This window comes from Microbacterium thalassium, assembly GCF_014208045.1.
In the GTDB taxonomy this organism is placed as follows: Bacteria; Actinomycetota; Actinomycetes; order Actinomycetales; family Microbacteriaceae; genus Microbacterium; species Microbacterium thalassium.
In genome coordinates this window covers 739,382-850,667 of the sequence record NZ_JACHML010000001.1, presented here as the reverse complement: position 1 = coordinate 850,667, position 111,286 = coordinate 739,382, and the positions used below count along the sequence as shown (strand labels likewise).

General features: G+C 71.1%; 117 protein-coding genes and 1 tRNA gene (2 of these 118 cut by a window edge). 45 read left to right on the top strand and 73 right to left on the bottom strand.

Annotated features, from left to right (window positions below):
* Both HD594_RS04065 and HD594_RS04060 read left to right on the top strand, forming a co-directional pair.
* Positions 1-49 carry the 3' portion of a sugar porter family MFS transporter gene (locus HD594_RS04065; protein ID WP_271171297.1) on the top strand. It extends 1,391 nt beyond the left edge of the window, so 49 of the gene's 1,440 nt are visible here — the last part of the coding sequence; its start codon lies off the left edge, out of view; the stop codon is at positions 47-49.
* Positions 50-133: 84 nt separating this feature from the next.
* Positions 134-964, top strand: a complete 831-nt coding sequence (locus HD594_RS04060) for an SDR family oxidoreductase (protein WP_184749736.1) — start codon at positions 134-136, stop codon at positions 962-964.
* 9 nt (positions 965-973) lie between these two features.
* Here the strand turns inward: HD594_RS04060 and HD594_RS04055 are convergent, their stop codons facing one another.
* The 10 genes from HD594_RS04055 to HD594_RS04010 all read right to left on the bottom strand — a co-directional run bounded on the left by HD594_RS04055 (position 974) and on the right by HD594_RS04010 (position 12,492).
* Positions 974-1,840, bottom strand: a complete 867-nt coding sequence (locus tag HD594_RS04055; RefSeq protein WP_184749735.1) for a sugar phosphate isomerase/epimerase family protein — start codon at positions 1,838-1,840, stop codon at positions 974-976.
* Between the two features lie 37 nt (positions 1,841-1,877).
* A complete protein-coding gene (locus tag HD594_RS04050; RefSeq protein ID WP_184749734.1) occupies positions 1,878-2,894 on the bottom strand; it encodes a Gfo/Idh/MocA family protein in 1,017 nt (338 codons plus the stop codon).
* 33 nt (positions 2,895-2,927) lie between these two features.
* On the bottom strand, positions 2,928-4,841 hold the full coding sequence (gene iolD / locus HD594_RS04045) for a 3D-(3,5/4)-trihydroxycyclohexane-1,2-dione acylhydrolase (decyclizing) (RefSeq protein ID WP_184749733.1): 1,914 nt from the start codon (positions 4,839-4,841) through the stop codon (positions 2,928-2,930).
* Positions 4,841-5,755: a 5-deoxy-glucuronate isomerase gene (iolB, locus tag HD594_RS04040; RefSeq protein ID WP_184749732.1), complete on the bottom strand. Its 915-nt coding sequence runs from the start codon at positions 5,753-5,755 to the stop codon at positions 4,841-4,843. The genes iolD and iolB overlap by 1 nt, the downstream gene beginning before the upstream one ends.
* An 84-nt stretch (positions 5,756-5,839) precedes the next feature.
* Complete coding sequence (locus HD594_RS04035; protein WP_184749731.1) at positions 5,840-7,393, bottom strand: CoA-acylating methylmalonate-semialdehyde dehydrogenase; 1,554 nt, start codon at positions 7,391-7,393, stop codon at positions 5,840-5,842.
* Complete coding sequence (locus HD594_RS04030) at positions 7,393-8,319, bottom strand: class I fructose-bisphosphate aldolase (protein WP_184749730.1); 927 nt, start codon at positions 8,317-8,319, stop codon at positions 7,393-7,395. Before HD594_RS04030 ends, HD594_RS04035 begins: the two co-directional genes overlap by 1 nt.
* A 1-nt stretch (position 8,320) precedes the next feature.
* Positions 8,321-9,274 carry a 5-dehydro-2-deoxygluconokinase gene (gene iolC, locus HD594_RS04025; protein ID WP_184749729.1) on the bottom strand — a complete coding sequence of 318 codons (954 nt, stop codon included), beginning with the start codon at positions 9,272-9,274 and terminating at the stop codon, positions 8,321-8,323.
* A 161-nt stretch (positions 9,275-9,435) separates the two neighbouring features.
* The gene (locus HD594_RS04020; protein WP_184749728.1) at positions 9,436-10,236 is read right to left on the bottom strand and encodes an ATP-binding cassette domain-containing protein; all 801 of its coding nucleotides are present in this window, start codon (positions 10,234-10,236) and stop codon (positions 9,436-9,438) included.
* 1 nt (position 10,237) lies between these two features.
* Entirely contained in the window at positions 10,238-11,344 is a 1,107-nt protein-coding gene (locus HD594_RS04015) for an ABC transporter permease (protein ID WP_184749727.1), read from the bottom strand.
* Positions 11,345-11,424: 80 nt separating this feature from the next.
* On the bottom strand, positions 11,425-12,492 hold the full coding sequence (locus tag HD594_RS04010; protein ID WP_184749726.1) for a substrate-binding domain-containing protein: 1,068 nt from the start codon (positions 12,490-12,492) through the stop codon (positions 11,425-11,427).
* A gap of 254 nt (positions 12,493-12,746) precedes the next feature.
* Here HD594_RS04010 and HD594_RS04005 point away from each other — a divergent pair, with 254 nt between their 5' ends.
* The gene (locus HD594_RS04005) at positions 12,747-13,778 is read left to right on the top strand and encodes a Gfo/Idh/MocA family protein (RefSeq protein ID WP_184749725.1); all 1,032 of its coding nucleotides are present in this window, start codon (positions 12,747-12,749) and stop codon (positions 13,776-13,778) included.
* Here HD594_RS04005 and HD594_RS04000 read toward each other — a convergent pair.
* On the bottom strand, positions 13,775-14,788 hold the full coding sequence (locus HD594_RS04000) for a LacI family DNA-binding transcriptional regulator (RefSeq protein WP_184749724.1): 1,014 nt from the start codon (positions 14,786-14,788) through the stop codon (positions 13,775-13,777). The genes HD594_RS04005 and HD594_RS04000 overlap by 4 nt on opposite strands.
* Positions 14,789-14,927: 139 nt before the next feature.
* On the opposite strand from HD594_RS04000, the gene HD594_RS03995 reads away from it, so the two are divergent.
* The 3 genes from HD594_RS03995 (at position 14,928) to HD594_RS03985 (ending at position 18,038) form a co-directional block, all read left to right on the top strand.
* Positions 14,928-16,136 carry a Gfo/Idh/MocA family protein gene (locus HD594_RS03995; RefSeq protein WP_271171296.1) on the top strand — a complete coding sequence of 403 codons (1,209 nt, stop codon included), beginning with the start codon at positions 14,928-14,930 and terminating at the stop codon, positions 16,134-16,136.
* Positions 16,137-16,156: 20 nt separating this feature from the next.
* Entirely contained in the window at positions 16,157-17,170 is a 1,014-nt protein-coding gene (locus HD594_RS03990) for a sugar phosphate isomerase/epimerase family protein (RefSeq protein WP_184749723.1), read from the top strand.
* Between the two features lie 103 nt (positions 17,171-17,273).
* Positions 17,274-18,038 carry a GntR family transcriptional regulator gene (locus tag HD594_RS03985; protein ID WP_184749722.1) on the top strand — a complete coding sequence of 255 codons (765 nt, stop codon included), beginning with the start codon at positions 17,274-17,276 and terminating at the stop codon, positions 18,036-18,038.
* Between the two features lie 28 nt (positions 18,039-18,066).
* On the opposite strand, the gene HD594_RS03980 is transcribed toward HD594_RS03985, so the two are convergent.
* Complete coding sequence (locus HD594_RS03980; protein ID WP_184749721.1) at positions 18,067-18,222, bottom strand: hypothetical protein; 156 nt, start codon at positions 18,220-18,222, stop codon at positions 18,067-18,069.
* A 58-nt stretch (positions 18,223-18,280) separates the two neighbouring features.
* Positions 18,281-18,859 (bottom strand): orotate phosphoribosyltransferase, encoded by a 579-nt coding sequence (pyrE, locus tag HD594_RS03975; RefSeq protein ID WP_184749720.1) that lies wholly within the window; start codon positions 18,857-18,859, stop codon positions 18,281-18,283.
* A 146-nt stretch (positions 18,860-19,005) separates the two neighbouring features.
* Between pyrE and HD594_RS03970 the strand changes: the two genes are divergently transcribed.
* Complete coding sequence (locus HD594_RS03970) at positions 19,006-20,556, top strand: Re/Si-specific NAD(P)(+) transhydrogenase subunit alpha (protein WP_184749719.1); 1,551 nt, start codon at positions 19,006-19,008, stop codon at positions 20,554-20,556.
* A complete protein-coding gene (gene pntB / locus HD594_RS03965; protein WP_184749718.1) occupies positions 20,553-21,953 on the top strand; it encodes a Re/Si-specific NAD(P)(+) transhydrogenase subunit beta in 1,401 nt (466 codons plus the stop codon). The genes HD594_RS03970 and pntB overlap by 4 nt, the downstream gene beginning before the upstream one ends.
* A 12-nt stretch (positions 21,954-21,965) precedes the next feature.
* On the opposite strand, the gene HD594_RS03960 is transcribed toward pntB, so the two are convergent.
* A complete protein-coding gene (locus HD594_RS03960) occupies positions 21,966-22,460 on the bottom strand; it encodes a nitroreductase family deazaflavin-dependent oxidoreductase (RefSeq protein ID WP_184749717.1) in 495 nt (164 codons plus the stop codon).
* Between the two features lie 79 nt (positions 22,461-22,539).
* On the opposite strand from HD594_RS03960, the gene HD594_RS03955 reads away from it, so the two are divergent.
* Positions 22,540-23,238: a TetR/AcrR family transcriptional regulator gene (locus HD594_RS03955; protein ID WP_184749716.1), complete on the top strand. Its 699-nt coding sequence runs from the start codon at positions 22,540-22,542 to the stop codon at positions 23,236-23,238.
* A gap of 197 nt (positions 23,239-23,435) precedes the next feature.
* Positions 23,436-24,275: an exodeoxyribonuclease III gene (locus tag HD594_RS03950; RefSeq protein ID WP_184749715.1), complete on the top strand. Its 840-nt coding sequence runs from the start codon at positions 23,436-23,438 to the stop codon at positions 24,273-24,275.
* Positions 24,276-24,359: 84 nt separating this feature from the next.
* Here HD594_RS03950 and HD594_RS03945 read toward each other — a convergent pair whose 3' ends face one another.
* The gene (locus HD594_RS03945; protein ID WP_184749714.1) at positions 24,360-25,322 is read right to left on the bottom strand and encodes an intradiol ring-cleavage dioxygenase; all 963 of its coding nucleotides are present in this window, start codon (positions 25,320-25,322) and stop codon (positions 24,360-24,362) included.
* Between the two features lie 188 nt (positions 25,323-25,510).
* Between HD594_RS03945 and HD594_RS03940 the strand changes: the two genes are divergently transcribed.
* The 3 genes from HD594_RS03940 to HD594_RS03930 are packed head-to-tail and all read left to right on the top strand — an operon-like array spanning position 25,511 to position 28,065.
* Complete coding sequence (locus HD594_RS03940) at positions 25,511-26,044, top strand: nitroreductase family deazaflavin-dependent oxidoreductase (protein ID WP_184749713.1); 534 nt, start codon at positions 25,511-25,513, stop codon at positions 26,042-26,044.
* Between the two features lie 48 nt (positions 26,045-26,092).
* On the top strand, positions 26,093-26,974 hold the full coding sequence (locus tag HD594_RS03935) for an ABC transporter ATP-binding protein (protein WP_184749712.1): 882 nt from the start codon (positions 26,093-26,095) through the stop codon (positions 26,972-26,974).
* Positions 26,971-28,065: an ABC transporter permease gene (locus HD594_RS03930; RefSeq protein ID WP_184749711.1), complete on the top strand. Its 1,095-nt coding sequence runs from the start codon at positions 26,971-26,973 to the stop codon at positions 28,063-28,065. Before HD594_RS03935 ends, HD594_RS03930 begins: the two co-directional genes overlap by 4 nt.
* Positions 28,066-28,074: 9 nt before the next feature.
* Here the strand turns inward: HD594_RS03930 and HD594_RS03925 are convergent, their stop codons facing one another.
* The gene (locus HD594_RS03925; RefSeq protein ID WP_184749710.1) at positions 28,075-29,868 is read right to left on the bottom strand and encodes a glycoside hydrolase family 15 protein; all 1,794 of its coding nucleotides are present in this window, start codon (positions 29,866-29,868) and stop codon (positions 28,075-28,077) included.
* Between the two features lie 56 nt (positions 29,869-29,924).
* Here HD594_RS03925 and HD594_RS03920 point away from each other — a divergent pair, with 56 nt between their 5' ends.
* Positions 29,925-31,292 (top strand): glucose-6-phosphate dehydrogenase, encoded by a 1,368-nt coding sequence (locus HD594_RS03920; protein ID WP_184749709.1) that lies wholly within the window; start codon positions 29,925-29,927, stop codon positions 31,290-31,292.
* A 21-nt stretch (positions 31,293-31,313) separates the two neighbouring features.
* On the opposite strand, the gene rraA is transcribed toward HD594_RS03920, so the two are convergent.
* Positions 31,314-31,778: a ribonuclease E activity regulator RraA gene (gene rraA, locus HD594_RS03915; RefSeq protein ID WP_184749708.1), complete on the bottom strand. Its 465-nt coding sequence runs from the start codon at positions 31,776-31,778 to the stop codon at positions 31,314-31,316.
* A gap of 190 nt (positions 31,779-31,968) precedes the next feature.
* Complete coding sequence (locus tag HD594_RS03910; RefSeq protein ID WP_184749707.1) at positions 31,969-32,481, bottom strand: ArsR/SmtB family transcription factor; 513 nt, start codon at positions 32,479-32,481, stop codon at positions 31,969-31,971.
* Positions 32,482-32,538: 57 nt separating this feature from the next.
* Between HD594_RS03910 and HD594_RS03905 the strand changes: the two genes are divergently transcribed.
* Together HD594_RS03905 and HD594_RS03900 are read left to right on the top strand one after the other, a co-directional pair.
* Positions 32,539-33,912, top strand: coding sequence for an MFS transporter (locus HD594_RS03905; RefSeq protein ID WP_184749706.1), 1,374 nt, complete (start codon positions 32,539-32,541; stop codon positions 33,910-33,912).
* A 103-nt stretch (positions 33,913-34,015) separates the two neighbouring features.
* Positions 34,016-34,597, top strand: a complete 582-nt coding sequence (locus tag HD594_RS03900) for a nitroreductase family protein (protein ID WP_184749705.1) — start codon at positions 34,016-34,018, stop codon at positions 34,595-34,597.
* Between the two features lie 109 nt (positions 34,598-34,706).
* Here HD594_RS03900 and HD594_RS03895 read toward each other — a convergent pair whose 3' ends face one another.
* From HD594_RS03895 to HD594_RS03880, 4 genes are all read right to left on the bottom strand, one after another.
* Entirely contained in the window at positions 34,707-35,486 is a 780-nt protein-coding gene (locus HD594_RS03895) for a sulfite exporter TauE/SafE family protein (protein WP_184749704.1), read from the bottom strand.
* Positions 35,487-35,553: 67 nt separating this feature from the next.
* Entirely contained in the window at positions 35,554-35,850 is a 297-nt protein-coding gene (locus tag HD594_RS03890) for a rhodanese-like domain-containing protein (protein ID WP_184749703.1), read from the bottom strand.
* On the bottom strand, positions 35,843-37,255 hold the full coding sequence (locus tag HD594_RS03885; RefSeq protein WP_184749702.1) for an MBL fold metallo-hydrolase: 1,413 nt from the start codon (positions 37,253-37,255) through the stop codon (positions 35,843-35,845). Before HD594_RS03885 ends, HD594_RS03890 begins: the two co-directional genes overlap by 8 nt.
* 177 nt (positions 37,256-37,432) lie before the next feature.
* The gene (locus HD594_RS03880; RefSeq protein ID WP_184749701.1) at positions 37,433-39,643 is read right to left on the bottom strand and encodes an ATP-dependent Clp protease ATP-binding subunit; all 2,211 of its coding nucleotides are present in this window, start codon (positions 39,641-39,643) and stop codon (positions 37,433-37,435) included.
* Positions 39,644-39,808: 165 nt separating this feature from the next.
* On the opposite strand from HD594_RS03880, the gene HD594_RS03875 reads away from it, so the two are divergent.
* Together HD594_RS03875 and HD594_RS03870 are read left to right on the top strand one after the other, a co-directional pair.
* Positions 39,809-40,072: an AbrB/MazE/SpoVT family DNA-binding domain-containing protein gene (locus tag HD594_RS03875; protein ID WP_184749700.1), complete on the top strand. Its 264-nt coding sequence runs from the start codon at positions 39,809-39,811 to the stop codon at positions 40,070-40,072.
* Positions 40,069-40,473, top strand: coding sequence for a PIN domain-containing protein (locus HD594_RS03870; protein ID WP_184749699.1), 405 nt, complete (start codon positions 40,069-40,071; stop codon positions 40,471-40,473). Before HD594_RS03875 ends, HD594_RS03870 begins: the two co-directional genes overlap by 4 nt.
* 11 nt (positions 40,474-40,484) lie before the next feature.
* Here the strand turns inward: HD594_RS03870 and HD594_RS17655 are convergent, their stop codons facing one another.
* The 4 genes from HD594_RS17655 to HD594_RS03850 all read right to left on the bottom strand — a co-directional run bounded on the left by HD594_RS17655 (position 40,485) and on the right by HD594_RS03850 (position 44,742).
* Positions 40,485-40,778, bottom strand: coding sequence for an Rdx family protein (locus HD594_RS17655; RefSeq protein WP_271171295.1), 294 nt, complete (start codon positions 40,776-40,778; stop codon positions 40,485-40,487).
* A gap of 25 nt (positions 40,779-40,803) precedes the next feature.
* Entirely contained in the window at positions 40,804-41,829 is a 1,026-nt protein-coding gene (locus HD594_RS03860; protein WP_184749697.1) for a GlxA family transcriptional regulator, read from the bottom strand.
* Positions 41,830-42,248: 419 nt separating this feature from the next.
* Positions 42,249-43,523, bottom strand: a complete 1,275-nt coding sequence (locus HD594_RS03855) for a glycosyltransferase family 4 protein (RefSeq protein WP_184749696.1) — start codon at positions 43,521-43,523, stop codon at positions 42,249-42,251.
* A 4-nt stretch (positions 43,524-43,527) separates the two neighbouring features.
* Positions 43,528-44,742: a glycosyltransferase gene (locus HD594_RS03850; protein ID WP_184749695.1), complete on the bottom strand. Its 1,215-nt coding sequence runs from the start codon at positions 44,740-44,742 to the stop codon at positions 43,528-43,530.
* Positions 44,743-44,868: 126 nt separating this feature from the next.
* Between HD594_RS03850 and HD594_RS03845 the strand changes: the two genes are divergently transcribed.
* From HD594_RS03845 to HD594_RS03830, 4 genes are all read left to right on the top strand, one after another.
* Positions 44,869-45,462: a hypothetical protein gene (locus tag HD594_RS03845; RefSeq protein ID WP_184749694.1), complete on the top strand. Its 594-nt coding sequence runs from the start codon at positions 44,869-44,871 to the stop codon at positions 45,460-45,462.
* A complete protein-coding gene (locus tag HD594_RS03840) occupies positions 45,459-46,307 on the top strand; it encodes an LLM class F420-dependent oxidoreductase (protein ID WP_184749693.1) in 849 nt (282 codons plus the stop codon). The genes HD594_RS03845 and HD594_RS03840 overlap by 4 nt, the downstream gene beginning before the upstream one ends.
* Before the next feature lie 101 nt (positions 46,308-46,408).
* Positions 46,409-46,822, top strand: coding sequence for a DUF6325 family protein (locus HD594_RS03835; protein WP_184749692.1), 414 nt, complete (start codon positions 46,409-46,411; stop codon positions 46,820-46,822).
* 27 nt (positions 46,823-46,849) lie between these two features.
* Positions 46,850-47,200 carry an SHOCT domain-containing protein gene (locus HD594_RS03830; RefSeq protein ID WP_184749691.1) on the top strand — a complete coding sequence of 117 codons (351 nt, stop codon included), beginning with the start codon at positions 46,850-46,852 and terminating at the stop codon, positions 47,198-47,200.
* Between the two features lie 51 nt (positions 47,201-47,251).
* Here HD594_RS03830 and HD594_RS17810 read toward each other — a convergent pair whose 3' ends face one another.
* The 4 genes from HD594_RS17810 to HD594_RS03810 form a co-directional block, all read right to left on the bottom strand.
* Positions 47,252-48,370, bottom strand: a complete 1,119-nt coding sequence (locus tag HD594_RS17810; protein WP_184749690.1) for a DUF998 domain-containing protein — start codon at positions 48,368-48,370, stop codon at positions 47,252-47,254.
* 35 nt (positions 48,371-48,405) lie between these two features.
* A complete protein-coding gene (locus HD594_RS03820) occupies positions 48,406-49,500 on the bottom strand; it encodes an AI-2E family transporter (protein ID WP_271171294.1) in 1,095 nt (364 codons plus the stop codon).
* Complete coding sequence (locus tag HD594_RS03815; RefSeq protein WP_184749689.1) at positions 49,497-50,237, bottom strand: potassium channel family protein; 741 nt, start codon at positions 50,235-50,237, stop codon at positions 49,497-49,499. The genes HD594_RS03820 and HD594_RS03815 overlap by 4 nt, the downstream gene beginning before the upstream one ends.
* Before the next feature lie 61 nt (positions 50,238-50,298).
* Positions 50,299-51,366 (bottom strand): DUF998 domain-containing protein, encoded by a 1,068-nt coding sequence (locus HD594_RS03810; RefSeq protein ID WP_184749688.1) that lies wholly within the window; start codon positions 51,364-51,366, stop codon positions 50,299-50,301.
* Positions 51,367-51,467: 101 nt separating this feature from the next.
* Here HD594_RS03810 and HD594_RS03805 point away from each other — a divergent pair, with 101 nt between their 5' ends.
* Both HD594_RS03805 and HD594_RS03800 read left to right on the top strand, forming a co-directional pair.
* Positions 51,468-52,787, top strand: coding sequence for an ion channel protein (locus HD594_RS03805; RefSeq protein WP_184749687.1), 1,320 nt, complete (start codon positions 51,468-51,470; stop codon positions 52,785-52,787).
* Positions 52,788-52,812: 25 nt separating this feature from the next.
* On the top strand, positions 52,813-54,189 hold the full coding sequence (locus tag HD594_RS03800) for a DUF2252 domain-containing protein (protein WP_184749686.1): 1,377 nt from the start codon (positions 52,813-52,815) through the stop codon (positions 54,187-54,189).
* Positions 54,190-54,304: 115 nt separating this feature from the next.
* On the opposite strand, the gene HD594_RS03795 is transcribed toward HD594_RS03800, so the two are convergent.
* From HD594_RS03795 to HD594_RS03765, 7 genes are all read right to left on the bottom strand, one after another.
* On the bottom strand, positions 54,305-54,796 hold the full coding sequence (locus HD594_RS03795; RefSeq protein ID WP_184752523.1) for a heat shock protein transcriptional repressor HspR: 492 nt from the start codon (positions 54,794-54,796) through the stop codon (positions 54,305-54,307).
* 40 nt (positions 54,797-54,836) lie between these two features.
* Positions 54,837-55,841 (bottom strand): DnaJ C-terminal domain-containing protein, encoded by a 1,005-nt coding sequence (locus HD594_RS03790; protein ID WP_184749685.1) that lies wholly within the window; start codon positions 55,839-55,841, stop codon positions 54,837-54,839.
* A 15-nt stretch (positions 55,842-55,856) separates the two neighbouring features.
* A complete protein-coding gene (locus HD594_RS03785; RefSeq protein WP_184749684.1) occupies positions 55,857-56,498 on the bottom strand; it encodes a nucleotide exchange factor GrpE in 642 nt (213 codons plus the stop codon).
* 2 nt (positions 56,499-56,500) lie between these two features.
* On the bottom strand, positions 56,501-58,372 hold the full coding sequence (dnaK, locus tag HD594_RS03780) for a molecular chaperone DnaK (RefSeq protein ID WP_184749683.1): 1,872 nt from the start codon (positions 58,370-58,372) through the stop codon (positions 56,501-56,503).
* Positions 58,373-58,569: 197 nt separating this feature from the next.
* A complete protein-coding gene (locus HD594_RS03775) occupies positions 58,570-59,148 on the bottom strand; it encodes a hypothetical protein (RefSeq protein ID WP_184749682.1) in 579 nt (192 codons plus the stop codon).
* A gap of 33 nt (positions 59,149-59,181) precedes the next feature.
* Positions 59,182-60,384 (bottom strand): cation:proton antiporter, encoded by a 1,203-nt coding sequence (locus HD594_RS03770; RefSeq protein WP_184749681.1) that lies wholly within the window; start codon positions 60,382-60,384, stop codon positions 59,182-59,184.
* A gap of 4 nt (positions 60,385-60,388) precedes the next feature.
* Entirely contained in the window at positions 60,389-60,877 is a 489-nt protein-coding gene (locus tag HD594_RS03765; RefSeq protein WP_184749680.1) for a cation:proton antiporter regulatory subunit, read from the bottom strand.
* A 128-nt stretch (positions 60,878-61,005) separates the two neighbouring features.
* Between HD594_RS03765 and HD594_RS03760 the strand changes: the two genes are divergently transcribed.
* The 3 genes from HD594_RS03760 to HD594_RS03750 all read left to right on the top strand — a co-directional run bounded on the left by HD594_RS03760 (position 61,006) and on the right by HD594_RS03750 (position 65,049).
* A complete protein-coding gene (locus HD594_RS03760) occupies positions 61,006-62,403 on the top strand; it encodes an MFS transporter (RefSeq protein WP_184749679.1) in 1,398 nt (465 codons plus the stop codon).
* Between the two features lie 90 nt (positions 62,404-62,493).
* Positions 62,494-63,051: a hypothetical protein gene (locus tag HD594_RS03755; RefSeq protein WP_184749678.1), complete on the top strand. Its 558-nt coding sequence runs from the start codon at positions 62,494-62,496 to the stop codon at positions 63,049-63,051.
* A 135-nt stretch (positions 63,052-63,186) separates the two neighbouring features.
* Positions 63,187-65,049: a vWA domain-containing protein gene (locus HD594_RS03750; protein ID WP_271171293.1), complete on the top strand. Its 1,863-nt coding sequence runs from the start codon at positions 63,187-63,189 to the stop codon at positions 65,047-65,049.
* 26 nt (positions 65,050-65,075) lie between these two features.
* On the opposite strand, the gene HD594_RS03745 is transcribed toward HD594_RS03750, so the two are convergent.
* From HD594_RS03745 to HD594_RS03735, 3 genes are all read right to left on the bottom strand, one after another.
* Positions 65,076-65,543: a lytic transglycosylase domain-containing protein gene (locus HD594_RS03745; RefSeq protein WP_184749677.1), complete on the bottom strand. Its 468-nt coding sequence runs from the start codon at positions 65,541-65,543 to the stop codon at positions 65,076-65,078.
* Between the two features lie 297 nt (positions 65,544-65,840).
* Positions 65,841-67,757, bottom strand: a complete 1,917-nt coding sequence (locus HD594_RS03740) for a BCCT family transporter (protein WP_184749676.1) — start codon at positions 67,755-67,757, stop codon at positions 65,841-65,843.
* A 108-nt stretch (positions 67,758-67,865) separates the two neighbouring features.
* The gene (locus HD594_RS03735) at positions 67,866-68,402 is read right to left on the bottom strand and encodes a MarR family winged helix-turn-helix transcriptional regulator (protein ID WP_271171292.1); all 537 of its coding nucleotides are present in this window, start codon (positions 68,400-68,402) and stop codon (positions 67,866-67,868) included.
* 112 nt (positions 68,403-68,514) lie between these two features.
* Here HD594_RS03735 and HD594_RS03730 point away from each other — a divergent pair, with 112 nt between their 5' ends.
* The 11 genes from HD594_RS03730 to HD594_RS03680 all read left to right on the top strand — a co-directional run bounded on the left by HD594_RS03730 (position 68,515) and on the right by HD594_RS03680 (position 78,174).
* The gene (locus HD594_RS03730; protein ID WP_184749675.1) at positions 68,515-68,931 is read left to right on the top strand and encodes a hypothetical protein; all 417 of its coding nucleotides are present in this window, start codon (positions 68,515-68,517) and stop codon (positions 68,929-68,931) included.
* An 89-nt stretch (positions 68,932-69,020) separates the two neighbouring features.
* On the top strand, positions 69,021-69,707 hold the full coding sequence (locus HD594_RS03725; RefSeq protein ID WP_184749674.1) for a sirohydrochlorin chelatase: 687 nt from the start codon (positions 69,021-69,023) through the stop codon (positions 69,705-69,707).
* 116 nt (positions 69,708-69,823) lie between these two features.
* Positions 69,824-71,560, top strand: coding sequence for a nitrite/sulfite reductase (locus tag HD594_RS03720; protein ID WP_373877203.1), 1,737 nt, complete (start codon positions 69,824-69,826; stop codon positions 71,558-71,560).
* Entirely contained in the window at positions 71,557-72,300 is a 744-nt protein-coding gene (locus HD594_RS03715) for a phosphoadenylyl-sulfate reductase (protein WP_184749673.1), read from the top strand. The genes HD594_RS03720 and HD594_RS03715 overlap by 4 nt, the downstream gene beginning before the upstream one ends.
* A 12-nt stretch (positions 72,301-72,312) precedes the next feature.
* Positions 72,313-73,104: a uroporphyrinogen-III C-methyltransferase gene (gene cobA, locus HD594_RS03710; protein WP_184749672.1), complete on the top strand. Its 792-nt coding sequence runs from the start codon at positions 72,313-72,315 to the stop codon at positions 73,102-73,104.
* Complete coding sequence (locus tag HD594_RS03705; RefSeq protein WP_271171291.1) at positions 73,101-74,480, top strand: FAD-dependent oxidoreductase; 1,380 nt, start codon at positions 73,101-73,103, stop codon at positions 74,478-74,480. Before cobA ends, HD594_RS03705 begins: the two co-directional genes overlap by 4 nt.
* Entirely contained in the window at positions 74,477-75,433 is a 957-nt protein-coding gene (locus HD594_RS03700; protein WP_184749671.1) for an NAD(P)/FAD-dependent oxidoreductase, read from the top strand. The genes HD594_RS03705 and HD594_RS03700 overlap by 4 nt, the downstream gene beginning before the upstream one ends.
* A 19-nt stretch (positions 75,434-75,452) precedes the next feature.
* A complete protein-coding gene (locus HD594_RS03695; RefSeq protein WP_184749670.1) occupies positions 75,453-75,764 on the top strand; it encodes a DUF2470 domain-containing protein in 312 nt (103 codons plus the stop codon).
* Between the two features lie 55 nt (positions 75,765-75,819).
* On the top strand, positions 75,820-76,476 hold the full coding sequence (locus HD594_RS03690) for a biliverdin-producing heme oxygenase (RefSeq protein ID WP_184749669.1): 657 nt from the start codon (positions 75,820-75,822) through the stop codon (positions 76,474-76,476).
* 151 nt (positions 76,477-76,627) lie between these two features.
* Positions 76,628-77,425 (top strand): FadR/GntR family transcriptional regulator, encoded by a 798-nt coding sequence (locus HD594_RS03685; protein ID WP_184749668.1) that lies wholly within the window; start codon positions 76,628-76,630, stop codon positions 77,423-77,425.
* Complete coding sequence (locus HD594_RS03680) at positions 77,422-78,174, top strand: cache domain-containing protein (RefSeq protein WP_184749667.1); 753 nt, start codon at positions 77,422-77,424, stop codon at positions 78,172-78,174. The genes HD594_RS03685 and HD594_RS03680 overlap by 4 nt, the downstream gene beginning before the upstream one ends.
* Before the next feature lies 1 nt (position 78,175).
* On the opposite strand, the gene dcd is transcribed toward HD594_RS03680, so the two are convergent.
* Positions 78,176-78,781, bottom strand: a complete 606-nt coding sequence (gene dcd / locus HD594_RS03675) for a dCTP deaminase (RefSeq protein ID WP_184749666.1) — start codon at positions 78,779-78,781, stop codon at positions 78,176-78,178.
* Positions 78,782-78,895: 114 nt separating this feature from the next.
* On the opposite strand from dcd, the gene nhaA reads away from it, so the two are divergent.
* Both nhaA and HD594_RS03665 read left to right on the top strand, forming a co-directional pair.
* Positions 78,896-80,194: a Na+/H+ antiporter NhaA gene (gene nhaA / locus HD594_RS03670; RefSeq protein WP_184749665.1), complete on the top strand. Its 1,299-nt coding sequence runs from the start codon at positions 78,896-78,898 to the stop codon at positions 80,192-80,194.
* Positions 80,195-80,268: 74 nt separating this feature from the next.
* Positions 80,269-80,342: transfer RNA gene (locus tag HD594_RS03665), tRNA-Gly, on the top strand.
* 18 nt (positions 80,343-80,360) lie between these two features.
* Here HD594_RS03665 and HD594_RS03660 read toward each other — a convergent pair.
* The 4 genes from HD594_RS03660 to HD594_RS17650 all read right to left on the bottom strand — a co-directional run bounded on the left by HD594_RS03660 (position 80,361) and on the right by HD594_RS17650 (position 84,156).
* On the bottom strand, positions 80,361-80,537 hold the full coding sequence (locus HD594_RS03660; protein ID WP_184749664.1) for a hypothetical protein: 177 nt from the start codon (positions 80,535-80,537) through the stop codon (positions 80,361-80,363).
* A gap of 31 nt (positions 80,538-80,568) precedes the next feature.
* A complete protein-coding gene (locus HD594_RS03655; RefSeq protein ID WP_184749663.1) occupies positions 80,569-81,441 on the bottom strand; it encodes an EamA family transporter in 873 nt (290 codons plus the stop codon).
* Between the two features lie 10 nt (positions 81,442-81,451).
* Positions 81,452-82,723, bottom strand: a complete 1,272-nt coding sequence (locus HD594_RS03650; protein ID WP_184749662.1) for a serine hydrolase domain-containing protein — start codon at positions 82,721-82,723, stop codon at positions 81,452-81,454.
* A gap of 65 nt (positions 82,724-82,788) precedes the next feature.
* Positions 82,789-84,156, bottom strand: coding sequence for an ATP-dependent DNA helicase (locus HD594_RS17650; RefSeq protein ID WP_184749661.1), 1,368 nt, complete (start codon positions 84,154-84,156; stop codon positions 82,789-82,791).
* A gap of 44 nt (positions 84,157-84,200) precedes the next feature.
* On the opposite strand from HD594_RS17650, the gene HD594_RS03640 reads away from it, so the two are divergent.
* Positions 84,201-85,271 carry a hypothetical protein gene (locus HD594_RS03640; RefSeq protein WP_184749660.1) on the top strand — a complete coding sequence of 357 codons (1,071 nt, stop codon included), beginning with the start codon at positions 84,201-84,203 and terminating at the stop codon, positions 85,269-85,271.
* Between the two features lie 22 nt (positions 85,272-85,293).
* Here the strand turns inward: HD594_RS03640 and HD594_RS03635 are convergent, their stop codons facing one another.
* The 13 genes from HD594_RS03635 to HD594_RS03575 all read right to left on the bottom strand — a co-directional run bounded on the left by HD594_RS03635 (position 85,294) and on the right by HD594_RS03575 (position 95,803).
* On the bottom strand, positions 85,294-87,273 hold the full coding sequence (locus HD594_RS03635) for a bifunctional copper resistance protein CopD/cytochrome c oxidase assembly protein (protein WP_184749659.1): 1,980 nt from the start codon (positions 87,271-87,273) through the stop codon (positions 85,294-85,296).
* Between the two features lie 73 nt (positions 87,274-87,346).
* Complete coding sequence (locus tag HD594_RS03630; RefSeq protein ID WP_184749658.1) at positions 87,347-87,634, bottom strand: HU family DNA-binding protein; 288 nt, start codon at positions 87,632-87,634, stop codon at positions 87,347-87,349.
* Positions 87,635-87,917: 283 nt separating this feature from the next.
* Positions 87,918-88,223, bottom strand: a complete 306-nt coding sequence (gene rpsN / locus HD594_RS03625) for a 30S ribosomal protein S14 (protein ID WP_184749657.1) — start codon at positions 88,221-88,223, stop codon at positions 87,918-87,920.
* Positions 88,224-88,226: 3 nt separating this feature from the next.
* Positions 88,227-88,397: a 50S ribosomal protein L33 gene (rpmG, locus tag HD594_RS03620; RefSeq protein WP_018173550.1), complete on the bottom strand. Its 171-nt coding sequence runs from the start codon at positions 88,395-88,397 to the stop codon at positions 88,227-88,229.
* Positions 88,397-88,633 carry a 50S ribosomal protein L28 gene (gene rpmB, locus HD594_RS03615; RefSeq protein ID WP_184749656.1) on the bottom strand — a complete coding sequence of 79 codons (237 nt, stop codon included), beginning with the start codon at positions 88,631-88,633 and terminating at the stop codon, positions 88,397-88,399. Before rpmB ends, rpmG begins: the two co-directional genes overlap by 1 nt.
* A gap of 183 nt (positions 88,634-88,816) precedes the next feature.
* Entirely contained in the window at positions 88,817-89,500 is a 684-nt protein-coding gene (locus HD594_RS03610) for a DNA-3-methyladenine glycosylase (RefSeq protein ID WP_271171290.1), read from the bottom strand.
* The gene (locus HD594_RS03605; protein ID WP_184749655.1) at positions 89,476-90,906 is read right to left on the bottom strand and encodes a hypothetical protein; all 1,431 of its coding nucleotides are present in this window, start codon (positions 90,904-90,906) and stop codon (positions 89,476-89,478) included. Before HD594_RS03605 ends, HD594_RS03610 begins: the two co-directional genes overlap by 25 nt.
* Positions 90,896-91,678: a TIGR03943 family putative permease subunit gene (locus HD594_RS03600; protein ID WP_184749654.1), complete on the bottom strand. Its 783-nt coding sequence runs from the start codon at positions 91,676-91,678 to the stop codon at positions 90,896-90,898. Before HD594_RS03600 ends, HD594_RS03605 begins: the two co-directional genes overlap by 11 nt.
* Positions 91,671-92,699 carry a permease gene (locus HD594_RS03595; protein ID WP_271171289.1) on the bottom strand — a complete coding sequence of 343 codons (1,029 nt, stop codon included), beginning with the start codon at positions 92,697-92,699 and terminating at the stop codon, positions 91,671-91,673. Before HD594_RS03595 ends, HD594_RS03600 begins: the two co-directional genes overlap by 8 nt.
* A complete protein-coding gene (locus HD594_RS03590; RefSeq protein WP_184749652.1) occupies positions 92,686-93,099 on the bottom strand; it encodes a Fur family transcriptional regulator in 414 nt (137 codons plus the stop codon). Before HD594_RS03590 ends, HD594_RS03595 begins: the two co-directional genes overlap by 14 nt.
* A 45-nt stretch (positions 93,100-93,144) precedes the next feature.
* Positions 93,145-94,014, bottom strand: a complete 870-nt coding sequence (locus HD594_RS03585; protein WP_184749651.1) for a metal ABC transporter permease — start codon at positions 94,012-94,014, stop codon at positions 93,145-93,147.
* On the bottom strand, positions 94,011-94,826 hold the full coding sequence (locus tag HD594_RS03580; protein WP_184749650.1) for a metal ABC transporter ATP-binding protein: 816 nt from the start codon (positions 94,824-94,826) through the stop codon (positions 94,011-94,013). The genes HD594_RS03585 and HD594_RS03580 overlap by 4 nt, the downstream gene beginning before the upstream one ends.
* Positions 94,823-95,803, bottom strand: a complete 981-nt coding sequence (locus HD594_RS03575; RefSeq protein ID WP_184749649.1) for a metal ABC transporter solute-binding protein, Zn/Mn family — start codon at positions 95,801-95,803, stop codon at positions 94,823-94,825. Before HD594_RS03575 ends, HD594_RS03580 begins: the two co-directional genes overlap by 4 nt.
* 76 nt (positions 95,804-95,879) lie before the next feature.
* On the opposite strand from HD594_RS03575, the gene HD594_RS03570 reads away from it, so the two are divergent.
* Positions 95,880-96,518, top strand: a complete 639-nt coding sequence (locus HD594_RS03570) for a DUF2238 domain-containing protein (RefSeq protein ID WP_184749648.1) — start codon at positions 95,880-95,882, stop codon at positions 96,516-96,518.
* Between the two features lie 12 nt (positions 96,519-96,530).
* On the opposite strand, the gene HD594_RS03565 is transcribed toward HD594_RS03570, so the two are convergent.
* From HD594_RS03565 to HD594_RS03550, 4 genes are read right to left on the bottom strand one after another with little or no spacing between them, the layout of a single operon-like run.
* The gene (locus HD594_RS03565) at positions 96,531-97,898 is read right to left on the bottom strand and encodes a dihydrolipoamide acetyltransferase family protein (protein ID WP_184749647.1); all 1,368 of its coding nucleotides are present in this window, start codon (positions 97,896-97,898) and stop codon (positions 96,531-96,533) included.
* A gap of 13 nt (positions 97,899-97,911) precedes the next feature.
* Positions 97,912-98,877, bottom strand: a complete 966-nt coding sequence (locus HD594_RS03560; protein WP_184752512.1) for an alpha-ketoacid dehydrogenase subunit beta — start codon at positions 98,875-98,877, stop codon at positions 97,912-97,914.
* A 56-nt stretch (positions 98,878-98,933) separates the two neighbouring features.
* The gene (locus tag HD594_RS03555; RefSeq protein WP_184749646.1) at positions 98,934-100,076 is read right to left on the bottom strand and encodes a thiamine pyrophosphate-dependent enzyme; all 1,143 of its coding nucleotides are present in this window, start codon (positions 100,074-100,076) and stop codon (positions 98,934-98,936) included.
* Between the two features lie 9 nt (positions 100,077-100,085).
* Positions 100,086-101,192, bottom strand: a complete 1,107-nt coding sequence (locus tag HD594_RS03550; RefSeq protein ID WP_184749645.1) for a histidinol-phosphate transaminase — start codon at positions 101,190-101,192, stop codon at positions 100,086-100,088.
* Between the two features lie 65 nt (positions 101,193-101,257).
* On the opposite strand from HD594_RS03550, the gene HD594_RS03545 reads away from it, so the two are divergent.
* Positions 101,258-101,647 (top strand): phage holin family protein, encoded by a 390-nt coding sequence (locus HD594_RS03545; RefSeq protein ID WP_184749644.1) that lies wholly within the window; start codon positions 101,258-101,260, stop codon positions 101,645-101,647.
* Positions 101,648-101,721: 74 nt separating this feature from the next.
* Here the strand turns inward: HD594_RS03545 and HD594_RS03540 are convergent, their stop codons facing one another.
* Positions 101,722-103,095 (bottom strand): alpha/beta hydrolase family protein, encoded by a 1,374-nt coding sequence (locus HD594_RS03540; RefSeq protein ID WP_184749643.1) that lies wholly within the window; start codon positions 103,093-103,095, stop codon positions 101,722-101,724.
* Complete coding sequence (locus tag HD594_RS03535; protein WP_184749642.1) at positions 103,092-103,388, bottom strand: hypothetical protein; 297 nt, start codon at positions 103,386-103,388, stop codon at positions 103,092-103,094. The genes HD594_RS03540 and HD594_RS03535 overlap by 4 nt, the downstream gene beginning before the upstream one ends.
* Positions 103,389-103,550: 162 nt before the next feature.
* Here HD594_RS03535 and HD594_RS03530 point away from each other — a divergent pair, with 162 nt between their 5' ends.
* A complete protein-coding gene (locus HD594_RS03530; protein ID WP_184749641.1) occupies positions 103,551-104,057 on the top strand; it encodes a low molecular weight protein-tyrosine-phosphatase in 507 nt (168 codons plus the stop codon).
* A 47-nt stretch (positions 104,058-104,104) separates the two neighbouring features.
* Positions 104,105-105,487 carry an adenylosuccinate lyase gene (gene purB, locus HD594_RS03525; RefSeq protein WP_184749640.1) on the top strand — a complete coding sequence of 461 codons (1,383 nt, stop codon included), beginning with the start codon at positions 104,105-104,107 and terminating at the stop codon, positions 105,485-105,487.
* 16 nt (positions 105,488-105,503) lie between these two features.
* Here the strand turns inward: purB and HD594_RS03520 are convergent, their stop codons facing one another.
* From HD594_RS03520 to HD594_RS03480, 9 genes are all read right to left on the bottom strand, one after another.
* Positions 105,504-105,830, bottom strand: a complete 327-nt coding sequence (locus HD594_RS03520; RefSeq protein WP_184749639.1) for an amino acid transporter — start codon at positions 105,828-105,830, stop codon at positions 105,504-105,506.
* A complete protein-coding gene (locus HD594_RS03515; RefSeq protein WP_184749638.1) occupies positions 105,827-106,543 on the bottom strand; it encodes an acyl-CoA synthetase in 717 nt (238 codons plus the stop codon). Before HD594_RS03515 ends, HD594_RS03520 begins: the two co-directional genes overlap by 4 nt.
* Positions 106,544-106,644: 101 nt before the next feature.
* Positions 106,645-107,643 carry a squalene cyclase gene (locus HD594_RS03510; protein ID WP_184749637.1) on the bottom strand — a complete coding sequence of 333 codons (999 nt, stop codon included), beginning with the start codon at positions 107,641-107,643 and terminating at the stop codon, positions 106,645-106,647.
* 9 nt (positions 107,644-107,652) lie between these two features.
* Positions 107,653-108,042, bottom strand: a complete 390-nt coding sequence (locus tag HD594_RS03505) for a VOC family protein (RefSeq protein WP_184749636.1) — start codon at positions 108,040-108,042, stop codon at positions 107,653-107,655.
* Between the two features lie 70 nt (positions 108,043-108,112).
* Positions 108,113-108,910, bottom strand: a complete 798-nt coding sequence (locus HD594_RS03500; RefSeq protein WP_184749635.1) for an alpha/beta fold hydrolase — start codon at positions 108,908-108,910, stop codon at positions 108,113-108,115.
* Between the two features lie 76 nt (positions 108,911-108,986).
* Positions 108,987-109,721 carry a tyrosine-protein phosphatase gene (locus HD594_RS03495; protein ID WP_184749634.1) on the bottom strand — a complete coding sequence of 245 codons (735 nt, stop codon included), beginning with the start codon at positions 109,719-109,721 and terminating at the stop codon, positions 108,987-108,989.
* Between the two features lie 35 nt (positions 109,722-109,756).
* Positions 109,757-110,230: an acyl-CoA thioesterase gene (locus tag HD594_RS03490; protein ID WP_184749633.1), complete on the bottom strand. Its 474-nt coding sequence runs from the start codon at positions 110,228-110,230 to the stop codon at positions 109,757-109,759.
* Positions 110,231-110,248: 18 nt separating this feature from the next.
* Positions 110,249-111,097 carry a PhzF family phenazine biosynthesis protein gene (locus tag HD594_RS03485; RefSeq protein ID WP_184749632.1) on the bottom strand — a complete coding sequence of 283 codons (849 nt, stop codon included), beginning with the start codon at positions 111,095-111,097 and terminating at the stop codon, positions 110,249-110,251.
* Positions 111,098-111,167: 70 nt separating this feature from the next.
* A protein-coding gene (locus tag HD594_RS03480) for an iron chaperone (protein WP_184749631.1) crosses the window boundary here: on the bottom strand, positions 111,168-111,286 show its final stretch. 316 nt of this gene lie beyond the right edge of the window; 119 of the gene's 435 nt are visible here — the last part of the coding sequence; its start codon lies off the right edge, out of view; it ends in the stop codon at positions 111,168-111,170.

Genomic DNA, 111,286 nt, shown 5'->3' with positions numbered 1-111,286 from the left:
CACGCAGGCGATCCGCACCATGCCGCGTCACGAGCGCCTCACGCACTGACGTCATCGAGACGAAGGTCCCGTCGTCTCGGCGACGGGACCTTCGTCGTTCCCGCGCTCCGGAGCCCGCGCGAGACTGGGCCGCGTGACACCCACCGTCCTCATCACCGGCGGCGCCGGCGGCATGGGCCTCGCGACCGCCCGAATCATGGGCCACGACCACGCTGTCGTGCTCACCGACATCGCTCAGGCGGGTCTGGATGCCGCGGCCGCCGACCTCGCCGCGTCCGGCATCCCGGTCCAGACCATCACCGCGGACATCACCGACCGCGCGTCCGTCGACGCCGCCGTCGCCGTGGCTCAGAGCGCGGGTCCGCTGCGCGCGGTCGTCCACACCGCCGGCGTCAGCCCTCAGATGGGCGACCCCGCGTTCATCGTGCGCGTCAACGCGCTCGGCACCATCAACGTCACCGAGGCGGCCCTCGCCGCTGCGACGGACGGCTTCGCGCTCGTGAACGTCGCGTCAGTCGCCGCGCACCTCGTGCCGGGACTGCTGGTGCCGACGCGTTCCTTCGCCACGGCGCTCCGCGACCCCGAGAGGCTCGTGACCGTGCTGACCAGGCGGGCGGGCCTGTTCCGCGGCCAGCGCGCCGGCATCGCGTACTCGTTCTCGAAGGCGTTCGTCGTCTGGTACACACGGCGCATGGCCGAAGCGTTCGGCGCGAAGGGTGCTCGCATCGTCTCGGTCTCGCCCGGCACGTTCGACACGACGATGGGCAGACTCGAGGAGAAGAGCGGCTCGGGCAATCTGCTCAGGGTGGCGGCGCTCCGGCGATACGGGAAGCCGGAAGAGGTCGCTGAGCTGCTGGCCTTCCTCGCGTCCGACAAGGCGGGCTACATCACCGGGACCGACGTCCTGATCGACGGGGGAACGAAGGCGGGAGTCGAGGTGCACGGCTCCCGCTCGATCCGCTGAGGCGCGACGTCAGCCGATCAGCTCGCGCAGCCGCTGCAGCTGGTATCGGGACACGTCGTCGGCGGTCTCGTCCTCGGCGAAGACGTTCGACACCACGAGGGCGTCCTCGCGGGCGAGGTAGCCGATCGAGCGCAGGGTGCCGAACAGCTCGTCCCAGTCGACGTCGCCGTCGCCGATCCGCAGGTGCTGGTGCACGCGGGCGGTGTTTCCCGGCGGGTTCGAGATGTAGCGCAGTCCGTGCGAACGCGTGTGGTCGAAGGTGTCGGCCGTGTAGACGGTGCCGAGGCGATCGCCGATCTCGGGGAGGAGCGTCGTGGCGCGGTCGCCGTAGTGGAACGTATGCGACGCGACGTATACGAAGCCGACGGCCGGGGAGTTCAACCCGCGCAGGACCCGCCACGCCTCGAGGCCGTCCTCGACGAAGTCGTCCGGGTGCGGGTCGATGTTGAGCTTCAGCCCCTCGAACTCGATGATCGGCAGCAGCTCCTCCATCGACCGGTAGAACGCGGCCTCGGACTCCTCGGAGCGCTCGGGCCGTCCCGAGAACTCGGTGTTGATGACCGGGATGCCGAGCTCGACCGCGAGCTGGATGACGCGGCGGAAGTTGCGCACGGCCGCTTCGCGCTGCGGCTCGTCGGGCCACGAGATGCGGTGCACGGGCAGGATCGCCGGGATCGAGACGCCCGCGTCGGACACCGCCTTCTTCAACTTCGCGACCAGGTCGTCGTCGGCCTTCGGGTAGCGGAAGAACGGCGTGAAGTCGACGTGCGGCGTCAGCTGGAAGTGCTCGTAGCCGAGGCGTGCGGTGACCTCGGGGAACTCCAGCAGCGAGAAGTCGTGGTGGTACGGGGTCGGGTCGAGCGCGATGCGGACCATGGGGCTCCTCCTTCGGAGCGATCGGGCTTCTGCGGTGTCAGGCGTAGAACGCGGGGCGGGCGGTGGATTCGACCGGGACGACGCCGCCGCCCTCGAGGGCCTTGACGCCCGCCTCGCAGGCGAGCGCGACGCGGTAGCCGTCGTAGGCGTTCGGGCCGTCGATGAGGCTGCCGTCGTTGACGGCGTCGACCCACCGCTGGATCTGCGCGTCGTAGGCGGGCGCGAAGCGAGTCACGAAGCTCGTGTGGTCGGCGATGCTGAACCGGCCGTCGCGCCACTGCTGAAGGCCCGACGGCTGGCCGATGCGGGCCAGGCCCTTCTCGAACACCGCCTCGGTGGCGACCTGATAGCCGAACTGCACGCTGACGTTCATCTCGACGTCGACGTGGACGCCGTTCTCGAGCTGCATCAGCACCAGGATGGGCTCGCGCAAGTGGGCGGGCGACAGCGAGTTGCGACGGGGGAACTTCACCTCGACCGAGGCGACCGGGGAGCCGGCGAGCCACGGCACGACGTCGAACTCGTGCACGACCGAGTCATTGATGAGCATCTGCTGCGTGTACGAGTCGGGCACCGAGGGGTTGCGGTGCACGCAGCGCAGCATCATGAGCTCGCCGGGCTCGCCCGAGGCGATCAGGTCGCGCAGCGCCTGGTACTCGTCGTCGAAGCGGCGCATGAAGCCGACCTGGATGTGCGGCCGGTCGAGCTTCTGCTCGAGCTCGAGGATCCGCAGCGCCGACGCCGAATCGGGCGTCAGCGGCTTCTCGCACAGGATCGGCAGCTTCGCCTCGAGCGAGGGCACGATGACCGGCTCGTGGAACTTCCCCGGTGTCGCGATCAGGACGGCGTCGACGGCATCCGCCGCGATCGCGTCCTCGATGCTCGCGAACGCCTGCGAGCCGGGTGCGTCGGCCGCCGCTGCGGCGGCGCGACCGGCATCCGGCTCGACGACCGCCGAGACGACGGCGCCGTTGATGCGCCGCGTGATGCGGGTGATGTGGTCGGCGCCCATGAGGCCGGCGCCGACGACGCCGATGCGGAGGTCCGTGGTCATGTGTTCTCTCCAGTGAGAAGGGGGCGGTGCGGGTCAGCCGAGCAGCGGCCGCTGCGCGGCCTGCTGCTCGAGGTACTCGGTGCGGGCCCGCTGGGTCGATTCCAGCGTCGAGGTCTCGGGGACCGGGACGTCCCACCACCCGGCGCCGTCGGGCGCGTAGATGAGCGGGTCGCTGTTGATGTGGATGAAGGTCGAGCGGTCGGATGCCTTGGCCGCCGCCACCGCCTCGCTCAGCTCGACGATCGCCATCGCGCTCGGCTCGATCTCGACGACGTCCATTCCGTAGCTGCGCGCGTTCATCGCGAGATCCACCGGGAGGATCTGCTCGCCCTGGAAGTTGCGCTTCTCGGGGTCGTACTCGCGGTACCACGTGCCGAACCGCTCGGAGCCGACCGTCTCGGACAGGTGCCCGATCGAGGCGTAGCCGTGGTTCTGGATGAGGACGACGATGAGCTTGATGCCCTCGGCGACGGCGGTGACGAGCTCGGAGTTGAGCATGAGGTACGAGCCGTCGCCGACCATGACGATGACGTCGCGGTCGTCGCCGTCGGCGATGAGGCCCCGCTTGGCGCCCAGGCCGCCGGCGATCTCGTAGCCCATGCACGAGAACGCGTACTCGACGTGATAGCCGAGCGGGTCGCGCACGCGCCACAGCTTGTGCAGGTCACCCGGGAGGGACCCCGCCGCCTGCACGATGACGTCCTCGGGGGCGCTGGCTGACTGGACCGCGCCGATGATCTCAGGCTGCCCGGGCAGCTCGAGGCTCGACGGCGCGAACGCCTCGTCGACCGCGGCATCCCACGCCGCCTTCTCGCGCGCGATCTGCTCGGAGTGCTCGGGAGAGACCTCGAAGCCCTCGAGCTCGATGATGAGCTCGGCCAGCGCCTCGCGGGCGTCGGCGATGACCGGCAGCTGCGAGCCGTGCTTGTACGCGTCGAACGAGGCGATGTTGATGTTGACGAACGTCACGTCCGGGTTCTGGAAGGCCGTGCGCGACGCCGTCGTGAAGTCGCTGTAGCGCGTGCCGATGCCGATGATGACGTCGGCTTCGGCCGCGAGGCGGTTCGCCGCGAGCGTGCCGGTGGCCCCGACCCCGCCCAGGTTCTGCGGGTGGTCCCAGTCGAGCACGCCGCCGCCGGCCTGCGAGGTGCCGACCGGGATGCCGGTGGCCTCGACGAGCTCGCGCAGCTGCTCCTCGGCGCCCGAGTAGAGCACGCCGCCGCCGGCGACGATGAAGGGGCGCTTCGCGGCACGGATCGCGGCGACCGCACGCGCGAGGGGTCCGCGCTCGGGCAGCGGCCGGCGGATGTGCCATTCGCGGTCCTGCAGGAACTCCACGGGAACGTCGAGCGCCTCGGCCTGCACGTCCTCGGGAAGCGCGATCGTGACGGCGCCGGTCTCGGCGGGGTCGGTGAGCACGCGCATCGCGGCGAGCGCGATCGAGTACAGCTGCTCGGGGCGCTGCACGCGGTCGAAGAACTTCGACACCGGGCGGAAGGCGTCCGTGACCTGGAGGCCCGTGTCCCACGGCTGCTCGACCTGCTGCAGCACCGGGTCGGCGACGCGCGTGGCGAACGTGTCGCTCGGGAGCAGCAGCGCCGGCATCCGGTTGGTGGTCGCCAGAGCCGCGCCGGTGAGCATGTTCGCCGCGCCCGGGCCGACCGAGGCGGCCGACGCGAGCGTGCCGCGACGGCGGTGCATGCGGGCGTAGCCGACCGACTGGTGCACCATCGCCTGCTCGTTGCGGGCCTGGTAATACGGCATCGCGTCGGGCTGCTCGACGTTCAGCTGCTTGAGCGCCTGGCCGATACCGGCGACGTTGCCGTGGCCGAAGATGCCGAACATCCCGGCGACCGTCCGCTCCCGGATGTCGCCGTCGACGGTCCATTGATGGGCCAGGAACTCCACGAGCGCCTGGCTGACCGTCATCCGCTTCGTCGCCGCCATCAGTGCCGGCCTTCCTTGTCGCTGCTGTACGGGAGTCTGGTGTCGAACTCCTGGCCCGTCCAGGAGTCCCGCACCCACGCGTGGGCGGGGTCGTCGCTGATGAGCCACGCCCGCTCGGGGTCGGGGCCGGCCATGACGTTGAGGTAGTAGAGGTCGTAGCCCGGGGCGGCGACGGCGGGGCCGTGGTAGCCGTAGGGCACGAGGGCGATGTCGCCGGTGCGGACCATCGCGTTGATGTCGATGTCGCCCGCAGGCGAGGAGTACGTGCTGAACATGCCGAACGCGTCCTCGTCGGACCCGGCGTCCGCACCGCGCGCACGGGCGGTCTCGAAGTAGTAGATCTCCTCGAGCCGCGACTCGTGACCCGGGTGGTGCTCGTCGTGCTTGTGAGGCGGGTACGACGACCAGTTCTCGGCCGGCGTGATGACCTCGCACACGATGAGCTTCTCGGCGTCGAGCGCCTGCGGCGTCCCGAAGTTGTGGACCTGCCGGCTCGAGCGCCCGGCTCCGCGCAGCTCGACGGGGGTGTCGGCCGCGGGGATGTAGCGGACCTGGCCGCCGGCGGTGCTCGGCGCCTCGGCGACCGCGACGCGGCCGAGACCGCGGATCTCCGCCGTGGTGCCGCTGGGAAGGTAGAGCACGTCGGTCGGACCGGAGAACACCGACTCCCGCCCCTCCAGGGTCGTCACCGACTCTCCGGGGAAGTGGTGATGCGTCACTGCGAACGATCCCGCCAGCGGCACGACGATGCGCTCGACGTCGCGGTCGGTCAGCTCGACGTGGTCGCCCTCGCCGAGCTCCGCCACGCGGATGCCCGTGTGCTGCCACCCGGCGATCGTCCCGTCGACGACGGACTCCCATCCGTCGTTCGCCAGCGTCCCCTTGCGGCGGAACCAGCCCTCTTCACCAGCCATGTTGCCTTCTCCAGATCGGATGCCGCGCCCCTCGTCGCTGAGGGGCGCGGGACGCGGCATCCGCATCGTCCGTGTTCTCGTGCGTCAGTGGTTCTGCGGGAACCCGAGGTTGATCCCGCCGTGCGTGGCCGGGTCCAGCCAGCGGCTCGTGATCGCCTTCTCGCGCGTGAAGAAGTCGAAGCCGTGCACGCCGTAGGCCTTGCTGTCGCCGAACAGCGACTGCTTCCACCCGCCGAACGAGTGGTAGGCGACCGGAACCGGGATCGGGACATTGATTCCGATCATGCCGACCTGGACCTCGTTCTGGAAGCGCCGTGCCGCGCCGCCGTCGTTGGTGAAGATCGCGGTGCCGTTGCCGAACTGGCCGGAGTTGATGAGGTCCAGGCCCTCGTCGTAGGTCTCGACGCGAACGACCGAGAGCACCGGGCCGAAGATCTCCTCGGTGTAGGCGCGGCTCGTCGTGGGCACGTTGTCGAGCAGGGTCGGACCGAAGAAGAACCCGTCCTCGTGGCCGTCGACGCTGAACCCGCGGCCGTCGACGACGACGGTCGCACCGTCGGCCTCGGCGATGTCGACGTAGCCCGACACCTTGTCGCGGTGGACGTCGGTGATCAGCGGCCCCATGTCGGGCTCGACGCCGTCGACGCCCGCGCCGTTGCCGATGCGCAGCTTCGCGATGCGCTCGGAGATCTTCGCCACCAGGTCGTCGGCGACCGGCTCGACGGCGAGGACGACCGAGATCGCCATGCAGCGCTCGCCGGCCGCGCCGTAGCCGGCGTTGACGGCCTGGTCGGCGACGAGGTCGAGATCGGCATCCGGCAGCACGAGCATGTGGTTCTTGGCGCCCCCCAGGGCCTGAACGCGCTTGCCGTTGCGGGATGCCGTCTCGTAGATGTACTGGGCGATCGGGGTCGAGCCGACGAACGAGATCGACTGCACGGTCGGGCTGTTCAGCAGTCCGTCCACGGCGAGCTTGTCACCCTGGAGCACCGTGAAGACGCCGTCGGGAAGACCCGCTTCCTTCCACAGCTGCGCGACCCACATCGATGCCGACGGGTCCTTCTCGCTGGGCTTGACGACGACCGCGTTGCCGGCGGCGATCGCGATGGGGAAGAACCACATCGGGACCATGGCGGGGAAGTTGAAGGGGCTGATGACGCCCACCACGCCCAGCGGCTGCTTGAGCGAGTACACGTCGACGCCGGTCGAGGCGTTCTCGCTGAAGGCGCCCTTGATGAGGTGCGGGAAGCCGGTCGCGAGCTCGACGACCTCCTGGCCGCGGAGGATCTCGCCCATCGCGTCCGAGACGACCTTGCCGTGCTCGGCGGTGATGATCTCGGCGAGCTCCTGCTTGCGGGAGTTCAGCAGCTCGCGGAAGGCGAAGAGGACGGTCTGGCGCTTGGCGATCGAGAACCGGCTCCAGACTTCGTAGCCGCGCTGCGCCGAGGCGATGGCCTCGTCGATCTCGGCCTGGTCGGCGAGGGCGACCTGAGCCTGGACCGCGCCGGTCGCGGGGTTGTACACCGGAGCGGTGCGACCGCTCGTGGACGGGCGCTCCGCGCCGTCGATCCAGTGCGAGATCACGCGGACGTCGGTGTCGGCGCCCGCGGAGGCGGGGGTGGTGTCGGTGATGCTCATCAGTGGGTTTCCTTCGTGGTCGTGCTCAGGAGCTGGGAGTGGACGAGGCCGGCGGCGATGTCGACGGCTGCCGCCACGTCGCCGTCCGGCGGGTAGAGGAGGGTGCGGCCAACGGTGAGTCCGCGGACGCCGGGAAGGGCGAGGGCGTCCTCCCATGCGGCGAACGTCTCGTCGGGGTCGGCGCCGGAGTCTCCCCCGAGGAGGAGGGTCGGCATGGTGGTCGCCTGCATGACGCGCTCCATGTCGGGGACGACCGGGAGCTTCATCCAGGTGTAGGCGCTGCTGGCGCCCAGGCCCGCCGCGATCGCGACGGAGAGGATGACGGCATCCGTCGAGAGGTCGTTCACGATGCGGCCATCGACCCAGCGGCTCATGAAGGGCTCGAGCATGATCGGCAGTCGCGCGGCCGCCGCCTGGTTGACGGCGTCCGCGGTCGCCATGAGCGTCGGCGACGTCGCGGGGTCGGCGAGGTTCACGCGGATGAGCGTCTTGGCGAAGTCGAGTCCGGCGCTGACCATGCTCGCGACGTCGTAGCCGGTGTAGCGGTCGTCCATCTCGAACGCCGCGCCCCGCAGGCCGCCGCGGTTCATCGATCCGACGACGATCTTGTCGTCGAGCAGCCCCAGGGCCGCGAGGTCGTCGATGATGTCGGGCGTTCCCAGGACGCCGTCGACGCCGGGTCGACTGAGGGCGATGGCCATGCGCTCGAGCAGGTCGTAGCGGTCGGCCATCGCGGTCGGGTTCGACCCGACGGCGAGGGCGCCGCGGGCGGGGTGGTCGGCGGCGACGATGAACAGGCGTCCGTCGCCGGCGAGCGTCTCGCGGCGTCGGCGCTGCGCGTAGACCGACGCCAGCTGCTCGGGGTGGCGGGCGCGCAGCTCGCGCAGCCGCTCGAAGGCCTCGGGGCCGAGGATCGTCTCGGGCATGTCAGCTCACCCCGCTCAGGATCGACTCGACCTCGGCCGCGTCGGGCATCGCCGTGGAGCATTCGCGCCGCGAGGCGACGAGGGCCCCGGCGACGTTGGCGAAGCGGAGGATCCGCTCCAGGTCCCAGCCGGACAGGAGCCCGTGGACCAGTGCCCCGCCGAAGGCGTCGCCGGCACCGAGGCCGTTGACGACGTCGACCCAGTAGGGCGGCACCTCGACCGACTCGTCGCGGGTCTTGGCGAGGACGCCCTTGGGGCCCTGCTTGACGATCGCGAGCTCGACGCCGCGGTCCAGGAGTGCGTCGGCCGCACGCTGCGGCTCGGTCTCGCCGACGGCCACCTCGCACTCCTCGCGGTTGCCGACGGCGACCGTCGCGTGCTGGAGGACCGCGTCGACCTCGGCGTGCGCCTCACGGGGATCGGTCCAGAACATCGGGCGGTAGTCCAGATCGAAGATCGTGGTGCCCTCGGTGCGGGCGGCGAGCGCGTAGTGGTGGGCCGCGCGGCTCGGCTCCTCGCTCAGGCCGGTGGTGGTGAACCAGAAGATGCGTGCCTGACGCACCGCGTCGAGGTCGATGTCGTCGATGCCGACGTTGAGGTCCGGCGCCTTCGGCTCGCGGTAGAAGTACAGCGGGAAGTCGTCCGGGGGGAAGATCTCGCAGAACGTGATCGGGGTCTTCAGGTCGGCGTCGCGGCGCACGTACTCGTTGCCGACGCCGAGACGGTCGAGCTCGCGCAGCAGGTAGCCGCCGAACGGGTCGTCGCCGACCCGCGAGATGAGCGAGGCGCGGTGGCCGTAGCGGGCTGCCGCGACCGTGACGTTCGCGGCGGTGCCGCCCAGGTACTTGCCGAACGTCGAGACATCCTCGAGACCGACGCCGTCCTGCAGCGGGTAGATGTCGACGCCGAGCCGGCCGATGGCCAGGAGGTCGAGGGGGGTGGTGTTCTCGGTCATACTCCGCTGTACAACTCTCTGTGTGGAGTGCTGGTCTGGACTATGTCCTAACATTAGCACATGGAACGGGGATCCGTCGAGTCCCGAAGGGACGGAGTCCTCAAAGATGTGGGGTCCCGCCGGGCCGCGTGCACGAGACACGGCCCGGCGGGAGGTCAGGGTCAGGGCAGCTTGGTGGGAGCCGTCAGCTCGGCGAGCTCCGCCTCGAGCTCGGCCATCGCCTCGCCACCGGCCATGAGGTCGGTGATCTGCTCGCGCGTGCGCTCGCCCTTGCGGAAGTCGTCGGCCTTCTTGCCGTGGATGAGCACGGCGAACCGGTCGCCGACCGCCATCGCGTGCGTGACGTTGTGGGTCACGAAGACGACGGCGATGCCCTGGGCGCGAGCGTGCATGATGATGCGCAGTACGTGCGTCGACTGCTTGACGCCGAGCGCCGAGGTCGGCTCGTCGAGGATCAGCACGCGTGCTCCGAAGTAGACCGCGCGGGCGATCGCGAGCGACTGGCGCTCACCACCGGACAGGGCGCCGGTGAGGCGGCTGCCGTCGGTGACGCGCGTGATGCCGAGCTTCTGCATCTCCCGGACCGTGATCTCGCCCGCAGCCTTCTTGTCGAAGTACTTGAAGGGCCAGAATCCCTTGGTCGGCTCGTGCCCGACGAAGAAGCACCGGGCGACCGACATCAGCGGGAACGTGCCGCCGTACTGGTGCACCGTCGCGATGCCGACGTCGCTGGCCGCCTTGGGGCTGTCGAAGACGACCGCCTTGCCGTCGACCTCGACCGTGCCCGACGAGGGCTTGTGGACGCCCGAGAGGACCTTGATGAGCGTGGACTTGCCGGCGCCGTTGTCGCCGAGCAGGCACAGCACCTCACCGGGGTTCACCTCGAGGGAGATGTCGGAGAGAGCCTGGTTCGTGCCGAAGTTCTTCGAGACGTTCGACAGCTTGAGCAGTGGGGTGGACATGTCAGGCTCCCTTCGCAGCCGCGGGCTTCTTCTTGCCGCCGCCGCTGAGCGCGAGACGTCGGAAGGTGTTGTTCATGAGCACGGCGACCAGGAGCAGCACGCCGAGGATCAGCTGGGCCCAGTCCGAGTTCCAGCCGGTGTAGTAGATGCCCTGGTTCACGATCGCGAACGTGAGGCAGCCGAGGATGACGCCGGGGACCGAGCCGTAGCCGCCCGTGAGGAGCACACCACCGACGACGACCGCGACGATCGAGTTGAAGACGAACGACTGGCCGGAACCGGTCTGCGCGCCGTTGTAGAGCATCGTCTGGATGATGCCGACGAGCGAGGCGCCGAGCGCGGTGGACATGAACAGTGCGATCTTGACCTTCGGCACCGGGATGCCGGCGGCACGGGCGCTCTGCGAGTCACCGCCGATCGCGAAGATCCAGTTGCCTGCGCGGGTCATCTGGAGCAGCCATACGACGACGAGCGCCGCGCCGATGGCCCAGAAGATCGCGACCTCGAACTGACCGTTGATCAGGGTTCCGAACATCGCCTTGAAGACGGGGTCCGGCGTGATCGGCACGCTCGTCGAACCGGCGATGACGCGGGCGAGACCGAGCGTGAGGCCGGCGAGCGCGAACTGCATGGCCAGGGTCACGATGAAGGACGGGACGTTCGTCCGCGCCACGATGATGCCGTTGATGAACCCGGTGAGCGCACCCACCGCGAGGGCGGCGAGGATGCCGACGATCTGCGGCATCCCATACACGCCCGAGACGACGGCGAGGGTGACCGAGCTGCTCGCGACCACCGAGCCGACCGACAGGTCGAACTCGCCGGCGATCATGAGCAGGGCCACCGGGAGGGCGACCAGGGCGAGCTCGGAGGCGATGTTCAGCCAGCTGGCGGTGCCGCCGGTGGTGAGGAACTGCGCGCCGCCGAAGATGGCGAAGAAGATGAAGACCGTCACGGTGCCGACGAGGGCGCCGGTCTCGGGACGGCGGAACAGGTCGCCGATCGTCCGCTGCGAGCGAACGCCGGGGAGGACGACGTTCGTCTCCGTGGGGTTGAGGGAGGACGACCCGCGCGACGGCGGGGCCCCCTGGGGTGTTTGCGTGGTCATGTCTGCTCTTTCGCTCGTGCTTCGTTGCAGTGAGGTGGTATCCCGGGGGCGGCGCAGTCCCGCCGCCCCCGGGAGGGTGATCAGCGGACGCCGAGGTCGACGCCGGCCAGGGCCGACTCGACGTTGTCCGCATCGATGACCGCCGGTCCCGTCAGGAACGGGTCGACGGCGAGCTGGATGCCGTACGCGGCGAGCTGGAACGCCGCCGACACGCCGTAGTAGCCCTGGGCGTAGCCCTGCTGGTCGATCGCGAACAGCTGCGTGCCGTCCTGGATGCGGGTCAGCGACTCGGAGTCGAAGTTCTGACCGCCCAGGAAGACCTTGCCGGTGGCGCCGGCCTGGTCGATGCCGCTGGCCGCCGCGTTCGTGTCGGACTGACCCGGCGTGAAGATCGCGTCGATCGACGGGTCCTGGATGATGGCGCCCTTGATGGCCTGGGCCACCGCGGTCGGGTCACCGAACTGCGAGGTCGGCAGTGCCAGCTCCTCGTAGTCCACGCCGGTCGCCCCGTCGTTCACGCCCTGGCAGCGTGCGTCGGCGTTGGTCGTGCCGGGGAGGGTGTTGACGCACACGACGTGCTTGGCGCCCGCCTCGACGAACGTCTCACCGGCGAGCTTGCCCGAGGCGTAGTCGTCCGAGCCGATGTAGCCCTGGGCGCCCACGGTCTCGACCTCGTCGATTCCGGTGTTGTAGAGGAACACCGGGGTGCCGCTGCTGGTGATCGAGATGATGTTCTCGTTCTGCGCGTCGGGCGCCCAGTCGGGGATGACGGCGGCGCTGGGGTTCAGCGACTGGATGTTGGCGACCAGCTTCGCGGCATCCGCGTTGAAGTTGTCGTAGTTGGGCATCGCCAGGAACGTGACGGTTCCGCCGGCGGCCTCGACGGCCTTGGCGGCAGCCTCGCCGCCGCGCTTGACCGTCGACCAGAACGGGTCGTCGGTCGCGCCGCCCATGACGACGATCGAGATGCCCTCGCCGCCGCTGGTGTCGCCGCCGGTCGAGGAGTCGCCGGTGGAGGTGGCTTCGCCGCCCCCGTCGGCACAGCCGGCGAGCGCGAGGCCCGCGACGGCGAGAGTGGCGATTGCTGTGGTGGTGAGGAGGCGACGGCTCGGGCGGCCGTTGCGGATGTTGAGCAGCGAGGAGTTCATCCCGCGACTCCCTTCGGTGTAGAGCCGCTTTCTGCGGCGGGGATCGACATTGATCTGCGTTCGCCGTCTTCGCGGCGGGATCGGCTTTGATCAGGACTGACTGTCCTCCATGTCAGTACATATGGACAACAGGTTGACCATTCTCGTTACCCAAACGTTACATTGCGGTGCTCGTGCGGCACGGGCGTTTGACGCGGCGGTGCATGTTCGGTCATTCTGACTGCGGCTTCTTCGCCGTCGAGATGGGAGCAGCGATGCCGATCCGTGTTGGCCTTGTCGGGTACGGCGTCGGGGGGCGCCTGTTCCACTCCCCCTACATCCGCGCGTCCGAGGAGTGCCGGCTCGTCGGCATCGTCGCGCGGTCGGCCGAGCGCGTCGCCGAGATCCACCGGGACCATCCGGGTGTTCCCGTCTACGGCACGCTCGGCGAGCTCATCGATGCCGGGATCGACGCGGTCGTCGTCTCCACGCCGCCGCACACGCGGCGCGAGCTGGTGCTCGAGGCCGTCGGCCGCGGCGTCGCGGTCGTCGCCGACAAGCCGTTCGCGCCGTCCGCCGCAGCAGGGGCCGACCTGGTCGAGGCGGCGGAGCGTGCGGGCGTCCTGCTGAACGTGTTCCACAACCGGCGCTTCGACACCGACATCGTCACCGCGCGTGCCGTCCTCGCCTCGGGCGAACTCGGGCGCATCACGCGGCTGGACCTGCGCTGCGATCAGGACGACCCCGAGACGCTCGAGGGCGGAGCCGAGGGCGGGCTGCTGCGCGATCTCGGCAGCCACGTCGTCGATCAGGCGCTGTTCCTGATGGGGCCGGCGCGCTTCGTGACGGCGCAGCTGGACTGGATCGACCACCCTCAGGGCCGGACCGATGCCGGCTTCGTCATCACGATCGAGCACGCCGGCGGCGGCCACTCGCACGTCTCGGCGAGCAAGATCAACCGCCTGAGCTCGCGCGAACTGAGACTCCACGGCGAGCACGGATCGTATCGGTCGGACTTCAGCGACGTGCAGTTCGAAGCGCTCCGCCGCGGCGAGACGCCGATCGGGACCCGCGAGACCTGGGGCTACGAGCTCGAGGATCGCTGGGGCGTGCTCGCGGCCGGCGACGGCGTCCGGCGCATCCCGTCACTGCAGGGCGACTATGCCGCGTACTACGACGCGTTCGCGCGCGCCGTCGTGTCCGGCGGCACCGGCCCGGTTCCCGCACGCGAAGGCGTCGAGGTGCTCGCCGTGCTCGACGCCGCGCGCTCGAGCGCCGCGGAGCATCGCACGGTCGCGCTCGACTAGCTCCGGCGCGCGGGGGCGGTCGTCCCCCGCACGACGAGCGAGGGCTGAAGCGTGCGTGTGACGTTCTCCGCGTCGCCGCCGGCGAGCCGCGCCAGCAGCAGCCGCGCCGCCTCGCGCCCGACGCCGAAGCCGCTGTCGTCGACGGTGGTCAGACCGATCAGGTGGGTGCGCGCGAGCGGCGTGTTGTCGTAGCCCACGATCGACAGCTCTGCGGGCACGTCGATGCCGAGATCCCGGGCGGCTCCCAGGGCGCCGATCGCCATCATGTCGTTCGCCGCGAAGACCGCCGTGATGTCGGGATGCTCCGTCAGCAGCTTGAGCGCGGAGTGCAGCCCCGCGGCCTCCGTCGCCGGGCCCGAGTAGTCGGTAGCGATCACGTCGGCGCCGGTGCTCCGCGCGGCGGCGACGAAGCTCTCGGCGCGGGCGCGTGCCGCGCCGCTGCCGGCGGCCAGGTGGCCGATGCGCCGATGGCCGAGACCGACGAGGTGCTCGGCGGCGAGCCGGGCCCCCGTGCGGTCGTCGTTGGCCACGGCGTCGAGCGCCGAGGCATCCGCCCCGTCGACGGTCTCGGCCCGCGTCCCGGCGATCACGATCGGCGATGCCGCGGCCTCGGCGAGCCGCGCGGGCACATCGCACGCGAGCACCACGCCGTCCGCTCGCATCGACAGCAGACCCTCGACCGGATCGAGGCCGTGGCCGGCGCTCGCGCTGTCGACGACGGTCAGCCGGTAGCCCTCGGGGTCCAGGACCTGGCCGAGTCCGCGCAGGAGTTCGACGAACCAGGGATTGGCGTAGTCGTCGATCAGCACCGCGACGAGCTTCGTGCGCCCGGCCGCGAGGTCGGTGGCGGCACGGCTGGGGCGGTAGCCGAGGTCCTGGATCGCCGCCTCCACGGCCGTCCGCGAGGCGGCGCTCACGCGGTCGGAGCCGCGCAGCACGAGCGAGACGAGAGACTTGGACACCCCGGCCCGTCGCGCGACGTCGTAGATCGTCGGCCGTGCAGTCGACATCGGCACCTCCGTTTCAAAAAGATTCTATTGACAGGACATAACGACCTGTGTACCGTCGCCGTTGGAGCGCTCCACATGGAGTCTCTCACCGCACCGACGCCGTGAGGGGTCGGGTTGTCTCTGTCACTTGGAGGACCATTTGTCGACCTCATCCCTCGGTGTCGCCGTCATCGGCGCCGGCATGGCCGGCAAGGCCCACGCCGCGGCCTACCGCACCGCCCCCACCCTCTTCGAGAGCATCCTGCCGCCCGTGCGGCTGGTCTCGATCGCCGACGTCTACGAGCCCGCCGCCCGCGCGGCCGCGACCCGCTACGGGTACGAGCGCCACGACACGTCGTGGCGGGCGATCGCCGCGGCCGACGACATCGACGTCGTGAGCGTCGTGGTCGCCAATGCGCTGCACCGCGAGATCGTCGAGGCGCTGCTGGATGCCGGCAAGCACGTGCTGTGCGAGAAGCCGCTGTCCGACACCATCGAGAGCGCGCAGGCGATGGCCGACGCCGCGCACGCCGCCTCCTCGGTCGCGCGTGTGGGCTTCACCTACCGCCGCGCCCCCGGCATCGCGTACATCCGCGAGCTCGTCCAGACGGGCGTCCTCGGCTCGGTCCACCACGTCAGCGGCCGGTACTGGGCCGACTACGCCGCCGACCCCCGCGCCGCGATGAGCTGGCGCTTCCGCGGCGCTCCCGGCACGGGTGCGCTCGCCGATGTCGGCAGCCACGTTTCGTACCTCATGGAGTTCCTCGGCGGAGACGTCACCGCCGTCGGCGGCGGCCGGTTCAGCACCGTCATCGCCGAGCGCCCCAAGCCGCTCGGCGCCGTCTCGGGCCACGGCAACGCCTCCGTCAGCGACGAGTACGAGACGGTCGAGAACGACGACTACGCCACCTTCAACCTGTCGTACGCGAGCGGCGCCGCCGGCACCGTCGAGGTCTCGCGCGTCGCGGCCGGCCACCCGAACGGCCTGATCCTCGAGGTCTTCGGGGCGAACGGCTCCGCACGCTGGGAGCAGGAGCGCCCGAGCGAGCTCCAGCTGTTCCTCAGCGAGGGCCCCGCCGCGCAGCGCGGCTTCCGTCGCGTCAACCTGGGCAACGACCACCCCTACGTCGCCGGCGGTGCGCCCATCGACGTGGCCGGCGTCGGGTTCGGCCAGAACGAGGGCTTCGCCTTCCAGGCCCGCGCTTTCCTCGAAGAGGTCGCCGGCATCCCCGAAGCCGACTCCCTGCCCCGCAACGCGTCGTTCGACGACGGCGTCCACAACATGGTCATGCTCGACGCGGTCGCCCGATCGGCCGCGCTCGAAGGCGCATCCGTCCCCATCCCCACGGCCGTCACGGCCACCCGCTGAACCTCGAAGGACACACCGCAATGCGACTCGGACTGTACAACGCGATCCTCCACGACCGTCCCCTCCCCGACGCCCTGAAGGTGATCGCCGACCTCGGCCTCACCGGCATCGAGATCAACACCGGCGGGTTCCTCCCCGCCGTCCACGTCCCCACGATGGACGACATCCTCGTCAGCGACGCCGCCCGCGACGACTTCCTCGGGATCTTCGAGGGTACCGGCGTCGAGATCGCCGGCCTGAACTGCAACGGCAACCCGCTGCATCCGAACCCCGTCATCGGCGACAAGCACTCCGAAGACGTGCGCCGCGCGATCCGGCTGGCCGAGCGCCTCGGACAGCACCGCGTCGTGACGATGTCGGGTCTTCCCGGCGGCGAGCCGGGCAGCGCGCGGCCGAACTGGATCGTCAACGCCTGGAACTCCGGGGCGCTGGACGTCCTCGACTACCAGTGGGGGATCGCGGCCGACTTCTGGCGCGAGACCGACCGCCTGGCGCGAGACCACGACGTCAAGGTCGCGCTCGAACTGCACCCGCAGAACCTCGTGTTCAACTCGGCCGACGTCCACAAGCTCGTCGAGCTCACCGGCGCGACCAACGTCGGCGTCGAGCTCGACGCGTCGCACCTGTTCTGGCAGCAGATGGACCCGGTGACCGTCGTCCGCCACCTCGGCTCGCTGGTGTTCCACGCGGCCGCGAAGGACGTGCGCATCAACCCGGAGTGGGCGGCGCTCAACGGCGTGCTCGACAACAGCTTCCGCCGCCTCTCGCCCGACGAGCCCCGCGTCAACCTCGGCGGCGACGAGTGGGCGAACGAGTGGCCGAAGAACTCCGCGTGGGACTTCGTCGCGCTCGGCAAGGGCCACGATGTCGAGTACTGGACTGAGTTCCTGCGGGCGCTCCACGAGGTCGACCCCGAGATGATGGTCAACATCGAGCACGAGGACGTCGAGCTCGGCCGCATCGAGGGCATCAAGGTCGCCGCCGACGTCCTGAAGGCCGCCGACGCCGCGCTCGCGGAGTCGCTGGTGGCATAGGCGAGGAGCCCGGATGCCGGCCCCCCGGGTGCCGGCATCCGGGCGATCTCATGTCGAGACAATATGCTGAAGCGACGAAGCTTCGGTTCGCAGAGGAATGACGATGGCGCAGGACGAAACGGTGTGGGTGGACGATCTGCTGGCGGGACTGGACCGCACAGGTCCCGTTCCGCTGTACTTCCAGGTGTCCAGCACGCTGGAAGAGGCCATCCGGTCCGGCAAGCTCCCCGCCGGCGCCCGCCTCGAGAACGAGATCGCGCTCGGGCAGCGGCTCGGCCTGTCACGCCCGACGATCCGCCGCGCGATCCAGGAGCTCGTCGACAAGGGCCTGCTGGTGCGCCGCCGCGGCATCGGCACCCAGGTCGTGCAGGGCGGGCAGGTCACCCGCCAGGTCGAGCTCACCTCGCTGTACGAGGACCTCAAGGGCTCGCACCACGAGCCCAGCACCACCGTGCTCGAGCACGACGTGCGCCCGGCCGACGAGACCACGGCGAGCGCCCTCGGCCTCCCCCCGGGATCCGACATCGTGTACCTGCGGCGGCAGCGCTCCACCGACAAGGTGCCGGTGGCGGTGCTGGTGAACTACCTGCCGATGGACTTCGCCGACATCACCACGCAGCAGCTCGAGGAGCGCGGTCTGTACCAGATCATGCGCAATCGCGGCGTGACGATCCGCATCGCCAATCAGAAGATCGGCGCCCGGAGGGCCGAGGACGACGAGGCGGAGCTGCTCGACCTGGAGCCGGGCGGACCCGTCCTGACGATGGAGCGGGTGGCGTTCGACGCGTCAGGACGCGCGGTCGAGTTCGGCCACCACTGCTACCGGCCCGACATGTACAGCTTCGAGACGACGCTCGTCGCGAAGTAGCCGCGCCGTCACCGGCCGCGGCGAACGGTCATTCGTGTCGCGTGAAGTGGAACGGCAGCGCCATCGCGAGCGAGATGCACAGGATGCCGGCGAAGAAGACCAGCGCGTTGTACTCGGCGAGGTTGAACGCCAGGCCGAACAGGTACAGCCCGGCAATGAAGAGCACCGCGTACAGAATGAACATCCCTGACCTCCGTCGTCGCCTGAGCCGATCGTAGCGGCTCCGCCGCCCGCGGCGAGCCCTACTGCGGCTCGAGCCCCAGATCGTCGAGGTCGATCGCGGCGAGCCACTCCAGGCCCTCGGCCTCGACGGCGGCCTGCGCGCCGGTCTTGCGGTCGACGATGACGGCGACCGCGACCGGCTCGGCGCCCTCGCGGCGCAGCGCCTCGACGGCCTTGAGCGCGGACTGGCCGGTGGTCGAGGTGTCCTCGACGACGACGACGCGCTTGCCGGTCACGTCGGCGCCCTCGACCTGGCGGCCGCGGCCGTGGTCCTTGGGCTCCTTGCGCACGACGAACGCGTCGAGCGGCGTCGTGGTGCGCGCCGACTCGTGCATGACGGCGTTGGCGATCGGGTCGGCGCCGAGCGTCAGCCCACCCACGGCGACGATGCCGTCGACGTCGCGGATGAGGTCGAGCATGATCCGCCCGATCGCGGGCGCGGCGCGGTGGTCGAGCGTGAGCTTGCGCATATCGACGTAGTACGACGCCTTCTTGCCGCTGGACAGCGTGAAGTCGCCGTGGAACACGGCCTCGCCCTTGATGAGCGCGATGAGGTTCTGGCGGTCGAGCTCGAGCTCGGAGGTGGAGGCGATGGTCATATCTCGAGTCTATAAATTCGACCGTTCTTCGCGCGTCATGTACAGCGCGAGGGCTTGCGCGAGACCTAGAGTCGTGTCTGTCGCCCCGACGCGACACGCCCGACCCGAACGGGCGCCCGTCGCGCACCGAGCATTGGAGACCACCCATGACGCGCATCGGCATCGTGGCCGAGGCGAGCGGTGAGAACCGCGTCGCCGCCACCCCTGCCACCGTCGCCAAGATCATCGCCCTCGGGTACGAGGTCGCGGTCGAAGCGGGGGCGGGAGCCGCCTCCTCGTTCCCCGACGCAGCCTTCGCGGATGCCGGCGCCACGGTCACCGACGGCGACACAGCCTGGTCGTCCGATGTCGTGCTGAAGGTGAACCCGCCGACGCCCGCCGAGATCGACCGGCTCGCCGACGGGGCGACGCTCATCGGCCTGCTCTCGCCGGCGCTGCGTCCGGACCTCGTCGAGGCCCTCGCCACGCGCGGCATCACGGCTCTCGCGATGGACGCGGTGCCGCGCATCTCGCGCGCGCAGTCGATGGACGTCCTCAGCTCGATGGCGAACATCTCCGGCTACCGCGCGATCGTCGAGGCCTCGCACGAGTTCGGCCGCTTCTTCACCGGTCAGGTCACCGCGGCCGGCAAGGTGCCGCCGGCCAAGGTGCTCGTCGCGGGAGCCGGCGTCGCGGGGCTGGCCGCGATCGGCGCGGCGTCGAGCCTCGGCGCGATCGTGCGCGCCACCGACCCGCGTCCCGAGGTCGCCGACCAGGTGCGCTCCATCGGCGGCGAGTATCTCGAGGTGATCGTCGCCGATGAGGACAAGCAGGTCTCGGCCGACGGCTATGCCAAGGCCACCACGGAGGCGTACGACCGGCGCGCCGCCGAGATCTACTCCGAGCAGGCCGCCGATGTCGACATCATCGTCACGACGGCGCTCATCCCGGGCCGGCAGGCGCCGCGGCTGATCACCGCTGCGGACGTGGCGAGCATGCAGCCCGGCAGCGTCATCGTCGACATGGCCGCCGCCCAGGGCGGCAACGTCGAGGGGTCGGTCGCCGGCGAGCGCATCGTCACCGACAACGGCGTCATCATCCTCGGCTACACCGACCTCGCGGGGCGTCTGCCGGCGCAGGCGTCGCAGCTGTACGGCACGAACCTCGTCAATCTGCTGAAGCTCCTCACCCCCGCCAAGGACGGTGAGCTCACGATCGACTTCGAGGACGTCGTGCAGCGCTCGGTCACGGTGGTGCGCGACGGCGAGTCGACCTGGCCACCACCGCCGGTGCAGGTGTCGGCTGCACCGAAGCCCGCAGCGGATGCCGCGGCCGAGGCATCGCCGGTGAAGAAGTCGTGGCTGACGCCGGGGGTGAAGACCGGCCTCATCGCCCTGGGGATCGCGGCGCTGTTCCTCGTCAGCGCGGTCGCGCCCGCGCCGCTGCCGCAGCACCTCACCGTGCTGACGCTGTCGGTCGTGGTCGGCTTCTACGTCATCAGCAAGGTCACGCACGCGCTGCACACGCCCCTGATGAGCGTTACGAACGCCATCTCGGGCATCATCATCGTCGGCGCGATCGTGCAGCTGACCGCCCCTGAGCTGCCGGTGCAGATCCTCGCCGGGATCGCGGTGCTGGTGGCCAGCATCAACGTCTTCGGCGGCTTCGCCGTCACCCGCCGAATGCTCGCGATGTTCCAGAAGGGCGCCACCCGATGACCGCCGCATCGATCGCCACCGCGGCGTACATCGTCGCCGCGCTGCTGTTCATCCTGAGCCTCGCCGGCCTCAGCCGTCACGACACCGCGCGCCGCGGCGTCACCTACGGCATCGTCGGCATGGCGATCGCCCTCGCCGCCACCATCTGGCTCACGCTCACGGCGTCGTGGGGCGAGCCGCAGGCGCCGCTCGGCCTGGCGTTCCTCGTCATCGCGATGGTCGCCGGCGCCGCGATCGGACTGTGGCGCGCGCGCGTCGTCGAGATGACCGGGATGCCCGAGCTCATCGCGCTGCTGCACTCGTTCGTGGGTCTCGCGGCCGTGCTCGTCGGATGGAACGGAGCCCTCTACGACACCGGACTCGAAGGCGCGCTGGCCGACATCCACCACGCCGAGGTGTTCATCGGCGTCTTCATCGGCGCCGTGACCTTCACCGGGTCGATCGTGGCGTTCCTCAAGCTCTCGGCGCGCATGTCGTCCAAGCCGCTCGTGCTGCCGGGCAAGAACGTCCTGAACCTGGGGGCCCTGATCGCGTTCGTCGCCCTCACGGTCTGGTACGTCATCACGCCCGAGCTGTGGCTGCTCGTGATCGTGACGGTCCTGGCGCTCGCGCTCGGCTGGCACCTGGTCGCCTCGATCGGCGGCGGCGACATGCCGGTGGTCGTCTCGATGCTCAACAGCTACTCGGGCTGGGCGGCCGCCGCGGCGGGCTTCCTGCTGAACAACGACCTGCTGATCGTCACCGGCGCGCTCGTCGGCTCGTCGGGTGCGTATCTGTCGTACATCATGTGCCGTGCGATGAACCGGTCGTTCATCTCGGTGATCGCCGGCGGCTTCGGCATCGAGGCGCCCAAGAAGGGCGAGGACGAGGTCGGCGAGCACCGCGAGGTCGACGCCGACACCGTCGCCGAGATGCTCGCGGGCGCCCAGAGCGTCGTCATCACGCCCGGCTACGGCATGGCGGTGGCCCAGGCGCAGTACCCCGTCGCGGAGCTCACCGAGCGACTGCGGGAGCGCGGTGTGAACGTGCGGTTCGGCATCCATCCGGTCGCCGGTCGCCTTCCCGGCCACATGAACGTGCTGCTGGCCGAGGCGCGCGTGCCCTACGACATCGTGCTCGAGATGGACGAGATCAACGACGACCTGGCCGACACCTCGGTCGTGCTCGTGATCGGCGCCAACGACACCGTGAACCCCGCCGCCGCAGAGGACCCGGGCAGCCCCATCGCCGGCATGCCGGTGCTGCGGGTGTGGGAGGCCGACAACGTCATCGTCTTCAAGCGATCGATGGCTTCGGGCTACGCGGGCGTGCAGAATCCGCTGTTCTTCCGCGAGAACGCGGCGATGCTGTTCGGCGACGCGAAGGACCGTGTGGAGGACATCCTCCGGTCGCTCTGAGCGGTTCGGCGATCAGTCGGCGGGCTCGAGGACCACGACCGCGGTGGGCGTCCCGCGCAGCGCGGGCATCGCCTCGAGGTCGCCGTATCCCTCGTACCCGTCGATGAGCGCCCACAGCCGGTCGCGCTCGTCGCCGGTCGCCTCGCGGGCCCGCACGCGGCGGGTCTCGCCGCCGACGAGGTCCACGTGCGCCTCGGGGTGCGCCCGCAGATTGAGCAGCCACGCCGGCTCGGCGGCGCCCCACCCGTTCATCGCGAGCGTGACGATGTTCGCGCCGTCCTCGGCGTAGCCGATGACCGCCTCGCGCTCCTGGCCGCTGCGGCGTCCGAGCGTGCGCAGGCGCAGCATGCCGAACCTGCCGCCGGGCGCGGGGGCGGCCAGACCGACGCGGTCGCCGGTCGCGCGCAGCAGCGCGCGGTGGCCGACCCAGAAGCCCCGGATGATCCACCGCGGCGGCAGCGACGTGGCTCGCTTCGGGCGGGCGGTCTGCGTGGTGATGTCGTCCATGGCGGTCTCCTCTACACCGTAGGTCTACACTGTAGGACGATAGACCCTACGGTGTAGGACGTCAAGCTATGATCGGGAGATGCCCCGCCGCACCGCCACCGCCGAGGGCCGCGCGCGCAGCGGCGGGCGGCTCAGCCGCGAGGCGATCGTCGATGCGGCGGTCGCCCTGGCCGATCGCGACGGTCTCGGTGCGGTGAGCATGCGACGTCTCGCGCAAGAGCTCGAGGTCGATCCCATGTCGATCTACCACCACGTGCGCGACAAGGACGCCCTGCTGGTCGCGATGACGGATGCCGTGCTCGCCCGCATCGAGGACGCCGACCCGGGCCTCGATGCGCCGTGGACCGAGCGCCTGCGAGCGCACATCATGGCCGCGCGCCGAGCGGTGTCCGGCCATCCGTGGGCCGCGCGCATCCTGGCGGATCAGACGGATGCGTCGCCGGCCGTGCTGCGGCGCCTCGACCAGATGCTCGGCATCATGCGGTCGGGCGGCTGCTCGGTCGATCTCGGCCACCACGCGGTCCACCTGCTCGGCAGCCGCCTGCTGGGATTCAGTCAGGACCTCTTCGACGACTCCGAGCGCCCGCAGGACGAGGGGCCGTCGCCGGAGCAGCTCGCGCAGTGGGCCGTGGCGCTCCCGCACGTCGCCGAGCTGGCGATGGCCGCGAGTCACGCGGGCCCGCTGGGCGGCTGCGACGACGAGTTCGAGTTCGCGTTCGCGGTCGACGTCCTGCTCGAGGGCCTCGAGCGGCGCCGCGTCGCAGAGTCCGGCGCCTGAGCACGCCGGACACGCGAACACCGCCACGGCGGCACATCGCAGCAACCGCACACCACAACGGCGGCACACCGCGGCAACCGCGCCAACGATCGGTGCAGCGGATACCGCAACCTGGCGCCGACACGGCGCCGTCGGGGACGGCCGCGGATCGCGCCGGTGGATCGGGGCGCTCCCTGCGCCCGCCTAGGCTGGAGCCCATGCGCCTCGCCACCTGGAACGTCAACTCCATCCGCGCCCGCGTCGACCGGATCGTCGACTTCGCGGTGCGCGAGAGCGTCGACGTGCTCGCCATGCAGGAGATCAAGTGCAAGGTCGAGCAGTTCCCCTTCGAGAAGTTCGAAGAGGCCGGCTACCACGTCGAGGCGCACGGCTTCTCGCAGTGGAACGGCGTCGCGATCGCCAGCCGCGAGCCGATCGAGGACGTCGAGACGGCCTTCCCCGCCATGCCCGGCTTCGCGAAGGGCCACGAGGGCCCGGATGCCCCGCAGGAGGCCCGCGCGATCGGCGCGACCGTCGGCGGCGTGAAGGTGTGGAGCCTGTACGTCCCCAACGGCCGTGCCCTCGGCGACCCGCACTACGACTACAAGCTGCACTGGCTCACAGCGCTGGAGGACTACACGCGCGAGACCCTCGCGGCATCCCCCGACCTTCCGCTGGCGCTCGTCGGCGACTTCAACATCGCGCCGACGGATGCCGACAACGGCGACCCGTCGCTGGTGCCCGGCTTCTCGACCCACATCTCGCAGCCCGAGCGCGAGGCGTTCGCCGCGCTCGAGGCCGCCGGCGTCCAGGACGTCGTGCGACCGCTGGTGCCGACCGGCTTCACGTACTGGGACTACAAGCAGCTGCGCTTCCCCCGCAACGAAGGGCTGCGCATCGACTTCATCCTGGGCTCGCAGGCCTTCGCGGATGCCGTCGCCGGCGCCGCCATCCACCGCGACGAGCGCAAGGGCGACGGCCCGAGCGACCACGTGCCGGTGGTCGTCGACCTGGACCTCGAGGGCCAGGACGACGACGACCGCCCCATGATCTTCTGACGCAGCGTCGGAGATCTCGGCTTCCGCGGGAGGATCTGGGTCCGGATCGCCCGGCGGACGCCGAGATCTCCGACGTTCGTCGCGCTACGGGCGCTGGCCGCCTCCGCCGCCCTGCCCGCCCCCGCCGACGCTGCCGGCGGTGGGCGTGGTGGTCGTGTCGACGGCGACCGCGAGGTTCACCTGGTAGCCGCTCGAGGTGTTCCCCGTGACCGTGGCCAGCTGCAGTTCGCCGCCGTCGTCGCCGAAGACGTTGTCGGTGTCGAGCGACAGCTGCGCCAGGTTCGACACCGAGCTCTCGTAGCCGCTCGTCGCGTAGACGGTCTCGCACACGTCCTGCGGCAGCGCCACCTGAGAGGTGGCGATCGCGTTCGCCGAGTCGGTGATGTCGTCGACCGACGGGTACACCTCGAAGTGGATGTGCGGCCAGCGGCCGGTGTAGCACGCAGGGAAGATGCTGGTGAAGCTGACATTGCCGTCGGCATCGGCCACCTGCACACCGCGCAGGTAGTCGATGTTCGTGACGCCGTCCGAGTAGAGGGAGTAGTTGCCGTCGCGGTCGCAGTGCCACGCGTACACGGCGACGTTCTCGAAGGGGATGTTCCCGTTCGCCATGTCGATGAGGCTGAGCGTGAGGGTCATCGGGATGCCGACGGCCGTGACCGATCCGTCGGTGCTCGTGCGGATGTCCTGACGCACGATGCCCGACTCCTCCAGGACGTCGGGCCCGTTGGAGCCGTCACCCGGGTAGGGGCCTGCGGTCTCGTCGGGGATCTCGCCGGCGGCGGTCGTCGTCGTGGTCGAGCCGCCGGTGGCGGTCCCCGTCGCGGCGTCGGTGGTCGCGGTGCTCGAGCTCGCCGCCGGGGCGCACGCGGCGAGCGCGAGGCTCCCGGCGCCGATCGCGAAGAAGCCGAGCGCGCGGCGACGCGTGACGAGCGTGCCGAGGTCGAACCGCAGACCCTGGTCGACGACCTCCTCCTCGGGGTTGGCGAGCAGGCGGCCCTCGTAGCGGGGCCCGTCGGGCGTGATGTCGGGCTGGGGGTGCGGCATGGCGACCTCGTCTCGTCGGATGTCTTGCAGCTCATCGTGTCGGCACTGCTCAAGGGCGCCCCGTGACCGGCCTATGCGTCTCCTGTGAGAACGAGCGGTGACGCACGACGAAAGTCCCTGGCGCCCGTCGGGCCCACGTCCTACCGTGGACGCGAGAGTCACCGACCGAGACGACGGACGGAGCCGACATGAAACGTCTCCTGGGATTCCTGCTGGTACTCGTGACACTGCTCGCCCTCGCGGTCGGCGCTGTCATCACGATGGTGGTGGTGGGGGTGCGCTCCCGAGATCGCCGGTTCATCCGCGCCTTCACGAAGTTCCAGCGCGACGTGGTCAACCCCGAGGTGCTGAAGACGGCCGGCGACGCCGGCCAGCAGTTCTCGGTCATCGAGCACGTCGGCCGCAAGACCGGCAAGGCGTACGAGACGCCGGTCGGTGCGCGGCGCGACGGCGACGGCTGGGTCGTCTCGCTCGTCTACGGCCGCGAGGCGTCGTGGGTGCAGAACCTGCTCGCTGCGGGCTCGGGCGTCCTGCACACGGACGGCCGGCGGCACCGCGTGGACGGCTTCGAGATCGTGCCGATCGACTCCGCGCCGCTCCCCGAGGACGAGGCGAAGGCGATCACGTTCTTCGGCATCACCGAGGCGCTGCGCCTGCACGACGCGGGCGAGGTCGACGAGGCATCCGTCCCGGCCGCCGACACCGCGGGCGAGGAGTCCTGACGCCGCATCGCCGGGTAGCGTGGTGCGCGGAACCGATCTAGGAGCCGCATGCTGCAGCTGTCCGGGGTGGCCAAGAGCTACGGCGCCCTCCGAGCCCTCGACGACGTCTCGTTCACCGTCCGTCCCGGCCGCCTCACCGGCTTCGTCGGCGGCAACGGCGCCGGCAAGACCACGGCGATGCGCATCATCCTGGGCGTGCTCGCCAAGGACGCCGGCACCGTCTCGCTCGACGGCACGGAGCTGACGGCCGCCGACCGACGCCGCTTCGGCTACATGCCCGAGGAGCGCGGGCTGTACCCGAAGATGAAGGTGCTCGAGCACATCGCCTATCTCGCGCGCCTGCACGGGTTCTCGAAGGCGGATGCCACCTCCCGCGCGCGCGACCTGCTCGAGCGTCTCGGGCTCGCCGAGCGCCTGAACGACAACGTCGAGACGCTGTCGCTGGGCAACCAGCAGCGCGCGCAGATCGCCGCGGCGCTCGTGCACGACCCCGACGTGCTGATCCTCGACGAGCCGTTCTCTGGGCTGGATCCGCTCGCCGTCGACGTCGTCGCGGGGGTGCTGCAGCAGCGGGCGGCCGCCGGGGCCCCCGTGCTCTTCTCGTCGCATCAGCTCGACGTCGTCGAGCGCCTGTGCGACGACCTCGTCATCATCGCGGGCGGCTCGATCCGCGCGGCGGGGGCGCGCGACGACCTGCGCGCACAGCACTCGACACGACGCTTCGAGCTGGTGGCGGCGGCGCCGCCGCCTGTCCAGGGCGAGCCCGGCGTCACGGTGATCGACGCGGACGGGGACCGGACGGTTTTCGACGCCGACAGCGACGAGACGGCGCAGCACGTGCTGCGCCTCGCGCTGGAGCGCGGCCCGGTCGCGAGCTTCTCCCCGCAGCATCCGAGCCTCGCGCAGATCTTCAAGGAGGTCATCCGATGACCGCGCCCGCACCGGCACCGAGCATGCCGCGCAGCGTGTGGCTGGTCGCCGAGCGCGAGATCGGCTCGAAGCTGCGCAGCAAGGCCTTCGTGATCTCCACCGCGATCCTGCTGCTCGGCGCCCTCGCCCTCGTCCTGTGGGGCGGGTTCGCGGCTGCCTCGGCCGGGGGCACCCCGGTCGCGGTCACGGCCGATTCCCGGCAGTACGTCGAGGGCATCCCCGGTCTCGAGCTGACGGATGCCGCCGACCGCGCGGCGGCCGAGTCGCTCGTCGCCGACGGCACCGTCGATGCCGCGGTCGTGGGCGATGCCGCCTCGCAGACCGGATACGCCGTCATCGCCGATTCGAGTCCGCCCACCCAGCTGCTGCTGGCACTCGCGCAGCTGCCGCCGGTCGAGCTGCTGAACCCCGAAGCCGGCACGTCGGCCCTCGGCTACGTGGCCGCCATCGGGTTCGGCGTCGTGTTCCTCGTCGCGGCATCGCTGTTCGGCAGCACGATCGCCCAGAGCGTCGTGGAGGAGAAGCAGACGCGCGTGGTCGAGCTGCTGATCTCGGCGATCCCGGTCCGGACCCTGCTGGCGGGCAAGGTGGTGGGCAACACGGTCCTGGCGATGGCCCAGGTGCTGCTGCTGGCATCGATCGCGCTCGTCGGCCTGGCCGTGACGGGTCAGGGGGCGCTGCTCGAGGGCCTGGGCGAGCCGATCGCGTGGTTCGCGGTGTTCTTCCTGTTCGGCTTCGTGCTGCTCGCGTCGCTGTTCGCGGCGGCGGCCTCGATGGTCTCCCGCCAGGAGGACATCGGCTCGACGACGACGCCGTTGACGATGCTCATCATGATCCCCTACTTCCTGGTGGTGTTCTTCTTCGACAACCCCGTCGTCATCGGCGTCATGTCGTACGTGCCGTTCTCGGCGCCGGTCGGGATGCCGGTGCGGCTGTTCCTCGGCGAAGCTCAGTGGTGGGAGCCGCTGATCTCGCTGGCACTGCTGATCGCCACCTGCGCGGGCGCGATCGTGGTGGCGGCGAAGATCTACCGGAACTCGCTGCTGCGCATGGGCGCCCGCGTGAAGCTGCGCGAGGCGCTGGGCTCGTAGCCCGCGCCGTCAGGAGCGCAGCGCCGCGCGCCCGCAGTGTCCGCCGAGCGCGTCCGCGGCGCGGACCAGGGCGAGGTGCGACAGCGCCTGCGGCGTGTTGCCCGCGTGGCGTGCGGCGCCGACGTCGTACTCCTCGCTCAGCAGCCCGACGTCGTTCGCGAACGAGCAGAGCCGGTCCATGAGCGCACTCGCCTCGTCGGTGCGTCCGGTCTGCGCGTACTGCTCGACCAGCCAGAACGAGCACGCGAGGAACGGATGCTCGCCGCCCGCGAGTCCGTCGACCGCGCTCTCGGTGCGATACCGCATCACGAGCCCGTCGCGCATCAGCTGCTTCTCGATCTCGGCGACGGTGCCGAGCATGCGCGGGTCGTCGTAGTCGCAGAAGCCCGACTGCGGCAGCAGCAGCAGGGACGCGTCGACCTCGGGCGACCCGTAGTGCTGCACGAAGTGGCCGCGGTCGGCGTCGTACCCGTGCCGGTCGATCTCCTCGCGCACCTCGTCGCGCAGGCGCTCCCACGTGTCGGCGTCGCCGTCGAGGCCGCCATCCCGAACGGCGCGGACGCCGCGGTCCAGGGCCGCCCAGATCATGGCGCGCGAGTGCGTGAACAGCTGCGGCTCCCCCCGCATCTCCCAGATGCCGCGGTCGGGGCGCTTGATCCACTCCACCACCTGCCCGAGCAGCGCGCACTGCAGCGCCCACGAGAACGAGTCCTCGGCCGCGCCGGCGGCCCGCGTGGCCTCGAGGGCCATCATGACCTCGCCGATGACATCCGCCTGGTACTGGTCGACGGCGCCGTTGCCGATCCGCACCGGAGCGGCGCCGTCGTACCCCGGAAGGCTGGCGAGCTCACGCTCGGGCAGGTCGCGCTCCCCGGCGATGCCGTACATGATCTGCACGTCGTGGGGGTCTCCGGCGATCGCGCGCACGAGCCACGACCGCCACCGGTGGGCGACGCGCACGAACCCGTGCGCGAGCAGCGCCTCGAGGGTGAGCGCCGCGTCGCGCAGCCATACGTAGCGGTAGTCCCAGTTGCGCGACCCCCCGAAGTCCTCGGGGAGCGAGGTCGTGGCCGCCGCGACGATGCCGCCGGTGTCCTCGTGCGTGAGGGCGCGCAGCACGAGGAGCGAGCGGACCACCTCGTCCTGGTGGGGACCGTCATGCTCGATGCGGGCCGCCCAGTCCGTCCACCATCGACTCGTGCGCGCGATCGCGCGGTCGACGTCGAGCGGCTCGGGCTCGGAGTGGTACGACGGGAACCACGTCAGCACGGCATCCGTCGTCTCGCCCGCGGCGACCCGCACCGACCCGACGTGCACGTGGTCGGCCGAGGTGAGCTCGACACCGCGCACGATGAGGGCGTCCGGGCCCGCGACGGCGAGGAGGGCCGGGGCCCGCTCCGAGCCGACCTGCCGCACCCAGGGCAGCGCCCGGGCATAGTCGGTGCGCAGCCGCAGCTCGTGGACGAACTCCACGGTGCCGCTCACGCCGACGACGCGCCGCACCAGGTCGGTGCGCGGCCCGTCGATCGGCATGACGTCGTGGACCTCGGCTACCCCGTTCGCGCACTCCCACCGCGTGACGAGCACGAACGTATCGCCGTCGTACCGCCGGGTGCTGGTGGCTTCGGGGTCGCGGGGGCGCAGGCTCCAGCATCCGTGCCCCTCGTCGCCGAGCAGGGCCGCGAAGACGGATGCCGAGTCGAACCGCGGCAGGCACAGCCAATCGATGCTCCCCTCGCGCGAGACGAGCGCGGCGGTGCGGCAGCTGCTCAGCAGCGCGTAGTCCTCGATGGGCTGGGGCACGCCTGCGATTCTGTCAGCCCTCACCGATCCGGGGCCAGGGGGCTATCGTGGCCGCCATGGGCGGTGACACCACTCTTCTCATCCTGGGCGCATCCGGCGATCTGACGTCGCGTCTGCTGCTTCCCGCTCTCGGCCAGCTGCTGACGCGCGAGCCCGAGCGGCGCGTGCGCCTGCTCGGCGCGGGCATCGACGACTGGACCGACGAGCGCTGGGCGAAGGCTGTCCGCGCGGCGTTCCGGTCGGCGGACGCCGAGCCGGCGTTCGACTCCGTCGCCGAGACGACCTACCGCACAGCCGACATCACGAAGGCCTCCGATCTGACGGAGCTCGTGGCGCAGGCCACCGGGCGCCTCGCCCTGTACTTCGCCGTGCCGCCGGCGATCGCGGCGGCCGCGTGTGAGGCGCTGGCCGACGTCGAGCTGCCCGAGGGCACGATCCTGGCTCTCGAGAAGCCCTTCGGCTCCGACCTCGCCGGCGCGCAGGCGCTGAATCGGACTGTTCGCCGCCTCGTGCCCGAGAACCAAGTGTTCCGGGTCGACCACTTCCTCGGTCGGTCCACCACGCTGAACCTGCTCGGCGCGCGCTTCGCGAACCGCGTCTTCGAGCCGGTGTGGTCGTCCCATCACGTGGAGTCGGTGGTCATCCGCTTCGACGAGGAGCTGGGGCTCGAGGGCCGCGCCCGCTATTACGACAAGGCAGGCGCCCTTGTCGACATGATCCAGAGCCACCTGCTGCAGGTGCTCGCGTTCGTCGCGATGGAGCCGCCCGCGACGCTGACGGAGGTCGACCTGCGCGATGCCACGGGGGCCGCGCTCCGCGCGACGCACGTGTGGGACGACAACGCGGTGCACTCCTCGCGCCGGGCCCGCTACGCCGCCGGCACAATCGGCGAGCGTGAACTGCCCGCGTACGTCGACGAGCCCGGCGTGGACCCGTCCCACGAGACCGAGACCCTCGCCGAGGCGACGTTCGAGGTGCGCACGGCGCGGTGGGCCGGGGTCCCGTTCACGCTGCGGTCCGGCAAGGCTCTCCGCGAGGCCACGCACGAGATCCTCATCCGGTTCCGGCCCGTGCACCACCTGCCGGACGGGTTCACCGGCGACGAGCCCGGCTCGGTGCTGCGGTTCATGCTGGGGCCCGACCGCATGTCGCTCGAGCTCAACGTCAACGGCGGCGAGGACCCGTTCGAGCTCTCGCGCACGCGCCTGCACGCGAAGCTCGGCGAGGGCGCGCTGCTGGCCTACGGCGAGGTGCTGTCGTCGATCCTCGACGGCGACGCGGCGCTCGCGGTCCGCGGCGACGCCGCCGAGGAGTGCTGGCGGATCCTCACCCCGATCCTCGACGCGTGGCAGCGCGGAGACGTCCCGCTCGACGAGTACCCGGCGGGCTCCGAGGGGCCGGCGGACTGGGTGCCGCTGGGCTGATCGCGCGCCGGCGCGCAGGCGTCAGCGCTCGACGAGCACGCCGTCGGCATCCGCCCACACGTGCTTGCCGGGGGCGAACACGACGCCGGCGATCGTCACGGGGACGTCGACGTCGCCGACGCCGTCCTTCGCGCTCTTGCGCGGATTCGAACCGAGGGCTTTGACTCCGAGCGGCAGGTCGCCGATGGCCTCGCGGTCGCGGATCACGCCGTGCACGATGATCCCCGCCCACCCGTGCTCGACCGCGGACGCGGCGATGAGGTCGCCGACGAGCGCGGACTCGAGCGATCCGCCGCCGTCGACGACGAGGACGGCGCCGTCTCCGGGCGTCGCGAGCGTGGCCTTCACGAGCGCGTTGTCGCGGTGGCAGCGGATCGTGCGCACCGGACCGTCGAAGGCGGTGCGCCCGCCGATGTCCTGCAGCTGCAGCGAGAGGGAGTCGAGCTCCTCGCCGCGGTCGTCGTAGAGGTCGGCTGTGGCGGTCATGGTCCCACCGTACGGTGCCGCGGACGAGCGCATCCGTGTCAGAACGCAGGAAGAACGCGCGGAATTCGCGCGTCGTGAAGCGCGGTGGGCCGGATCTCCTGCATCCGTGCACGACGAGAGGCGGATGCCGGTGCCGTCCGCGCACCGGGGGGGGAGCGGATGCCGTCGCCCGCGCGGACGGACCCCGCAGTCAGCCGGCGGGCGGCGGATTCAGATCGGGGTGGATGACCGTCACGAGCGAATACGGATCGCCGTCGGGGTCGGGCCCGCGGTCCTTGAACTCCCCCATCAGCTCGAACAGGCGCCGCCCCAGCTCGGCCTTGCTCTCGGCGTTGAGCTTGAGGCCGAGCCATCCGAAATCGACGTCCTCGGGGTCGACGCCCTGGAGCTGCTGGCGCATCGCCTCGAGGACGACGACCGACTGGTTCGGGAAGTGCCTGCCCCACGACAGCCCGGTCGCCCGGTAGGGGATCTCGCGCGAGCCGCGGGCACCCGTGCGCTCCTCTTCGGGAACCAGCATGCCCGCCTCGACGAGCGTGCGGACGTGATGGAGCATCGTCCCGGGGTTCACCTCGAGCAGCTCGGCGAGCTCCTTGTTCGTGCGGGCGTAGAAGCGGCACAGGCGCAGCACCCGCAGGCGGAGCGGAGAGCTCAGCGCGCGAGCGACGAACTCCGCGTGCTCCTGCTCGTCGCGCTCGGTCATGCCTCCACGATAGGAGAGCGATTGACAATCCTCAATCACTCTCGCAGACTGATTGACATGTCCCAATCAGTCGAGGCGCCGACCGCTGCGCGGTCGCTGTGGCACGACCGCAACTTCCTCACGATCTGGAGCGGTCAGGCCCTCAGCCAGCTCGGCGCGCAGGTCGCCGAACTGGCGGTGCCCGTGATGGCCGTGCTCATGCTGGATGCGAGCGAGTTCGAGCTGGGAGTGCTCAACGCCGCCAACGTCGCCGCCTTCCTGCTGATCGGGCTGCCCGCCGGGGCCTGGATCGACCGCCTGCGCAAGCGGCACGTCATGATCGCCGCCGACGCGGTGCGCGCCATCGCCCTCGCCGCGCTGCCGCTGCTGTGGTGGGCCGGGATGCTGCAGGTGTGGCACATGGTGGGGGTCGCTCTGGTGCTCGGCGTCGCCACCGTGTTCTTCGACGTCTCGTACCAGTCGCTCGTGCCCTCACTGGTGCCGTCGCGGCAGATCGCCGAGGCGAACGGCAAATTCGAGTCGACGGCCCAGCTGGCGAACATCGGGGGTCCCGCCGCCGCCGGATGGCTGGTCGGAGCCGTGACCGCTCCGCTCGCGGTGCTCGCCACGGTCGGGACCTATCTCGCGTCGATGATCGCCCTGCTCTTCACGCGCGACCACGAGAGGGTCGCCGCCGCGCACGAGCACGACCCGCTCCTGCGCTCGATCGGCGAGGGCCTGAGATGGGTCTTCGGGAACCGGCTGCTGCGGCGCATCGTCGCGACCACGAGCGTGTCGAACCTGTTCAGCACGCTGAGCTTCACGCTGCTGCCGATCTTCCTGCTGCGCGAGCTCGGCCTCTCGCCCGAGAGCATGGGCATCATCTTCGCGCTGGGAGCCGTGGGTGGTCTGGCGGGCGCCATCGCCACGCCGCACATCGTGCGCCGCATCGGCGAGGCTCCGGCGATCCCGGTGTCGTCCATCGCGTTCTCGCTCGCGGGCCTCGCGCTGCCCGCCGTCGCACTCGTCCCGGCGCTGGCCTTCCCGCTGCTGGTGCTGCAGTCGTTCGCCATGAGCTTCGCCGTCCTGGTCTACAACATCACCCAGGTGACCTTCCGCCAGCGGATCACGCCGCATCGCCTGCTGGGGCGCATGAACGCTTCGATCCGCTTCGTGGTGTGGGGCGTCATGCCGATCGCCGCGCTGATCGCCGGGGGCCTCGGAGAGTGGCTCGGCACGGTGACGACGATGTGGATCGGCGCGATCGGCGGACTGCTGTCGGCGACGTTCGTCGTGTTCGGACCGTTCTGGACCATGCGGTCTCTGCCGGATGCTCCCTCAGATGAGCCCGCGGACGGAGCCGCCGATGTTCCGGTCGAGGGGCCCGCCGCCGAGTCGGCGGTCGGCGTCGCCGACGGCCCGGGCGACGAGCCCGCGGCCGGCGGTCGCTGACACCTCGGCGGCGCACCTGGGAATTGCGCACAGATTCATGCGTTTGTATGGATGCGGGCCGACGGCGTCCCGGCAGCATCCGTTCCATCCCCCGGGAGCCCGCATGACCACCGCTCTGACCCGCACCGCCGCCACCGACGCGCCCATCCTGGACGTCCTCGCCGAGCGCTGGAGCACGCGCGTCTTCGACGCCGCGGCACCCATCGACGAGGCCGCGCTCGCGAGCTCCCTCGAGGCCGCCCGCTGGGCGCCCACCGCCGCCAATCTCCAGCCGTGGCGGGCGATCGTGGCGCGACGCGGCACGGCGGAGCACGCGAAGATCGTCGCCGCGCTCAGCGGCTTCAACGCGGCCTGGGCACCCGCCGCCGGCGCACTGGTCGCGTTCGTGGCCGAGAGCGAGCGCGACGGACAGCCCCTCGTGTGGGCCGAGTACGACGCCGGCCAGGCCGCCGCCCACTTCACGATCCAGGCCCACGCGAGCGGCCTCGCCACGCACCAGATGGGCGGCTTCGACCGTGCCGCGATCGCCGAGGCCTTCGACCTCGACCGCGCCCTCACCCCGATCACGGTGATCGCCGTCGGCGCGCTGGGCGACCTGCGCGCCGCCTCCGACGAGGTCCAGGCGCGCGAGAGCGCCCCCCGCACCCGCCGCCCCCTGGCGGAGTCGGTCCTGGTGGACGCGTAACTCCCCCCACTCCCGTCGAGTGCACATGCTCTCGCCGAGTGCACACGTTGTGAACCTCTCATGACATGTGCACTCGGCGACTGCATATGACGTCGCCGATGACGGGCAGCTACATCATCGACTGGATGATGGGTGGGACCTCCTGGAACAGGATGAAGGCGCCCATCGCCAGGACGAACCAGCCGAACCCCTGCCTGAGCGCCTTCTCGGGGACGATGCCGACCAGGCGCGCGCCGATGAACGAGCCGACGATCGCCGCGGCGGTCACGCCGAGGACGACCGGCCAGTCCAGCTGGACGGTGAGCAGGTAGCCGCCGAGCCCCGCGAACGACTTCATCGCGATGATCAGCAGCGACGTGCCCACGGCGAGCGCCATCGGGAGCCCGCCCAGCAGCACCAGCGCCGGGACGATGAGGAATCCGCCGCCCGCGCCCACGAGGCCGGTGACGAGGCCCACCGCGAACCCGTCGAGGAGGATCCGCAGGATCGGCAGGTGTCCGCGCTCGGCGCCCTCGCCGCCGCTCTTCTTGCGGCCGCGGATCATGGCGACCGCGGTGGCGACCATCATCGCGGCGAACAGCAGCATGAGGATTGCGCCGGGGATGTATCCGCCCAGCAGCCCGCCGATGAAGGCGCCGGTCATGCCGGCGAGCCCGAAGATGATCCCCGTGCGCCACGCGACGCGGCCCGCGCGCGCGTGGCTGATGACGCTGACGACGGCGGTCGTGCCGACGACGAACAGCGACGCGGCGATGGCCTCCTTGGGCGGCATCCCGAGCACGTACGTGAGGATCGGGACGGTGAGGATCGAGCCTCCGCCGCCCAGGAGCCCGAGCGAGACGCCGACGAGCACGGCGAGCGCCAGGGTGATGACGAGAGTGAATTCCATATGCATGCCTCGGCCGGTGCCCCGAGTCTCCTCGGGACACCGGCCTGGATAGGTCGGTCGGACGGGGTCAGACGGTGGGCAGGCCCGCGGCCTGCCAGGCCATCATGCCGCCCGCCATGTTGTCGACCTTGTAGCCGGCCGACTTCAGCACGGCGGTCGCGCGGCTCGAGCGGTTGCCGCTGCGGCACACGGCGATCACGTCGCGGTTGCGGTCGATCTCGCCGAGGCGGGCAGACAGCTCGCCGAGCGGGATGTGGATCGCGGTCGGGATGCGGCCGGCGGCGACCTCGGCGTCCTCGCGCACGTCCACGAGCAGATCGCGGTTCATGCGCTCGTAGGCCTGGTTGATCGAGATGTCAGACAAGGGCGTTCTCCTTCTTCGCTTCGTAGGCGACCCAGCCGGCGTAGCTGCCGTCGAGCTCGGCCACGTCGTAGCCCTCGCGGCGCAGGGCGCTGGCGGCGACGCTCACGCGCACGCCGCTCTGGCAGTACGCGACGATGGTGCCGTCGGTCTTGGCCGGAAGCTGGTCGAGGTTCCACAGCACGCGGCCGCCGCTGAGCTGCTCGGCGCCGGGCAGGTGGCCGGCGGCGTACTCCGTCTTGTTGCGGACGTCCAGGAGCAGGACGCGGTCGGTCGAGGCCAGCTCGTCCTGACCGATCACCGTGGGGACCATCGAGGGCAGGCCCTCGAGGCTCGTGGTGTAGCCGATGACGTCGTCGATGCCGACGCGCACCAGGTGGTCGCGCATGGCCTCGGCGGTCTTCGCGTCCTTGGCGAGCACGACGACGGGGCGCGTCTCACGCTCGGGGTCGTAGACCCAGGCGCCGTAGCTGGCGGCCTTGGCGACGCCGGGGATGTTCAGCGACCGCGCGACGGTGCCCTCGTGGACCTTCGCGTTGTGGCGGGTGTCCACGAAGACGACCTCGTCGGCCTCGAGCTTGGCGGCCAGCGTCGCGTTGTCGAACTCGACCAGCGCGGGACGGGCGCCCATGACCTCGGGGCCGACCTTGTTCTGGCGCTTCATGCGGCCGAAGTACGCGTGCGCGTCGGGCTGGCCGTCCAGGAGCGCGGCGACGAAACCCTCCTCGTCGTTGTCGCGGACGAAGGGCGCCCACCAGGCGTACTCGCGCTCGTAGCCGACCGTGGTCGACGAGATGGCGCCGAGGGCCTTGCCGCACGCGCTGCCGGCGCCGTGCGCGGGGTGCACCTGCACCCAGTCGGGCAGCGTCACGAAGCGGTCGCGCAGGCTGGCGAAGAGGTCCTTCGCGCCCTGGAAGCGGGTGTCGACGCCGCCGGCCGCCTCATCGAGCAGGTCGGGGCGGCCCAGGTCGCCGACGAACACGAAGTCGCCGGTGAGGTAGTAGCCGGGCTTGTCGGCGAAGGCGCCGTCGGTGACGAGGAACGACAGGTGCTCGGGCGTGTGGCCCGGCGTGTGCACGGCCTCGACGGTGATGTTGCCCAGGCGGATGACGTCACCGTGGTGCAGGCGCTCGGCGTCGAAGCCGTACTGCCAGTCGACGCCGCCCTCGGCCGAGACGTAGGCGGTCGCGCCGGTGGCGGCGGCGAGCTCGCGCGTGCCCGACAGGTAGTCGGCGTGGATGTGCGTCTCGGTCACCGCGATGATGCGCATCCCATTGCGCTTGGCGATGTCGAGGTAGACGTCGAGGTCGCGTCGCGGGTCGACCACGATGGCCTCGCCCTTGGCCTGGCAGCCGATGAAGTAGCTCGCCTGTGCGAGGTCTTCGTCGTAGATGCGCTCCAGCAGCATTGCTTCTCCTTGGCTTTGAGGGGGACTCGGGGATACCCCCGGGGGTATCAATACCAGGAGTCTAGCAATACCCCTGGGGGTATGCAACCGGATGCCTTCCGGCATGGGTCGAGTGGGGTCCGCAACGACGAAACGGGCCGCCTCCCCGATGGGAAGCGGCCCGTTTCGTCGTGCGGATCAGTCCTCGTCGACCAGCTCGGCCTCGATCACGTCGTCCTCGTCGCCCAGGTCGGTGGGCGGCTTCTGCCCCCCGCTGGTGAGCACCAGCTGCGACCCGTCGGCAGCGACGTCCACGCGCACGATGTCGCCGTCGCGCACGCCGCCCGACAGCAGCGCCATCGCGAGGCGGTCCTGGATCTCGGACTGGATGAGCCGGCGCAGCGGCCGCGCGCCGAACACCGGGTCGTAGCCGCGCTCGGCGAGCCACGTGCGGGCGTCGGGCGTGACGGCCAGCTCGAGTCGGCGGTCGTGCAGGCGCTGCTGCAGCGCCGCGACGGCGAGCTCGACGATCTGGGCCAGGTCGTCCTGCGACAGCGCCTGGAAGATCACGATGTCGTCGAGGCGGTTGATGAACTCGGGCTTGAACGCCTGACGCACCAGTGCCTGCACCTGCTCGCGCTTCACATCGAACGACAGCGTCGGGTCGATGAGGATCGGCGAGCCGAGATTCGACGTCAGGATCAGGATGACGTTCTTGAAGTCGACCGTGCGACCCTGGCCGTCGGTCAGACGCCCGTCGTCCATCACCTGCAGCAGCACGTCGAACACCTCGGGGTGCGCCTTCTCGACTTCGTCGAGCAGCACGACCGAGTACGGGCGCCGGCGCACGGCCTCGGTCAGCTGACCGCCCTGCTCGTAGCCGATGTACCCCGGAGGGGCGCCGACGAGGCGCGACACGGAGTGCTTCTCGCCGTACTCCGACATGTCGATGCGGACCATCGCGTGCTCATCGTCGAAGAGGAACTCCGCGAGGGCCTTCGCCAGCTCGGTCTTGCCGACGCCGGTGGGGCCGAGGAACAGGAACGACCCGGTCGGCCGGTTCGGGTCCGAGATGCCGGCGCGCGAGCGGCGCACCGCATCCGACACCGACTTCACCGCCTCCTTCTGGCCGATCAGGCGCTTGCCGAGCTCGGCCTCGAGGTGCAGCAGCTTCTCGGTCTCGCCCTGCAGGAGCTTGCCGACCGGGATACCGGTCCACGCGGCGATGACCGCGGCGATGTCCTCGTCGGTGACCTGATCGTTGACCATGCGGTCGCCCGACGGCTCCTCGCGCTCGGCCTCGATGAGCTGACGCTCCAGCGCCGGGATGTCGGCGTAGAGCATGCGCGACGCCTTCTCGAGGTTGCCCTCGCGCTGCGCGCGCTCGGCCTCGATGCGGGCGGCGTCCAGGCGCGTCTTGAGGTCGCCGACCTGGTTCAGGCTCGAACGCTCGCGCTCCCAGCGCGACTGCAGCTCGTCGAGCTTCGCCTGCTCGTCGCCGAGCTGCTCGCGCAGCTTCGCGAGGCGCTCCTTCGAGGCGTCGTCCTTCTCCTTCTTCAGCGCGAGCTCCTCGAGCTTGAGACGGTCGACGTGGCGGCGCAGCTCGTCGATCTCGAGCGGCGCGGAGTCGATCTCCATGCGCAGGCGCGACGCGGCCTCGTCGATCAGGTCGATGGCCTTGTCGGGCAGCTGGCGGCTCGGGATGTAGCGGTGCGACAGGGACGCCGCTGCGACGAGCGCGGCATCCGCGATCGCGACCTTGTGGTGCGCCTCGTAGCGCTCCTTGAGTCCGCGCAGGATCGCGACGGTGTCCTCGACGCTGGGCTCCCCCACGTACACCTGCTGGAATCGACGCTCGAGCGCGGCGTCCTTCTCGATGAACTCGCGGTACTCGTTGAGCGTCGTCGCGCCGATGAGGCGCAGCTCGCCGCGCGCGAGCATGGGCTTGAGCATGTTCGAGGCCGCGACCGAGCCCTCGCCGCCGCCGGCGCCCATCAGGACGTGCAGCTCGTCGATGAAGGTGATGATGCGGCCCTCGGACTCGGTGATCTCCTTGAGGACGCTCTTGAGGCGCTCCTCGAACTGGCCGCGGTACATGGCGCCGGCGACGAGAGCCGAGATGTCGAGGGTGACCAGCTCCTTGTCCTTGAGGGATTCGGCGACGTCGCCCGCGACGATGCGCTGGGCGAGGCCCTCGACGACGGCCGTCTTGCCGACGCCGGGCTCGCCGATGAGGACGGGGTTGTTCTTGGTGCGGCGGGTCAGCACCTGGCTCACGCGACGGATCTCGGCGTCGCGCCCGATGACCGGGTCGAGCTTGCCCTGGCGCGCGCGGTCGGTGAGGTTGATCCCGAACTGCTCGAGGGCGCTGGCGGCTTCCTCCTGCCCGGGCATCTGGGTGGCGTTCATGTGTCTCCTGAAGTCTGGATCTCAAAGTTGAGTCGTACAGGCTCAACTTTAGCAAAGCCTCGGTCGTGAGCGGTAGTCCGGGCCGGAGTCCTCTGCTAACGCAGCTGTGGGGGGGCTTACGAATGTCTGACATGTAAGGCATGCTGTCTCTTGAAAGGAGCCACCATGCCCACTGCGACGCTCACCAGCAAGGGTCAGATCACGATCCCGAAGGAGGTCCGGGACGACCTGAACCTCGTCGCCGGGTCCAAGGTGCTGTTCGTCAAGCTCCCGAACGGCCAGTACCGGATCATCGCCCGCACCGGGAAGGTCCAAGACCTCAAGGGGATGCTGTACACGCCGGAGCAGCCGGCGATCTCGATCGAGCAGATGAACGAGGACATCGCCGACGCGGCCGCCGAGTCTGTGATGCGGAGCATGGAGCGGTGATCGGGCTCGACACGAACGTGCTGCTTCGGTACGTCGTGCGCGACGACCGCGCGCAGGCGGCTGCCGCGGATGCGGTCATGGACTCGCTCACGACCGACGCCCCGGGATTCGTGACGCACGTCGTCCTGGCCGAGCTCGCGTGGACGCTCGCGCGCACCTATCGCATGGACCGGAACACACGGATCAAGATCCTTCAGTCTCTCGTCGAGACCGAGTCCCTCGAGTTCGAGGACGGCGAGAGCGTCGTGCGCGCGCTCGCCCTCGCCGAAGAGGGCGCCGACTTCGCCGACGCGCTCATCGCCGCGAGCGGCGAGCTGTTCGGCATCCCGGAGTTCGTGACCTTCGACCGTGCCGCCTCACGCCACCTGGGCTGGCGGCTGCTCGAGCCCGCGCCCGCCTGAGGCTCGGCTTCCTACGTCACCGACGGATCGACGCGATCGGCGTGCCCGAGCGACCGCCCCGGCGCGACGATGTCGCGCACCGCGCGCTTGAGCGCCGTGATGTCTGGAAACCCGCCGTCGGTCTTGCGGTTCCAGACACCCTCCCCGTCGACGTCGATGCGGAACACCCCGCCGGTGGCCGGCGCCAGCGCGATCTCGGCGACGTCGGCCGCGAACGTCGTCAGCAGCTCCCCCTGATACCACTGCGCGCGCAGCAGCCAGTTGCACTGCGTGCAGTACGTGATGCGGATGCGGGGCTTCGCCACGCGCGACTCCTCTCGCGATCGCCGATCAGGCGACCGGCTCCAGCGATGCGACAGCGTGTTCCTCGACGACGCCTGCGGCGGCGGCATCCGCCCCACCCGAGGTCGTGCACGAGAACCGCGCGCGGTAGGCGGTGGGGGTCATGCCGAGGACGCGGGCGAAGGTCTGCCGCAGGACGGCCGCGGAGCCGAACCCCGACTCGTCGGCGACCCGGTCGAGTCCGAAGTCGGTGCGCTCCAGCAGCCGCTGCGCCTGGATGACGCGCTGGCGGGCGAGCCACGCGGCCGGGGTCGTGCCGAAGTCCGCCTTGAACCGCCGGGCGAAGGTGCGCGGCGACATGTGGGCACGGGTGGCCAGCTGGTCGACGGAGAGCTCCTCGCGCAGGTGGTCGAGCATCCAGTCGGTGATCGGCGCGAGCGACTGGGATGCCGCGACCGGCAGCGGCTTGTCGATGAACTGCGCCTGTCCGCCGTCGCGCTGCGGCGAGACCACCATGCGGCGCGCGATCTTGTTGGTGAGCTCCGCGCCGAGCTCCTGGCGGAGCAGATGCAGGCACGCGTCCAGCCCGGCCGCGGTGCCGGCGCTCGTGATGATGCGCCCGTCCTGCACGTACAGGACGTCGGGGTCGACGTCGATGTCGGGGTACATGCGGGTCATGGTGTCGGCGTACATCCAGTGCGTCGTGGCACGGCGCCCGTCGAGCACGCCGGAGGCCGCGACGACGAACGCCCCCGAGCACACGGTGAGCACCCACGCGCCGCGCTCGACGGCTCGGCGGATGACCCCCGCGACGCGCGTGTCGATGCGGTTCCACAGATCGCGCGGCACGGGAGTGACGACGACGAGGTCGGCCTCGTCCGCGAACGCCAGATCGTGGTCGACGTTGATCGAGAAGCCCATGCTGCTCGGCACCGCACCGGGCTCGGGCGTGACCACGCGGAAGTCGAAGTTCGGCACGCCGTCATTGGACCGGTCGAGGCCGAACGCCTCGCACGCGACGCCGAACTCGAAGGGCGCGAAGCCGGGCTGGACGATGGCGGCGACGGTCTTCATGGGGCACCTCGGGGTGATGGCAGTTTTCCGACGAATTGTGGCTAGTCTGCCACTCGTGGCCGTTTGAACGCAAGCGTAGCGTTCCTGCCATGATCACTCTCGTCATCGCCACCGCCCTGGCCGTCGCCGGCGTCGCCGCGACGGCGTTCGCCCTCCCCCGGGACGGCTACCGCCGCACCCCCACCGACTGGACGCGGCTCCCGTAGCCGCCGCATCCGGCATCCCGTCCATCCATCCGCCACCGAAACCCACCGTTCGCACCGAGACCCCCCGTTCGCACCGAGACCCACCGCGATCGCAGGGGGCCTCGGTGCGAACCCCGCGTCTCGGCGAGCATCCGCGGGGTCGAGGCGAGCATCCGCGGGGTCGAGGCGAGCGGGTGCAGCGGGTCGACGGGTGAGGCGGCGGGGTGGGGGGCGTCAGCGGGTGACGCGGCGGTAGACGTCGACCATCGCGGCCGTCCGCGAGGACTGGCGGAAGCGCTCGCGCACCGTGGGATGCGGGAGCGGCGAACGTCCGGCGGCGATGTCGGCGGATGCCGCACGCAGCGCGTCGGCGAGCGCCCCGACCGATTCGCCGTCGACCGTCCAGTGCCCCGCCTGGAGCTCCTCGGCGATGTCGCGGTCGCTCACGACCGACGGAGTCCCGAGCGAGGCCGCCTCGAACACCGTCATCCCCTGCGTCTCGAAGCCGATCGAGGTCTGCACGACGGCATCGGCCGCGGCGATCCGCCGCAGGGTCTCGGCGTACGGCAGCCGGCCGGCGAAGACGACGGATGCCGTGGGCGCGCGCTTCGCGACGAGCCGCTGCGCCGCGCGCAGCTGTCCTCCGCCGCCGATCACCTCGACGTCCGCGTCGATGCCCGACTCGGCGACGGCCTCGAGGAACGGCAGCAGCCGCTTCTCGGGGCTCATGCGCCCCAGCCACACGAATCGTGGTCGACCGGGTGCCCGCTCCGGCGGCGCCGCGGCGAGCGCGGCATCCAGCACGTCATCGTCGATGCCGTTCCAGATGACGTCGACTCCGGCGGCGGCCGGCGCGATGCCGTCGGCGAGCGCTCGGCGCGCCTCCTCCGGCGTCCGCAGCAGCGTCGGACGCCCCGGGACGACCCCGTGCTCCTCGAGCCGTCGGGCGAAGTGCGAGGACGGCGCGGTGACGGCATCCGATCGACCGGCGAAGCGGCGCAGGAACGCCCAGCCGTCGTGGCCGGCGGGCTCCGCCTCGTCCGGCACCCCCAGCGCCCGGCGCTGCCACGCACCCAGCACCCGCAGCACGAGCCCGGGGAACGGCGTGGTGGCCTCGATCCCGACGTCGACGCGGTTGTGCATCGTGTGGACGACGGGCAGGCCGTGCCGCGACGCGAAGCGGTGGCCGATGAACGCGCCCCAGAAGTCGCCCTGGATGTGCACGACGTCCACGGGCGGGCGCGACGCGAGCGCGGCGTCCACCCAGCGGTCGGTGCGACGACCCGGCCACGTGAACGAATACTCGCGATCAGGGGTGATGACGATCGACGGCGTGTCGACGTACGCGGCGTCGGGCGCGACAGCACGGCCGCGCGGTCCGTGCATGGCCGGCGCGACGATCGTGACGGTGTGCCCGGCCTTCTCGAGGAACCGCCGCTGCAGCCGCATCGACACCTGCGCACCGCCCAGCGACTCGACGTGCTGGTCGGCGAACATCACGACGTGCACGGGGCTACTCCGGAATCGGCTCGCCGCGATACAGCGCCTCGAAGGTCTCGAGCGTGCGGGTCATATCGTGCACCTTGACGCCGTCGAGCGACGCCTGCTGCATCGCGAGACGCTCGGCCGGCGTCTGCCGCAGCACGCGGTTGATCTTCGCCGCGAGGTCCTCGGGATCCCCCGGCGTGAACAGGTAGCCGTTCTCGCCGTCATGGACGAGGTGCGGCAGCGCCACGGCGTCGGCGGCGATGATCGGCAGTCCGGAGGCCATCGCCTCCATGGTCGCGATCGACTGCAGCTCGGCGATCGAGGCGATCACGAACGCGGTGGCGTTCGTGAGGAAGCCGCGCAGCTCCTCATCGGTCGTGTGACCGTGGAACCGCACGCGGCCGGCGAGCCCGAGCTCGGTGGCGAGCTCTTCGAGGTTGCGGCGCTGGTCGCCGTTGCCGACGATGTCGAACGTCACATCGAGTGTCGGATCGAGCAGCGTCAGCGCGCGCAGGACGACGTCGATCTGCTTCTCGGTCGTGAGGCGCCCGACGAACACCAGCCGGTTCGCCGAGCGCGGCGCGAGGTCGGCGGTGTAGTTCGAAGCGTCCAGGCCGCAGCTGACAGGCAGGACGTTGTCGATGGCGATGGTCGCCTCGAGGAAGTCGGCGGCCTTGCGCGTCGGCGTGGTGACGGCCTTCGTGAGGTCGAAGGTGCGCTTGGCGTCCTCCCACGCGTACTTCAGGAAGATCTTGTCGAGCACCGGCGGCAACGTCGTGAAGTCGAGGATGTTCTCGGCCATGACATGGTTGGTGGCGATGATCGGGATGCCGCGCTTGGCGGCCTCGCGCGACAGGCCGCGACCGATGACGATGTGCGACTGGATGTGCACGACGTCGGGCTGGACGGAGTCGAGCACACGACGCGCATAGTGCTTGGCGCGGAACGGCATCACGAAGGTGAGCCAGTCGTGGGGGTACCAGCGCCACGACGGCAGGCGGTGCATCGTCAGCGGCTCGCCCTCGATGACCTCGGTGAACACGCCGTGCTCGCGGTGCGTCTTGCTGGGGGCCATCACGTGCACCTCGTGACCGCGCGCGCCGAGGCCGGCGGCGAGGCGCTCGGCGAAGCGGGCCGCGCCGTTGACATGCGGAAGGAACGTGTCGGCCCCGATCAGGATCTTCAGGGGACGCGGGTTCACGGCGGCGGCGGGATCGTCGGGCGTCGCGGAGTCGGTCACGGGATGCTGTGGGCCTGTCTGTGCGGCGAGGGATACGCGGCATCGGGGTGGCGCTCGCGCGCGCACCACTCTACCCGAGGGCGTTCTCCCAGCCGGAGAGGCGGGGCGCGCCCGTACCCTGGGGGGATGCCGCGACTTCAGGCCGATGCATCCGACGATCTCTGGGTCCCCGTGACCGGTTCTTTCGGCTTCCGGGGGCGGCGGCACCGCAAGGCGGCGATCCGGATGCTGCTCACGCAGGCGAACCGCGCGATGGGCGTCACCGAGCGCCCCGGGAGCCCGGTGGCGGCCTGGATGATGAGCCAGGCGGCGCCGCTGATCATGAAGCGCACCGCGGGGCGCCTCCTGGTGTGGGTGTGGAAGACCGATCCCGACCTGCTCGTCGCGATGGCCCAGGTGCAGGAGGCCACGAACCAGCTGCGCGCCGCCCGCGCGACGATGCCCATGGAGTACGACGACACCGAGTCGTTCCGCAACCCCCACCTGGGGGTCGGAGAGAAGCTCGCCATGGAGCTGCCGCCCGACCCGTCCTCGCCGCCCTTCGTCTCGTACACGTGGGACACCGGCAGCCACTTCGTCACGCTCACCGCCGTGTGCGGCGACCGCGAGCGGTTCGGCACCGTGGTCGGGGCCGTCGACGACGTCGCCCGCACCCTCCGCGTCGTCGAGGACCTCACCCTCGGCGAATCCCCCGACATCCTGAGGATCGATCCCGCATGACCGGCAGCGCGCCCGCCCTCGTCCACCCGGCCGTCCACCGCCCCGTCCGCATCGGCGTGCAGCTCGCCCCCCAGCACGCGACGACGGCCCAGTACCGCGATGCCGTGCTGCGTGCGGAGGACATGGGCGTGGACGCGATCTTCAACTGGGATCACTTCTTCCCGCTGACCGAGCCCCTCGAGGCCGCGCACTACGAGGCCTGGACGCTGCTGGCGGCGATGGCCGAGCAGACCGAGCGGGTGGAGTTCGGGCCGCTCGTCAACTGCTCGTCGTACCGCAACCCCGACCTTCAGGCGGACATGGCCCGCACCGTCGATCACCTCAGCGCTCGCGACGGCGGTGCCGGGCGCTTCATCTTCGGCACCGGCTCCGGCTGGGCCGAGCAGGACTACACCGAGTACGGCTACGAGTTCGGCACGGTCGGGTCGCGCCTGGACGCCCTCGCCGAGGATCTGCCGCGCATCCGGTCGCGCTGGGACCGCCTGAACCCGCCGCCGACGCGGCGCATCCCGATCCTGATCGGCGGGCAGGGCGAGCGCAAGACGCTGCGGCTGGTCGCACAGCACGCCGACATCTGGCACACCTTCACCCGCCTGTCGGGGATGCCGCACAAGATCGGCGTCCTGCACGAGTGGTGCGGGCGGGAAGGCCGGGACCCGGCCGACATCGAGCTGTCGACGGGCTTCACGATCCGCGGCTTCGGCCCGCTGCTCGAGGAGGATGCGCCCGCGCGCCTGTTCGAGCTGGGCTTCCGCCTGCTGATCCCCGCGATCGACGGCCCCGACTTCGATCTGTCGCCGCTGGTGCCGCTCCTCGCGTGGCGCGACCGTATGAACGGCCGGTGACCAGGGACCGAGGTCCCTGGTGACAAGGACCATCGGCGTGGTAGACCGGCAGGCGTACGGGTCTCACGCGACTCGGACGCACCGCTGGCGAAAGGACGCTGATGGCTGAATTCAGATACGGACCCGTCGAGCTCTACCTGGTCGGCTTCGAGGGTGAGGCACCCTCGCCCGACACGCTCCAGGCGCTCGGTGACCTGGCCGAGAGCGGGCTGATCCGCGTGCTCGACTTCGTGCTCATCTCGAAGTCCGACGACGGCGACATCACGGTGATCGAGATCGAGGACGAGGACTTCCCGCTCGACCTGTACGAGGTGGGCATCGCCGGCGAAGAGGACATCGAGGAGTTCGCCGAACTCATCGAGCCGGGCGGCTCGGCCGCGCTGATCGCGCTCGAACTGCTGTACGCGCGCAAGCTCGCCGAGAGCGTCGCGGCCTCGGGCGCCGTCGTCCTCAGCGCCGAGCGCATCCCCGCCCCGATCGTCAACGCGGTGATGGACGCGGCCGAAGAGGCCTGAGTCCGCTCGCGCAGAACAGGAGAAGACATGCCCAGAAGGATCGGACGCCCCGGCCTCGTCGGCCTGGCGGCCCGCACCGCGGTCGTCGCCGGGACGGCGAGCGCCGTCAGCGGCGGAGTGTCGCGCCGGCAGCAGCGCCGCGCGCAGGACCAGTACGACCAGGAGCAGTACCAGGCAGCCCAGCAGCAGGCCGCGATGAACGCGGCCGCACAGCAGGCGGTCGCCGCGCAGCAGGCGGCAGCCCCGGCAGCCCCCGCCGCGGCACCAGCGGGCGGCGTGGACATCGTCGCCGAACTGCAGAAGCTCGGCGCGCTCAAGGACGCCGGCGTGCTCTCGGACGCCGAATTCGCCGCCGCGAAGGCCAAGCTGCTGGGCTGAGCGAGCACGCACCGCAGCGGCGGACGCGCATGGCGTCGCCGCTGCGGCGGGTCACGCCGGAACGCCCGCCGCGGTCTCGTCGGCCGGCCGCGCCTGCGCCGCGCTCGCCTCGGCCGCGGCGTCGGTCCGCAGCGCCCCGGCGTTGCGGATGAAGAGCACGATCCAGGCGAACACGAGGATGCCCGCGACCAGCTCGACCGCCGTGAGCGTGTAGACGCCGACGGCGAAGAACACCGCGAGCACGACGATGACGGCGATGAACACCCATCCCAGGGTGATGAAGGCGCGCGGGACCCCCGGAACCCACCAGCGCAGTCCGATCGCGAGGACGACGAACGCGACCGCCATACCGGTCGCCACCGTGTTGTGGAGGGCGAAGTACTCGTTCACGGGGAAGATCCCGACGCACGCGAGGAAGACCCCCACCACGATCAGCAGGATCCGCACGTACAGCCGCCCGTGCGGATGCGGTGTCGGGATCGAGACGGTGGCGTACCGCGCGAGCGTCGTCACGATGAAGCCGGCGACGATGAGCGTCACGTTGAAGGCCATCGACGAGAGGTCGTCGGTCATGCCGAGGGCGCTCAGGTTGTCCTTCCACCAGGAGGGGTCGGATGCGGTGAGCATGCTCGCCAGGACGCCCTCGACCAGGAACACCGCGAGAACGATGGACAGCAGATGCATGTCCATGTGCGTGGCCGAGTAGAAGCACACGTAGGCCGTCACCGCGGCGGCGGATCCCGAGAGGACGAGCAGCGCGACCGCGAAGACCGACGCCCCGATGAAGCCGGCTTCGAGGAGGTGGGCGATGAGCGTCCACGACAGCAGCGCGATGATGCCGTGAGCGAGAGAGAGCATCGCGACATCGAGGTAGTCGAGCACCGAGAGCCGTGACGGGCCCCCCGTGCCGCGCATCACCAGGCGTCCGGCGAAGAACGACACGAAGCCGACCGCGCCCGATGAGATCGCGACGTATTGTCCGATGGATCCCGGGCCGGTGATCGGGGCTTCGCCGAGCCGGAACACCGGGAGCGCGACGAGGGCGATCACCACGAACGCGATGACGCCGACGCTGAGCGACAGCGATTCGAGCGAGCGAGCGCTCGTCGCATCGAACTCCTGCGCGACGGAGGGGGCGGATGCTGCGGCGGCCGTCGAGGATTCACTCACGGTAGGTGACTCTAGGGCGCGGGCGCCACCCGCGGCTAGGTCTGAATCGGTCCGGAACGCTCCGTCGCCGCGGTGTCGCCGGACAGCCACCGCAGCCACAGGGCCTTCGGGTCCTGCTCGAGCACGAGGGCTCTCACCAGCAGCGTCAGCGGGATCGACAGGATCGCGCCGAGCGGACCGATGACGAACGTCCAGAAGATGACCGAGAAGAAGCTCAGCGTGAGGCTCAGGCTGACGGCGTCGCTGACGAACTTCGGCTGGATGAGCACCTGGAGCGTGACGTTGACGACGCAGTAGATCACGACGACGACGAGCATGAGCGGCCAGCCGCCCACGACGAGGGCCAGCAGCGCCGGCGGGACGAGACCGAGCACGAACCCGATGTTGGGGACGAAGTTCGTCACGAACGCCAGGATCGCCCACACCGCCGGCGCCGGCACTCCGAGGGCCCACAGCGCCAGGCCGTCGATGATCGCCACGATCGCGCCGAACGAGGCATTGACGACGTAGTAGCGGCGGACGTTGCGGTTGTAGTCGGCGAAGCGCTCCATCGCAGGGCGGGAGGACGGGCCGAAGTCCGTCGCCGCGCGCGCGTACCGGGCTCCGTCCGCGGCCATGAAGATGACATAGGCGAGCACGAAGAAGAACGCGGTGAGCACTGCCAGCGCCTGGCCGGTGAGCGAGGTCAGCAGCGAGACGAGGTTCGACGGGTCGAGCACCGAGGTCACCGCGTCCGCCGCCTGCTGATCGAGGCCGAGGGCGGCAAGCCCGGCGACGATCGCATCGGCGGTGTCGCGCAGGTTCACCGACAGGTCGGCGACCAGGCGGATGAACTGCGCCCCCGCGAACCACAGCATGGCCGCGAGCGCCGCGAGGATCGCGTAGCCGAGGACGATGACGGCGGTCGTGCCGGCCCACGATGGCCAGCCGCGCCGGACCAGGGGCGCACGCACGGGCCAGCAGATGATGACGATGACCGCGCCGAGCGCGAGAGGGCCGACCAGTTCGCGGGCGAAATAGAGCCCGGCGAGCGCGATCACGCCGGCCGCGAGTCCGATGACCACGCGCAGCATGGGACTCAGCACCGGCACGGGTGGCGGGGACGGGGACGGGTCTTCGCGGCGCTTCACGAGCCCAGGCTAGGGCCGTCGCGCCTTTCAGGCGGCGCCTCCCCCAGGCGCGCCGCGACGTCCGTGATCTGACGCGCCACCTGGCGCACCTGCCCCCGCGTCGCGGGTTCCTGATCGTCGTCGTCGCCGACCGCCTTCTCGAGGACCCACGAGGACACCGTGGCGGTGACGATGCTGACCACGGCGATGCCGCCGGTCATCAGCAGCACGGCCACGGTCCGTCCCCACGACGTCACCGGGTAGAAGTCGCCGTAGCCGACGGTGGTGATGGTGACGAACGCCCACCAGAAGGCGTCGCTGAACGTGTGGATGTTCGAGTCGGGCGCGGGGCGCTCGGCCTCGAGCACGGCGAGCGCGGCCATCCAGATCAGCGTGAGGGCCGCCCCTGCGCCGTAGATCGCGATGCGGCTGCGCAGCGCGGCCCCGGCGGTCCGCTGGAGCGCGGCGATGACGGTGAGCGCCTTCAGCAGGCGCAGCGGCCGCATCGCGGGGATGAGGACGACCGCGAGATCGAACAGGTGACGGAAGAACCAGCGTCGCCGCTCCCGCGCGATCGTGAGCCGCACGACGTAGTCGACGGCGAAGAACGCCCACGTGGCGAACATCACGAAGCGCGTGACCGTTTCGGCCATTCCCGTCGGCACCGAGATCACCTGCCACGAGTACGCGACGATGAACAGCACCGACGCGATGATCAACGGCCAGTAGGTGAGCTTCTCCCAGCGCTCCTCCGACATGCTCCGCAGACTATTGCGCCGCCGCGGCGGCGGGCGGTCGCCTCGCCGGGTTCTCGCGCGCTCAGTCCTGCGTGTCCGCCTGCAGAGCGGCGGCATTGCGGATCAGCAGGATGATCCACGTGAACACGAGCACGCCGGCGACCAGCTCGACGGCCGTGAGCGTGTAGATGCCGAAGGCGTAGTAGACCGCGAGCAGCAGGATCACGGCGAAGAACCACCATCCGAGCGCCATGAAGGTCTTGGGCATGTCGGGGATCCACCAGCGGATGCCGATGGCCGCCACGCCGAACGCGATCGCCATCCCCGAGGCGGCGAACGTGTGGATCCAGAAGAAGCGGTCGACGTGGAAGACGCCGACCAGCGCCAGCAGGATGCCGACGAGGATGAGGCTCACCCGCATGTTCCGCAGCCCCGTGGGGTGGGGCGTCGGGATGTCGATCGTGACGTAGCGGGCGAGCGTCGTGACGATGAGGCCCGCCACGATCAGCGTGAGATTGAACGCGAGCGCCGAGATGTCGCCCGTGACGCCGAGCGAGCTCAGATGGTCCTGCCACCACAGCGGGTCGCTCGCGGTGAGCATGCTGGCGACGATCCCCTCGGCGAGGAACACCGCCAGCAGCACGGCGAGCAGCATGAGATCCATGTGCGTCGCCGAGTAGAACGCGAGGTACCCGGTGACGGCGGCGGCCGCACCGGCGAGCACCAGCAGCGGCAGCGCGAACACCTCGGCGCCGATGAACGACTCCTCGAGGATGACCGACAGGAGGGTCCAGGTCAGCAGCGCGATGACACCGTGCGCGACGGCGAGCGCGAGGGTGTCGAGGTAGTCCGGCAGCCGCATCCGCTCCCCGTGCCGACGCACGACGACGAAGCGCCCGACGACGAACGACACCATCGCCACGACGGCGCCGCTGATGGCGGCGAACTGCCCGATGGAGCCCGGCCCCGAGATGGGCGCGGCGTCGAGGCGGAAGACGAGGAGCGCCAGCGACGCGACGGCGATGAACGACACGACGCCGCCCGTGATCGCGAGGGACTCCAGCGATCTCTCGGTGCGCCCGTCGAACTCGCGGACGACCGCGGCCAGCCGCGCGCGGCGGCCCTCCTGAGGTGAGGTGGACGTGCTCACGGCACGAGGCTATCGCCGCATCCGCCCGAAGTCAGCCGGTCGCGGCGGCAACTGCGCCGATTCCTCCCGACGCGGCGCGCCATCGGTCTAGGCTGAGCGCCATGAGCGGCGACGGACAGGCGGCTGCGATCGATCCGACACCGAAGCGTCTGCTCGCGCTCACCGTCCCGGCTGTGGCTGTGGGCGTGCTGGCCGCGCTCGTGCTGTGGCTGCTGGACGAGGCCGCGCTCGGCCTGGAGTGGGTGCTGTGGGACGCCGCGCCGGGCCTGGTGGGCGTTGACGGCGACTCGGGCTGGTGGATCTTCATCACCCTGACGATCGTGGGCCTTCTCGTCGGGCTCGTCCTGTGGCTGGTCCCCGGCCACGGCGGCCCCGACTCGGCGACCGTCGAGCTCGACGCGCCCGTGCAGCCCATGAAGTACGTCCCGGGCATCGCGCTCGCCTCGATCCTCACACTCGGCGGCGGCGTCAGCCTCGGCCCCGAGAGCCCGATCATCGGGATCATCACCGCGATGACCGTGTGGGCGCTGACGAAGCTGTGGCCGCAGTTCCCCGTGCGGCTGTCGGTCGTGCTCGCGCTGGCGGGAACGATCGGCGCGCTGTTCGGCACCCCGATCGCGGCGGCCCTGGTGCTCACCGGGCCGGTCGCCGCGGCACCGGGCCGCGGCTCGCTGTGGGACCGGCTGTTCCTCCCCGTCGCGGCCGCCTCCGCCGGCGCCGTGACGACCCACCTGCTCGGCGGCGGCATCCACCCGGTGCCGGGCATCGAGCCGTACGGCGGCCCTCAGCCTCTCGACATCGTGTGGGGCATGCTGATCGCCACGGTCGCCGCCGGACTCGGCCTGCTCACGGCGTGGGCGCTGCCGCCGCTGCACCGGCTGCTGCGACGGCTGATGCGGCATCCGTTCCTCGTCCCCGCGGTGGGTGGCGTGCTCCTGGGAGCGCTCGGGGCGATCGGGGGTCCGGTGACCCTTTTCAAGGGACTCGACCAGAGCGCCGAGCTGATCGAGGGCGTGGACACCTATACGGCCGGGCAGCTCGCGATCATCCTCGGGGTGAAGATGGTCGCCCTGGTCGTGGCCGCGGCGGCGAGCTTCCGCGGCGGCCGCATCTTCCCCGCGATCTTCCTCGGCATCGCCACGGGCATGCTGTTCCATGCCCTCGTCCCCGACATCCCCTTCGGGCTGGCGCTGTCGGCCGGCGTGCTCGGGTTCACGCTCGCGATCTCGCGCGACGGGTGGATCGGCATCTTCGCGGCGATCGCGATCGTCGGCGACATCACGCTCATCCCCATGGTCTGCGTCGCCGTGCTGCCGGCGTGGCTCCTCGTCTCGCGCGGGCCCGAGATGATCGTGCACCCCGAGCACGACGAGACCGGACCCGACGAGAAGGCGCCCAAGGACCAAAGCCCTTCCGCGTGACCAGCAGACGTGCCACACTCCGGACATGTCCGACGCGAGTCCGGCACTGTGGCCACCTCTGACTCCGCTCGCCGCGCGCATCGATGCGGGCCGGGCGCTGCGCCGCGATCATCCGCGTGAGGGGATGAGCGCGCTCACCCTGACGACCCGCGATCCGCTCGGCATCCTCGAGACCCAGAACGCAACCCGCGTGCCCGAGCTCGTCCCGCTGCGCATCGAGCGGATGTCGGCGAGCGCCTTCGCCTTCTATCGCGGCACCGCGGCCGTGATGGCGGCCGACCTCGCCGCCGATCCCAACAGCGGCATCCTCGTCGGGTCGTGCGGCGACGCGCATGTCGCCAACTTCGGCTTCTACGCCTCGCCGCAGCGGACCCTCGTGTTCGACCTGAACGACTTCGACGAGGCGGCGTGGGCGCCGTGGGAATGGGACGTCAAGCGCCTGGTCACCAGCATCGTGCTCGCGGCCGAGGCGGGCGGGCACCCGCCCGACGTGGCGCGCGACGCCTGCCGGGATGCCGTGCGAGCGTACGCCCGCGTGATGAAGGCGAACGCCGAGAAGAGTCCCGTCGACCGCTACTTCGAGCACTTCGAGCTCGACGGCGCCGTCGGAAAGATGGATCCCGAGACGCGGTCCGCCATGAAGAGCGCCATCAAGGACGCCGAGCGGCGCACCGGCGAGCGCGCCGCCCACAAGCTCACCGAGACCGCGCCGGATGGGCGATTGCGGTTCATCGAGTCTCCGCCGACGATGGTCCGGGCGTTCTCGGACCAGCTCGCGCAGGTCAAGGAGCTGTTCGAGGAGTACCGCGCCACGGTGCCCGTCGACATCGGCGCGCTGCTGCGCGGCTACGAGCTCGTCGACGTCGCCCGGCGGGTCGTGGGCGTCGGGAGCGTCGGAACGCGGTGCTATCTGCTGCTGCTGCAGGACGGCGACCGGAACGCCCTCATCCTGCAGTCCAAGGAGGCGCAGCCGAGCGTCCTGCTCACGAGCGGCTCCATCCGGCAGCCGCAGCAGGTGACCGCCTACATCGCTCGCAATGCGCAGGGCGGTCGCGTGGTCGCGATGCAGCGGATCCTGCAGGCGGTGTCGGACCCGTTCCTGGGGCACGTCACCGGTCCGCGCGCCGACTACTACCTGCGCCAGTTCCACGACAGCAAGGGCAGCATCGAGGCCGAGACCCTCGAGGCCGGCCCCTTCCAGCGCCACGCGCAGCTGTGCGCGGCTGTGCTGGCCCGCGCGCACAGCCAGTCCCCCAACGCCGCGACGGTGTCGGGATACGTCGGCGGCGGCAAGGTCGCGGCCGAGTCCATCACCGCGTGGGCGTTCGCGTACGCCGACGTCGCGCGGCAGGACTACGCGGACTTCGTCGCCGCCCACGCTCACGCCGCGGCGGAGGGGTAGCGCCGCGACCTCCGCGCGTCCGCTGCATGGGCTCTCGCCGAGCGCATGGCTTCTTGCGCGCGCACGACGTATGGATTCGGCGAGTTCAGGTGCACTGGCCGGCGCAGATCGGGGCCTACGCCTCGTCGGGCTCCGGCTCGTCTGCGGCCGCGGCGTCGTCCTGCTCCGCCGTCGGGAGCGGCTGTCGGGGGCGCCACACGACGATCTCGGTCGCGCGGCGCACGCGCGTGCCGTGGCGCAGGGGGATGACCGAGCCGGTGCGGCCGGCGGCGAACACGCGGGCGCCGGGACGGCTCAGGGCCTCGGCGCGGATGCGCTCCTCGAGGGCGTTCACGCGACCCGTCAGCTCGCGCACCTGGTCCTCGAGATCGAGGATGCGCGCGATCGCCGGCAGACCGATGCCCTCGGCGGACATGCGGGCGACCTCGCGCAGCTGCGCGACGTGGCGCAGCGAGTAACGGCGGGATCCGCCGCGCGTGCGGTCGGGGACGACGAGGCCGAGGCGGTCGTACTGGCGGAGCGTCTGCGGGTGCATGCCCGCGAGCTCCGCCGCGGCGGCGATCGCGAAGATCGGCGCGTGCTCGTCGAACTCGCGCGGTTGCGCCATCATCCGCTCACCTCCCCGGCCCGGTCGTCCCGTCCATGCTTCAGCCCCGCGCCTTCGCCATCAGGTCGGCGCGCGGGTTCTCCTTCGGCTCCAGGCTGTGGAACCGCTCGAGCGCCTCGCGGGCGGCGTCGTCCAGGTGCGCGGGCACGGCGACCTGGACCTCGGCGAGCAGGTCGCCGGTGCCCTTTGCCGTCGCGACGCCCCGGCCCTTGACGCGCAGGACACGTCCCGACGGCGTGCCGGGGGCGACACGCAGCTTCACCGGGTCGCCGCCGAGCGTCGGCACCTCGATGGTGGCGCCGAGCGTCGCCTCGGTGAAGGTCACCGGGACCGTCACGCGCAGGTTGAGCCCGTCGCGCGTGAAGACCGGATGCGGCCGCACGGTGACCTGCACGACGATGTCGCCGGTCTCGCCGCCGTCCGGAGACGGACGGCCGCGGCCGCGCAGACGGATCTTCTGGCCGTCGGACACCCCGGCGGGGATCTTCACCTTGAAGGGCTTGCCGTCCTCGCCCTGCAGCGTGATCGTCTCGCCCTTCGTGGCGGTGATGAAGTCGATCGTCGTGCGCGCCGTGACGTCGGCGCCCCGCGTGGGGCCGCCGTAGCCGCGGAAGCCGCCGCTCGGCTGCCCGAAGCGGCCGGATCCGAACCCGGTTCCGCCGCCGCCCTGATTGAACATCCCGAACAGATCGTCGAAGTCGCCGGACTGGAATCGACCGCCGCCGCCGCGTCCGCCCTGGTTGAACATGGAGAACACGTCCTCGAAGCCGCCGGCTCCCTGGCCGCCCGCGGTGAAGCGGGCGCCGCCGGCGCCCATCGCGCGGATCTGGTCGTACTCCTTGCGCTGATCGGGGTCCGACAGCACCGAGTACGCCTCGCTGATCTCCTTGAACTTCGCCTCGGCGACGGTGTCACCCGGATTGGAGTCCGGGTGGTACTGCCGCGCGAGCTTGCGGTACGTCTTCTTCAGATCGGCGTCGGCGACATCCTTCGACACGCCCAGGACCTTGTAGAAGTCCTTCTCCAACCAGTCCTGACTGGCCATGGATGCTCCCTCCGCCTACTCTGCCGGGACCGCGACGACGACCTTCGCGGGGCGAAGCTCGACCGTCCCGAGGCGATAGCCCGGCTCGACGACCTCGAGGATCGTCGCCTCGGTCACGCCCGGGGTCGGAGCCTGGAAGATGGCCTCGTGCTGCTGCGGGTCGAATGCCTCGCCGGCTTCGCCGTACGTGGACATGCCCATGCGCTCGGCGACGCCGCGCAGCTTCTCCGCGATCGCGGCGAAGGGGGTGCCCTCCTCCAGATCGCCGTGCTTGTCGGCGCGGTCGAGATCGTCGAGCACCGGCAGGAGGCCCTTCGCGACCGCGCCCTTGGCGCGCTCGATCTCGACCTCGCGCTGCTCCTCGGTGCGGCGGCGATAGTTGGCGTACTCGGCCTGGAGGCGCTTGAGGTCGTTCAGCAGCGCCGACTCGAGGTCGGCGAGCACGGCGTCCTCAGCTGCGGCGTCGACGTTCTGGGTCGTGCCCAGGATGTCGTCGACGGTCAGGTCGTCCGGTTCCTGCTGCGAGGTCTCGGACGTCTCCTGCGGCTCGGCGCCCTCCTGCGGCTCAGGGCCGGACGCCTGGGCGTCCGGCCCCTCACCACCGAGGACCTCGTCGCCGTCGTTCTCGATCGGCTCTTCGGGGTCCTTGTCGGCCATGCTTACTTCTTCTCGTCCTCGTCGTCGACGACCTCGGCGTCGATGACGTCCTCATCGGGGTTCGGGACGTTGCCCGCGCCCGGCTCGTTCGCGGCCGGGTCGGGGTTCTCGCCCGCGGCCTGGCCGGCCTGGTAGATCGCCTCGCCGAGCTGCGACTGGCTCTGGCTGAGCTTGTCGAACGCGGTCTTGACGGCGTCGTCGTCCTCACCGGCGAGCGCGGTCTTGAGCGCGTCGACGTCGGCCTGGACGGAGTCCTTCACCTCGGCGGGGAGCTTGTCCTCGTTCTCCTTGATGAGCTTCTCGATCGAGTACGACAGGGTCTCGGCCTGGTTGCGGGTCTCGGCGGACTCGCGGCGCTTCTTGTCCTCGGCCGCGTGCTCCTCGGCCTCGCGCACCATGCGGTCGATGTCGTCCTTCGGCAGCGACGAGCCGCCGGTGATGGTCATCGACTGCTCCTTGCCGGTGCCCTTGTCCTTGGCCGACACGTGGACGATGCCGTTGGCGTCGATGTCGAAGGTGACCTCGACCTGCGGGATGCCGCGCGGAGCCGGCGCGATGCCGGTCAGCTCGAACGTGCCCAGCGGCTTGTTGTCGCGCGTGAACTCGCGCTCGCCCTGGAAGACCTGGATCGCCACCGACGGCTGGTTGTCGTCGGCGGTGGTGAAGGTCTCGCTTCGCTTGGTCGGGATGGCGGTGTTGCGCTCGATGAGCTTCGTCATGATGCCGCCCTTGGTCTCGATGCCGAGGCTCAGGGGGGTGACATCGATGAGCAGCACGTCCTTGCGCTCGCCCTTGAGGACGCCGGCCTGCAGGGCGGCGCCGACGGCGACGACCTCGTCCGGGTTCACGCCCTTGTTGGGCTCCTTGCCCCCGGTCTCCTGCTTGACGAGCTCGGAGACGGCGGGCATGCGGGTCGAGCCGCCGACGAGCACGACGTGGTCGATGTCGGCGACCTTGATGCCGGCCTCGCGGATGACGTCCTCGAACGGCTTCTTGGTGCGGTCGAGCAGGTCCTTGGTGAGGTCCTCGAACTTCGCGCGCGAGAGGCTCTCGGAAAGCGACACCGGGCCCGAGTCGGTCAGCGACAGGTAGGGCAGGTTGATCGAGGTCGAGGTCGAGCTCGAGAGCTCCTTCTTCGCCTGCTCCGCGGCCTCCTTGAGACGCTGGAGCGCGATCTTGTCGCCCGAGACGTCGACGCCCGTCGTGTCCTTGAACTGCTTCATGAGGTAGTCCACGACGCGCTGGTCCCAGTCGTCGCCGCCGAGGCGGTTGTCACCGGCGGTGGCGCGCACCTGGATCGTCGAGAAGTCCTCGTCCTTGCCCACCTCGAGCAGCGACACGTCGAACGTTCCGCCACCGAGGTCGAAGACGAGGATCAGCTCGTCCTCCTTACCGCGGTCGAGGCCGTAGGCGAGAGCGGCCGCGGTGGGCTCGTTGATGATGCGCAGGACGTTCAGCCCCGCGACCTCGCCGGCCTCCTTGGTGGCCTGGCGCTCGGCGTCGTTGAAGTACGCGGGGACGGTGATGACGGCATCCGTCACCGAGTCGCCGAGGTACTGCTCGGCGTCGCGCTTGAGCTTCTGCAGGATGCGGGCCGAGACCTCCTGCGGCGTGTACGTCTTGCCGTCGATCGCCTGGGTCTTCCAGTCGGTGCCCATGTGGCGCTTGACCGAGGTGATGGTGCGGTCGACGTTGGTGACGGCCTGGCGCTTGGCGGTCTCGCCGACCAGCACCTCGCCGTCCTTGGTGAACGCGACGACCGACGGGGTCGTCCGGAAGCCCTCGGCGTTCGCGATGACCTTGGGCTCGCCGCCCTCGAGCACGGAGACGACGGAGTTCGTCGTTCCGAGGTCGATTCCAACAGCACGTGCCATGTGTTTCTCTCCTTCGTGTGGACCGAGGCCGCGAGCCGCGGTCCGGGTAGTGCACAAGTCTTCGAGCGGCTCGCCGGCACGGGTGACATCCCGGGTTGAGCCGCAACGACTCAAGGGTACGTGGGGAGTCTGGACGTGTCAAATGAACTTGATATGACTCGACTCAAGTTCGTGTGCGGATGCGGTCTGCCGGTGTGTCAGACCGACTTCGCCACCGTCTGCAGCAGCAGCACGAGAGCCCCCAGCGCCACCAGCAGCCCCAGGACCAGCAGCGACTGCCAGAACCGCAGCCGGGATCTGCGCACCACCAGCAGCCCGATCAGCCCGAGGGTTGCGATGTAGATCCAGGCGGCGATGGTCAGGGCGAGTTCGATGTCGAGCAACCCGGCCCAGGCGGCGCCGATCATCGCCGCCGGCGCCACGACGGTCGCCATCGCCGCCGCCGAAACACGCAGGGGCACGACGACCTCGGCCCACGACGACAGGTCGCGGTGCACCGCGAGATGGCCGATGATCTCCGAGACGAACCCGGCTGTCGTGATTCCCAGGACGCCGAAGACCAGGGCGAGGAAGGCATGCTCCGGCTCGGGATGCTGGCTCGACACGATCACGATGGCGAGCCCCGTGAACGTCGCGTACACGCGCTCCTTGAAGTACGAGACCAGCGCGGCCGGTCCCCCGGCCTCGGTGATCGCCTCTCGGCGGCGGGCGTGCCTGCCGCGATGACGGGCGTCGTCGGACGAGGGCTGCGATTCGGGCTCGGATTCGGCATCCATGCGCTCATCCTGCCTCCCGCGCGTCCGCGCCGTCTACGAGGAGGCCAGCCGCTGCTTCCTGCTCCGCTCTTTCTGGATCCGCTTGGTCCAGTCCGCGAACCACGGCGCATCGGGCAGGCGCGCGAGGATCGGCCCCACGATGATGGTGATGAGGACGTACGCGGTCGCGAGCGCCGCGAGAGATCGGTCGACGCCCGACGCGATGGCCAGCCCCGCGATCACGATCGAGAATTCCCCGCGCGGCATGAGAGCGAATCCGGCGCGCCAGCGACCGGCCTCGGCGATGCCCGCTCCGCGCGCGGCGAGGTACCCCGAGAGCAGCTTCGTGCCCATCGTGACGATCGCCAGGAGGATGGCCGGCACGAGCATGGGGACCAGATCGGCGGGGTCGGTCGACAATCCGAAGAACAGGAAGAACACCGACGCGAACAGGTCTCGCAGCGGCATCAGGAGCCGGTGCGCATGCTCGGCGACCGGGCCCGAGATGGCGATGCCCACGAGGAACGCCCCGACCGCCGACGACACGCTCGCCTGCGCCGCGAGGCCGGCGACGAGCATCGTGAGCCCCAGGATCGACAGCAGCAGCACCTCGGCGCTCTTGGACCACACGAGGCGTGAGACGAAGTGCCCGTGCCGCAGTGCGATGTACAGGATCAGGATCACCGAGGCGAGCGCGATGACGACGGTGAGGACGCTAGCGCCCAGATCGAGGCCGATCAGCAGCGCCGTCAGCACCGGCAGGTAGAAGGCCATCGCGAGATCCTCGATCACGAGGATCGACAGCACGGTGGGCGTCTCGCGGTTCGACAGGCGTCCGAGGTCGTGGAGCATCTTGGCGATGACGCCCGACGACGAGATCCACGTGATGCCGGCGAGCGCGACGGCGGCCACCGGCCCCCATCCGAGCGCAAGCGCCAGCAGAGCGCCCGGCGTGGCGTTCAGGACCATGTCCCACACGCCCGCGATCCGCGACTTGTTGAGGTTGCCCATCAGTTCCTGCGGCGTGTACTCGAGGCCGAGCATCAGCAGCAGCAGGATCACGCCGATCTCGGCGCCGATCTCGATGAACTCCTCGCCGGTGTTGAACGGCAGCAGACCACCTTCCCCGAAGGCGAGGCCGCCGAGCAGGATCAGCGGGATCGGCGAGATCCCGAGCCGACCGGCGAGGCGCCCGAGCAGGGCGATTCCGAGCAGGAGCGCACCGATCTCGATGAGAACGAGCGCGCCATGGGACATCGGGTCAGACTCCGTCGACGATGTCCGCGAGCTTCTGCAGGCCCTCGCTGGTCCCCACCGAGACGAGGGTGTCACCCACGTGCAGGACGTCGTCCGGCGCCGGCGCGGGGATCACCCCGGCATCGCGCACGATCGCCACGATCGAGCAGCGCGTGAGCGTGCGCGCTCGCGTGTCACCCAGCGGCCGGCCCGCGTAGGGGGAGTCCGCCCGCAGGGTGATCTGCTTGGTCGACAGCCCCGCGACCTGCTCGCGCAGGCCCGCGATCTGGGTCATGATCACCGATCCGCCGAGCACCTCCGACAGCGCGGTCGCCTCTTCGTCGGTGAGCGCGACGGTCTCGGCGGCGCGGTCGGGATCGCCCTCGTCGGCGACCGAGATCTCGCGGCCGCCTTCGCGGAACGTGACGACCGAGAGGCGGCGGCCTTCCTCGGTCTCGATGTCATGACGGGTGCCGATTCCGGGTAGCTCGGCTCGTTCGACGTGCACGGACATGCGTCCATCATGGCATCAGCCGTGCGGCCTCCTCGCCGGATCCCGCGTGTAGCCTGACGCATGCCGCGAGGATGCGGCGCACCCGTGGCGGAACCCGCCGTTCACCGAAGGGTCCTAGCGTGACCGACATGCCATTGCCCGAGCAGCCGTCTCCGCCGTCCAAGACCGTCCCCGACCTCGGCGGGGGAACCCGCCGGAAGGGAGTCCTCGCCTGGGCGCTCTGGGACTGGGGCTCCGCGGCCTTCAACGCCGTCGTCACGACGTTCGTCTTCTCGACCTACCTCGCCTCGACGGCGTTCGTCGACCCGACGATCGTGTCCGCCGCCGGCGGGAACGACGCCGACCCGGCGCTCGTGCGAGCGCTCGCCGACAACGCCAGCGTCGTGGGATGGGCCCTGATGATCGCGGGTCTGCTCATCGCCGTGCTCGCGCCCGTGCTCGGCCAGCGCTCCGACGGCAGCGGGCGGCGCAAGCTCTGGCTCGGCATCAACACGTCCGTGGTGGTGCTGGCCATGGCCGCGATGTTCTTCGTCGAGGCCGCCCCGTCCTACCTCGTGCTGGGCGCGACGCTGCTCGCGGTGGGCAACATCTTCTTCGAATTCGCCGGCGTCAGCTACAACGCGATGCTCGTGCAGGTCTCCACACGCGAGAACATGGGCCGCGTCTCGGGCTTCGGGTGGGGCATGGGGTATGTCGGCGGCATCGTGCTGCTGATCCTGCTGCTGGCGCTGTTCATCCAGAGCTTCGGCGTGGACGGCCGCGCGGGCCTTCTCGGAGTCCCCACCGACGGCGGACTCTACATCCGTGTCGCGGTGCTCGCCTCGGCGGTGTGGTTCGCGGCCTTCGCGATCCCGGTCCTGGTGCGCGTCCCCGAGGCGCCGGCGCGCGAGCGGGGAGACCGCGTCGGATTCTTCCGCTCGTACCGCGTGCTGTGGGGCACCATCACGAAGCTGTGGCATGGAAACCGCCAGGTGCTGCTGTTCCTGCTGGCCAGCGCCGTCTTCCGCGACGGGCTCGCCGGCGTGTTCACGTTCGGCGCGATCATCGCGGCACAGGTCTTCGGGTTCTCGTCATCCGAAGTGCTCTACTTCGCCGTCGCCGCCAACGTCGTCGCCGGGATCTCGACCATCCTCGCCGGCCGCCTCGACGATCGCTTCGGGCCCAAGGCCGTGATCATGGCCTCGCTCATCGGGCTCGTGGTCGCCGGAACCGCCGTCCTGTTCATCGGAACCGCCGCCATCGGCTTCTGGATCGCCGGACTCATCCTGACCGCCTTCGTCGGCCCGATCCAGACCGCGAGCCGCTCGTTCCTCGCCCGCATCACACCTACCGGCCGCGAGGGCGAGATCTTCGGGCTCTACGCCACGACCGGCCGCGCGGTGTCGTTCCTCGCGCCGGGTCTCTTCGCGGCGTTCGTCGCCCTCTCCGGCAGCACGCGCCTGGGCATCCTCGGCATCGTCCTCGTCCTGCTCGCAGGGCTCCTGCTGATGCTCCCCGTGCGCGCCGAGCAGGCCGTCATCGACTGACGGGCGTGATCCGACACACCCCCCGGAGTCCGCTAACCTGCCTTCGGGGGGTGTGCCCCGTCCGCCCGGAAGAAAGAACCCCTCCCGACCGTGTCCGTCCGACTCCGTGAATCACGGCGAATCGCCCGCCACGAACGGGCCCTCGCCTACTGGGCGGTGCTCCTGGCGATGGGGCTGTCGCTGTGGGTGGGCATGACGGCGGTCCCGCCGGAGTGGATGCGGATCCCCGCGCTCTTCGTGCACCTGGGCGGCGTCATCGTCGGCCTCGGCGCCGCCGTCCTCCTCGAGACGAAGGGCCTGCTGTGGGCCGTCGGCCGCAACACCCTCGAGGACGTCCGTCGCATCGAGCACACCGTCTCGCCGCTGGCGTGGATGGGGATCTTCGCGCTGCTGGCCTCCGGCGCGTTCCTGCAGCCGGACCTGACGAACCCGCTCACGGTGATCAAGATGTGCGCCGTGCTGCTCGCGGCCATGAACGGCGTCGCGATGACGCGGCTGACCGACGAGCTCGCGCGGCTGCCCGCGGAGGTCCGATTCGGCGCGCTGCCGCTGTCGATGCGCGCGTGGAGCATCTGGAGCGCCACGGTGTCGCAGGCCAGCTGGTGGACCGCGGTGATCATCGGGATGATCAACACGACCACGCGCTGAGCGGAGCCGGCCCGCGCGGCTCGCTCTCAGGTCGGGTCGGCTAGGCTCGCAGTCACGGACGGGCTCCGCCCGCCGTCGCTGGCGTCTGGGCGCCGGCCCGACCACTCCCGACGACGAACCGCCGGAGGCCCCCCGGTGAGCAATCCCTCCGCCATCGATCAGCGACGCGCCGAGCGCGCCGAACGACGACGCCGCATCCTCATCTGGACGACGGCCGCCGTCATCGTGCTCATGATCGCGTCCATCGGCACGCTCTCGGTCCTGATCGTCCGCGCCGTGGCCGACCAGCCCATCGCCTTCCCCGACGACGAGCCGGCCGCAGCGGCGGGCTCGGATCCGTGCACCGAGGTCTCGGTGCTGTCGTCGTACGAGAACGCCGAGATGGTCGCGGCCCTCGCCGCCGCCTACAACGACGAGCCCCGGGACGTGAACGGCTCGTGCGTGACCGTGAGCGCCGAGCGCGAGAAGTCGGGCTACGCGGCCGAGCAGTCGGCGTCGGGCTTCAGCCAGACCTCGATGGAGCAGCCGACGGTCTGGATGCCCGATGCCTCGACGTGGCTCGCCGTCGCGCGCGACATGGGCGCCGAGGACGTCGTGCCCGCCTCGGGCGAGAGCACCGCCGAGTCCAACATCGTGCTGGCGATGCCGCAGCCGCTGGCCGCCGCCATCGGCTGGGACGTCGAGGCGCCGTCGTGGGCGGATGTCTTCGAAGCCGCAGCCGACGAGAACCTCTGGTCCGACCTCGGCTACCCCGAATGGGGCTCGTTCAAGCTGGGCAAGACCTCGCCGGTCGCAGCGACCTCGGGCGAAGCCGCGATGCTGGCGTCCTACGGCACCGCCGCCGGCTCCCTCGACGACGTCAGCGCCGCCACGATCGCCGATCCGGCCATCGCCGCAGCGGTCACCGAGCAGGAGCTGTCGGTCAGCCACTACATGTCGACGCCCGAGCACTTCCTGTGGCACGCACGGCAGGCCGAGCAGGCCGGTTCCGCCGCGGACTTCCTGTCGGCGGTCATCGTCGACGAGAAGTCGGTGTGGGACTACAACCGCGGCATCACGAGCCGTGACGGCGCGACGCGCATCGAGTCCGACCCGCCGCGCGAGAAGCTCGTGACCGTCTACCCGACCGACGGCTTCTATGTCGCCGACAACCCCGCGGTCGTGCTGACCGGCGACTGGGTGACCGACGGGCAGAAGGCGGCCGCCGAGGACTTCCTGCGCTACACGCGCACCGCCCAGGGCCAGCAGGTCGTCCGCGAGTCGGGCTACCGCGATCTCAACGGCGAGCTGGACGCCTCGGTGATGGACGTCGGCGCGCTCGAGGCCGAGCCGGCGGGTGCCCGCGCCCTCCCGGGATCCGATGTCGTCGTGGCGGTGAACGAGGCGTTCCCCGACGTCCGCAAGCGCGCGAACGTGCTGTTCCTCGTGGATGTGTCGGGGTCGATGAACGACCCCATTACGGACGAGGACACGAAGCTCACCGGCGCGCAGGACGCGATCGAGCTCGCGCTGGACCACTTCACCGACGGTGACAACGTCGGCCTGGCTGCTTTCTCGCAGGACTCCTCGGGGGCGCTCGTTCCGGGCGAGGTCTCTCCCGTCGCCGACATCGCGCAGACCCGCGACGACTTCGTGGCCGGCCTGAACGCACTCACTGCTCCGGCCGACAACCACACACCGTTGTATCAGGCGGTCGACGAAGCCGCTGCGGCGATGGCCGAGGAATGGTCTTCGGATCGCATCAATGCCATCGTGGTGCTCAGCGATGGGCGGAACGCGACCGATTCCGGCGCCGGGACGGGGCGCGACGACCTGCTGGCAGACTTGGCTGACCTGCACCACGAGACGCCGATCCTCGTCTTCACACTCGCGTACGGCGAGGACGCCGACGTGGAGACGCTGCAGGCGATCTCGAAGGCCACCGGAGCCCACTACTACGACGCCACCGACCCCACCAAGGTCAAGTCGGTGCTGGGCGACCTGGTCACCAGCTTCTGACGCGACGCGCGGCGACCGGCGGGTGATCAGCCGTCGGCGCCGCGCGCATAGGCGACCGCCGTCGCGGCGACCTGATCGACGTAGGACTCGAGGTGGTTGTACGCGAACACCGCGGTCCGCCACGTGTCGGCGTCGGACAGGTCGCCGTAGCGGCACAGATACCGCGCCGCGGCGAGCGCGGCATCGTCGATCTGCTGAGGATCGGCCCGGCCGTCGCCATCGCCGTCGGAGCCCCACGTCGCCCACGTCGCGGGGATGAACTGCATCGGCCCGACGGCGCGGTCGATCTCGGCCGTGCCGTCGAGGGCGCCGTCGTCGGTGTCGTCGATGCGCGCGGTGTCGATGCCGAGCAGATCGGGGCCGTAGATCGCGGGCTGGGCGACGCCGTCGGCGTTCAGCGCCCCGCCTCCGTGCGTGCCGTGCGCCGACTCGGTCGCGCCGATCCCCGCGAGGGTCGTCCAGCGGATGCCGCAGGCGGGCTGCTCCCGGGCCATCCGCAGCTCCGCCGATCCGTATCCGTGGAGCGCGCGCTCCGGGATGCCGGTGCGCGCGGCGATCGCCGACGCCCATTCGGCGTCGATACCTGCGGAGCCGCCGGATCCCGGGTCGGCCGCGACCGCGATCTCGGCGGTCTGACGTTCGCCGACGTCGGCGTAGGCGGGCGGCTCGGGTGCCGCCGCCGCGTCGATCGCGAACCAGGCGGCGAGCGCGACCGGCGCCCCGGCGCCGACCAGCGAGACGGCCGCGACCGCTGACCTGGCGGCCGGCCGTGTCCCTGGCCATCGCCGTCCTCAGCCGAGCGGGTCCTTGCCGTCGTCGTCGGCGGTGCGGTCGGGGATGTGGTGCGAGTCGCCCGCCGCGCGCGGGTCGTGCTCGACCAGGTCGTCGACGTCCTCCGTCGACACGCCTCCGACGGCGGCGTTCTCCATCTCGAGCGCTGCGGCCGAGGCACGCCGCGGCGGAACATCTCCTTCGATATGCGTCAGCACGAACGGATCCACGTGCTCCTCCTTCTCCTCGCCGGCGCCGGTGGGAACCGGGACCTTCCCCGGCGGGCGCCTCTGCCATCTCGGGCGACGCCGGCCGATGATGTCGGTGGGCCCGGTCTCGAGCCCGTAGAACTCGCCGATGCGGTCGACGAACAGCGCGCGCTGGGCGCGGTCGTACGCCCGGCGCTCACGACTGAACGCGACGATCGTGGCCCAGCAGATGCCGAGCATCACGAAGCTGAAGGGCAGGGCGATGATGATCGCCGCCGTCTGCAGCGCGGTCAGTCCGCCCGACAGCAGCAGGGCGATCGCCAGGATCGCCGTGAGCAGCGTGAAGAGCGTGCGGATGCGCTTGCGGGGATTGATCTGCCCGCCCGTGGCGATCATCCCCATCACGAGCGCGCCGGAGTCCGAGGACGTGATGAAGAAGATCCCGACGAGGACGATCACCCCGATGGTGAGCCACGTCGTGGCCGGCATGTACCCGAGCAGGGTGAAGAGCGCACCCGAGAGATCGACCGAGCCGTCCGGCAGCGTCATCGAACCCGGCACCGTCAGCTCCTGGTAGACGGCCGACCCGCCGAGGATGGCGAACCACAGGATGCCGATCAGCGTCGGCACGATGATCACGCCCATGATGAACTGGCGCACCGTGCGGCCCTTCGACACGCGCGCGATGAAGATGCCCACGAACGGCGCCCACGAGATCCACCAGCCCCAGTAGAACGCCGTCCACCCGGCCTCCCAGACCTCGCCCGCCTCGCCCTGCCACGCGTTGACGTTGAACGACAGCGCGACGTAGTTCTGGATGTAGTAGCCCATCGACTGGACCCACTCGCGCAGCAGGAACTCGGTGGGGCCGAGCACGAGGAACAGCAGCACCAGGACCCCGGCGAGCAGGAGGTTCGTCGACGACAGCCATTTCATGCCCTTGGTGACCCCCGAGAGCACGGAGGCCAGGACGAACACCGTGATGACGAGGATGATGACGATCTGCGAGATCGTGGAGGGCTCCACCAGCCCGGCCGAATCGAGCCCGGAGCTGATCTGGAGCACGCCGAGCCCGAGCGACGTCGCGACGCCGAACATCGTGCCCGCCAGCGCGACGACGTCGATCACGTTGCCCCACGCGCCGTTGACGCGGTCGCCGAGGATCGGCTCGAAGATCCAGCGGATCGAGATGGGGCGCTTGCGCCGGTGGATCGCATAGGCGAGGCCGAGGCCGACCACGACGTAGATCGACCAGGCCTGCACGCCCCAGTGCAGATAGGTCTGTCCCATCGCCTGCGCGGCGAGCTCTTCGGGGGTGCCGGTGACGCCCGGCCGGGGCGAGACGAAGTGGCTGAGCGGTTCGCTGACGCCGTAGAAGACCAGACCGATCCCCATGCCGGCGGCGAACAGCAGTCCGAACCACGCCCCGATGGAGAACTCGGGCTCGTCATCGTCGGCGCCGAGCCGGATGTCGCCGTACTTGCTGAAGCCGACGACGAGGCAGAAGGCGACGAAGAACACCGCGATGAGCACGTAGTACCAGTTGAACGCGTTGACGATCGTGGACTGGATGGCGCCGAACATCGCCTCGGCCGCGCTCGGCGCGATGAGACAGAACGCGCTGAACGCCACGACGACGATCGCGGCGGGCCACATCACCCAGGGGGCGACGATCCCTCCGTGAGGCTGTGGCTGAGGCGCCTTGGTGGTCGGTGATTCGCTGGTCATGTCGCACCTTCCGGCCAGGTGGTCTTGCCCTCACCGTACCGAGAGTGTCCGGTCGACGTAACCCGCGAACGGGCCGTCACCGGCGGCCGAGCGGTGCACGGCCGCGGATCAGGCGGGCCAGCCGTCGGCGAGTTTCCCGAGGAGACGCGCGAGTTCGCGCCGTTCGTCATCGGTGAACGACTCGAGCGCCGCGGCCACCGACTCCCGCCTTTCGCCGCGGAGGCCCCGGACGGCCTCGCGTCCGGCGTCGGTGAGAGCCACCCGCGTCCGGCGGGCGTCCTCGGGGTCGGCTTCACGTGCGACCAGGCCCATCTCCACGGCCTGCTGCACCAGGCGCGATGCACGCGGCTGGTCGACGCCGACCGCGTCGGCGATCTCGCCCACGGCGAGCGGTCCAGGCGCCGAAGCGAGGGCCTCGAGCAGGCGCATCCGTGCCGGGCCGCCGAGCCGCCCGCCGGGCCCGGTGTGACCGCGGCCGTGACCGAAGCCGCCGTGCGGCCCGCCGTGGCCGTGACCGACGTGGGGCAGCGGTCCGCGCAGCGGCTGCGGGCCTCCCGCCCAGGGCGGCCGTGGCATCCGCTTGGCACGCAGGCGCGCGAGGGCGTCCGCGATCGCGTCGACGGGGTCGCGTGAGTCGTTCGCCACGACCCTGATTTTACATGCGAATTGACATGCTTCTGTCTTATATGTCACACTGCATGCACATGTCATATGACATGCACTGGGCGCCTCGCCGCCCCCACGAAAGGAACACACCATGACCGACGAAGAGAACCTGACATCGGAAGCACCTCGACGCCCCCTCGTCTACTGGCTGCGTGCCGTCGACGACGTCCTCGGCGACGAGTTGGCGCGCGCGTTCGCCGAGGGCGACGACGCCGACGTCTTCGGCTCCGTCCGCGCCCGCATCCACGACGCGGTGAGCCCTGAGGACCTCGCGACCACCGTCGCCTCGCTCGAGGCGATCGCGCGGGCGTTCGGATGGGACGACGACAGCCGTCCGCTGCGCACCGGCCCGCGCCGGCGCGACATCGGGCACGCGCCGCGGTTCGGACACGGGTCCGGCCGCCGCCACGGCTTCGGCCACGGCCGTCACCACTCCCGCCACCACGGCGGCGGGTGCGGCGAGCACGTGCACGGCCACCGGCACGCCGAGACCGAGCGGGTCTCGTGAGCCGCCGCGGGCCGTCCTCCGCCGATGCCGAGGGCGGCCCGCACTCCCGCGCGCGGGGCGATCGCACCGGGGGGCGTCAGAATGGGGGCATGCCGAACGCGACGCTCCTCGCCATCTCCCACGGCACCGCATCCCCGCACGGTCAGGCGGCCGTCGCGGCACTCGTCGCGGCCGTCGCCGCGCGGCTCCCGGACGTCCCCGTGCGCCTCGGCCACGTCGACGTGCAGCAGCCGGACGTGACGGCATCCCTCACCGCCATCGGTCGCGATCAGCCGGTCGTCATCGTGCCGCTGCTGCTCTCGGCCGGCTACCACGTGCACGTCGACCTGGTCGAGCAGTCCGCGCCGTGGGCCGACGCCACCATCGCCGGGGCCCTCGGACCCGACCCGCGCCTGGCGGCGCTGCTCGCGGCCCGCCTCGCCGACCTGCACGGCGGCCCCGACGACGCCGTCGTGCTGGCGGTCGCGGGCTCGAGCGACGAACGCGCGAACGAGGACTGCCGGGCGACGGGGCGGATGCTGGCCGACCTGCTCGGCCGCGACGTCGAGGTCGGCTTCCTCGCTGCCGCGGACCCGCGACTGGGCGACGCGGTCGAGGCGGCGCGGTCGCGCGCGGAGCGCGTCCTCGTCGCGAACTACCTGCTCGCACCCGGCTACTTCCACGATCTCGCGGTCCAGGTCTCGGCCGGCGCCGCGGTCGCGAGGCCCCTCCTCGACGACGCACCGGCCGTCGAGCTCGTGGACATCGTGGTCGACCGCTACCGCGCGGCATGCTGATCGGCCCGGCGCTCGGCGATTCCCCTCCCCTCCCCGTGTGACGTCGTGTTGCGGCCCGTAACGGCCGTTGACACACAGCGGCACGGCACGCGCCCGGCGTCTCTACTCTCGCCAGGGTGACGATCAGCAGCTCCTCCACCCGCACGCCCGCCCCTCGACCCGAGGGCGCCCGGGCGCGACCGACGCGCCCGTCGGCGCGGCCGAACGGGCAGTGGAAGGTCGACGGGCCCACGCCCCTCAACGCCAACGAGGAGTGGAAGCAGGTCGACAACGGACTGAGTGTCCGCGAGCGCATCGAGCAGATCTACGCGAAGGGCGGCTTCTCGTCGATCGACCCCACCGACCTGCACGGCCGGTTCCGCGTGTGGGGCCTCTACACGCAGCGCAAGCCCGGCATCGACGGCGGTCGCACCGCGACCCTCGAGCCCCACGAGCTCGAGGACGAGTTCTTCATGCTGCGCGTCCGCATCGACGGCGGCCAGCTCACCACCGAGCAGCTGCGGGTCATCGCGGGCATCTCCCAGGACTTCGGGCGGGACACCGCCGACCTCACCGACCGGCAGAACGTGCAGCTGCACTGGATCCAGGTCGAGTCGATGCCCGAGATCTGGCGCCGTCTCGAGGCCGTCGGCCTCGGGACCACCGAGGCCTGCGGTGACGTGCCGCGCGTGGTGCTCGGGTCGCCGGTGGCCGGGATCGCCGCGGACGAGCTCATCGACGCCACACCCCAGATCCACGAGATCACCTCGCGGTTCATCGGCGACGAGTCCCTCGCCAACCTCCCCCGCAAGTTCAAGTCCGCCATCACCGGACACCCCGCGCAGGACGTCGTGCACGAGATCAACGACGTCGCCTTCGTCGCCGTGGAGCACCCCGAGCACGGCGTCGGCTACGACCTGTGGGTCGGCGGCGGCCTGTCGACGGCGCCGCGGCTCGCGGAGCGCCTCGGCGTGTTCGTCGAGCCGGCCAAGGTGGCCGATGTCTGGCACGGCGTCGCGCAGATCTTCCGCGACTACGGCTACCGGCGCCTGCGCAACAAGGCGCGGCTGAAGTTCCTGCTGGCCGAGTGGGGAGCCGCGAAGTTCCGCCAGGTGCTGCAGGACGAGTATCTCGGCTACGCGCTGCCCGACGGCCCCGCCGCCCCCACGCCGGCGACGCCCGGCGACCACGTCGGCGTCCACCGCCAGAAGGACGGCCGGTTCTACGTCGGCGTAACGCCGATCGTCGGGCGCGTCTCGGGGCCCACCCTCGCCAAGCTCGCCGATGTGATCGAGGCGCACGGCTCGACGCGCCTGCGCACGACGCCGCACCAGAAGCTCGTGGTCCTCGACATCCCCGCCGAACGCGTGGAGTCGCTGGTCGCCGAGCTCGACGCGCTCGGGCTCTCGGCCCGCCCCAGTCTCATCCGCCGCGGCACCATCGCGTGCACCGGAATCGAGTTCTGCAAGCTCGCGATCGTCGAGACCAAGGGCAATGCGACCGCGGCGGTGCTCGCGCTCGAAGAGCGCCTCGCCGGGCTCGACCTGCCGCATCCGATCTCGCTCCACGTGAACGGATGCCCGAACTCATGCGCCCGCATCCAGACGGCCGACATCGGCCTGAAGGGCCAGCTCGTCACGATCGACGGCGAGCAGGTGCCCGGCTACCAGGTGCACCTCGGTGGCGGGCTGGCCTCGCAGGACCGGGCCGAAGCAGGGCTCGGGCGCACCGTGCGCGGCCTGAAGGTCGCCGCGGACGGCATCGCGGACTACACCGAGCGCGTCGTGCGCCGGTTCCTCGCCGAGCGCGATGCGGATGCCGGCGAGACGTTCGCCCAGTGGGCGCACCGCGCCGACGAGGAGGCTCTGCAATGACCGCGACCCTCGCCCCGCGCGCCGGGCGCCTGCGGTCGCGCGACGAGCTGCGGGCGCTCGCCGAGGCGGGCAACGCCGAACTCGGCAGCCTGACCGATCACGAGGCGAGCGCCGACGAGGTGCTCCAGTGGGTGGCGCGCACCTTCGCCGTCGAGGCCGCCGCGGTGGCGTCGTCGATGGCCGACGCGACGATCCCGTACATGGTGTCGGAGCACCTGCCCGGCGTCGACGTGATCTTCCTCGACACCGGCTACCACTTCACCGAGACGATCTTCACGCGCCACGAGGTCGAGCGGACCCTCGACGTGCGCCTCATCGACGTGTACCCCGAGCAGACCGTCGCCGCTCAGAACGAGGAGTTCGGCCGCGACCTGTTCGCCCGCGATCCGGGGCTGTGCTGCCGGCGTCGCAAGGTGATCCCGCTGCAGAAGACGCTCGCCGGCTACGAGGTGTGGTTCTCGGGCGTCCGCCGCGACGAGACCGAGAGCCGGGCGACCACCCCGCTCGTGGCCTTCGACGAGCGCAACGGGCTGGTCAAGGTCAGCCCCATCGCGGCCTGGACCGAGGACGACGTCGCCGCGTACGCCTCGACACGCGAGATCGTCGTCAACCCGCTGCTGTCGTGGGGCTACCCCTCGATCGGCTGCGAGCCGTGCACCCAGCCGGTCGCCGAGGGCGAGGATCCGCGCTCGGGCCGGTGGGCGGCGTTCAGCAAGACCGAGTGCGGACTGCACATCTGACAGGGAATCGACATGACCGAGACACAGGGAATCGTCCAGCTCGTCGGAGCAGGACCCGGCGACCCCGGGCTCCTGACGATCCGGGGCCTGCGCGCCCTCGAGGCCGCCGACGTGATCGTCGCCGACCGCCTCGGCGCGCGCAGCGTCCTCGACGGGCTCGCGGCCGACGGCATCCGCCTCACCGCCGACGTCGTCGACGTCGGCAAGCGCCCCGGCCACCACGCCGTGCCGCAGGACGCGATCAACGCGCTGCTCGTCCAGCTCGCGCGCGACGGAAAGCGGGTCGTGCGTCTCAAGGGCGGCGATCCCTACGTGTTCGGGCGCGGCGGCGAGGAGCTCGCGTTCTGCCAGGACGCCGGCATCCCGGTCGAGGTCGTGCCGGGCATCACGAGCGCGGTCGCGGTGCCCGCGATCGCCGGCATCCCGCTCACGCACCGCGGAGTCACGACGACCTTCACCGTCGCGACGGCGCACGACCAGATCGCCGGACTCGGTGGCGGGCGCGACCACACGGTGGTGCTGCTCATGGGCGTGGGCACGCTCGCGAACTCGGCCATCACGCTCGCCCGCGGCGAGCGCGGCGCGGACTGCCCCGTCGCGATCGTCGAGGACGGGTACGGCCCCGGCCAGCGCGTCACGGTCGGAACCCTCGCCACCATCGCCGGCCAGGCGGCCGCCCGCGGCGTGCGCTCGCCCGCCGTGGTCGTCGTCGGCGACGTCGTGCGGCTCAGCCCGTACGCCCCCGACGCGCTCAAGACCCTCGATCTCGCAACGTTCGACCCCCTGAAAGGCCCCTCGCTGTGACCATCTCGCCCCTGAACCTCCGCGTCGCCATCATCGGCGCCGGCCCGGCCGGCATCTACGCCGGCGACATCCTCACCGGCGCCGTGCGTGACGCCGGCGGCGACGTCGCGATCGACCTGTTCGAGTCGCTGCCGGCGCCCTACGGCCTCATCCGCTACGGCGTCGCACCCGACCACCCGCGCATCAAGGGCATCGTGAACTCCCTCCACGAGATGCTCGATGCCGGGACGACGCGCTTCATCGGCAACGTCGAAGTGGGCCGCGACATCGCCCTGGACGAGCTCGCCGAGCGCTACGACGCCGTCATCATCGCCACCGGCGCGATCCGCGACGCGCGACTCGACATCCCCGGCGTCGGGCTCCCGGGCTCGTACGGCGCCGCCGACTTCGTCGCCTGGTACGACGGCCACCCCGACGTGCCGCGGGAGTGGCCGCTGGATGCCGCATCCGTCGCCGTCATCGGCAACGGCAACGTCGCCCTCGACGTCGCACGCGTCCTGGCGAAGCTCCCCGAGGACCTGCGGACCACCGAGATCGCCGACAACGTGCTCGCGGGCCTGGAGGCCTCCACCGTCACCGACGTGCACGTGTTCGGCCGCCGCGGACCCGCCGACATCAAGTTCACCCCCATCGAGCTGCGCGAGCTCGGCGAGGTGCCCGGAGTCGACATCATCGTGCACGACGAGGACTTCGCCGACGCCGACCCGGCGCGGGCGAAGACCAACCAGCTCAAGGTCATGCTGCGGGTCCTGAACTCGTGGCGCGGCCGGGAGCGCACCGACGCGACACGACGACTGCATCTGCACTTCCACCACGCGCCCGTCGAGATTCGAGGCGCAGACCGGGTCGAGGGCGTGCGGTTCGAGCGCACCGCCCCGAACGGCGACGGCACGTTCACGGGCACGGGCGAGTTCCGCGACATCGCGGTGCAGCAGGTGTACCGCGCGGTCGGGTACTACGGCACGCCGGTGCTGGGGGCTCCCTTCGACGCGGCGCGCGGCGTCGTGCCGAACGTCGAGGGCCGCGTGACCGGCGACGACGGCCACGCGATCGCCGGCCTGTACGCCACCGGCTGGATCAAGCGCGGGCCGGTGGGGCTCATCGGGCACACGAAGTCGGATGCCATGGAGACCGTCGCCCACCTCGTCGCGGATGCCGCGGCCGGGCGCCTCGCTGCGCCGAGGGCGGCCGGCGACGTGGTCGACCTCCTCGCGCAGCGCGAGGTCGGCTTCACGACGTGGGACGGCTGGCGGGCCCTCGACGCGCACGAGCGCGCACTCGGCTCGGGGCACCGCCACACGCGGGAGCGCGTCAAGGTCGTCCCGCGCGACGAGCAGGTGGCGATCTCACGGGCGGGAGCGCTGATCGAGTCATGACGCACACACCCTCGCCCGCCCACGTGGAGGTCGTGATCATCGGCGGCGGTCCCGCGGGGCTGTCGGCCGCACTCAACCTCGGACGCGCCCGCGTCTCGGTGGCCCTCGTCGACGCGGGGCGCCCCCGCAACGCCGCCACCCTGCGCTCGCACGGGTTCCTCACACGCGACGGCGTGCCGCCGCTCGAGCTGCGCAAGATCGCCCGGGCCGAGCTCGCGCAGTACCCCACGGTCCGGATCTACGACCGCACGGTCGCCGCCGCCGTCATCGAGCAGAGGACGGATGCCGGCGGCCGGTTCGCCGTCGCCCTCGCGGGCCGCGGCGCCGACACCCCGCCCGCGATCGCGGCACGCTCGGTGCTGGTGGCCACGGGTCTGCGCGAGACGCTCCCGGCGATTCCGTCGCTGCGCTCCTACTACGGCATCTCGGTGTTCAGCTGTGCGGCGTGCGACGCGTGGGAACTGCAGGATCGGCCGCTCGCCCTCATCGGCGAGACGCCCGACCTCGCGTCACGCGCACGGCTGCTCGCCCGGTGGACCGATCAGCTGACCGTCTTCACGAACGGATCGGATGCCGTCGACACCGTGGCGGAGGCCGAGCTGACGGCATCCGGCGTCGCGGTCGAGCGTCGCGCGATCGCCGACCTCGAGGGCGAGCGCGGTCAGGTGGCGGGCGTGCGCCTGGCCGACCGCGACATCGTGCCCGTGACGGGCGGATTCGTGCGCCCGCTGTGGGATCCGGCCCTCGACTTCCTCGCCGGCGTCGACGTCGAGCGCGACGCGGACGGACATCTGATCGTGGACCGATCGGGCCGCACCGACATCCCGGGTCTCTACGCGGCGGGCGATGCCGCGGCGCCCGGGCCGCAGCAGCTCATCGTCGCGGCCGGCCAGGGCGCCCGCGCCGCCGCGGTGCTCGTGCACGATCAGGTGGGCGTGACGACCGCGCACTGACGGGACCTATCCTGGGGACATGTCCACCGGGTTCGACGACGCCGTGACCGCTGCCGTCCTCGCGCACATGAACGGCGATCACACCGACGACAACGTGCTGATCGCGAGGGCGTTCGGCCCCGAGGCCGACGTCGTCTCGGCGACGATGACGGGACTGGACTCCGAGGCGGGCACCTGGTCCGCCACGGGCGCCGACGGCGTCGTGCGCGAGGTCGTCGTGGCCTGGCCCTCGGGGCCGATCACGCAGCGGCCCGAGATCCGTCGCGAGGTCGTGGCGCTCTACGACGAAGCCTGCCGCATCCTCGATGTGCCGGCTCGCCCGCACGGCTGACACGGCCCACCGCATCGCCCTGGTTAGGTGACCCTAAGTGTCCTAGGATCGGGCCATGGACAACGCTCCGATCCCGTTCTCGTCGGCGCTGCGCGCACGATCCCACGCGGCCCACTCGTCGAGCGAGTCCGCCGGGTTCATGGCCGACCTGATGTCGGATGCCGGCACGCGCGACGACTACATCGCGCTGGTCGCTCAGCACTGGTTCATCTACGAGGCGCTCGAGCGGGCCGCCGAGCGGATGCGGCACGACCCGGTCGCCGCACCGTTCATCTCGGACCGGCTCACGCGTCTGCCCGCGCTCGAGGCGGACCTGACCTTCCTGATCGGCGCGGACTGGCGGGACCGCATCGGCCCGCTGCCGACGACGCGTCGCTACACGCGCCGCATCGACGAGGTCGGCGCCACCTGGGCGGGCGGCTTCGTCGCCCACCACTACACGCGCTACCTCGGCGACCTGTCGGGCGGCCTGTACATCGGCCGCGTGATGTCGCGCCGGTTCGACTTCGAGACCAACGGCATCGGCTTCTACCTCTTCGACGAGATCGCCGACCCGGCCGCGTTCAAGGATGTGTACCGCGCGCAGCTGGACGCGGCGCCGTGGGACGAGCAGGAGCGGGAGCGGGTCGTCGAAGAGGTCCTGCTCGCCTACCGGTTCAACACCGAGCTGTTCGGCGACCTGGCCGACGACAAGGCCTCCCGCGTGGCCTGACGTCCCCGCGCCGATCGCCCGCCATCAGCGACCGACGGTCGTGCGTCCGCGAATCATCTGGATCCAGATGTCCGGATCGCCGATCGTGTTACGTTCATGATGCGCGAGGCCGAATCCTCGCTCCCCGCCAGCGAAGCCCTCGAGGAGACGCATGCCGCAGGCGACCGGCCGCATCGACGCCGCCCGCGCCGTCGTGTTCGCGCCGCTGGATCCGACGGGGCGGGCGGAGCTGGTCGCGCAGCGGCTGACCGACGCCATCGTCAGCGGCGTCCTGCGCGACGGCGAGCGACTCCCCAGCGAGTCCGAGCTCTCGCGCAGCCTCGGCGTCGCGCTCGTGACCGCCCGCGAGGCCCTTGAGATGCTGCGCGATCGCGGGCTCGTGCTGACGCGTCGCGGCCGCGAAGGGGGCAGCTTCGTCACGTTCGACCGCGACTCCACCCCCCACGTGCACGAGGACCGCCTGCGGGCTCTCAGCCGCATCGAGCTGCGCGACCTCGCGCTGCATGTCTCGGCGATCGCGGGCATGGCCGCCGAGGCCGCCGCCGACCGCGCGAGCGAGGACGACGTCGCCGCGCTCCGCCGCATCGCCGAGGGGGCGGATCTGGCGACAGCCGGCGGCGCGCGGCGCGCGACCACGCGCTTCCAGCTCGAAGTCGCGGCCATCAGCCAGTCGCCGCGTCTCGTGAACGAGGAGGTGCGACTGCAGGGCGAGGCCGGACCGCTGCTGTGGCTGTGCCTGCGCGAGCAGGAGTACCGTGACCGCGGAGCACGCTCCCGCGAGCAGGTGATCGCCGCGATCGCCGACGCCGACGCCGACGCGGCGCGGGCGACGACGATCGCCCAGATCGACGGGGCGTTCCGCTGGCTCGTCGAGGAGCGCTCGCGCCTGGAGCATCCGGCCGGCGAGGTGCCGGCATCCACCACTGCCACGAAGGAGGGCACGCCATGACGACCGTCGACGCACGCGCCGCGGCCGCAGCCGCCGCGGGGGTCGCCGCCCGGTTCGACGAGATCTTCGCGATGATCGACGGCTGGCGCGCCGGGCTGGCCGGGAGTCTCGCCGGAGACGCCGCGCTCACGACCGTCGAGCTCGATCCCCTGGTCGCCTCGTTCGCGATTCCCGCCGTCTCCGAGGAGACCCTCGTCACCGGCGCGGGCTTCGTCGCCGCACCGGGAATCCTGGCCGACGCCGCGTACCACCTCGCGTGGTGGCTGCGCGAGACCGCCGCCGACCGTCCCCCGCGACGCCTGCAGGCGGTCGAGGATCCGGCGAACGAGCTCTTCCGCGACTACACCGCGCTGGAGTGGTGGCGCGTCCCCGCCGAGACCGGTGCCCGGCACCTGACCGGGCCCTACGTCGACTACGTGTGCACCGACGACTACACCGTCACGATCACGATCCCGGTCGTCGTGGGCGGCACCATGGTGGGCATGGTCGGAGCCGACGCGCTCGTCGACCGGCTCGAGCGGGAGCTGCTCCCGGTGCTCGGATCGGCGCCGGGGCCGGCGACGATCGTCAACGCGTCGGCGCGGGTCGTCACCTCGACCGACACGCACCGCGAGCCGGGGTCCATCCTGCGCACCCCGGGGCTGGCCGAGGCCGTGCGGCATCCGTCCGTCGAGCCGGTCGCGATCGGAGACGGATGCGAGGTGCTCGCGTGCGGCGACACCTCGCTCGCCCTCGTGGTGGGCTGCTGACTCAGGCCCCGCGCGACCCGGCCTCGGTCACGCCGACGTCGGTGCGATGGAAGCTCTGGAACGACCGCGAGGCCGTCGGCCCCCGCTGCCCCTGGTAGCGATTGCCGTAGGGCCCCGAGCCGTACGGGTTCTCGGCGGCCGACGACAGCCGGAAGAAGCACAGCTGACCGATCTTCATGCCCGGCCACAGTTTGATCGGCAGCGTCGCGACGTTCGACAGCTCGAGGGTCACGTGACCCGAGAAGCCGGGGTCGATGAAGCCCGCCGTGGAGTGGGTGAGCAGGCCCAGGCGACCGAGCGAGGACTTGCCCTCGAGCCGCGCGGCGACGTCGTCGGGCAGCGTCACCTGCTCGAACGTCGACCCCAGGGCGAACTCGCCCGGATGCAGGATGAACGGCTCGGCCGGATCCACCTCGATGAGGTGCGTGAGGTCGGGCTGGTCGACCGCCGGGTCGATGAAGGGGTACTTGTGGTTGTCGAACAGGCGGAAGTAGCGGTCGAGCCGCACGTCCACGCTCGACGGCTGCACCATCGCGGGTTCCCACGGCGCGATGCCGATGCGGTCCGCCGCGATCTCGGCGCGGATGTCACGGTCGCTCAGCAGCACGGGTTCAGCCTAGCGGCGGCGATGCCCCGCGCACCCGTCTCCGCGCGCCGCCACGTAGGCTTGACGGGGCATCGGCCCGCTCATCCACTCGCGAACGCACGACCGGAAGCACTCATGACATCCCCGAACACCCCTGGACCGCGCGGACTGCGGATCTTCCCCGTCAGAGTCTCGCGCGCGGAGGCGGCTCGCGTCGCCGAGCTGCTGCGCAAGGAGACCGTCGGCGGCATGCTCCTGGTGGGGATGGCCGCGATCGCGCTGATCTGGGCGAACTCGCCGTGGGCGGAGTCGTACTTCGCGCTGCGCGACTTCGAGATCGGCTACGAGCCGTGGCACCTCCAGCTGAGCCTCGGCTCGTGGGCGGCGGACGGCCTGCTGGCGGTGTTCTTCTTCCTGGTGGGCCTCGAGCTCAAGCGCGAGTTCGTCACGGGTGACCTGCGCAATCCCAGCACCGCGGTCGTGCCGATCATGGCCGCCATCGGCGGCGTCGCCGTCCCCGCGCTCATCTACATCGGGATCGCGTCGCAGGGCGAGGGCCTCACCAAGGCGTGGGCGATCCCGACGGCCACCGACATCGCGTTCGCCGTCGCCGTGCTCGCGATCATCGGGTCTCACCTGCCGAGCGCGCTGCGCATCTTCCTGCTCACGCTCGCCGTCGTGGACGATCTCATCGCGATCACGATCATCGCGGTGTTCTACACCGACCACATCGAGATCGTGCCGCTCGTCGTGTCGCTGGTCGTCATCGCGGTGTACGGCGTGCTCGCCTACCGCTTCCCGCACCTGTTCAAGAACCGCCCGTTCGCCGCGTGGCTGATCCTGCTCCCGATCGGCGTCGTCGCGTGGGCGTTCATGCACGCCTCGGGCATCCACGCGACCATCGCCGGCGTCGCGCTCGGCTTCATGATCCCGGTCCGCCCGCCCAAGGGAGCGGATGCCGACGAGCACGGCCTCGCCGAGGAGTTCGAGCACCGCTTCCGCCCGCTGTCTGCCGGCTTCGCCGTGCCGGTGTTCGCTTTCTTCGCCGCCGGCGTCGCCATCGGCGGCTTCGATGGACTGGCGTCGGCCCTGACGAGTCCGCTGACCCTCGCGATCATCGCGGGTCTGGTGGTCGGCAAGCCCATCGGCATCGTCGCGACCACGTGGCTCGTCGCCACCGTCACCCGCGTCAAGCTGGACCCGAGCCTGCGATGGATGGACCTCATCGGCGTCGGCATCCTCGCCGGCATCGGCTTCACCGTGTCGCTGCTGATCGCGGAGCTCAGCTTCCCGTCGGGCAGCCAGGAGTACGACCACGCGAAGGTGGCGATCCTCGTCGCCTCGCTGATCGCCGCCGTGCTGGCCGCCATCGTGCTCGGCGCCCGGAACCGCGCCTACAAGCGCGCCGAGGCGCAGGCGGCCGCCGAGGCGTGACCCGGCGCCGGAGTGGCGGAATCGCCGACCGGCTGGGGTAAGGTAGCAGGGTCGCCGGGCACGCCCGGCGCCTCGGGGCTGTAGTTCAATGGCAGAACTTCTGCTTCCCAAGCAGACAGCGCGGGTTCGATTCCCGTCAGCCCCTCCACACAGCAACCGCCTGGCGTCAGCCCCTCCAGTGGTCTTCGTCCGCCGCCGGATCGTCAGCCAGCGGCAGCCGGATCGGGCCGGTCGGCGTCAGGATGTCGTTGCACCTCGTGCACTCCCACGCTCCGTCGACCTGGGTCATCGGCGCACCGCAGCCGGGGCAGCGGGGCTGCGTGTCGGTGGGTGCGTCTGCCATCCCCGCGAGCGTACACCCGTCACCGGGAGCTTCAGCCCAGCGGTTCGGCGGCGCCACGGGCGGCCCGCGCCGACGAGCGCACCGCCCCGATGCTCGCGGCGATCACCAGGGCGATGCCGAGCACCTCGAGCCACGACAGGTGCTGGCCGAGGAGCACGAATCCGGCGAGCGCGGCGGTCGCGGGGGCGAGCGACATGAGGATCGCGAAGGCCGCCGGCGCGAGCCGACGCAGGGCCAGCAGCTCCAGCGTGTAGGGGATCGTCGACGACAGCAGCGCAACAAGCGCACCGATCGCGACGAGCGGGATATCGAGCAGCGCCGCACCGGCATCCGCCACTCCGAACGGCACCGAGATCAGCGCGCCGATCGACATGGCCAGCGCGAGCCCGTCGAGGCCGGCGAACTCCCGCCCGACCCGCGCGGCCGCGAGGATGTAGCCCGACCAGCTCGCCGCCGCCCCGAGCGCGAACAGGACCCCGAGCGGGTCGAGCCGGTCCCATCCGCCGCCGAGAGCGACCACACCGGCGAGCGCCAGCACCGCCCAGAGCCACGCGGACCGGCGCCGGCTCGCGATGATCGACAGCACGAGGGGGCCCAGCACCTCGATCGTGACCGTCACGCCGAGCGGCAGCCGCTCCAGCGCGAGGTAGAACAGGCCGTTCATGGTGGCCAGGACCAGCCCGAAGGCCGCCACCGACCGCCACGCGGCGCCCGAGTGCCCGCGCACGCTCGGCCGGGCGATCACGAGCAGCAGCAGAGCCGAGAACACCAGGCGCAGCATCACCATGCCCAGCGGCCCGACGCGTGGGAACAGCAGCACGGCCAGCGACGCGCCGATCTCCTGGCACGCCAGGCCGACCACCACGAGGAGGACGGCCGTCGGCGTCCCCGACCGCGGGCTCACCGCGGTCCGGTCACTCGGAGCCGCCGCAGATCGCGTTGTCGGCGATGCGCGCGTGATAGTCCTCAGCGGTCCACGGCAGGCCCGCCGTGGGGATCTCTCCGCCGCCGGCGGCCTGCGCCTTCGACGCGATGGCCGCGAGCTCCCACGACAGCGACCTCACCTGCGATGCACTCGCAGCCGAGTTGTTCAGGACCACCGCGACGGCGAGGCCCGACTCGGCGTCGGCGAACACAGCGGTGAGGTACCCGGGCACGGAGCCCCACGATCCGATGAGCGTTCCGGCCTGGAAGGCGCCCCCTGCGTACGAGTACCACGACGGCGCCGACGAGCTCGTCGGGTTCGGGTCGTCGAACCGGTCCGTGCCCGACGGCATCAGCGTTCCGGCCGCCAGGGCCTGCGCGTAGCGCCCGAGGTCGGAGATGGTCGAGATCACGCCCGAGTCGGTGTAGCCGATGCTCCCGGACATATTCGTGAGGTCGACCGTCTCGTCGCACACCCAGTCGCCGTCCGCGCGCGCGAACCGCAGTCCGTCGAGCAGGTCGAGATCGCTCGAGGGGACGCCGACCTCGAGATAGGTCGATTCGAGTCCGAGCGGTCCCGCGACGTACTCCTGGATCAGGTCTTCGGCGCTCTTGCCCGTCGCGCGCTCGAGCGCCAGCCCGAGCAGCAGGTATCCGGCGTCGGAGTCGCGGTAGATGAGTCCGGGGTCGGAGGTGCGCTCCGCACCGAGGCCGAACGCGGCCAGCTCCTGCGGCTTCCACGCCCGCTCCGGGTTCGACAGCCACATCGCCAGCAGCGACGACGAGTAGTACCGGCCGATGCCGCTCGTGCTGTCGCACAGCTGCTCGAGCGTGACGTCGCCGAGGTTCGCGACGCCGCCGACATAGGTCGTGACGCTGTCGTCGAGGCGGACCGTGCCCTCCTCTGCCAGCTGGTAGAGCACATCGCAGGTCATCGCCCGCGTGATCCGCCCGGCCTTGAAGGACATGTCGGGGTCCACCGCGGGCCCGTCCGTCGTCACCGTGCCGAGCCCGGCGACCCAGCTGCCGCTCCACGGCGCCCACACGCCGACGATGGCGCCGGTCGACCCGGTCGCCTCCATCGCCGCCGTGACGGCGGACTCGAGCTGCGTGCGCGTCTCTTCGGGGAGATCCCCGGTGACCTGCTCGGGGACGTCGATCGGAACCGTCGGCTCACCGGAGCACGCCGAGAGCCCGAGAGCGAGCGCGACGACGGCCGCGACGGCCGCTCCGGCGCGGCCTCTGGCGATTCGACGTGGCATCCCACCCCCCGGTGATCGTGCCCCTCGATTCAAACACACGTCGCGCCCTCCGGCCGATTCCGCGGTCATACCGAGGCCCCGCGGGCCTCGGCCATCCAGCGCCGCACGTCCGCGTCGACGCGGATGTCGCTCGGCCGCAGCGGCCGCGACAGGTACAGCCCGTCCAGCGACGTCAGCCGCGACAGGGCGACGTAGGTCTGGCCCGGGGCGAACGCGCCGGACCCGAGATCGATCACGGCGCGGTCGTAGGTCTTGCCCTGGGACTTGTGGATCGTCACCGCCCACGCCAGGCGCAGCGGGAACTGCGTGAACTCGGCCACGATCTCGCGCGTCAGCGACCGCTTCCCCGCGTCGTAGGCGTAGCGGAACCTCTCCCACACGGCCGGCTCGACGTCGACGTTCTCGCCGTCGATCTCGACCCGCACCGACCCGCCCGCGATGCGCGTGACGGTGCCGATCGTGCCGTTGACCCAGCGCGGCGGCTCTCCGAAGTTCGACGCGTCGTTGCGCAGGAACATCACCTGCGCGCCGACCTTCAGGCGCAGCTCGGCGTCGGCGGGGTAGGCCGCGTCGCCGCGTCCGAAGTCGCCGTTGATCTCGGCGTTGGCGGTCTGCAGGCGTCCAGGCAGGGCGTCCAGGTGCCGCCGGTTGATCGCGTTGACGATGTCGTTGCGCGTGGCGAGCGTGATGATCGGCGGCTCGCCGTCCACGGGCTCGGGCGGGGTGCGTGCGCCGGTGTCGTTGAGCACCTGCGCGATGTCGGCGGTGACGCGCCCGTAGCGGACGGCGTTGAGCATCTCCTTGAACGCCGGATCCGACTGGCGGTGGATGTCGACGAGCTCGCGAACGTGCAGCTCGGCGCCGTAGCGGCCCATCTCGAGCAGCGCCGGCGCCCCGTCGTCGCTGCGCTCCCCCGCCCACACCTTGGCGTCGAAGAACCAGAAGGACCGGTAGTGGTCGCGGATGTAGCGCATCTCGTCGCCGCGCGGCGGCACCGGCGCCAGCTGATAGGGGTCGCCGAACATGACCAGCTGCACGCCGCCGAAGGGCTCCGACCGCCGCCCGCGGGCCTGGCGCAGCGACCGGTCGATGGCGTCCATGAGATCGGCGTTGACCATCGAGATCTCGTCGATGACGAGCGTGTCGATGGCGTTCAGGATCTTGCGCGTCGCGTCCGACTGGTCCAGCTGGCTGTCCGCGATGAGGCCGATGGGGAGGCGGAACAGCGAGTGGATGGTCTGGCCCTCGACGTTGAGGGCGGCGACGCCGGTCGGTGCGCACACCGCGATCTGCTTCGACGTGTTCCAGGCCAGGTGCTGCAGCAGCGTCGACTTGCCGGTACCCGCCCGGCCGGTCACGAAGACGTGGTCCCGCGTGTCCTCGATGAGCCGATAGACCGCCTCCTGCTCGGGCGAGAGAGACGAGACGGCCACCGGTTCATGCTACTTCCCAGCGGGCGTTTCCTAGACTTGCGGGCATGGATCAGCCGAGTGCGAAGACGGGCGCGCAGCGCGTGCGTCGTCGGTCGCTCGCGCTGGATCTGACGCTCATCGGCGTCGTGTTCGTCGTCCTCGCCGGTGCCCTGTGGGCGACGGTGGGCGCCCTCTACAGCAACCTCTACAGTCCGTCGGCGTTCGTCAGCCGCTACGTCGGGCTGCTGGCCGACGGCCGCGCCGCCGACGCACTGGCCGTCCCGGGGGTCGCGGTCGACTCGGTGGACCTCGAGGCTGCGGGCCTGCCGCAGACGGCATCCGACGCTCTGCTCCGGCAGGCCGCCCTCGGGCCCATCACCGACGTCGAGATCGTCAGCGAATCGACGGACGAGGAGTCCGGCATCACGACCGTCACCGTCTCGTACCGCGCGTCGGGCTACCCGGGCACGACGACCTTCTCGGTCGAGCAGGACGGCTGGATCGGCCCGGCTCCCACCTGGCGCTTCGCCCGCAGCCCGCTCGCGGTGATGGATCTCACCGTCGGAGGCTCGATGACCTTCGACGTCAACGGCTTCACGATCGACAAGCGCCAGGTCTCGGTCGACGGCGTCGAGGCCGACCCCGCCGCGTCACTGCCGCTGCTGGTGTTCACCCCGGGCATCTACTCCGTGTCGGTCGACACGTCGATCTCGTCCAGTTCGGGCGTCGCGGTGCTGTCGGACAGCCCGTTCCGCGACATCCCCGTCTCGATCCAGGCGCGCGCGACCGAGCAGTTCGTCTCGGTCGTCCAGGAGCGCGTCACCGAGTTCCTCGACGGCTGCGCGACGCAGGAGGTGCTGCAGCCCACGTCGTGCCCGTTCGGGTACGTCCTGCAGGACCGGGTCGTGTCGCTGCCCTCGTGGTCGATCACGCTGCATCCGACCGTCGAGGTCGTCCCGTCCGGCGCCGATTGGTCGATCCCCGGAGCCGAGGCCGTCGCGAAGCTCGAGGTCGACGTGCAGTCGCTGTTCGACGGCACGGTGTACCACCTGTCCGAGGAGGTGCCCTTCACCGTGACCGGCAAGATCACCGTTCTCGGGGACGGCAGCGTCTCCATCGCGGTCGGCGGTCCCTGAGCCGGACCCGCCGCCGCCGCGGTCACCCCCGCGTGCGTGCGTCGCGCTCCGCGAGCGCGGCGAGATGGGCGTTGTACGCCTCGAGTTCGGCGTCGCCCGTGCGGTCCGCGTGCCGGTCGCGGCGACGCTGGATGCGGGTATCGCTTCGGGACCACTGGATGGCGACCGTGACCGCCAGCGCGAGCGTCGGGATCTCGCCGATCGACCAGGCCGCACCGCCGCCGATGTACTGGTCCTCGAGCGGTGAGGGGCCCCACGTGCGGCCCATCGCGCCGAACCACTCCGAGACCATGAGGCCCTCCTGCATCATGATCGCGATGCCGAAGAACGCGTGCATCGCCATCACGCCGAGCAGCAGCAGCAGCCGACCGGCGTACGGCAGCCGGTACGGCACGGGGTCGACCCCGATGAGGGTGAGCACGAACAGATAGCCCGTGATCAGGAAGTGCGCCGTCATCCACTCGTGGCCGAGGTGGTCGTAGAGCGACCAGCGGAACATGTCGGTGTAGTAGAAGACCCACAGCGACCCGACGAACAGCCCGGCCGCGACGAAGGGGTTCGTCACGACGCGCATGAACGGGGAGTGCACGATCCACAGGATCCACTCGCGTCCGCCGCGCGTGCCGTCGGAGCGCTTGCGGATCGCGCGCGCGGCGAGCGTCACGGGGGCGCCGACGACCAGCAGGATCGGGATCGCCATCGTCAGCAGCATGTGGCCGACCATGTGCATGCTGAACAGGTAGTCCTGGTAGACGTTGACCACGCCGCCGGTGACCCACAGCAGCGCGACGAGCCCGGCGAGCCAGAAGATCGTGCGGTGGATCGGCCACGCGTCGCCGCGCCGGCGGAGGCGCAGCACGCCCGCGACGTAGAAGAAGGCGCCGAAGCCGATCAGCACCGCCCACAGCCAGTCGATGTCCCACGCGGTGATCCAGGAGCTCGGCACGAGTTCGTCCGGCAGCTTCGCGCCGGTGAGGATCTCTGCCGGGGTCAGCGACAGCGGCAGGAGCGAGTCGGCGGGCGGAGGCGTTCGGGCGAGGGCGGATGCGGCACCCGAGGCGGCGCCCATGAGCACGAGCTCCGCGACGACGAGCGTCCAGAACGAGCGGGATGCCGCCTCGTCCGACCGCATGCGCCCGATGAGCCGACGCCGGTACCACGCGCCCAGCACCCCCATGCCCACGAGCGCGGCGACCTTCACCATGAGGATGAGGCCGTACGGCGACAGGAGCGCATCCCACACCCGCAGGCCGATGACGGCGCGCACGACGCCCGAGAGCGCCACGACGACGAAGGCGGCGAGCGCGAGGCTCGAGTAGCGGGCGACGGCGTCGGCCAGACGGGTGCGCTCGAGCACGGGCCGCACGATGATCAGCAGCAGGAGTCCCCCGACCCAGACGGCGGCGCCGATGACGTGCAGCACCGTCGCGGTGACCGCCGAGTTGTGGTCGGCCTCGTCGCCGGAGTGCCCCTGGGTCGCCATCGGCACGAGCGACGCGACGGCGAGGAGTGCCACGAAGAACGTCGGCGTCCACGAACGCACCGCGAAGGTGAGGACCGTGAGGATCGCGCCGGCGATCGTCGTGATCAGCCACGTGCGGCCGAGCTCGGTCTCGACGAGGAAGCGCGCGAGCTGCGAGCCGAACTGCGGGCCGAGGCCGAGCTCGGGGTTGAACGCGTCGAGGAAGGTGAGGAAGCCGGTCAGCCCCGCGGCGACGGTGAACACGGATGCCGCGATCGAGGCGGCATCGAGCGCGACGTCGAACTCGCGCTCACCGGCGCGCAGCGTGAACAGCGCCGTGACGAGGACGCCGACGAGGCCCGCGGCCGCGATGTTGAACAGCATCGACGCCGCCGGCAGCCCCCACCGCACGACGGGGCCGGGGTCGGCGATCACGAGCGGCTCGGCTCCGCCGCCGTAGGCGAGGGCCCAGACGAGCACGGCGAGGCCGGCCGCGACGAGGATCGCGGGGCCTGAGGCCCGCAGCGCGCGGGGATTCACCCGACAAGCCTAATCCGGCACGGCGAAGGGGGATGCCGCGGGCAGCGGCATCCCCCTTCGGACAGGCGGCGTCTTACTTGACGGCGGCCTTCAGCTTCGACCCGGCGGTGACCTTCACGCGCTTGCCGGCGGGGATGGAGATCTCCTCGCCGGTCTGCGGGTTGCGGCCGGTGCGGGCCGAGGTGTCGACCTGCTCGAACGCGATCCACCCGGGGATCGAGACCTTGCTGCCCTTGGCGACCGCGTCGGAGACGGTGGAGAAGAGCGAGTCGAGCACGCCCGAGACGGCGGACTGGCTCAGGCCCGTCGCGCTGGCGATGCTCGCGACGAGTTCGGTCTTGGTGATGGACTTGTCTGCCATGGGGATAACTCCTCCGAAAGGGGGGCGGGATCCGCCGCCCTTCATAGCTCGGACCGGACGACGATGGTGCCCCCCGGCTGGTCGGATCGACCGCCTTGAACTATAGCCACGATCCGCGTAATTCCGCGGATTTCCGGGCCTTTCGCGGGTTTCCGCACGGCGTGTCGGGTGCGGGAGTGACGATTGTGACCGATGTGACCGCTCTCGGGCCGGTGGACGCAGAAGGCCCCGACGTTCCGGAGAACGTCGGGGCCTTCGCTGCTGTGGTGCGTACCGGCTGTGATTACCAGCTGGACTTGGTCACGCCGGGCAGCTCGCCGCGGTGCGCCATGTCACGGAAGCGGACACGCGAGATGCCGAACTTCGTGAGGACACCGCGGGGGCGGCCGTCGATGACGTCGCGCGAGCGCAGGCGAACCGGCGAGGCGTTGCGGGGCAGCTTCTGCAGGCCCACGCGAGCGGCCTCGCGCTGCTCGTCGGTCGAGGTGGGGTCGACGAGCTGCTTCTTCAGCTCGGCGCGCTTGGCGGCGTAGCGGTCGACGACCTCCTGGCGCTGCTTGTTGCGCGCGATCTTGCTCTTCTTGGCCATGGATCAGCGCTCCTCTCGGAAGTCGACGTGCTTGCGGATGACCGGGTCGTACTTCTTGAGCACGATGCGGTCGGGGTTGTTGCGGCGGTTCTTGCGCGTCACGTAGGTGTAGCCCGTGCCGGCGGTCGAACGCAGCTTGATGATCGGACGGACGTCCTGAGCCTTCTTCGCCATCAGAGCTTCACACCCTTCGCGATCAGGTCCTTCACGACCGACTCGATGCCACGAGCGTCGATCACCTTCATGCCCTTGGCGGACACGTTGAGGGTGACCTTACGGCCGAGCGAAGGCACGTAGTAGGTCTTCTTCTGCACGTTCGGGTCGAAGCGGCGCTTCGTCCGGCGGTGCGAGTGCGAGATGTTGTGACCGAAGCCGGGAACCGCTCCGGTCACCTGGCACACTGCTGCCATGGTGATGTCTCCTTCAATACCGTGAGGCCGGACGGCCTCACCCAAGATCCCTTGTCTTCACCCCGCGCGGAACCCGGCCGTCTCCGGCCCGGTCATCGAGTGGGATGCGAACTGCGTGCTGGAGTGCGCGCAGACAAAGAGACAGTCTAGCACGGCCGGGCGTGTCGGCTTGACGCAGGCCGTTCACGCGGGTGCCGCACCACGGCCCCACCGGAAGGCCGACACCGTCGGGTCACCCTCGATCCAGAAGCGCCACGGGTAGGCCGCGGTGCCGGCCTCGCCCGCGACGCCGACGCGCGGGCCCGACGCGATGGGCGCGGCCGGCTCGTCTCGCAGCCACAGGCGCGCCACGGCACCGGCCCGTTCGGCGCCCGTCACCGCGTCGATGCCGTCATGGATCGGATGCCGCAGCCCCACGGCATCCCCGAGCCGCCCCGGACCCCGCGCCAGTTCTCGCGGCGAGCGGGCGGCCGGGCGGCGCGCGAAGGCGGCATCCGCTCCCTCGAGGACCTCTCCGCCGCGCAGCAGGATTCCGCCGGCGACCCCCTCGGGCCCGCATACGACGTTGACGCACGAGTGGATGCCGTGACTCAGGTACACGTACAGGTGCCCCGGCTCGCCCCACATCGTGGCGTTGCGGGCCGTACGCCCCATGCGCGCGTGCGAGCCGGGGTCGGGCACCTCCCCCGTCCCGCGGCCGTGATACGCCTCGACCTCGGTGAGGCGCACGGCGACGTCCACCCCGTGCGCGGTGACGCGCAGCACAGCGCCGAGGAGACGCGGGGCGACATCGACGGGAAGCCCGGCGAGATCCGTCCGCGTCGCGGGGCGGAGCCCTCCGGTCACCGAGGCGGCACGCGGCACCACGAGATGTCCGAGCCCGACAGCGCGACGACGTCGGAGCCGTCGTCGATCTCGGAGATGCGCGTCTCGACCTGGGCGGGAAGCGGCAGCAGGTACTGGTCGTAGGGGTTGTCGACGATGTCGGGGGCGACGAGCGTCGCGAGGTAGCGGCCGCTCGGCGACACGCAGATGCCGAGCACGGCGTCGCCCGCATCCGCCTCGGTCACGAGGTACGCCGCACCGTCGTCGTCGACGAAGGCGACGGCCGAGCGCTCCGGCAGGCCGTCGTCTCCGAGGACCGCGACGATGCGGAGCGTTCCTCCCCCGGGCGCCGGCAGCACGTCGCCCTGCAGGCCGAACGTGGGCTCGGGCTCGACGAGCGGCTGCTCCGAGGCATCCGTCAGGTCGATCGCGATCGTGCCGTCGACGCGCTCGACGATCGCCTCGGTACCGGCGACGCCCTCGATCGAGACGGCGTTGCCGAGGGTCGCGGGGTTGCCGCCCTCGGCGTCGGCGAGCAGCAGGGTGCTGTCGAACGTGAGCATCAGCACGCTGTCGGTGTCGGGCACGAACCGCCACTCGGCGACGCGCGAATCCACGCCCTCCGGCTCGATCTGCGTCGGCTCGGCGTCGGCCGCGGCGTCGGACAGCGACGCGGTGAAGAGGATCGACTCGAGCCCGGATTCGTCGGTGAGATCCGCGTCGGAGTACGTGTAGCCGATCCGCTCGCCGCGGTCGGCCGCCTGCAGGTTCGTGACGTAGCCGTCGCCGGGCAGCGGCAGCTCGCGCGCGCCCGTGCCGTCGGGAGCCATGACGATCAGCGCCGCGGCGTCGTCGGCGGTCCTCACCGAGACGACGAGGTGGGATGCCGTGGCGCGGAAGTCCTCGATGTGCTCGTGCGTGAAGACCGGAACGGCGTTCTCGCCGTCGATGGAGGTCGCGAAGATCGTGTCGTCGCCGGCGTCGCCACCGCGCTGGAGCAGGAAGATCTCGGCGGGGGCCGTCCGGAACGTCTCGGTGAGCGTCGTCGCCGGTCCGCCGCCGATCCCGGTCACCCCGTCGATGCTCACGGTGTACTCGGTGTCCTCGCGCAGCGCGAGCGCAAAGCGCACGCCGACGGTGCGCCCGGACGTGTCGACCGCGAACGGCGTCTCGGGTGTGATCGTGACCTGCGACGGATCGACGTCGGCCAGCGACTGGGTCGTCGTGAAGATGACGCGCGAGCCGGATGCCGACACCGCCGCCTCGGGATCGACCGACACGTCGGTCACGCGCGGGCCGAGGGCGACGCTGACGGCCGCGGCGCCGAACCCGATCACCGCGATCACCGCCACGACGATCGCGAACGCCCCGGCGAAGGCGCGTCCCTGGCGCCGTCGCGTCTGCGCCCGGCGCGCGTCGGAGCGGCGCGTGGGCGCGTCAGTACTCATACGGGTCCTCGGGCTCGTCGATGACCTCCACGGTCGTCGCGTCGATCGCGAGGCGACCGTCGGAGCTCGACCGGACCGTGCCGGTGACCGTGACCCACTGCCCGGTGTCGGGTCCGCCGTCGCCGACGACGGGGATGCTCGCCGGCTGGGCGTCGATGACGCAGTGCGTGATCACGAGCCGCGTCAGGTCGAAGTCGCCGTCGTCGGCGGGGGTGACGAAGCCGGTGAGCTCGACCGGGGCGCCGTCGAAGGCCTCGGGGTTCGTCGTGCTGGCGAACACCGCCGACCACTCGCCCACGCCGAAGGTGGCGGTGTCGCCGCTCGAGGCGAGGTTCACCACGTCGGCGCCCGCGAACAGCGGGGCCGCCCCGATGTCGCGCGACAGGGCGAGTTCTGCCGACAGCGAGGTCGGCGGCAGCAGCAGCACCAGCAGGACGACCGCCGACGCGATGACGCCGCCGGTCGCGGTCGCGACGGCCGCGACCGGGTGCTGCCGGTGCGCCGCCGCATGGTCGTGCTCGTCATCGTGGCCGTCGCCGTCGCCGTCGCCGTGGTCGTGCCCGTGCTCCTCCTCTGCGCCGAGCGGCAGCAGGAACGAGCCGATGGCCCCGGCCACGAGGAACAGCGCCATGCCGACGGCGAACCACGTCGAGTCCGGGTTGATGTACAGCCCGAGGCGACCGGTGATCGCCAGCGCGAGGGTCACGACCGCCAGCACCGTCGCGAGTCCCACCCCCAGCCACCGGGTGAGGATCGAGTGCGTCCTAGACAACGAGGTTCACCCCCGCCCCGATCGCGAAGCCGGCCAGCACGACGACCACGACGATCCCCGCGAGCGTGCGCGTCGTGAAGGTCGTGCGCAGCAGCGCCAGCATCTTCACGTCGACCAGGGGACCGACGAGCAGGAACGCCACGATCGAGCCCGGCGTGAACGTGGAGGCGAACGACAGCGCGAAGAACGAGTCGACGTTCGAGCAGATCGACACGACCATCGCCAGCGCGATCATCGCGACGATCGACAGCGCCGGGTTCGAGCCGATCTCGAGCAGCACCTGGCGCGGGACGAGCACCTGCACGGCGCCCGCGAGAGCCGACCCGATGATGAGCGCCGGCATGACCGCGCGCAGCTCGATCACGAACTGCGCGAGGCTGCGGCGCCAGCGCCCGCCGGGTTCGTGGGTGACGAGCTCGCACGTCTCGCGGAAGCGCTCGGTCAGCAGCGCGTCGGGGGACGGATGCCGGCTGTACAGCCAGCCGATGAGGTTCGCGATGACCCACCCGCCGACGATGCGCGCGACGAGGATGCCGTCGTCGAACCCGAACGCCTGGTGCGTCGTGATGATGACGATGGGGTTCACGATGGGCGCCGCGATGAGGAACGTCAGCGTCTCGGGCACGCTGAAGCCGCGCATGAGGAGCCCGCGGGCGAACGGCACGTTGCCGCACTCGCACACCGGGATCAGCATCCCGAGCATGGACAGCACGGCGCGGCGCGCCCAGCCCGACCGCGGCAGCCAGCGCTCCAGGACGCCCGGCGGCACCCACACCTGCACGACGATCGACAGCACGACGCCGAGGGCGATGAACGGCAGCGACTCGATCAGGACGCTGATCGACAGCGTCAGGCCGTCCTGCGCGCGCGTCGGCAGCGACGCCGGGAACAGCGTCGGCACGAGCCAGTCGATGAGGAACAGCGCCGCGACGACCGCGGCGCCGATCCCGAGCCACAGCGCCGTGCGCGCGGACCGCGACGGCTCGAGCCGCGCGGTGCGGTAGGGGTCAGTCCGCGTCACGCTCGTCGTCCTGGGCCTTCGCGCACGATGCGCACAGCCCGAAGATGTCGACGACGTGCTCGGCATCGCGGAAACCGTGCGTGGCGGCGGTGCGACGCGCCCACTCCTCGACGTCGGTCGCGGCGATCTCGACGGTGAGCCCGCACGAGCGGCAGATCAGGTGGTGGTGGTGCCCCCTGCTCTCGCACGCACGGTAGAGCGCCTCGCCCTCGGGGCTCTGCAGCGAGTCGGCCTCGCCTTGCGCCGCCAGGCCGGCGAGGGCGCGGTAGACCGTCGCCAGCCCGATGCCGGTGTTCTCGTCCCGCAGCGTCGCGTGCAGCGACTGCGCGCTGACGAAGCCGCGTGCGCCTTCGAGGGCTTCGCGCACGCGCTCGCGCTGCCACGTGTTCCGCTGGGCCATGCGCGGGAGTCTACCTGCGCGGTCTCTGCGGATCGCTGGGAGCCGTCATGCGCTCTCGGGCACCGGCGCGAACCGGCCGCGCCGCGAGCCGATTCCGCGGCATACGAGGTAGATCACGAACGAGATGGTCGTGATGTAGGGACTGACCGGCAGCGTCCCGGCGATCGCGAGGAGGATGCCGCCCACGGCCGACACGAAGCCGAACACGGCCGACAGGACGGGGACCATGATCGGTCCCGTCGCCACACGCATCGCCGCCGCAGCGGGGGTGACCACGAGCGCCATCACCAGCAGCGCTCCGATGATGTGCACCGCCACAGCCACGATGAGCCCGAGCAGCAGCATGAATGTCAGCGACACGGCGGTGGTCGGGACGCCGCGCGCGGCCGCGGCCTGCGGATCGAGCGAGTCGAACCGCAGCGGGCGCCACACGATGATGAGCCCCACGAGCACGAGCGCGCCGATCGCGATGAGCCACCCGAGCTGGCCCGACTGCACCGACACGATCTGTCCGGTCAGCAGGCTGAACCGGTTGGCGCTGCGGCCGGAGTAGAGCGAGAGGAAGAGGATGCCCAGGCCCAGGCCGAAGGGCATGAGGACGCCGATGATCGAGTTGCGTTCGCGCGCGCGGGCGCCGAGCCACCCGATGAGCGCCGCGGCGATGAGCGAGCCGAAGATCGAGCCGGTGACGACGTCGAAGCCGAGCAGGAGCGCCGCCGCGGCCCCCGCGAACGACAGCTCGCTGATGCCGTGCACCGCGAAGGCCATGTCGCGCTGGATCACGAAGACGCCGATGAGCCCGCCGACGAGGCCCAGCACGGCTCCGGCCCACACCGAGTTCGACACGAGCGCGAGGATCTGCCCGTAGACCGGGAGGCCGCCGAACATCGCGTCGCCGATGTCGTTCCAGTTCATGCGAGGTCCTCGCCGTGATGGTGGTGATGCGTCTCCTCGGCGTCCGGCGCTCCGACCACGACGAGGCGGCCGCCGGCTTCGAGCACGTACACCGGCGCACCGTACAGGTCGCTGAGCACCGCCGAGGTGAGCACCTCGTGCGGACGCCCGAGGGTGAACCGGCCGCCCGCGAGGTACAGGATGCGGTCGACCATGCCGAGCACGGGGTTGATGTCGTGCGTGACCAGCAGCACGCCCGCCTTCGCGTGCCGGCGGTGCTGGTCGATGACCTTCATCACCGCGCGCTGATTGGCGAGGTCCAGGCTCGTGAGCGGCTCGTCGCACAGCAGCAGGCGCGGGTTGTCGGCGAGCGCCTGCCCGATCCGCAGGCGCTGCTGCTCTCCGCCCGACAGGAGGCCGACCGGCCGGTCGGCGTAGTTCTCGGCGCCGACGGCGGTGATGAGCCGGTCGACGCGCTCGGCGTCGGCGCGGCGCGGGATGGGCAGTCCGAACCGGTGTCCCGTGACGCCGAGGGTGACGAGGTCGCGTCCCCGCAGTGCGGTCTCGCGGGGGAGCGGTCGCTGCTGCGGGATGTAGCCGACGCGACGGCTGCCGCGCCGGCGCACCGGCTCGCCGAGGGCCGAGATCGTGCCGGCGGTCAGGGGCTCGAGGCCGAGGATCGCGCGCAGCAGCGTGGTCTTGCCCGAGCCGCTGGGCCCGAGCACCGCGATGAGCTCGCCGGGCTCGACCGTCAGGTCGAGCCCGCTCCACAGCTCGCGGTCGCCGCGGTGAAGACCCGCTCCGCGGATCTCGAGGACGGGTGCGTCGGTCACTCCCCGAGTGCCGCGCTGACCGCGTCGACGTTCGTCTGCATCCACGAGATGTAAGTCTGGCCGTCCGGAAGGGTCTCTGTGAACTCCACGACCGGGATGTCTTCGGCATCCGCCTCGTCGATGACCTGGTTCGTCTCGGCTCCGCCGGTCTGGCTGTTGGCCACGACAAGGGCGACATCGCCGGACTGGAGGATCGTCAGCGCCTCGAGCAGCGTCGCCGGGGGCACGTCCTGGCCCTCTTCGACCGCCTCGCTGAAGGCGTCGGGCGTGAGGTTGGTCAGGCCCGCGGCCTCGAGCAGGTAGAAGCCGACCGGCTCGGTGGCGAACACGCCCTCGCCGCCGTGCGCCGCAGCGATGGCGTCGAGATCCTCTTCGAGGCCCGCGATCTCGGCGACGAAGGCTTCGGCGTTGGCGACGAAGGTGTCGGCGTCCTCGGGCTGCAGCTCGCCGAGCTCCTCGGCGATCGCCTCGGCGACGTGCTCGATGGTGTGCGGGTCGTACCAGACGTGCTCGTTGAAGCCCTCGATGTGGTCGTGGTCGTGGTCGTCCTCGGACTCCTCGTCCGCGTGGTCGTGCTCGCCCTCCGACTCCGAGCCGGGCCAGTCGTGCGAGAACTCGGCGGCGGTGATGACGTGCGCCTCGGTCCCGGTGGACTCGATCATCGAATCCATGAAGCTGTCGTAGCCGCCCCCGTTCTCGATGATGAGGTCGGCGTTGGACACCGTGAGCTGGTCGGCGGCGCTCGCCTCGAACTCGTGCGGGTCCATCGCGGCGGACTCGATGATGCTCGTGACCTCGACGAGGCCGCCGGCGATCTGCTCGGCGATGTCGCCGTAGACGTTGGTGGAGGCGACGACCGTGACGGCGTCGTCGGTGCCGGCCGCATCCGTCGTCTCTCCGCCGGCGCAGCCGGCGAGGGTGAGGGCGGATGCCGCAGCGATGCCGAGCACGGGGAGAACACGTCGGGGGGAAGTCATGACACCATCGTACGCGTTAGTGATAATCATTCTCAAATTGGATGGTGGGGGAGGGCAGCGGGGCTATCGTGTGCGCATGACCCGCGCGGACGCGTCGAGAACGGTCCCCTCGGCCGAGCATCTGCGCCGGTCGGCGCTGCGCGCACTGCCCTTCCAGCTCGGCTACCTCGTGATCGCCGCCGCGCTGGGCTTCGCCGGGGCGGTCATCCACCCGCTGCTCGTGACGCTGCTGGTCGTCGCGCTGTGGGCGCCGACCCTGGCCGAGCTCATCTTCCGCACGACCCTGCCGGTCGTGCTCCAGCTGCACTACATGGTCTTCCTCACGGCCGGCGCCTTCGCCGGGAGCGGCCTCGACCTCTACCGCGCCATCCCGGACTGGGACACCGTCGTCCACGCCGACTCCGGCGTGCTGCTGGCGTGGCTGGGGCTGCTGTTCGTCCGCCGCACCGAAGAGCGCACCGGCGCGCTGTCGCCGCGATGGTTCGCGCTGACGGTGACGGCGCTGACGCCGCTCGCCTTCGCCACGCTGTGGGAGATCTGCGAGTACGCCAGCGACGCCCTGGTCGGCACGACCTCGCAGGGCGGGCTGCAGGACACCATGACCGACATCCTCGCCGGCACCCTCGGGGGCCTGGCGACCGTGGCGTTCGTCATGGTCGTTCCGCGGCCGCGCAGCGTCGTCCCGCCGTCTCTGGAGCGGGCGCGGGCGGCGTGAGGCCGGGCCGGATCAGTCCAGCAGCAGCGCGGGCTCTTCGAGCACGGACGCCACGTCGGCGACGAAGCGGCTCATGCCGTCGCCGTCGATGACGCGGTGATCGAACGAGCCCGACACCGTCGTCACCCAGCGCGGGCGCACCTCGCCGTCGACGACCCAGGGCTTCTGGCGGATCGCGCCCATCGCGATGATGCCGGCCTCGCCGGGGTTGATGATCGGGGTGCCGGCATCCATCCCGAACACGCCGATGTTCGTGATCGTGATGGTGCCGCCCTGCTGGTCGGCCGGGGGCGTCTTCCCCTCGCGTGCCGTGCGCGTGAGGTTCTCGAGCGCCTTCGCGAGCTCGCGGGTCGACAGCGTGTGGGCGTCCTTGATGTTCGGCACCAGCAGGCCGCGAGGTGTGGCCGCTGCGATGCCGAGGTTCACGAAGTGGCGCACGCGGATCTCGGCGCCGTCCTCGGTGTCGATCCACGCGGCGTTGACCTGGGGGGTGCGGCGGACCGCCCAGATGACGGCGCGCGCCATGATCAGCAGGGGCGAGATGCGGATGTCGGCGAAATCGGGTGAGGCCTTGAGCCGCTTGACGAGCTCCATCGTGCGGGTGGCGTCGACATCCGTCCACACCGACACGTGCGGCGCCGTGTACGCGGACTTCACCATGCCGCTCGCCACGGCCTTGCGCACGCCCTTGACGGGGATCGTCTCCTCGCGGCCGGACGCCGCCAGCTGCGAGGGCGCCTCGGCGCGGACGGGGGCGACGGCGGATGCCGCGACCTCGGGCGCGACCGGGATGCGCTCCTCGCGCACCTCGCTCCACGCCGGCGTCTCGATGTTGCGGAACACCGACGCCTGCTGCGCGTGCTTCATCACGTCCTCGCGCGTGACCTCGCCGGCGGGGCCGCTCGGGGTCACGGCCGCGAGGTCCACGCCCAGGTCGCGCGCGAGCTTGCGGATCGGGGGCTTGGCGACGACGCCCACCGACTTCGCGACGCGTTCGACGGGGGACGCGGCGGGCTTCTTGCGCCGCGACGCGACGTGGCCGGCGTTGCCGTAGCCGACCAGGACCGAGCCCTCGCCGGAGGGCGCGGGCTCGGCGGGGGCCCCGTGCTCGCTCTGCCCGACGGTGGCGGGCGACGCCGCGGACGCCTCGATCGTGATGATCGGGGCGCCGACGTTGACGGTCACGCCCTCGCCGGCGATGAGCTCGCCCACGACGCCGGCGAAGGGCGAGGGCAGCTCGACCAGCGACTTCGCGGTCTCGATCTCGACCAGCACGTCGTTGACGGCGACGGTGTCGCCGGGCGCGACGCGCCACGACACGATCTCGGCCTCGGTGAGGCCCTCGCCGACGTCGGGGAGGACGAAGGTCTGCGTGCTCATGGGATCTCCGGGATCAGTAGGCGAGGGCGCGGTCGACGGCCTCGAGGATGCGGTCGGGGTCGGGCAGGTACACGCCCTCGAGCTTGGCGGGCGGGAACGGCACGTCGAAGCCCGACACCCGCAGCACGGGCGCCTCGAGCGCGTAGAAGGCCTGCTCCATGACGGTCGCCGTGACCTCGCTGCCCACCGACACGTTGCCGGGGGCCTCCTGCGCGTAGACCATGCGCCCGGTGCGGCGCACCGACTCGAGGATGGGGCCGTAGTCGACGGGCGAGAGCGAACGCAGGTCCACGACCTCGCAGCTGGTGCCCTCGGACTCGGCGAGCGCGGCGGCCTGCAGCAGCGTCTGCACCATCGCGCCGTGGCCGACGAGCGTGACGTCGGTGCCGCGGCGGACGATGCGGCTCGCGTGCAGCGGCAGCGCGCGGGCCGACGTGTCGACCTCGCCCTTCATCCAGTACTTGGCCTTCGGCTCGAGGAAGATCACCGGGTCGTTCGAGGCGATGGCGTCCTGGATCATCCAGTAGCCGTCGTTGGGGGTCGAGGGGCTCACGACGCGCAAGCCTGCCGTGTGGGCGAAGTACGCCTCGGGGCTCTCCTGATGGTGCTCGACCGCGCCGATGTGCCCGCCGTAGGGGATGCGGATGACGACGGGCATCGAGATCGCGCCCTCGTGGCGGTTGGTGATCTTGGCCAGCTGCGTCGTGATCTGGTCGAAGGCGGGGAAGACGAAGCCGTCGAACTGGATCTCGCACACGGGGCGGAACCCGGCCATCGCCAGGCCGATCGCCGTGCCGACGATGCCGGACTCGGCCAGGGGCGTGTCGAGCACGCGCTGCTCGCCGAACTCGGCCTGCAGGCCCTCGGTGACGCGGAACACGCCGCCGAGCTTGCCGATGTCCTCGCCCATGAGCAGGACCCGGTCGCTGTCCTGCATCGCCTTGCGCATGCCCGCATTGAGGGCGCGCGAGAAGGGCATCGTCTCGATCGTCGTCTCGCTGCGCTCGCTCACCGCGCCGGGGGTGGCCGCGTCGGTCACGATGCGCTCCCTTCCTCGAAGGATGCCTCGTAGTCGGCGAGCCACGCCCGCTGCTCATCGACGCGGGGGTGCGGCTCGGAGTACGCGTGCGCGAACATCGAGTCGCGCTCCAGGCCGTCGAGTTCGTTGGTGCGCACGCGGATGTCGTCGGCGAGGGCGGCGGCTTCGGCATCCACGCCCGCGAAGAAGTCGTCGCCCGCCCCGCGCGAGCGCAGGTAGGCGGCCATGCGCTCGATGGGGTCCCGCCGCGCCCAGCTCGCCTCTTCGTCGGACGTGCGGTACTTGGTGGGGTCGTCGCTGGTGGTGTGCGCGCCCATGCGATAGGTCATCGCCTCGATCGCCCGCGGGCCCGAGCCTGCGCGGGCCTCGTCGAGGGCGACGCGCGTGACGGCGTAGCTGGCGAGCACGTCGTTGCCGTCGACCGGGATCGACGGCATGCCGTAGCCGTCTCCGCGGCGGAACAGCGGCGCCGGGGACTGCGTGGCGACCGGCACCGAGATCGCCCACTGGTTGTTCTGCAGGAAGAACACCTCGGGCGTGCGGTAGCTCGAGGCGAACACCATCGCCTCGTGCACGTCGCCCTGGCTGGACGCGCCGTCGCCGTAGTAGACGATGACGGCCTCGTCGCGCTCGAGGTCGCCGGTGCCGCAGCGCCCGTCGAAGACGAGGCCCATGCCGAAGCCGGTCGCGTGCAGCGTCTGGGCGCCGAGCACGAGCGTGTAGATGTGCGTGTTGCCGTTCGCAGGATCCGTGGGATCCCACCCGCCGTGGGTCAGGCCGCGCATGAGCCGGATGATGTCGAGGCCGTCGACACCGCGGATGCGGGTGACGACGTGCTCGCGGTACGACGGGAACAGGTGGTCCTGCGCACGGGCCGCCCGGGCCGAGCCGACCTGGGCGGCCTCCTGCCCGAGGCTCGGCGGCCACAGCGCGAGCTGGCCCTGCCGCTGCAGGTTGGTCGCCTGCCGGTCGTAGGCCCGGATGACCGCCATATCGCGGTACAGACCTTCGAGCTCGGCCTCGCCGAGCCCGTCGATGAGGGCGAGATATCGCTCGGCGGCGGGCGTCGGCGCGAACGATCCGTCCGCGGCGAGCACGCGCACCAGGCGCGGGTCTTCGGTGGGAGCCGCTGGGGTCACCCCTCCACGCTAGCCCCTCGCCGCGTGCCCCTCTGGGAGGTCTTCGACAACGGATGCCGCGACGGCTAGGACCTTCTCGACAGACTCCTCTTCGCCGACCGAGATCCGCAGGCCCTCTCCGGCGAAGGGGCGGACGACGAGACCGCCGTCGTGGAACGCGTCGGCGACGGCCGCCGTCTCGGCGCCGGTGGGCAGCCACACGAAGTTCCCCTGCGCCTCGGGGACGGCCCAGCCCTGCGCGCGCAGGCCCGCCGCGAGCCGGTCGCGGCGCTCGGCGACGACGGTGACGCGCTCGGCCAGCTCGTCCTGGGCATCGAGGCTCGCCAGCGCCGCGATCTCGGCCTGCCCGGTGACCGACAGCGGGATGGCGGTGCTGCGGGCGGCGTCGAGCACCCGCGGGTGCCCGATCGCGTAGCCGACGCGGAGTCCGGCGAGTCCGAACGCCTTCGAGAAGGTGCGGAGCACCACGACGTTGTCGGGGTTCGGCGCCCCGAGCTCGCGCAGTCCGCCCACGGCGTCGGCGTCAGTCACGAACTCGGCGTAGGCCTCGTCGAGGATGATGAGGACGTCCGAGGGGACCTTCGCGACGAACGCGTCGAAGTCGGCCTGCGTGACCACCGGACCGGTCGGGTTGTTGGGGCTGCACACGATGATCGCGCGGGTCCGCTCGGTGACCGCATCCGCCATCGCGTCGAGGTCGTGGCGGGCGCCCTCCGCGAGCGGCACCATGACCGGCTTCGCACCGGCGAGCACCACCAGCCACGGGTAGGCCTCGAACGAGCGCCACGCGAACATGACCTCGTCGCCGGAGCCCGCGGTGGCCTGCACCAGCTGGGTCAGGATCGAGACGCTGCCGGCGCCGATGTGGACGTGATCGATCGTGACCCCGAAGCGCTCGGCGAGGGCCTCGCGCAGGCGCCCGGCGGTCGCGTCGGGGTAGCGGTTGTAGGCCGTCGCGGTCCGCACGGCGTCGACGACGCCCGGCAGCGGCTCGAACGGGTTCTCGTTGCTCGACAGCTTGAACGCGTCGGCGGCCGCCTGCCGTCCCTGCTTGTACGGCGGCAGCGCCGCGATCTCGGGACGCACGCGGACGGGGAAATCGGATGCCTCAGCCACCCGACGAGTCTATGCGGCGCGCCCGTTCTCGCATGCGGCCGCGGGTGCGTGACAGACTGCGGGCCATGGGCTTCCTCATCCGCGTCGTCATCAATGCGTTCGCCATCTGGATCGTCACCCTGATCCCCGCTCTGCAGGTCACCGTCATCGCCTTCCCCCCGGGCGAGACGCTGCAGCTGGTGCTGACCCTGCTGGCGGTCGCCGCCATCTTCGCGCTGGTCAACACCATCATCGGGACGGTCATCAAGGTGCTGGCGTTCCCGCTGTACATCCTGACCCTGGGCCTGATCGGCCTCATCATCAACGCGTTCCTGCTGTGGCTGACCGCCTGGATCACCTCGTTCTGGGACTGGGGACTGCGCGTCGAGGACTTCTGGTGGGGCGTCGTCGCGGCGATCATCATCTCGCTGCTCAACTGGATCTTCGGCCTCATCCTGCGGCCCGACAAGGACTGACCGCCTCCGCCGTCGCCGGAGAACGCCCCCGCGCCGGTCTCGGTGCGGGGGCGTTCCGTCGCCGTTTCGGCGGGTCACCCCATCACCGGCGGCACGGCAGACGGACCGGAGTCGTCCCGCGTCGCGGCGAACTCGAAAACGTCCATCTCCGTCGCGTGCCGGAGGTCCGCGAACACGTCCCGCACGGCGTCCACGCGCGGATCCGACGACGCGTCCACGAGCGCCGCGGTGCTCGTGTAGCCGACGAGGTCGTGCCCGGGCGCGAGCATGTCCTCGGGTCCGACGACAGGATGCGCCTCGCGCTCGATCACCATCGACCCCTCGGCGCCGACGGCGCCCATGTGACCGCCTCCGGCGAGCGCGACCACCGGGTCGTCGGTGTGGCGGACCGACACGCTCAGGGTCGACGTCCCGACGTCCGCATCGATCGGCGAGCCGAACGTCACGAGCGTGCGGGTGTCGTACTCCTCCTCGAGGGCCAGCCGCGACGCCACCATCGCCCCCTGGGAGTGCCCGAACGCGTGCACGACGTCGCCCGGCTCGGCCCCGGCGGCCGCGAGCGCGTCGACCGTCGCCTGGTACGACGCCGACCGCTGCCCGCTGTACAGCTCCAGGTTCGACTGCCCGTCCCACGGCTCCTCGCCCCCGATGCCCGCCGAGCGCATGCCGGCGACGTACACCGCGAACTGGTTCGTGCCGTCGGCCATCGTGTACTTCTCGACGCGCACGCGCGCGTCGCCGTCCCGCGGAATGCGCTCGGCGGCGCTGCTGAGCCCCTGCGGTGCGCCCGGCGTCGTCGGCGCCGGTGCGACCGGCACGAGCGTCACGGCCTGGGCCGGCCCCGTCAGGCGCGCATCCCTCGGCACGATGCCGAATCCGCCGATGCCGGTCACGGCGGTCGCGAGGATCGCGCCACCGCCCAGGGCGACGCCGCCGACGATCCCCCCTTCCGGTCCGAGCAGCCCGCCGATGTCCACTCCCGCCTCGGTCGCCTGGCGCACGAGGTCGCCGGGCCACATGATCGCGCGCCCCGACTCGGCCTCGAACGCCGCCCATCCCGCACCGGGATGGTCGGCGACGATGTCGGCGCGGCGTGCGTCGATGCGTGCCATCGCGGCGTGGTCGCCGGCGAAGAACGCCGCCCGGTGCTCGACGTTCAGCTCGACCAGCTCGTAGACCGCAGCCGTCTCGCGCAACCGCCCCGCGATGACGGCGGCGCCGTCGATCGCCCCGCGGATGCGTGCGGCGAGCGCGGACGCCGCGCACGCGGCATCCCACGCCACGGCGTGCTGCTCGGCCAGCATGTTGGCGAGCGGCCCGAGCCCCGCGCACACGTCCTCGAGGTCGGTCCCGGCGAGCGCGAACCGCGCGGCGGTGTGCCGCAGCGTGTCGGTGTCGACCGCGATGGCGCCGCCCCCGGTGATCTGCAGCGGCTCGTCGTCGCTCATCGGCACCATGGCCCGATCGCCGCCGCCGCACGCTGCCGGGCGATCCACACATCGGCGCGCAGGTCGATCGCGACGCCCTCGAGCGCGCGGACGTCGACGGCCCAGGTCTCGGCCTCGTCGTGGAACGCGCGCGCGGCCGTCGCCGACCAGTCGGTGAGCGCCGCCAGCCCGCCGGACTCCAGGCCCGCCTCAGCGAGCCGATCGATGAGCTTCTCGAGCTCTCGCAGCACGATGTCGAGCCGGTGCGCGTCGGCCGCCGCCGATGCCGTCTGGGTGCAGAGCGTGACCGTCATGCCGGCCATCGTGCCGGGCGCGTCCGGGCGGTTCGCGACGGGCGACGCGGACCTGTGAGAACCCGCTTCGCCGTGACCGTTGGGGAGGAGACGGGCCTCGGACCCCGATTCGGTAAACCTCGGACTGTTCAGCAGGCCGTCGGCGTGCACACAATGGAGGTCATGACCGCCAGCGCCGCCGACCCGTTTCGCGTGGTGTTCGTGTGCACAGGCAATATCTGCCGATCCCCGATGGCCGACGTGGTCTTCCGTGGGTTGGCCGACGCGGCCGGCCTCGGATCCCGCGTGGCGTCGACGAGCGCCGGAACGGGCGACTGGCACGTCGGCGAGCAGGCCGATCAGCGCACGCTCGACTCGCTCGCCCGACGCGGCTACGACGGCTCCCACCATCGCGCGCGGCAGTTCACGCAGCAGGACTTCGCCCGCAGCGACCTGGTCGTGGCGCTGGACCGCACACACGAGCGCATCCTGCGCGGGTGGGCGCGCCGGGAATCGGACGCCGACAAGATCGCGCTCCTGATGTCGTTCGACCCGAACGCGCCGACGCTCGACATCCCCGACCCGTACTACGCCGGGCCCGGGATGTTCGATGAGGTGCTCGGTATGATCGAGGGTGCGAGCCGGGCGCTCTTCCGGCAGCTCGAACCCGCGATCCGTCCGGCGGTGTGACGCCGGCCCTTCGCCGCGCCACGACGCGAAACCACGACGGGAGTCCCGTGACCTCTCTCCCCCCTCAGCCCCTCAGCCCGCTCGACGGCCGCTACCGCGCCGCCGTCGCGCCCCTCGCCGACTACCTGTCGGAGGCCGGGCTCAACCGCGCCCGCGTCGAGGTCGAGGTCGAGTGGCTCATCGCCCTCACCGACCGCTCGCTGTTCGGCACGTCGCCGCTGTCGGACGACGACAAGGCGCGCCTGCGCGCCCTGTACCGGGAGTTCGGCCAGACCGAGATCGACTGGCTCGCCGAGAAGGAGGCGGTGACCCGCCACGACGTCAAGGCCGTCGAGTACCTCGTGCGCGACCGGCTGTCGACGCTGGGCCTGGACGCGGTCGCCGAGCTCACGCACTTCGCCTGCACGAGCGAGGACATCAACTCCACCGCCTACGCGCTCACGGTGAGGCGCGCCGTCGAGGCGGTGTGGCTGCCCAAGCTCCAGAGCGTCATCGAGGCGCTCACGGACCTCGCGGTCAACCACCGCGACGCCGCGATGCTGTCGCGCACCCACGGTCAGCCGGCGACGCCGTCGACGATGGGCAAGGAACTCGCCGTCTTCGCGTGGCGGCTCGACCGCGTGGCCGACCAGATCGCCGGCGGCGCCTTCCTCGCGAAGTTCTCCGGCGCGACCGGCACGTGGTCGGCCCACCTGGCCGCGGCTCCCGACGTCGACTGGCCCGAGGTCTCCCGCTCGTTCATCGAGGGGCTGGGGCTGGACTTCAACATCCTCACCACGCAGATCGAGTCGCACGACTGGCAGGTCGAGCTGTACGACCGCGTGCGGCACGCCGGCGGCATCCTGCACAACCTCGCCACCGACATCTGGACCTACATCTCGCTGGGCTTCTTCTCGCAGATCCCCGTCGCGGGCGCCACCGGGTCCTCGACGATGCCCCACAAGATCAACCCGATCCGCTTCGAGAACGCCGAGGCCAATCTCGAGATTTCCGGCGGCATCCTCTCGACGCTGTCGCAGACGCTCGTGACCTCGCGCATGCAGCGCGATCTCACCGACTCCACGACGCAGCGCAACATCGGCGTCGCGTTCGGCCACTCGCTGCTCGCCCTGGACAACCTGCTGCGCGGTCTCGGCGAGATCTCGCTCGCGCAGGCGGTGCTCGACGCCGACCTCGACGCGAACTGGGAGGTCCTCGCCGAGGCGATCCAGACCGTCGTGCGCGCCGAGATCGCCGCCGGCCGCTCGCAGATCAGCGACCCCTACGCGCTGCTGAAGGACCTCACGCGCGGTCGCCGCGTCGGCGGGCCGGAGCTCGCCGATTTCGTGCAGGGCCTCGATATCGGCGACGCCGCCAAGGCGCGCCTGCTCGAGCTCACCCCCGCGACCTACGCGGGCCTCGCGTCGAAGCTGGTCGACGAACTGGGCTGATCAGGGCCGAGGTACGTCAGGCCTTGCCGTCGGCCTTGGTGTCGCCGGCGGCATCCGCGTCGTCGTCCTCGTCGGGGAGGAGCACCGGCTTGTCGACCGGCTCGGCGACCTTCGACGGGTCGACGGCGAGCAGCAGCAGCGACACGATGACGAGCACCGCGATGAACGAGACCCCGGCGATGACGAGGGCCACCACGATCGCGTTCATGGCGTCGCCGCGCTGCTGGAAGAACCCCATCGAGATGAGCGTGATGACGCCCGCGAACAGCGCCGCGCCGAACGCGAGCCCGAGCAGCTGAACAGGCTTGAGGATGTCGCGGCGGGTGGGGCGTTCTTCAGTCACGGGAGTTCCTTGGGGTCGGCGGCGGACGCGGCCGTCGCCTCGTCGGTGAGCGGTTCGGGGGCGCGGGGCGAGAAGCCCGCGATGGCGAGGTAGACGGCGGTGATCGCGGCATAGCCGCCGAAGATCCCGACGCCGATCGTGATGCCGGTGAGCGTGAAGGTCTGACCCGCCTGGTCGATCGTGTACTCGAGCGCGTAGTCCCAGGGCACGAACACGAGCGCGACGCCGAGGACCAGCGTGAGGATGCCGACCGTGAGCGCGTCGCGGGCCTCGCCGCGCGGCACGGCGCCGGCCGCGGCGATCGCGTCCTGCTCCCACGGGCGCTGCGGGTCGACCGCGCGTCCCGAAAGGCGCAGCGCGCGGGCGCCCCAGACCGTCTCGATCGCGCCGGCGACGAGCGCCCAGGCGATCACGATCACGAAGTACCCGGCCACGGTGCGCAGCGGCTGCAGGCCGCCCGCCATTCCCGCCACGAGGGTCGCGATGCCGAGCAGGGCCGGGGTCATGCGTCGTCCCGCCGCGTACACCAGCCACAGCGCGATCAGCAGCACCAGGCCGGTCGCGATCGCGAAGCCCGAGAAGACCGCGAGGCCGACGGCCGCCGAGTGGTCGGGAGAGAACGTGATCATGACCGCCGCGAGCGCGAGGAAGGCGGCGCGCGCGAACTGCACGTGGCGCACGTCGAAGGTGCGGCGGGCGGGAGTGGAGGTCACGAGGGTCCTGGTGGAGCGAGCGGGTGCCGAACGGCACGGACCTCTCCAGTCTACGTCGGCGCGAGGAAGCGCCGGTCAGGGCCGGAACCCCCGCCCGCGGCTCAGCCCGCGCCGTCCGTGGCTCCGGCGTGCGCCGCATCCCACCACTCGAGCGCCCGCAGCGCATGGAACGTCAGCCACTTCGAGGGCTCCCCGGCGGGGACGTCGATCTCGAACCACACGCGACCGGGATGCCGGCGCTCCTGCTCCCACGCCCCGTCGGGGCGACGGGCGGCGCGGATCACCTCGACCGCGTCGGCGATGCGCTCGTCGGGCGGGACGCCGTCGTGCAGCGATGCCGCGCGGAAGTAGTCGACGGCGTGCAGCGCGCTGTAGAACGAGCGGAACGGATACGCGAAGCGCACCGCCCACGGCGCGAACAGCTCGCCCGTCGTCTGCCGGTACAGCAGCCGGCGTCGCAGCAGGTACTCCTCGCCCGCTGTGCGCGCCGCCCGCAGCTCGGGCGTGCCCCCGGTCGCCTGCTCGTAGGAGAGGATCCCCTCGATCGAGTTCAGCGTCGAGGTGAACGAGGCGCGCGTCGAGCCCTCGACCCACTCGCAGTTCCAGCCGCCCTCGTCCATCTGGTGATCGACGAACCACTGGGCGATGCCGGTGACGTCGGCGCCGAGCCAGGCGCCGGCGGCGAGCGTCCACGCGTTGATGCACGCGTCGACCTCGCCGTCCCAGAACGGCAGGTCGTCGTACTCCCACGTGCAGTGCGCCCGCAGCTTCTCGACGGTCCCTTCCAGCCGCTCGGGCGCGACGCCCCATTCGCGCAGGGACTTCAGCGACCATGTCGTCGCCGTCCACGGCTGCCCGGCGCCGGGGGCCGCCTCGGGGCCGTCGAAGTCGAAGTCCGCGGGGAAGAACGCCCCGCCCGCCCACTGCCCGTCGGCGTCCTGCTCCGCCAGGAGCGCCGCGCCGAACCCCTCGTCGGGCACGCGGGCGCGCGTCGCCTGCCACACCGCGCGCGGCTCGTGCGCGAGATCCCGCTCGACCTGCCAGCGCAGGGCGGGGTCGGAATCGAGCATCCACGTCAGGAGCGCCTGGTCGGTCGGCATGGTCGAACGCTACTCGCGAGCCCCGACACGGGCCCAGCCCGGCCACTCGGCCGCGTCGATGACGCAGAACCGATTGCCCTCGGGGTCCTCCATGATCACGTAGTCGGCGTCGGGCGGCATCCGGCTCCATTCCACCCGCGCGGCGCCCAGGCCGAGGAGGCGCTCGATGTCGGCGCGCCAGTCCTCGGCGTACAGGTCGAGGTGGATGCGCGGCGGAAGAACGCGCTCGGACGGCACCGCGTCGAGCGACAGGTTCGGCCCGGACCCCGCCCGGGGCGACAGCAGCGCGAAGTCGTCGCCGCGCGGTTCGCGGACGACGTAGTCGAGCGCCCGGGTCCAGAAGGCGATCTGGTCGTCGAGATCCTCGACGCGGATGACGATCGAACCGACGATCAGCATGGAGCCAGGCTACGCAGGGAGACGGTGGTTCGTCTCGCCTTTCGGCTCGCTGGGCGTCGGGCGCGGCGGATCACTCGCTCCGCAGGAACGACACCGCCATGCGGCGGAAGTCGCGCGACCCCGGTGCATTGAAGTGGTGGCGTCCCGGGATCTCGGCGAACGTGCCGCGCGGGGTCGCGGCCGCGAGGCCCCGCGACCGCTCGATGATGGCGTCGTCGGTGCCGGTGGCGAACAGGATCCGCTGCCGCGGCGGCTTGTCGGGGTCGGGGTCGGCTTCGCCGCGACGCATGCCCTCGGCGAGCGCCACCAGAGCGCGCAGGTCGTTGTCGGGCACGCGCTCGGCGAGGGTGACGTAGTTGCGGGTGACGGGATCGTGCACCGGCTCCCCGTGCAGCGCATAGGCGCGGGCCTGCTCGATCTGCAGGCGGGCGAGCGGGCGCCCGTCCGGGATGCCGCCGAGCACGGCGCGGTCCACGCGCGTGGCGGCGTCGACCGCGAACTGCCACCCGACGCGTGCGCCCAGCGAGTAGCCGACGTAGCGGACGGTGTCGAGCAGGTACGTGTCGAGCACGATCATCAGGTCCGACACGAACGCGTCCATCGAGTACTCGCGCGGCGCGTGCGGCTTGTCGCTGGCTCCGTGGCCGCGCTGGTCCACGCCGATGACGCGGTAGCCGGCGCGCAGCAGGTCGCGCACCCACCCGGTCGCCACCCAGTTGTCGCGGCAGCTCGACGCGAACCCGTGCACGCACAGCACCGGCTCCGCGTCGGGGTCCCCCCACGTGTAGGTCGCGATGCGGTGCCCTTCGGCCGACATCACGAACTGCGGCGGCGGCAACTGGGTCATCGTGGGCACGCGGGCGTCCATCGTCCCATTGTGGCGGCGTTCGCCGGCAGGCAGGCGCATCGCGTTCCGGCCGGCGGCATCGATCCGCGCCCGAACGTCACTCGGCGGCGTCGATCTCCCGCAGAACCGAGGCGAGGCGCGCCCGTGCGTCGGCCGCGAACCCGATCCGGTCGAGGTAGACCTCGAGGCCGCCGTGCGTGTCCTCGATGAGGGCGAACACGTGCTCGATCGCCGGCGCCGGGCTGGCGACGAGGATCTCGGTGAGCTCCGCGCTCGGCTCGACGCCGTACGCCCGCACGCGCGCGATCATCGCCTCGGCCCACTCGCCGGCGAGGAAGTCCTCGGTGCTGGCGTAGTCGGCCACGATCACGTCGCGCTCGACGCCGGCGACGGCGAGGGCGAGCGCGACGACGATCCCGGTGCGGTCCTTGCCGGCCGTGCAGTGCACGAGCACGGCGCCGTCGGCATCCGTGATGCGGTGCAGCGCGTCGGCGATCGCCGGCCCGGTGTCCTCGATCAGCAGGCGGTACAGGTCGGTGATGCCGAAGCCGGGCTGCAGCATCGAGGCCAGCGACCCCGCGTACAACGGACTGGCGATGACCTCGACGATCTCGGCGTCCACGTCGTCGGGCTGCTGCGCCACCTCTTCTTCGGTGCGCAGGTCGAGGATGCGGCGGATGCCGAGGTCCGCGAGCTGCGTGCGGCCGCTGTCGCCGAGACGGGCGATGGCGTCGGACCGGTACAGGCGCCCGGGGCGGATGCCGTCGGGCGCGACCGCGCGGAAGTTGTGGGTGCCCGAGATGTCGAGGCGCTCGACGAGGGTGCGGCTCATGCGTCCAGCCTAGGTCTGCGTTCGGAGCCCCGGACTCAGGCGGGGGGCAGCTTCACCGTGCCGGTGGCGGGGTGCTCGCGCGGCATCCGATCCCGGTCGTAGGTGATGGCGCTGTAGCCGTGCGGCTTGGGCTTGCCGTCCTCGCCGAGGCTCACGAACACGATCCGCTCGATCGTCAGGATGCGCTCGCGCGTGATCATGTTGCGCACGACGGCCCGCATCGTCAGCGACGAGCGGCCGAAGTGCGTCGCCGTCAGCCCCATCTCGATGAGGTCGCCCTGCAGCGCCGAGGCCTCGAAGTTGATCTCGGAGATGAGCTTCGTGACGACCCGGTGATTGCCGAGCTGGATGATCGCATAGATCGCCGCCTCTTCGTCGATCCAGCGCAGCAGGCTCCCGCCGAACAGCGAGCCGTTGGCGTTGAGGTCTTCGGGGCGCACCCATTTGCGGGTGTGGAAATTCACGCCCTCGTCGGACCAGTACCACTCCGCATCGCTTCGGCTCGCCATGCGATCGAGCGTAGCGAGTCAGAGGTCGGCGGTTCCCGACAGGGCGACGTGCGTGCGGCCGCCGACCCAGATGTCGCCGTCTGACTCCGTGATGCGGATGACGCCCTTCCGCCCGAGCGCCGTGCCCTGCCGCGCCGTGTACGGCGCCGTCGCGCGGCCGCTCGCCAGCAGCCACTGCGCCGCGGCGGCGTTGAGGCTGCCCGTGACGGGGTCCTCGATGAGCGGTCCGGTGCCGTCGGTGAAGAACCCGCGCAGCTCGAACGCCGGGGCGTCCGCCTCCGCTCCCGCGATCGGTGCGATGACCCCGATGTCCCACGGGCCCGGGTGCCCGGACACGTCCGGCGTGAGTGCGAGCGCGGCGTCGGCATCGTCGAGCAGGATGCCGATCCAGCCGGGGCCGTTGTCGAGCCACTCCGCCGCGGCGATCTCTTCGGGGCGGATGCCGAGGATCGCGGCCACGGTCGCGACGAGTTCCGCGTCGACCGGGCCCGTGCGCAGGCGCGGCGGCGCGACGAACGCGAGCGTCTCGCCGTCGATGCGGATCGGCACGAGCCCCACGCCGCACTCCTGTACGACGACCCCCGGAGTGGCGGGCACGCCTCCGGCGTCGAGCCAGGCCCGCGCGGTGCCGAGCGTGGGGTGGCCGGCGAACGGCAGCTCGATCGCGAGGTTGAAGATGCGCACACGGTAATCCGCGGCCGGATCGGTCGGCGGCAGCACGAACGTGCACTCCGACAGGTTGGACCACACCGAGAACCGGCGCAGGTCCTCGGTGTCGACGCCGTCGGCGTCGAGCACGACGGCGACAGGGTTGCCGGTGTACGGGTCCTGCCCGAACACGTCGATCTGACGGAACTCTCGCTTCATGCCTGCCACGGTATGCGCTGCGGATGCGGGACGTCGCGGGCCAATGCGACCCGCGTGGTCGGTGCCGGCGTCAGCTCGCCGCGCGGGCGACCTGGTCGCGCAGCGTCTTCTCGACGGCGTCGTCCCACCCGACGATCGCGTAGGACGTCACCCACAGCGGACCGTCGTCGAGGTTCGCGGCCTCTTCGA

Excerpts from the sequence above, each read along its gene's own strand:
- HD594_RS03560 (WP_184752512.1), bottom strand. The coding sequence starts at position 98,877 with ATGCCCTTCTCGCGCGCCCTCAATGCGGGCATGCGCAAGGCGATGCAG.
- HD594_RS04030 (WP_184749730.1), bottom strand. The coding sequence starts at position 8,319 with ATGCCCGAGACGATCCTCGGCCCCGAGGCCTTCGAGCGGCTGCGCGAG.
- HD594_RS03505 (WP_184749636.1), bottom strand. The coding sequence starts at position 108,042 with ATGCTGATCGTCGGTTCGATCGTCATCCGCGTCGAGGATCTCGACGAC.
- HD594_RS03715 (WP_184749673.1), top strand. The coding sequence starts at position 71,557 with ATGACCGCGACCCTCGCCCCGCGCGCCGGGCGCCTGCGGTCGCGCGAC.
- HD594_RS03640 (WP_184749660.1), top strand. The coding sequence starts at position 84,201 with ATGGATCAGCCGAGTGCGAAGACGGGCGCGCAGCGCGTGCGTCGTCGG.
- rpmB (WP_184749656.1), bottom strand. The coding sequence starts at position 88,633 with ATGGCAGCAGTGTGCCAGGTGACCGGAGCGGTTCCCGGCTTCGGTCAC.
- HD594_RS04035 (WP_184749731.1), bottom strand. The coding sequence starts at position 7,393 with ATGAGCATCACCGACACCACCCCCGCCTCCGCGGGCGCCGACACCGAC.
- HD594_RS03760 (WP_184749679.1), top strand. The coding sequence starts at position 61,006 with ATGCCATTGCCCGAGCAGCCGTCTCCGCCGTCCAAGACCGTCCCCGAC.
- pntB (WP_184749718.1), top strand. The coding sequence starts at position 20,553 with ATGACCGCCGCATCGATCGCCACCGCGGCGTACATCGTCGCCGCGCTG.
- HD594_RS03730 (WP_184749675.1), top strand. The coding sequence starts at position 68,515 with ATGACCGACGAAGAGAACCTGACATCGGAAGCACCTCGACGCCCCCTC.
- HD594_RS03785 (WP_184749684.1), bottom strand. The coding sequence starts at position 56,498 with ATGGCCGACAAGGACCCCGAAGAGCCGATCGAGAACGACGGCGACGAG.
- HD594_RS03575 (WP_184749649.1), bottom strand. The coding sequence starts at position 95,803 with ATGACTTCCCCCCGACGTGTTCTCCCCGTGCTCGGCATCGCTGCGGCA.
- HD594_RS03770 (WP_184749681.1), bottom strand. The coding sequence starts at position 60,384 with ATGTCCCATGGCGCGCTCGTTCTCATCGAGATCGGTGCGCTCCTGCTC.
- HD594_RS03485 (WP_184749632.1), bottom strand. The coding sequence starts at position 111,097 with ATGAAGCGAGAGTTCCGTCAGATCGACGTGTTCGGGCAGGACCCGTAC.
- HD594_RS03685 (WP_184749668.1), top strand. The coding sequence starts at position 76,628 with ATGCCGCAGGCGACCGGCCGCATCGACGCCGCCCGCGCCGTCGTGTTC.
- HD594_RS04010 (WP_184749726.1), bottom strand. The coding sequence starts at position 12,492 with ATGAACTCCTCGCTGCTCAACATCCGCAACGGCCGCCCGAGCCGTCGC.
- HD594_RS03740 (WP_184749676.1), bottom strand. The coding sequence starts at position 67,757 with ATGACCAGCGAATCACCGACCACCAAGGCGCCTCAGCCACAGCCTCAC.
- HD594_RS03985 (WP_184749722.1), top strand. The coding sequence starts at position 17,274 with ATGGCGCAGGACGAAACGGTGTGGGTGGACGATCTGCTGGCGGGACTG.
- HD594_RS03495 (WP_184749634.1), bottom strand. The coding sequence starts at position 109,721 with ATGAGCCGCACCCTCGTCGAGCGCCTCGACATCTCGGGCACCCACAAC.
- HD594_RS04050 (WP_184749734.1), bottom strand. The coding sequence starts at position 2,894 with ATGACCACGGACCTCCGCATCGGCGTCGTCGGCGCCGGCCTCATGGGC.
- HD594_RS03860 (WP_184749697.1), bottom strand. The coding sequence starts at position 41,829 with ATGAAGACCGTCGCCGCCATCGTCCAGCCCGGCTTCGCGCCCTTCGAG.
- HD594_RS03745 (WP_184749677.1), bottom strand. The coding sequence starts at position 65,543 with ATGGCCCGGGAGCAGCCCGCCTGCGGCATCCGCTGGACGACCCTCGCG.
- HD594_RS04020 (WP_184749728.1), bottom strand. The coding sequence starts at position 10,236 with ATGTCCACCCCACTGCTCAAGCTGTCGAACGTCTCGAAGAACTTCGGC.
- HD594_RS04015 (WP_184749727.1), bottom strand. The coding sequence starts at position 11,344 with ATGACCACGCAAACACCCCAGGGGGCCCCGCCGTCGCGCGGGTCGTCC.
- HD594_RS03935 (WP_184749712.1), top strand. The coding sequence starts at position 26,093 with ATGCTGCAGCTGTCCGGGGTGGCCAAGAGCTACGGCGCCCTCCGAGCC.
- HD594_RS03570 (WP_184749648.1), top strand. The coding sequence starts at position 95,880 with ATGACCCGCGCGGACGCGTCGAGAACGGTCCCCTCGGCCGAGCATCTG.
- HD594_RS03790 (WP_184749685.1), bottom strand. The coding sequence starts at position 55,841 with ATGGCCAGTCAGGACTGGTTGGAGAAGGACTTCTACAAGGTCCTGGGC.
- HD594_RS03795 (WP_184752523.1), bottom strand. The coding sequence starts at position 54,796 with ATGGCGCAACCGCGCGAGTTCGACGAGCACGCGCCGATCTTCGCGATC.
- HD594_RS03945 (WP_184749714.1), bottom strand. The coding sequence starts at position 25,322 with ATGCCGCACCCCCAGCCCGACATCACGCCCGACGGGCCCCGCTACGAG.
- HD594_RS03490 (WP_184749633.1), bottom strand. The coding sequence starts at position 110,230 with ATGGCGAGCCGAAGCGATGCGGAGTGGTACTGGTCCGACGAGGGCGTG.
- HD594_RS03680 (WP_184749667.1), top strand. The coding sequence starts at position 77,422 with ATGACGACCGTCGACGCACGCGCCGCGGCCGCAGCCGCCGCGGGGGTC.
- dnaK (WP_184749683.1), bottom strand. The coding sequence starts at position 58,372 with ATGGCACGTGCTGTTGGAATCGACCTCGGAACGACGAACTCCGTCGTC.
- HD594_RS04005 (WP_184749725.1), top strand. The coding sequence starts at position 12,747 with ATGCCGATCCGTGTTGGCCTTGTCGGGTACGGCGTCGGGGGGCGCCTG.
- HD594_RS03980 (WP_184749721.1), bottom strand. The coding sequence starts at position 18,222 with ATGTTCATTCTGTACGCGGTGCTCTTCATTGCCGGGCTGTACCTGTTC.
- HD594_RS03950 (WP_184749715.1), top strand. The coding sequence starts at position 23,436 with ATGCGCCTCGCCACCTGGAACGTCAACTCCATCCGCGCCCGCGTCGAC.
- HD594_RS03565 (WP_184749647.1), bottom strand. The coding sequence starts at position 97,898 with ATGAGCACGCAGACCTTCGTCCTCCCCGACGTCGGCGAGGGCCTCACC.
- HD594_RS03535 (WP_184749642.1), bottom strand. The coding sequence starts at position 103,388 with ATGACGGTCACGCTCTGCACCCAGACGGCATCGGCGGCGGCCGACGCG.
- HD594_RS03585 (WP_184749651.1), bottom strand. The coding sequence starts at position 94,014 with ATGAACTGGAACGACATCGGCGACGCGATGTTCGGCGGCCTCCCGGTC.
- HD594_RS03800 (WP_184749686.1), top strand. The coding sequence starts at position 52,813 with ATGTCCGACGCGAGTCCGGCACTGTGGCCACCTCTGACTCCGCTCGCC.
- HD594_RS03815 (WP_184749689.1), bottom strand. The coding sequence starts at position 50,237 with ATGTCGGAGGAGCGCTGGGAGAAGCTCACCTACTGGCCGTTGATCATC.
- HD594_RS03970 (WP_184749719.1), top strand. The coding sequence starts at position 19,006 with ATGACGCGCATCGGCATCGTGGCCGAGGCGAGCGGTGAGAACCGCGTC.
- HD594_RS03920 (WP_184749709.1), top strand. The coding sequence starts at position 29,925 with ATGGGCGGTGACACCACTCTTCTCATCCTGGGCGCATCCGGCGATCTG.
- HD594_RS03500 (WP_184749635.1), bottom strand. The coding sequence starts at position 108,910 with ATGGACGCCCGCGTGCCCACGATGACCCAGTTGCCGCCGCCGCAGTTC.
- pyrE (WP_184749720.1), bottom strand. The coding sequence starts at position 18,859 with ATGACCATCGCCTCCACCTCCGAGCTCGAGCTCGACCGCCAGAACCTC.
- HD594_RS03605 (WP_184749655.1), bottom strand. The coding sequence starts at position 90,906 with ATGAGTACTGACGCGCCCACGCGCCGCTCCGACGCGCGCCGGGCGCAG.
- HD594_RS03955 (WP_184749716.1), top strand. The coding sequence starts at position 22,540 with ATGCCCCGCCGCACCGCCACCGCCGAGGGCCGCGCGCGCAGCGGCGGG.
- HD594_RS03545 (WP_184749644.1), top strand. The coding sequence starts at position 101,258 with ATGGGCTTCCTCATCCGCGTCGTCATCAATGCGTTCGCCATCTGGATC.
- HD594_RS03880 (WP_184749701.1), bottom strand. The coding sequence starts at position 39,643 with ATGAACGCCACCCAGATGCCCGGGCAGGAGGAAGCCGCCAGCGCCCTC.
- HD594_RS03530 (WP_184749641.1), top strand. The coding sequence starts at position 103,551 with ATGACCGCCAGCGCCGCCGACCCGTTTCGCGTGGTGTTCGTGTGCACA.
- HD594_RS03895 (WP_184749704.1), bottom strand. The coding sequence starts at position 35,486 with ATGGAATTCACTCTCGTCATCACCCTGGCGCTCGCCGTGCTCGTCGGC.
- HD594_RS03910 (WP_184749707.1), bottom strand. The coding sequence starts at position 32,481 with ATGACCGAGCGCGACGAGCAGGAGCACGCGGAGTTCGTCGCTCGCGCG.
- HD594_RS03725 (WP_184749674.1), top strand. The coding sequence starts at position 69,021 with ATGCCGAACGCGACGCTCCTCGCCATCTCCCACGGCACCGCATCCCCG.
- HD594_RS03900 (WP_184749705.1), top strand. The coding sequence starts at position 34,016 with ATGACCACCGCTCTGACCCGCACCGCCGCCACCGACGCGCCCATCCTG.
- HD594_RS03540 (WP_184749643.1), bottom strand. The coding sequence starts at position 103,095 with ATGAGCGACGACGAGCCGCTGCAGATCACCGGGGGCGGCGCCATCGCG.
- cobA (WP_184749672.1), top strand. The coding sequence starts at position 72,313 with ATGACCGAGACACAGGGAATCGTCCAGCTCGTCGGAGCAGGACCCGGC.
- HD594_RS03630 (WP_184749658.1), bottom strand. The coding sequence starts at position 87,634 with ATGGCAGACAAGTCCATCACCAAGACCGAACTCGTCGCGAGCATCGCC.
- HD594_RS04000 (WP_184749724.1), bottom strand. The coding sequence starts at position 14,788 with ATGTCGACTGCACGGCCGACGATCTACGACGTCGCGCGACGGGCCGGG.
- iolB (WP_184749732.1), bottom strand. The coding sequence starts at position 5,755 with ATGGCTGGTGAAGAGGGCTGGTTCCGCCGCAAGGGGACGCTGGCGAAC.
- HD594_RS03775 (WP_184749682.1), bottom strand. The coding sequence starts at position 59,148 with ATGGATGCCGAATCCGAGCCCGAATCGCAGCCCTCGTCCGACGACGCC.
- HD594_RS03805 (WP_184749687.1), top strand. The coding sequence starts at position 51,468 with ATGAGCGGCGACGGACAGGCGGCTGCGATCGATCCGACACCGAAGCGT.
- HD594_RS03510 (WP_184749637.1), bottom strand. The coding sequence starts at position 107,643 with ATGCCGACCGACCAGGCGCTCCTGACGTGGATGCTCGATTCCGACCCC.
- nhaA (WP_184749665.1), top strand. The coding sequence starts at position 78,896 with ATGACATCCCCGAACACCCCTGGACCGCGCGGACTGCGGATCTTCCCC.
- rraA (WP_184749708.1), bottom strand. The coding sequence starts at position 31,778 with ATGACCGCCACAGCCGACCTCTACGACGACCGCGGCGAGGAGCTCGAC.
- HD594_RS03960 (WP_184749717.1), bottom strand. The coding sequence starts at position 22,460 with ATGGACGACATCACCACGCAGACCGCCCGCCCGAAGCGAGCCACGTCG.
- HD594_RS03845 (WP_184749694.1), top strand. The coding sequence starts at position 44,869 with ATGCCGCGACTTCAGGCCGATGCATCCGACGATCTCTGGGTCCCCGTG.
- HD594_RS03660 (WP_184749664.1), bottom strand. The coding sequence starts at position 80,537 with ATGGCAGACGCACCCACCGACACGCAGCCCCGCTGCCCCGGCTGCGGT.
- HD594_RS03700 (WP_184749671.1), top strand. The coding sequence starts at position 74,477 with ATGACGCACACACCCTCGCCCGCCCACGTGGAGGTCGTGATCATCGGC.
- iolD (WP_184749733.1), bottom strand. The coding sequence starts at position 4,841 with ATGGCGGCGACGAAGCGGATGACGGTCAGCCAGGCGCTCGTGGAGTTC.
- HD594_RS03695 (WP_184749670.1), top strand. The coding sequence starts at position 75,453 with ATGTCCACCGGGTTCGACGACGCCGTGACCGCTGCCGTCCTCGCGCAC.
- HD594_RS03590 (WP_184749652.1), bottom strand. The coding sequence starts at position 93,099 with ATGGCCCAGCGGAACACGTGGCAGCGCGAGCGCGTGCGCGAAGCCCTC.
- HD594_RS03930 (WP_184749711.1), top strand. The coding sequence starts at position 26,971 with ATGACCGCGCCCGCACCGGCACCGAGCATGCCGCGCAGCGTGTGGCTG.
- HD594_RS04055 (WP_184749735.1), bottom strand. The coding sequence starts at position 1,840 with ATGGTCCGCATCGCGCTCGACCCGACCCCGTACCACCACGACTTCTCG.
- HD594_RS03840 (WP_184749693.1), top strand. The coding sequence starts at position 45,459 with ATGACCGGCAGCGCGCCCGCCCTCGTCCACCCGGCCGTCCACCGCCCC.
- iolC (WP_184749729.1), bottom strand. The coding sequence starts at position 9,274 with ATGACCGAGAACACCACCCCCCTCGACCTCCTGGCCATCGGCCGGCTC.
- HD594_RS03875 (WP_184749700.1), top strand. The coding sequence starts at position 39,809 with ATGCCCACTGCGACGCTCACCAGCAAGGGTCAGATCACGATCCCGAAG.
- HD594_RS03830 (WP_184749691.1), top strand. The coding sequence starts at position 46,850 with ATGCCCAGAAGGATCGGACGCCCCGGCCTCGTCGGCCTGGCGGCCCGC.
- rpmG (WP_018173550.1), bottom strand. The coding sequence starts at position 88,397 with ATGGCGAAGAAGGCTCAGGACGTCCGTCCGATCATCAAGCTGCGTTCG.
- HD594_RS03905 (WP_184749706.1), top strand. The coding sequence starts at position 32,539 with ATGTCCCAATCAGTCGAGGCGCCGACCGCTGCGCGGTCGCTGTGGCAC.
- HD594_RS03940 (WP_184749713.1), top strand. The coding sequence starts at position 25,511 with ATGAAACGTCTCCTGGGATTCCTGCTGGTACTCGTGACACTGCTCGCC.
- HD594_RS03990 (WP_184749723.1), top strand. The coding sequence starts at position 16,157 with ATGCGACTCGGACTGTACAACGCGATCCTCCACGACCGTCCCCTCCCC.
- rpsN (WP_184749657.1), bottom strand. The coding sequence starts at position 88,223 with ATGGCCAAGAAGAGCAAGATCGCGCGCAACAAGCAGCGCCAGGAGGTC.
- HD594_RS03650 (WP_184749662.1), bottom strand. The coding sequence starts at position 82,723 with ATGCCACGTCGAATCGCCAGAGGCCGCGCCGGAGCGGCCGTCGCGGCC.
- HD594_RS03835 (WP_184749692.1), top strand. The coding sequence starts at position 46,409 with ATGGCTGAATTCAGATACGGACCCGTCGAGCTCTACCTGGTCGGCTTC.
- HD594_RS03885 (WP_184749702.1), bottom strand. The coding sequence starts at position 37,255 with ATGCTGCTGGAGCGCATCTACGACGAAGACCTCGCACAGGCGAGCTAC.
- HD594_RS03765 (WP_184749680.1), bottom strand. The coding sequence starts at position 60,877 with ATGTCCGTGCACGTCGAACGAGCCGAGCTACCCGGAATCGGCACCCGT.
- HD594_RS03690 (WP_184749669.1), top strand. The coding sequence starts at position 75,820 with ATGGACAACGCTCCGATCCCGTTCTCGTCGGCGCTGCGCGCACGATCC.